Genomic DNA, 107,938 nt, shown 5'->3' on the forward strand with positions numbered 1-107,938 from the left:
AGCGTGCCGTTGTCGACAGTCAACGCGCCGAGGCCGAAACCGGTCACGGCTTCTGAGAACGTGAAGGTGACGTCGCTGGACTGCCCGATCCCCAGGGCCGGATCGGCCAGGCTGATCGAGACGGTCGGCGCGCGCGTGTCGAACGAGATCGGCGCGGTGGAGCCTCCGCCCCCTTGGTTGCCGACGCTGTCGGTGTAGGAGCCTGACGCCACCGAAACTCTGGCTTCGCCAGCGTCCACACCGGCAGTCGGGGTGAAGGTCGCCTTGTAGACGCCCCCGCCCATATTGGTCAGGCTAGAGACGATTCCACCGGAGACAACAATGTCGCTGGCCGTAAAGCCGGTCGGCACGGAGGAAAACGTGAAGGTAAGCTCTGTATCCTCACCCGCCTTGAGCGTCCCATTGGCGGCGGTGACGGCCACCGACGGTCCCAAGGTGTTGATCGCGATCGCGGAGCTCGAACCGCCCGCGCCGCTGTTTCCAGAGGTGTCGGTGTAGGCGCCTGCCGCCAGCGACACCGAGCCCAGGAACCCGGCCAATCCCGCACTGGGCGTGAAGTCCACCGTGTAGACCAGGGGATCCGCGGTTCCGACCAGCGAGCCCAGCGTGCCGCCTGTAGCCGACAGGTCGCCGAGGCTGAAGCCTGTCGGAGCCTCGGAAAAGGTCAGGGTGATCGTCGCGCTCTCGCCGGACCGCAGCGTGGCGGTCGATGACGAGATCGACACCGTCGGCGCGAGGGTGTCCACCGGGATCGCCGGGCTCGCGCCCGCCAGGCCCGGATCGCCGCTCAGGTTGGTATAGCTCCCCGCAGCAACGGACAGTCCTGCGCTTACGCCGCTCAATCCCGCCCCGGGAGTGAGGTCCGCCGTGTAGACTAGAGGGTCGCCGGCGTTGCTCAGCCCCGACAACGTCCCGTTCGTGACGGTCACGTCTTCTGCGGTGAAGCCGACCGGAGCCTCGGTGAAAGTGAAGGTCGCCCTCGCCTGATCGCCGATCTTCAGCGCGGACTTGTCAAAGGTGATGATGACGCTGGGTGCGGGCATGGTGTCTCAATCAAGCGGGACTCTAACTCCCCACGAATGCCCGGATCGCGCACAAAACACCATCTAAAGTCGTGGTAAATGCGTACTTCTAGCCAGAATGGCTAGGCCGCCTCGGCCTCGCCGGCCGCCTCAAGCACCTGCTGCAGGGCTTCGAACAGCCGGCCCACCTCGATCGGCTTGGGGACGAAGCCGTCCATGCCGGCGGCCATGTATTCGGCGACCTGGTGGGCCATGGCGTTGGCGGTCAGGGCGATGATCGGGGTGCGCGCGCGCCCTTCCAGCGCCTCGCGACCGCGGATCAGGGCGCAGGCGTTCGGACCGTCCATGACCGGCATCTGCACGTCCATCAGGATCACGTCCCACTCGCCGCTTTCCCAGGCCCGCACCGCCTCCAAGCCGTTGTCGACGATGCGCGGCTCGACGCCGATCTGGTGCAACAGGGTCTTCAGGACCAACTGGTTGACGGTGTTGTCCTCGGCCGCCAGCACGCGCAGCGTCGAACAGGCGCAGGCCTCGATTTCCTGGGCCTCGACGCTGGGCGGCGTCGGCAACGCCGCGCTGGCTCCGACCCAGGTGAGCGGCAAGGTCACCAGAAACGTCGTCCCTGCCCCCACCTCGCTGCTCGCCTCGATCGCCCCGCCCATCAGGCCGGCCAGCTCGCGGCAGATGGCCAGGCCCAGACCCGTCCCGCCATAGCGCCGGGTGGTCGAGGCGTCGGCCTGCTCGAACTTCTGGAACAGCGCCGCCAGGCGGTGCGCCGGAATGCCGATCCCGGTGTCCGAGACGCTGAGCCGCAGACCCGCCGCGTCGCGGTCGACGCTGACCCGCACCTCGCCCTGCTCGGTGAACTTCAGCGCGTTGGAGACCAGGTTGTAGAGGATCTGGCGCACGCGGGTGGAGTCGCCCCGATAGACGCCCAAGGCCGCCGGCTCGATACCCAGCGAGAACGACAGGCCCTTCTTGTTGGCGATGGCCGTGAACGCCGCGTGAGCCCCGCGCGCCAGGGCTGCGACGTCGAAGTCGGCCTCCTCCAGCTCCAGCTTGCCGGCCTCGATCTTCGACAGGTCGAGCACGTCGTTGAGGATCGCCAGCAGCGTCTCGCCCGACTGGCGGATCACCCCCAGCCGCTCGCGCTGGATGTCCGACAGACCGTTCTCCGCCGCCATCGCCTGGGCCATGCCCAGCACCCCGTTCAGCGGCGTACGGATCTCGTGGCTCATGGTCGCCAGGAAGGTCGACTTGGCCCGGTTGGCCGCCTCGGCGTCTTCCTTGGCCTGGACCAGTGCCTGCTCGGCCGCCTTGCGCTCGCTGATGTTCTGCAACGCGCCGATCACCCGCAGCGGCCGGCCGCGCTCGTCGACGATCAGCCGCGTGGCCCCCATGACCCAGACTTCGCGCTCGTCGCGCCGCACCAGCCGGTACTCAGGCGCATAGGGCTCGCCGGTGCGCAGGTGATCGCGCCAGGCCGCCTCGACGCGCGCCCGGTCGCGCGGATCGATGGTGCTGAAGATGTCGCGGTGCAGTTCCTCGTAGGTCTTGGCCTCCGTGAAGAAGGTGTCCTCGGCCCCGGTCTTGATCAGTTCGCGCCGGACATAGTCCATCTCGAAGACGTGAATGTCGGCGATCTCCATGGCCAGCATCAGCCGCTGCTCGGAGCGCTCGGTCGCCTCCAGCGCCACCACCATGTCGGTGATGTCGTAGCTGGCGATGATCAACCCGCCGACCTCGCCGTCGGCGGCGCGCCAGGGCGCCAGCTCGGTCCGGTACCAGCGGATCGCCCCGACCTCGTCGGTCACCTGGACGCGGTCGGCCTTGATGCTCTCGCCGCAGAGCACCCGGTCGTACGCCTCCTGCCAGCGCCCATACATGTGCGGCGCCAGTTCCTGGACCGTGCGGCCGAAAACGATCTGCTGCCCCAGCTCGAGCGTTCGGATCCAGCGGGGGCTGGCCCCGATCACCCGCATCTCGCGGTCGGTCAGCACGACGGCGACGGGCATGGCCTCGATGATCGCGGCCAAGGTCGACTGCATGGCGTCGCGCTCGCGGCGGCTCTCCTCGCGCGCCCGGCTGGCCTGGGCCCGCGCCCACTCGTCGGCGACGAACTCGGCCAGGTCGCCCAGCCGCCCGGCCAAGGCCGCGTCGAACCGGCGCGGGACGTCGCCGAACACCGCCAGTACGCCCGGGGTCGAACCGTCGGCCAGCCGGATCGGGACCCCGACATAGGATCTCAGAAAGGGCGGGCCGACCACCGCAGGGCTGTTGGCGAAGCGCGGGTCGTCATGGGCGTCCTCGACCCACAGTAGCTCGCCGCTGGCCTGCACCAACTCGGCCGCCCTGTCGCGCTGTCGCAGGATCTTGGAGTCGGGATCGCGGCTACGCCAGACCTCGCCGTCCTTCAGGAAGACGATCTGCGCCTGGAGCGCGGAAAACATGGTTTTGGCGAGCCGCGTGGCGCGGTCGCAGACCACCTGGGAGATATCCAGGCCAAACGGACGCGACTCGGCCGTGCCGTCCGCCATGCTGATCCCCCCTTTTCGTTTTTGATATCAGCGGGATGAGCGTGAGTGACTAAAGTTAAGGCACGATTGAAGCGGTTGTGGGGACCCCTATCGCTCAACCGCGCGCGGTCGCCGCCGGCCAGGCCCAGTCGCCGAACTCGCGCGGGTGGATGAATTCGGGGCGGAACCACGGTCGCTCGCGGGCGTCGAAGATCGAGCCGAGCCACTCGGCGACCCGCGCCACCCGCCCGGTCTTGGCGCTCTCGCGGTGATGGCAGAGCCAGATGGTCGAACTGGCCAGCGGCGGGATGTCCAGCATCACCAGGTCCGGCGCCACCGCCACGATGGCGGTTGGAATGGCCCCGATCCCCGCGCCGCGTTGGATGGCGTGCAGCATCACCGTCGAGGAGTTGACCACCATCGCCGGCTCGGCCAGCTCCATGAACGCCGAGGTTTTCGCCCCCCAGCGCCCGCGTTTGCTGACCTGGGCCGAGTGATAAATGAACCGATGGCCGACCGCCGCCTCGATCCGCGTGGGGGCCCCATACGTTTCGAGATACTCGCGCGATGCGAACAGCGCGTAGTGCAGCGTCGCCAGCGGCGAAGCGGTCAATTCCGGGACCCCGCTCGCGTCCATCAGCTGAATCGAGAGGTCCACCTGACTGTCGACCGGGTTCTCCGGATAAAATCCGCAGTCCAGGCCGAGCTTGATGCCGGGGTTCTCGCGGACGAAATCGGCGACCTCCAGGCCGGTCACATAGCCGCCGATCCCCTCCGGCATGGCCACCGTCACCTCGCCGGCGTCGGGGGTCTCGTGGTCGAGGCTCAGGCGCTCGATATCCAGCGACGCGCGCTGCATGGTCAACGCCCGGTCGTAGACCATCTCCCCGGCTCGGGTCAGCGTAACCCCGCGCAGGCCACGGTCGAACAGCTTGGCCCCCAGCCGAAGCTCCAGGTCCTCGATACGGCGTGTGACCGTGGGTTGTGTGGTCTTCAGGCGTCTGGCCGCAGCGCCGAAACTACCCGTCTGAGCCGCGGCGACGAAGGTCTTGATGTCGTCCCAATCGGCGTGACCGCCGTCGCCATTGTCCATCTGGCACCCAAAAGGCCGTGGGGCCCCCATACGAACTTCGAGGCTGCACACTCGAACATTGACGCTCTACCAAATCACATCTTCGCACAAGAAGGCGATGTGGTGATGATCATTCGCGATTTCGTCGAACGCTGTCATCGAGGACTGGGCGAGCTGGCGCTGAGCCCGGCCACCTACGACGAGATTGTCGAGGGCCGCGCGCTCGCCGCCCGGACGGTCAGTCCGAACATCGCCACGGTCGAGACCCTTGCGCAGCTACAGGATCTCACTCAGGCCTCTTCATTCACCTTCCGCGGCGCCGACGGGCGACTGGCCGGGGTCATGGCCATCATCCCGCTGACCGCCGCGGCCCAGCCCGGCCTGGCCGCCGGCGTGTTCGACGGCGTCAATCCGCCCCAGGACCAGGCCGCCCGGCCGGGCGAGGCGGTGGTCGCCATCTACGGCTGGGGCATGGCCGGGACCACGCTGCGCGGCCGCGCGACGGTGATGGCCGGCGCGGTGAAGCTGCACCGCGAGCTCTTTCCCACCATCCCGCTCTACGGCCGCGCGGCCACGCCCGGCGGCGAGCGCACCCTGCTCAAGCGGATCGGCGCGCAGCCCGTCCCCGGCCCCGGCGGCCTCGTCGTCGCCGACGCCTGGGCCCGTGTCGGGAGGGCCGCCTGATGAACGCCAACGTCCGCATGCCGATGGACGCCCGCGCGGTCAGCGACATCGACGACGCCGAGCTTGAGGTCGCGGTCTGCCGCACCCTGCCCGACATCATGCAGGCCATGGCGGTCCGATCGCTGGTCTATATGGGCGAGCAGGCCTGCCCGTATGACGAGGAATACGACGGCAACGACTTCGCCGGGACCACGCATCTGGTCCTGCGCCGCAACGGCGAGCCGATCGGAACGCTGCGCGTGCGCTGGTTCGCCGATTTCGCCAAGGTCGAGCGGGTGGCGGTACGGCGCGAGTACCGCGGCGGGCGCGCGACCCTGCTGTTGATCCTGGCCGCCAAGCGGCTGGCCGAAAAGAAGAACTACCGGCAGATCCTCGGCTACGGCCAAGTGCGGCTGATCCCCTTCTGGGAGCAGTACTTCAACGCCCGCATCCGGCCGGGCCGCGAGAGCTTCGCATTTTCCGACCACGACTATGTCGAGATGGTGGTGGAAGGCGCCCCGCCGCCCGACGCCCTGACCCTCGAAAGCGATCCGATGGTGCTGCTGCGGCCCGAGGGGGCCTGGGACGAGGCCGGCGTGCTCGACCGGTCCGCCGCTCGCCCGGCCACCAACCTCGGCGCGCACGCCCGATGAACTCACCGCCGCCAGCCGCCCTGGTCTGCCTCGACCTCCAACGCGCCCGGGTGTCCGGGGCGCCGGCCGCCGCCGCCCAGGTCACCGGGGCCTGCCGCCGGGTGCTGGAACAGGCCCGCGCCCGCGCCTGGCCGGTGCTGCACGTGCATCGGCGCGAGGCGACCGCCGAAGGCGCCCGCCCGATCGTCGGGCTGGAGCCGTTGCCGACCGAGCCGATCTACCTGCGCCGGGGCCCGTCGGCCTTCTCGCACCCGGCCTTCGCGCGCCGCGCCCAGGGCCTCGGGGGGCCGCTGGCGTTGATCGGCTTCTCGATGACCGACGCCGTACTCGCCACCGCCTTCGCCGCCGCCGACCTGCAATTGCCGGTCGAGGTGCTCAGCGACGCCGTCGCGACCGGCGAGCGCGATGATCCGGACCTGCGCCGCGCCCTCAGCGCGCCGCTGACTTCGCTTTTCCCCCTTTGTCGGCTCATCCAGGCCGACGACCTGTTGCAAGAGGAGGCTGCGGCGTTCGTCGCGGCCAATGCGCCATGAGCGAGATCAAGATCACCGCGAGCGATGGTGACGCCGGCGGCTTCCTGACCGCCCTCGACGGCGACGCCCGGATGGATCCCGACGCCCGCCAACTGCTGCAGATGGCGGCCCTGCTCGGCCCCCGCGACCGCGTCGCCCTCAGCCAGATCATCCGGCGCGCCGGCGAGATCTGCGATCAGCAGGGCGAGGACGTCGCTCTGGCCGTCCTCGACCAGATCGAGGCCATCCTGCAGGGTCGCAAGGCCGACGCCTGACGCTCGCAAAGCGAGTTGACCTCACTGAGACTCGCGCCATAAGCGAAGATTAACTTTCTGTTGCAGCGCAGCGCGCGTTTCACGATATAGGTGTAGCGGCGTGCAATACGCCTATGGCAGATAGTCGACTTGCGCTTGGTTTAAGTGATTAGGGACGTTTTTCAGTGAACGAGAACTCCGAGGATCAAGGACCGGACCCGATCGACGTTGCGGTGGGTCACCGCATTCGTGTGCGACGCAAGTGGCTCGGCATTTCCCAATCGACCCTGGCCGACCACCTGGGGGTGAGCTTCCAGCAGGTTCAAAAGTATGAGCGCGGCGCCAATCGCGTCTCGGCCTCGATGCTCGTGCGCATCGCTCAAAAGCTCGACACCACCGTCGGGGAACTGGTCGGCGAAACCCCGACCCCGATGAGCGACGAAAGCCTGTTCGAAAAGCTCGCCGTGCCTGGCGCGGTGCAGTTGCTCGAGGCCTTCGCCAGCGTCCAGCAGCCGTCGATGCGGACGGCGATCCTGAACCTGACCCGATCGCTGATCGAAGAGTCGGAAGAACCGGGCAGCGTCCGCCGCGCCCGCTAGTCGGCGGCGCGCCTCGCCGCAAACGCGAGGTGATGCAGCACCACCCCGGCGGTCACCGCCACGTTCAGAGAGTCGAAACCGTCCGCCATCGGAATGCGGACGGTTGTCGCGCGTTCCAGCAACGCCCTAGACAACCCAGGCCCCTCGGCGCCCAGCACCACGGCCGTGCGCGGCGCGCGCGCCGTCTGCGCCAGGGTCGTCTCGCCGGCCGGGCTTAAGGCCAGCGGCTGAAAGCCCCGTGCTTCCAGCACCGCCAGCAGGTCTTCGTCCTCCCCCAGCCGCGCGAACGGCTTGAGCAGCGCGGCCCCGACCGAGACCCGAATGGCCTTGCGGTACAGCGGATCGCAGCAGGTCGGATCGAGGATCACCGCGTCGGCCCCGAACGCTGCGGCGTTGCGGAACAACCCGCCCATGTTGTCGTGGTTGGCGATGCCGCTCAGCACCAGCACCAGCGCCTCGTCCGGCAGGCCGGCCAGCAGCTCGTCGACGCTCGGTTCGGCGGCGCGCCGCCCCAGCGCCAGGATCCCCCGATGGATCGGAAACCCCACCACCGCGTCCATCACCGCCTGGCCGGCGGCGTAGACGGGGACGTCGTCAGGCAGCGCCGCCATGACGTCGGACAGCGCCGCCACGCGCTTGTCGGCCAGCAACAGCGATTGCGGCCGGACCAGCGGCGAGCGGGCCAGAACCCGCACCACCACCTCGCCCTCGGCCACGAACAGGCCCTGGCGACCCACGAGGTCGCGCTCGCGCACATCGCGATAGGCCGCGATGCGCGCGTCGTGCGGATCTTCGATCGTGACGACCTGCGCTACCAGATCTTCACCCGCTGCTCAGGCGCCAGGTAGAGGCTCTGCCCCGGCTTCACCTCGAACGCCGGATACCACGTATCGAGATTGCGCACCGTCAGGGCCCGGTATTCGCCCGGCGAGTGCACGCCCGACAGCACGTTGCGGCGGAGCGAGGCCTCACGGAACTTGCTGCGATAGTTCTGCGCCCAGCCGAAATAGAACCGCTGGTCGGCGGTGAAGCCGTCGATCACCGGGGCGGCCTGCCCCTTGAGCGACAGGTGATAGGCGTCATAGGCGGCGGCCAGGCCGGCCAGGTCGGCGATGTTCTCGCCCAGCACCTGGTCGCCGTTCAGGTGCAGACCCGGCAGCGGCTCATAGGTGCTGTACTGCGCCGCCAGCGCCTGGCCGCGCGCCTTGAACTGCGCCATGTCGGCCGGCGTCCACCAGTTCTTGAGGTCGCCCTTCACATCGAACAGCGCGCCGGTGTCGTCGAAGCCGTGGACGATCTCGTGGCCGATCACCCCGCCGATCGCGCCGTAGTTCACCGCCGCGTCGGCGTTCGGATCGAAGAAGGTCGGCTCCAGGATCGCCGCCGGGAACACGATCATGTTCTGCATGGGCAGGTTCAGGGCGTTGACCGTCTGCGGCGTCATCCACCACTCGTCGTGGTCAACCGGTCCCTTCAGCTTGGCCACGTTGCGGCGATACTCAAACAGCTCGGCGCGCGCCCAGTTGCCGTAAGCGTCGCCGCGCACGACCTGCAGCCCCGAATAGTCGCGCCACTTGTCGGGATAGCCGACTCCGACGCGGAACACGGCCAGCTTCTCCTTGGCCTTGGCCTTGGTCTCGGCGCTCATCCAGTCCAGCCGGGTGATGCGCGCGTCGAAGGCGGCCAAGATGTTCTTCACCATCTCCTGCATCTGCGCCTTGGCCTGCGGGCTGAAGTGGCGCTCGACATAGATCTGGCCCACGGCCTCGCCCAGGGCCGCGTTGGTGTTGTCCACCCCGCGCTTCCAGCGGTCGCGCTGCTCCGGCGCGCCGCCCAAGGCCGCGCCGTTGAAGGCGAAATGCTCGTCGGCGAACGCCTTGGAGAGATAGGGCGCGCCGCGCTCAATGGCGTGGAACGCCAGATAGTCCTTCCAGGTCTCGATCGGCTGGCCGCCGACCAGCTTGGCGATGCCGGCGATGGCGCTGGGCTGCCAGGCGCCGAAGGTCGGCTGCTCGCTCATCCCCGCGCCCTGCAGCCACGCGGTCCAGTCGATGCCCGGCGCCTTGGCCTGCAGGTCGGCGCGGGTCCAGACATTGTTGGCCTTGGCCACGTCGCCGGTCTCATCGACGCTCCAGTGCGTCTTAGCGATGGCGGTCTCCAGCGCCAGGATCCTGGCCGCCCGCGCCTCGCCGTCCGGATAGCCGGCCAGGGTGAACATCGCAGCGATGTGGGCCTTGTACTTGGCCCGCAGGTCCTGGAACCGCGCGCTGTCGTCCAGGTAATAGGCGCGGTCCGGCATCCCCAGCCCGCCCTGCATGATGTAGGGTCGGTACTTGGACGTGTCGTTCATGTCCTCGGCGACCCACAGGCCGAACAGCCGGTCGGTCGCATAGTCGGTCATGTTCAGGGCGTCGACGTCGGCCCGCAGGGTCGCGCCCAGCTCGCGCGACAGGTCGGCCCGGGTCTTGATCGCCGCGATCGCGGCCAGCTCGGGCTTCAGCGGCGCCGCGCCGGCCGCCTCAATCGCCGCCTCGTCCATGAAGCTGGCGTAGAAGTCGCCGATCTTGCGGGCGTTGGAGCCGTCCGCCGCCTGCGCCTTGGCCGCGTCTTCGAGGATCGCGCGGGTCCGTTCGGTGGCCAGGTCGCGCAGGATGGCGAAGGTGTTGTAGCTGCCGCTGTCGGCTGGGATTTCCGTGGTCTTCATCCAGCCGCCGTTGGCGTAGGCGTAGAAGTCGTCGCCCGGGGCGACGGAGATGTCCATGCCGGCCGTGTCGAATCCGAACGCGCCGTACTTGGGCTTGGCCTTGGCCGCCTCGGCGACCGGCGGCGGCGCAGCCTCAGGCGCCGGCGCCGGCGCCGTCGTCGCGCAGGCGGCCAGCACCAGCGGCGCGCATGCGCCCAGCAGCAGAGTTTTCCAGGTGTTCATCGCGCGCTCCCATACGCGGCGCCGTCACCCGCGCCGTCAGCCTGAGGAGCCTCTAATACATCGGCGGCGGGCGGGGGTAGCGACCGGCGCATTAAACTTACGTCATCTGTAACGCTTGTTACGCCGCCCGCGCGCGCCGCACCCCGCTCAGAATCGCCTGCGCCGCGCCCGCCGCCTGGCTGCGGATGTCCGGCACCGAGGTGATCTCCCAGAACGCCCCGCGGGTCAGCGGCCCGACCGCGAACAGGCCCGGCTCGGCGCGGCCGCTCGCCCCGATCAGGCGCGATCCAGCGTCGACCTCGGCTCCGAGCCGGCAGGGATCGGGCCGGATCAGGCCGCGAGCCAGCAGCGTCTTCAGCAGCGGCTCGCCGGCCTTCTCCAGGTCGCCCAGCAGGCCCGCGCAGTTCACCACCGCCGACACGCCCAGCCGCCGCGGCGTGCGCCCGCCGCGCGGCCGCCAGGCCACCTCGACGGCGTCGCGCGAGAGGGTCAGCGAGGTCACCTCCCCGGCCCGCACCACCAGTTCGCGTCCGCGCATCAACAGCCCGATCCGCCGCGCGACGCTGGGCGCCAGGCGGTGACGGTGGACGTCCCACCAGGGGCGGAGGTGGCGCAGGAAGGCTCGTCGCTCGGCCTGGCTCCAGCCCAGCCAGATCGACTGCACGTGGGGGCGCAGGGAATCGATCGCCTCGCGCCAGCGCCCTTCGCCGGACGCCTCGCGGATCGCCGCCAGCAGTTCGCGGGGAGATCCGGTCGGCGCGACCTCGGCGGCCGCCTCGCCCGTCGGGACGTGCTGGCGCGGGGTCAGGCCCCGACGCGAGATCGCCCAGAACCGCCGCCCCGGCCGCCACAGGCTGACCGCCGCGTCGATCATGGTTAGCCCCGAGCCGAGCAGCAGGACATCGTCCCATTCGTCCTCCAGCCTGGCCTTCGGGTCCCAGGGGTCGCCGATGTACCGCGCAGAGGCCAGCAGCGCCGGGTCCGCCGCCGCGGGCGCCGCCGGCCGCAGCACCCCCAGGGCCAGCACCACCGCCGAGGCCTCGATCTTGCGCCCCAGCGCCAACCGCACCCGCCAGCCCTCGCCGGCTCGCTGCACGTCCACCGCCTCGTCCTGCTCCAGCAGCAGCCGGCCCGGCGTGGTCGTCTCCAGCGCCTGGCGCAGCAGGTCCTGGAGATAGTCGCCGTACACGCCGCGGGTCACGAACCCGCCGTGCGAACTCCAGCCCTCGTGTCCGGCCAGCCAGCGGGTGAAGTGCTCTGGATCGTCCGGATAAGCGCTCATGTTCGCCACCCGCACGTTCAGCAGGTGGTCGGGGTTGCCGGTGGAATAGGCCGCGCCGCGCCCGAAGGTCCTGGAGCGCTCGATCAGCCGCACCGTCGGCCCCTCCGGATCGGCGGCCAGATGCAGGGCCGTGAGCAATCCCGAGAACCCTGCCCCGATCACCGCAACTGTGGGCCGCAGGCTCATAGATCCGACCTCCAAAACGCTTCGCTCGACTTAATTCCTATCATTTTTATGGCTTTTAAAGCGACAGAAAAACTTCATTCGAACGCAGATCGGATGGGACGGCTGTTGAAACTCGCGCTAAAACTTGACGCCTGCGTCATCTTTGGCTGAGACCGAGGGCGCAATCGGACTGGAGGAGGATTTACATGAGCGACGGCAATATCGATCTGAGCAACGACGCCCGCGCGCTGGCCTATTCGACGCCGCTCGACCAGATCAATCCGGCCCAGCCGGCTCTCTTCCAATCGAACGAGATGTGGTGGAACTTCGAGCGCCTGCGCAAGGAAGACCCGGTCCACTACACCGCCGAGAGCGAGTACGGCCCGTACTGGTCGATCACCAAGTACAACGACATCATGGCGGTGGACACGAACCACCAGGCGTTCTCGTCTGAGCCGGGCATCACCATTGCCGACCAGAACGGCGACGAAGGCCCGCTGCCGATGTTCATCGCCATGGACCCGCCCAAGCATGACATCCAGCGCAAGACCGTCAGCCCGGCTGTCGCCCCGGCCAACCTCGCGATCCTCGGCCCGCTGATCCGCGAACGCGCCGCCGCGATCCTCGACTCCCTGCCGATCGGCGAAGAGTTCGACTGGGTCGACAAGGTGTCGATGGAACTGACGGCCATGACCCTGGCCACCCTGTTCGGCATCGACCAGGCTGACCGCCGCAAGCTGACCTACTGGTCGGACGTTGTGACCGCAGTCCCCGGCCACGGCCTGATCGACACCCTCGAGCAGAAGATGCAGATCTTCCTCGAGTACCACGCCTACTTCACCGAGCGTTGGAACGAGCGGGTCAACGCCGAACCGACCGGCGACCTGATCTCCATGCTGGCTCACGGCAAGGATACGCGGGACATGTCGCCCCGCGAGTACTTCGGGAACGTCGTGCTGCTGACCGTCGGCGGCAACGACACCACCCGCAACACCATCTCCGGCTCGATCCTGGCGCTGAACCAGAACCCGGATCAGTACAAGATGCTGCGCGAAAATCCGGACCTGATCCCCTCGATGGTCTCCGAGACCATCCGCTGGCAGACGCCGCTGGCCCACATGCGCCGCCGCGCGACCCAGGACATCGAGATCGGCGGCAAGCTGATCCGCAAGGAAGACAAGGTCGTCATGTGGTACGTCTCGGGCAACCGCGACGAAGAGGTCATCGAGCGCCCGAACGACTACATCATCGACCGCGCCCGTCCGCGGAACCACATGTCGTTCGGCTTCGGCATCCACCGCTGCGTGGGCAACCGCCTGGCCGAGCTGCAGCTGCAGATCATCTGGGAAGAGATCATGAAGCGCTTCCCCGAGATCCAGCTCGTGGAAGAGCCCAAGCGTATCTACTCGACCTTCGTGAAAGGCTACGAGTCGATGAAGGTGATCATTCCGAAGCGCGCCTGACCGCTTTCGTCGCTGAACGATTGGAGAGCCTAGGCCCTGCGCCTAGGCTCTTTTCGCATGAGAACCCTGCCCTTCGATCCCACTGACATCGGCGCCGTCGTCGACGCCATGTACGCCATGATTTCCGGCCCCCAAGGGCCCCGCGACTGGGCGCTGCAGGCCGAGATCTTCCACCCCGACGCCCGCCAGATGCGCACCTGGGTCGGCGAGGACCGACGCCCGAACATCAAGATCATGGACCTCGCCGCCTACCAGGCCGACGTCGAGCCGTTCTTCGCGGCCCACGACTTCTACGAGGTCGAGATCGCCCGCCGCATCGACGTGTTCGGCAACATGGCCCAGGTCTGGAGCGCTTACGAGGCGCGCACCGCCCCGGGCGAGGCCCCGCCCGAGCGACGCGGCGTCAACTCCATCCAGCTCTACTGCGAGGCCGACGGCCGCTGGCGCATCGTCTCGATGATCTGGGACAACGAACGCCCTGGACTTGCCCTTCCGTCATTCGAGTAGACACTCGCCTCCAGACAGGGAGGCGGCCATGTCCGAGCCGTTCGATATCGAAGCCCACGTCCGGCGCCTGACCGACGACGGCTACACCGTGATCGAGGACTTCGCCGACGCGGCCGCGCTGGCCGCCGCCCGCGCGGCGCTGGCCCCGCACCTCGGCTCCCACCATGGCCGCAACGCCTTCGAGGGCTTTTCCACCGAGCGGGTCTACACCCTGGTCGCGCGCGGCAAGGTGTTCGAAGACCTGGCCGCCGAACCGCGCCTCCTGGCCCTGCTCGACCGCTTCCTCCAGCCCGGCTACCTGCTGACCGCCAGCCAGGCGATCTGCATCTATCCCGGCGAGAAAGCGCAAGGGGTCCACTTCGACGACGGCTTTTATCGCCAGCCGCGCCCCCGCGCGGCCATCAGCCTCTCGCTCATCGGCGCCATCGACGCCTTCACCGACACCAACGGCGCCACCGACATCATCCCAGGCAGTCACACCTGGAGCGATGAGAAGATCGCGGCCATCGATCCGCGCGAGGCCATGGCCATGCTACGCCCAGTGATCATCCCGGCCGGCGGCGCGATCATCTTCCAGGGCACCCTGCTCCACCGTGGCGGGGCCAACCGTAGCGACGCCCCGCGGCTGGCCTTCACCAACCAGTATTGCGAGCCGTGGGGCCGCACGCAGGAGAACTTCTATCTCGGCGTCCCGCGCGAGCGCGTGCAGGCCATGTCGCCACGTCTGCAGAATCTGCTCGGCTACAACATCTGGCCGCCGTTCATGGGCCAGGTCACCGGCTCGCACCCGCTCAAAAGCCTGGAAGACGGATGGGTGGCGCCGGTCGAGCGCCAGACTCCCTAGCCCAAATTCCGCCGATAGAGCGCGTTCAGCCGCTCCCAATGCCGCTCGGCGCCCTGCTTCTGGTAGAGCGCCCGCTGCGGGAAGGTGAAGCCGTGCTCGGCCCCCGGATAGATCTCCACCTCGGCCCGCGCCCCGTCGGCCGCCAGCGCCTTGGCCAGCGCCTCCACCGTCTCCAGCGGCGCCCAACGGTCGGTCTCGGCGCAGGCGAAGTAGAGTTCGGCCGAACTCTTGCGCGCGGCCAGGTGCGGGCTGTCGTCCTCGTCGGTGACCAGATAGGTGCCGTGGATCGAGGCGGCGGCTTTCACCTGCGGCAGGCGCACCGCCGCATTGATCGCGAACTGCCCGCTCATGCAGTAGCCGACCGTGCCGATCCGGCTAACGTCGGCGCCCGCCTGGCCGGCGGCGAAGGCGGCCAGCGCAGCGACGTCGTCCATCACCATCGGAATGGTGAGACCGTTCATCAGCTCCATCATCCGCGCTCGCAGCGCATCGTCCATGGCGCCGCCTGCCGGAACCAGCTCCAGCACCCCGGCCCGATAGTAGAGGTTGGGCAGCATCACGTAGTAGCCGGCGCTCGCCAGCCGCCGCGCCATGTCGCGCAGCTCCTCGCGGATGCCCGGCGCGTCCATCAGGAACAGGATCAACGGGTGCGGCCCGTCGCGCTCGGGATGGACGATGAAGGTCGTGCTGGTCCCGTCCGCGAGCGGAATCTCAAGCGTCTGCTCGATCATTTCGCGCCCTCCCTCGGGATCAGCACGCAGGCCCGCGCCAGCGACACCCGCGTCAGCTCGCGCCGGCGCAGGAACACCGCCATCGCGTCCGTGGTCGGGTCGCGCGACGTCTGCCATTCGCCCAGGTCCCGATAGCGGGTCATCAGCAGCAGCCGCCGCGCCCCGGCCTCGCGGTCGGCCTCGTCCTCCTCGGCCAGGAACAGGCCGAAGATCTTAGTCTCGAACCGCGTCTCGAAGTCGGGCCAGGCCTCGCCTGACAGCCGCACGAACTCGTCGACCGCCCCGCCGTCGATCGTGAACCAGTTGTGGACATAGATCCCGCCCGGCTGCGGCGGCGCCTCATCGATCGGCCGCAGGGTCGGGGTCAGCCGCACCCGGTCGCTGGCCGTCACGCCCGGCGTGAACGAGACCCGCGATCCGGCCGCGGCCAGCACCAGCGCCTGGTCCGAGGCGAAGCCCAGCAGCGGCGCGAACACCGCCTGCACGCCGGCCGAACCGTAGAGGTGGTCGGCCAGCACCTTCTGCGCCGTGCGCTCGCGCCCCAGCGTCAGCTGAAAGTAATCGTATTCCAATGGCTTGGCCCTAATAATTGACGCGCGTCGAGATCGCGCCGTCAACCAGCATGTTGATCCCGGTCGTGAACGCCGAGCGCGGGCTGGCCAGGAACACGGTCGCCGCCGCCACCTCTTCCGGCGTCGCCATCCGGCCGGTCGGGTTGCGCTTGATCATCTGGTCGAAGAAGCCCGGCATCCCGGCCTTCACATTGCCCCAGACCCCGCCCTCGAAGAACACGGTGCCCGGCGACACCACGTTGGCGCGGATGTGCTTGGCCGCGTTCTCGCGCGCCAGGCCCTTGGCGTAGTGGATCAGCGCCGCCTTCATCGCCCCATAGGACGAAGCGTTCGAGGCCTCCGCCGCCGACACCGACGAGGTGATCAGGAACGCCGCATCGCCATGGGTCTCGCCGGCCTTCTCCAGGAACGGCTTGGCCGCCTCGAAGGTGCGCACCGCGCCCAGGACGTCGACCTCGAACATCGCGCGCCATTCGTCCTCGCCCGCGCCCTGCACCAGGGCGCTGGCGTTGGAGACCATGACGTCGATGCCGCCCAGCGTCTCGCCGGCCTCCTTGACGAAGGCCCGGATCGCCGCGCCGTCGGCGATGTCGACGGCCTTGCCGAAGGCCTTCACGCCCTTGGCCTCCAGCGCCTTCACGGTTTCGGCGACCTGGTCGGCGCCCCGTGCGCAGATGGCGACGTCCGCGCCCTCCTCCGCCAGCAGGTCGGCGATCGCCCGCCCGATGCCCCGCGACGCGCCCGTCACGACCGCCTTCTTGCCCTTCAGTCCCAGATCCATGTCCCGCTCCCTTGTTCGTTGGACGCTGTTCTAACCCGAAGCTGCGACGCTTGCGCAGACTTGACAGACGGTCCGCGCCGACAATTTGTGAGCCGATGCTCACGACACCGACCTCGACCAAGGACAAGCTGGTGCGCGCGGCCTTGGAAATCGGCGCGCAGGACGGGCTGGAAGCGGCCACCACCGCGGCCATCGCCGCGCGCGCAGGCGTGGCCGAAGGCACCCTCTACCGGCATTTCCCGTCCAAGGACGACCTGCTGATCGAGGTCTATCGCGGCATCAAGCGGCGCATCTTCGAAGCCATCATCGACGGCGAGGACACCGACGAGGCCCCCGACGCCCGCCTCAAGCGGGTCTGGCGCAAGCTCTACGAGGCCTATCGCGCCGACAGCCAGGCCTTCATGTTCGGCCAGCGCTTTGCTGAGTCCTCCCTCTCCAAGCGCGAGGGCGGCGCGGCCCACGAGCAGATCGCCACCGCCGTCGGCCGGCTGCGCCGGGACGGCATCGAGCGCGGCCTGTTCAAGAACCTGCCCAGCGATCTGCTGGCCAGCCTGTTCTTCGCACCCGTGGGCTACATGCTGAAGTCCGAGCTCAACGGCCGCACCTGGACCGACGCCGAACTCGACGCTGCGGCCGAGGCGGTGCTGGATTCCATCAGGGCCTAGGACCCCGCGCCGGGCGGCATATTCACCCAAAGCGGCATGCTGAAGTCGAGGAAGATCGACTCTCCCTCCAGACGGTTCCGGGCCTCGAATTCCTTCATTGCGTGCAGCCGCAAGGTCGCCGGCGCCTTGCCGAACAGCAGGAAATTGTAGGCCCCGGTCACGCCCAGGCCCGCCACCCGGCCCTTGAAGGATCCGAGTCTAGCGCCGGCGCCGGAGTCGCCGCTGACCTGTTCGAAGTAATAGCCCTGCACGCCGGCAGACCAGGTCTTGTTGAACTTCTTCTCGACCGCCGCTTCGGCGTGGAATTCGGTGCCGGTCTCATAGCTGGTGTAGTCGTTCTCGCCGTTGAACGTGAAGCCGGCCTTGCCGGAGACGTCCCAGCCCGCCTCCTCGTTGAGGTAGGTCCCGGCCAGCGACACGTCGGCCGCCCAGCGGTGGAAGGCCAGGTTGGCCAGCTTGTCCTTCCGGTACTGGCCCACGGGGATGTTGATCAGGGTGCTGGCGGCGATGTGGGTCTTGCCGCTGTTCCAGCCCCAGATCGCGGTCACGAGGGGATCGCCCATCACGAAGGCCGAATCGCTCTTGCTGCGCTCGATCAGCCGTCCCCGCGGACCGGTCAGGGTGGCCGAGACCTCGACGTCGGGCCCGCCGATCGGCAGCGCCAGACCCACCGCCAGGGTTCCGCCGGCCAGGTCGCTCGTGGGCACCCACAGGACGGTGGCGAAGTTCGCATTCACCGTCGCGTCCAGCCCCGCGACGACGTTGCCGCCGATCACGAACTCACGCTCCCCTCCGGCCTCGCCGCTGTAATGATACTGGGTGTCGAGCAGGAACACGCCCTCGATTGGCGGCACGATCGCCGCGCCCGCCCCCCCCGAGCCCAGCAGATAGACGCTGGCCCCGGCCTCGGAGGCCTCGGCATTCCCCGCGAGCAGCAGCATCGCCGCGGCCGCCACGCCGCCTCCCAGCAGCGCCGCGCTCGTCCGGTTGGCGTTGTTCATCGCGATCATCCCCTCTGGCGCCGATCTTTCATTGATCGTGGCGACAGGCCCCCGCGGCGCCCATGGGGTGAAGCCCCCAGTTCGCCGGGGCAAAGCACTGACGCCCCCGCGTGGTCAGAGCGCCTTTTCCATGACGATGAACTCCAGGTCGTCCCGCGCCGGCTGGCCGAAGCGCAGGTCGGCATAGGGGAACGGCCGCGTCTCGCCGGTGCGCGCATAGCCGCGCCGCTCGTACCAGGCGATCAGGGTGTCGCGGATCTGGATCACCGTCATCCGCACCCGCTGCGCGCCCTGCCCGCGCGCGTGGTCCTCGGCCGCGGCCAGCATGGTGCGGCCGAGCTGACGGTCCTGCAGGTCCGGCCGCACGGTCAGCATCCCAAGATACCAGGCCCCGGCGTCCGCCGGCTCCAGCCAGACGCAGCCCAGCAGCGGTGCGCCGACCGCCTCGCGCAGGGTCATCACCATCGCCTGCGGATTGGCCGCCAGGTCGCTGGCCAGGGTCTGCGCGTCCGTGCGCTGGCCGCCCAGATAGTCGGCCTCGGTGGTCCAGCCCTGGCGCGAGCTCTCGCCCCGATAGGCGGAGTTCACCAGCGCTGCGATGGCGGGCAGTTCGTACGGATCGGCGGGAGCAAAATGCATGGCCTTCGGTAATCCATAAGCTACGCCTTCCCGCCAGCCGAAAATTCCAGCCGATCCGGAACGCCGCCGATCGCTTGACGCTTTCGCCGTCAGCGCCTAATTATCCGCATGTGAGTGAGCGCTCACATCCTCACACATCTAGCGGAGTTCCCCATGATCCGTCGCCAAATCGGCCGCACCGGCCGGGACGTGAACGCTATCGGCCTGGGCTGCATGGGCATGTCGATCGCCTATGGCGAGCCGATGAACGAAGCCGACGCCGTCAAGCTGCTGCACGAGGCGCTGGACCTCGGCGTCGACCACTTCGACACCGCCGAGCTCTACGGCTTCGGCGCCAATGAGAGCCTGCTGGGCGCGGCCTTCCACGATCGCCGCGACAAGGCGTTCATCGCCACCAAGTTCGGCCCCGTGGCCGACCTCGCCACCCGCACGATCACCGGCGTCGACGGCTCGGAAGCCAACATGCGCCGCGCCATCGAACAGTCCCTGCGCGTGCTGAAGACCGACCACGTCGACCTCTACTACCTGCACCGGCGCGACCAGACCCGGCCGATCGAGGAGACCGTCGAGGCGATGGCCAAGCTGGTCAAGGAGGGCAAGATCAAGGCCATCGGCCTCTCGGAAGTCAGCGCCGAGACCCTGCGCCGCGCCCAGGCGGTGCACCCCATCGCGGCCGTGCAGTCGGAATATTCGATCTTCACCCGCGACATCGAGCAGGTCGTGCTGCCGCTCTGCCAGGAGACCGGCGTGACCCTGGTCGCCTACTCCCCGCTAGGCCGCGGCATGCTGACCGGCGCCTTCTCCCGCGACCATCGCCCGACCGGGACCGACTACCGTGCGGTCCAGTCGCCGCGCTTCCAGGGCGAGGCCTTCGAGGCCAACCTGGCCCTGGTCGAGAAGATCGAGAAGATCGCCGGCGCGCGCGGCGCGGCCGCCTCCCAGGTGGCCCTGGCCTGGGTGCTGGCCGCCAATCCCAACGTGGTGGTCATTCCCGGCACCACCCGACTGGCCAACCTGAAGTCCAACCTAGGCGCCGCCGACATCGCCCTCACCGCGGCCGAAACCGCCAGCCTCGACGCCTTGGCCGGCAAGGTCGCCGGGACCCGTTACGACGCCCGCGGCATGACCATGGTCAACGCCTGACCGGGGCTCGCCTCCGCCCTGGTCGGGCGGAGGCGACGTCCTCAGACCGCTTCCGGCTCCAAACCGGATGTGGTCGGCGCCATCGGCGGGTGCTTGTCGATCTTCGGCAGGAACGCCGCCAGCAGGCCGATGGCCGGCAGGAACGCGCACAGCCGGTAGACCGTCTCGATCCCGGTCTTGTCGGCCAGCACGCCGAGGATCGCCGCGCCGAGGCCCCCCATCCCGAACGAGAACCCGAACAGCAGGCCGGACATCATCCCGACCTTGCCGGGCGCCAGCTCCTGGGCGAACACCACGATCGCCGGGAAAGCCGAGGCCAGGATCAGGCCGATGATCACCACCAGCGGCCCTGTCCAGAACGCGCCGACGAACGGCAGCAGCAGGCTGAACGGCAGCACCCCCAGGATCGAGAACCAGATCACGTACTTGCGCCCAAACCGGTCGCCCAGCGGCCCTCCGGCCACCGTCCCGGCCGCCACCGCGCCCAGGAACAGGAACAGGTGCAGTTGCGCGCCCTGCACCGACGAGCCGAACTTCTCCATCATGTAGAAGGTCAGGTAGTTGGTCAGGCTGGCCAGGTAGACGTACTTCGAGAAGATCAGCGCTAGCAGGATCGAGATCCCGGTCACCACCTGGCGGCTAGGCGGCGCCACCGGCTGCGGGCCCTTCGCCGCCGCCTGCAGCCGCGCTAGGCCATGGGTGCGGTACCACTGGGCCACATTCCACAGGATCGCCCCGGCCAGCAGCGCCAGCAGCGCGAAGAACATCAGGCTCGACTGCCCCCAGCGCACCACCACCACCGCCGCGGCCAGCGGGCCCAGCGCCGATCCGGCGTTGCCGCCGACCTGGAACAGCGACTGCGCCAGGCCATGCCGGCCGCCCGCCGCCATCCGCGCCACGCGGCTGCTTTCCGGGTGGAACACCGACGACCCCATGCCCAGCAGGCAGGCCCCGACCACCACCAGCCCGTAGCTGTGCGCCACCGACAGCACCGCCAGCCCGGCCAGTGAGAACAGCGTCCCGAACGGCAGCGCCATCGGCGTCGGCCGCTTGTCGGCATAGAGCCCGATCATCGGCTGCAGGATCGAGGCGGTCACCTGATAGGCCAGGGTTACGATCCCGATCTGCCCGAAGGTCAGCCCCAGCTCGGCCTTCAGGTTCGGATAGATGGCCGGAAGCAGCGCCTGCATCATGTCGTTGAGCAGGTGGCAGAAGCTGATCGCCAGGATCACCCCGAAGGCCGTCCCGCCCGCCGCCTGCGCCTGCTTGTTCGCCGTGATCGTCTGTCCGCCCATCTGAGCTGCTCCATAGCTGAGCGGCCCGGATAGGCGCTTCGCCGCGCGCCCGCATTCCTGTATGGGTCTTTCAGTTTTGCGAGTGGGACACATGATCGACTGGATCAATCCGGACGACGTCGAAGACACGCCGCGCCCGGTCGTGGCCATCGCCAACGACTACCCGCCGCATCACGAACTGGAATGGCACCGCCACCGCCGCGGCCAACTGCTCTACGCCGCCAGGGGCGTGGTCGTCGTCTCCACCCCCAACGGCGCCTGGGTCGCCCCGCCCGAACGCGCGGTCTGGACCCCGCCCGGCGTCGAGCACGCGGTGAAGATGGTCGGCTCGGTCAGCACCCGCGGCATCCTGATCGAATCGGGCGGCTGTCCCGGCTTCGGCGAGGCCAGCCGCGTCATCGAGGTCTCGCCGTTGCTGCGCCACCTGCTGCTGGCCGCCTGCGAACTGCCGCGCGAGTACGACCGCGAGGGCCGCGACGGCCTGGTCATCGAGCTGCTGCTGGTCGAGCTCTCCCGCGCCCCGATCGTCCCGTTGGCCGCCCCGTTCCCGCAGAGCCCCGGGCTGGCCGCCAAGTGCCGCGCCTTCCTTCAGGCCCCCAGCCCGCACGACACTATCGACCGCTGGGCCGACGACCTCGGCATGGGCCGCCGCGCCTTCACCCGCGCCTTCCGCCGCGAAACCGGCATGAGCTTCGCCGAATGGCGCCAGCAAGCCTGCGTGCTGGTCGCCCTGCCCCGCCTGGCCGCCGGCGACCAGGTCACCGCCATCGCGCTCGACCTTGGCTACGAAAGCCCGCCGCCTTCGCCACCATGTTCAAGCGCCTGCTCGGCGTCGCGCCCAGCCGCTATCAGGGGTGAATCCCAAAGGGGTTTGGTCAGGCCACGCCGTCACGAGCGTGAGCGGTGTCAGGTTCGCGCCTCGATCCAGCCGACGATGTCGCCCAGCACGCCCTCCTTGCCGAGGTCGGCCAGCAGGTCGTGATAGTGCCCCTCATACAGCTTCAGCGTCTTATCCTTTGACCCGGCGTGGTCGTAGAAGAACTGGCTGCCCTTCGGCAGGGTCGCCTTGTCCTCGGTGCCATGCAGGATCAGCACCGGCAGGGTGATGGTCGGAATCTCCTTGGTCAGCCGCTCGTCGGCGCGCTGCAGCGCCGCCACGGTGATGCTCGGCTGGGTCTCGTCGTGGATCAGCGGATCCTCGTTCATCGCCTTGACCACCGCCGGATCGCGCGAGAAGTCGACGTTCTTCAGCTTCAGGATCGGAATGTCGGGCGCCACGTGGCTGACGCCCTTGATCACCTGCAGGGCGATCTCGGGCGCCGGCACGCGGAAGGCGAAGCTCTCGCAGATCAGCCCGGCGATATCGGCCTGGTGGTCCAGGGCGTAGGTGCTGGCGATCACCCCGCCGGCGCTGTGGCCCAGCACATAGACCGGCACGCCCGGATCACGCGCCTTGGCGATGCTGACAACCTGGACCAGGTCGCCGACGTACTCATTCACGTGCTCGACGTGGAACCGCTCGCCTTCCGACAGGCCGCGGCCGCGATAATCATGCGCATAGACGGCGAAGCCCTTGGCGGCCAACTGCTCGGCGACCCACGCGTACTGGCCGCTGTGCGAATTAAACCCGTGGCTGATGACCACGATCGCCCTCGGCGCCCCCGCCGGCCGCCACGAGCGCATGAAAATCTTGAGGCCGCCGGCCCCTTCGAAAGTTTCTTCCTTCGGAGCCATCGCGCCCTCGCTGAGTTGAAGGGCGCAACCTAACCTCGAAACAGCGAACGCCGCTATCCGAAAGAACCTGGAGTTCGGCTATGCGCCGAACGTGCCCGCATAGCGTTCACGCAGGAGGTTCTTCTGCACCTTGCCCATCGCATTGCGCGGCAGTTCGTCGACGAAGAACACCTTCTTGGGCGTCTTGAACGCGGCCAGTTGCTCGCGCAGCGCGGCGATCATCGCGCCCTCGTCGCCGCGGCCGATCACCACCGCCGTCACCGCCTCGCCGAAATCCGGATGCGGCAGGCCGATCACCGCGCTTTCGGTGACGCCCTCCATCTCGTCGAGGATCAGCTCGATCTCCTTCGGATAGACGTTGAAGCCGCCGGAGATGATCAGGTCCTTGGCCCGGCCGCTGATCCACACGCGGCCGTCCGGGTCCTGGCGGCCGACGTCGCCGGTGATGAAAAAGCCATCGGACGTGAATTCCTGGGCGGTCTTCTCCGGCATCTGCCAGTAGCCGCCGAACACGCTCGGCCCCTTGATCTCTATGGTTCCGGTCTCCTCGCCGCCGCCGATCCGCAGCTCCACGCCCGGCAGCGGATAGCCGACGCTGCCGGCGATCCGCTCGCCGTCCAGCGGGTTGGAGGTGATGATCACCGCCTCGCTCATCCCGTAGCGCTCCAGGATCCGCTGCCCAGTCCGCGCCTCGAACTCGGCGAAGGTCGATTCCAGCAGCGGCGCCGAGCCGCTGATGAACACCCGCATGTGCGCCGCCGCCTGCCGCGTGAAGGCCGGGTTGGCCAGCAGCCGGGTGTAGAAGGTCGGCACCCCCATCATCACGGTCGACTTCGGCAGCCCCGCCAGCACCTGGGCGTCGTCGTACTTGGCCAGCCACACCATCGGCGCGCCCGACAGGAACGCGCAGTGCAGCGCCACGAACAGCCCGTGCACATGGAAGATCGGCAGGGCGTGCAGCAACACGTCGCTCTCGCTGAAGCCCCAGGCCGCGTGCAGCGCCAACGCATTGGCCGCCAGGTTACCGTGGCTCAGCATCGCGCCTTTCGAGCGGCCCGTGGTGCCTGAGGTATAGATGATCGAGGCGAGATCGTCCTCGCTGCGCGCCAGCGTCTCCGTCAGCGGCTCGCGGCTGCGGGCGTCGGCGACCAGCTCGACCGCGTCCTCGACGAACAGCACCGGCTGGGCGTCGTCGATGAAGTAGTCGATCTCCGCTTCGGTATAGGCGGTGTTCAGCGGCAGGAAGACCGCGCCGACCTTCAGGGTCGCCAGATAGACGACCACCGCTTCGACGCTTTTCTCAGACTGCAGCCCCACCCGGTCGCCGGGCTCGACCTCGTACTCGACCAGCAGCGCCGCCGTCCGCGCCACGTCGTCCTCCAGCGCCCCATACGACACCTCCCGCCCGTCGGGCAGGATGAACGCCGGCTTGGAGCGGTCGACGGGAAAACGGGAAGCGAGTAGCGCGTAGAGGTTCATGGCGCCTTGCGTAGCGGGTCGCCCACCCCAGTGTCATCCCGGTTTCGGCGCAGCCGAACCAGATGCTCCCCCTCTGGGGGAGCTGTCGGCCGCATCGCGGACTGAGGGGGACTTTAACTCAAGCAGTTTGAGAGCAATCCCCCTCCGTCTCGTCGCTTCAGCCGATCCACCTCTCCCATGAGGGGAGGAACTGGAGCTCTAAACCGGCAACGCCGTCGTGAACTTGATCTGCTCCATGGCGAAGGCCGAGCTCACGTCGTTCAGCGGCGCCGTCGCGATCAGGCGCTTGTAGAACCGGTCATAGGCGGCGATGTCCGACACCACGACCTTCAGCAGGTAATCGGTCTCCCCGGCCAGCCGGTAGATCTCCACCACCTCGGCCAGGGCCGAAGCGCCCTTGGCGAACTGGGCCAGCCAGTCCTCGTCGTGGCGGCTGGTCTTCAGCGAGACGAACACCACCAGCCCCAGGTCCAGCTTCTCGCGGTTCAGCAGCGCGACCTTGCGGTCGATCACGCCTTCGTCGGTCAGCCGCTTGACCCGCTTCCAGCACGGCGTCTGCGACAGCCCCACCCGCTCGGCCAGCTCGGCCACCGGGATCGTGGCGTCCGCCTGCAGCTCACGCAGGATTCGCCGATCCGTCGGATCCAGGAGAACGCCACCCATAGTATTCACCTCCATAGAGGAACCACATTCTCCACATTGAACGAACCACGACAAAATCGACAATGCCTTTCTCGCCGCCGGCCCGCATCCTCGGGCTGGATAGCGTGGGAGAGTTTTGATGTTGGACGCCTTCAATCGGCATCCGAGTTCGGTCGGCGAGAGCTATGGCCAGCACCTCGCCCAGGCCTCGGGCTTCGGCGTGACCATGATCACCGCCGGCGCCGCCTGCCTGGTGCACGCCGTCTTCCCGTTCTGGTTCGAGAAGACCGCCAGCCTCTGCGTGCAGCGCCTGCACGCCCGAATGTCCGCCCGCGGCCGTCCCGACGCCGCCGCCCACAAGGCCCTCCAGGCGTGAGCCTGATCCCGCTCACGGCGGGAGAGACGCGCCATCCGCTGGTCGGCGGCCTGGCGCTCGGCCTGATCGCGCTCGCCGCCCTGATGCTCGGCCGCGCCAGCGGCTTTCCGGCCCCGATCATCGCCGCCGTCGCCGGCATGGGCCTGGGCCTCGCCGGCTGGTCGGCCGCGCTCGGCCCGGCGCTGTGCTGGTGGGCCAAGCCGGGCCTCAAGACCGGCGTCGCCCTGCTCGGCGCCCAGATCGCCTTCGCCGAACTCGCCGCGCTCGGCCTGCCGGTGGCGCTGGCCAGCGGCGGGGTGGTGATGGCCAGCCTCGGGGCCGGGACCGGCATCGGCCTGCTCGCCGGCCTGCCGCTGGTCGAGGCGCTGATCGCCGCCAGCGCCGTCTCGATCTGCGGCGCCTCGGCCGCCATGGCCGCCGCCAGCGCCCTGCCCGACAGCGACGCCAGCCGCCGCACCACCGCCCTGGTGGTGGTCGGCGTCAACCTGCTCTCGACCCTCGCCATGGTCGCCTATCCGCTGATCGCCCGGCATTTCGGGTTCAGCGAGCGCCAGACCGGCGTCTTCCTCGGCCTCTCGATCCACGACGTCGCCCAGGTGGTCGCCGCCGGCCAGTCGGTCTCGCCGGGCGTCGAGGCCTCGGCCGCCCTCTCCAAGCTCTCGCGCATCCTCTGGCTGGGCCCGGTGATCGTCGCCGTCGGCCTGTCGATGGGCATGCAGGCCCGCGCCCGCCGCTTCCCGCTGCCGCCGCTGTTCGTCTGGGCCTTCGCCGCCCTGATGGCCGCGCGCAGCTTCGGCCTGATCCCGGCCGCCCTGCTGCCGGCCCTGGCGCTCGCCTCGCAATTGCTGCTGCTCGGCGGCGTCGCGGCCATCAGCGCCCAGGTCGCCCCGCGCGACCTGCTGCGCATCGAACCGAAGCTCGCCTGGACCCTGGTCGCCGCCACCGGCGTCATCGCCCTGCTCGCCGCCGCGACCAGTCTGATGTTGGTGGGGTAGCCGCTCGCCGCCCACAGTGTCATCCCGGTTTGCGAAGCAAGACCGGGACCCATTCCCGCCGCATCGGCGGAGTCTGCGCGAACTTTGCAGGATCAGGTGTTCATGGGTCCCGGTCTTCGGCTGCGCCGAAACCGGGATGACACCCGTATTCAGCCGATCACCGCCTCCAGCGCCGCATGCGCTTCCCGCGCCTGGGCCCAGAGTTCCGGCTTCACCAGGTCGCCCGGCGCGATCTGCTCGGGCCAGTACGAGACCACCACCTTGGCCAGGCTGGTCCAGCGAGCCTCGTCCAGAATGAAGCGCGGGTCGATCCCGGCCAGGCCCGGCCCGTCGACCGGGACCCGCAGGCGCAGACAGGCCGGCCCGCCGCCGTTGCGCATGCTCTCGCGCACGTCGACCACCACCGCCCGCTCGATCGGATTGTCGCCGGCCAGCACCGCCTCGACCGCCGCCCAGGCCACCGCGTTCTCCTGCGCGTCCGACGGCAGGATCAGCGCCATGCCGCCGCCAGGCAGGCTGACCAGCTGCGAGTTGAACAGATAGGACGACACCGCGTCCTCCAGGCTGACCCCAAAGGTCTCGACCACGTGCAGGTTCGGCAGCCGCGCGCGCAGCTCGCGGTACAGCCGCGCCGGATCGGCGAAGGCCTGCGGATGGGCCAGCAGCACGTTCTGGTTCGCCACCGCCACCACGTCGTTGTGGAACGCCCCGGCCTGCACCGCGGCCTCGTTCTGCAGCGCGTAGAAGGTCCGCTCGCCCGCCAACCCGCTCAGCCGCGCCACCGCCTGGCTGGCGCGCAGGCTCTGGCGCTCGGGAAACGCCCCGCCCCGGCTCGCCTCGCCATGCACGAAGACGTTGAGGCCCGGCGCGCCATGACTGGCCGCCAGCCGCATGTGGTTGGCCGCCCCCTCGTCGCCGAAGTGCCGCGCGCTGGCCCGCGGCCCATGCACCGCGAAGCGGTCCTCGCTCGCGAACACCCGCCTCAGCAGCGCGAAGGTCTCGGCCGCCTCGAAGCTCCGATGCAGCATCCCGGCCAGGTTGGCGGTGACCAGATGCGTGCGCCCGTCGCCGGTGTCGGGCGCGGCCAGCACGGTCGCGGCGTTGGCCCGCCACATGCTGGAGGCCGAGCACGCCGCGCGCAGCAGCGCCAGGTCCTGCTCGCCCGCCGCCGCCAGCACCTCGTCGTCGGCCCCGGAAAACCCGAACCCGCGCAGCGCGTCCGCCGCCGGCCGCAGCGGCGGCGGCAGGAAGCCCTGGGTCAGGCCCAGCTCCATCGCCGTCCGCATCTTCGCCAGCCCCTGCAGAGCCGCCGCGCGCGGATAGGAGACCTCGCCGAAATGGCTCTGGCTGGCGACATTGCCGACCGACAAGCCCGCATAGTTATGGGTCGGCCCCGGCAGGCCGTCGAAATTGACCTCGATCACGGGGCCAGCCCCGCGCCGATGCGGAACTCGGGGCTCACCGCCTCCATGCTCGCCACCGGATAGGCGCAGTAGTCGGCCGCGTAATAGGCGCTGGGCCGATGGTTGCCCGACAGCCCTGGTCCGCCGAACGGCGCGGTGGCCGCCGCCCCCGTGGTCGGCCGGTTCCAGTTGACGATCCCGGCCCGCGCCCGGCTCCAGAAGTCGCGATAGCGCGCCGCATCGTCGCTCAGCAGCCCGGCCGCCAGGCCGAAGCGCGTGGCGTTGGCGGCGCCGATCGCCTCGTCCCAGTCCTTGGCGCGGATCAACTGCAGCAGCGGCCCGAAGTTTTCGGCGTCCGGAGCCGCCACCCCGGTCACGTCGATCAGGCCTGGCGTCAGGAACGGCTTGCCGGCCTCGAGCCGGCGCATCTGGCGGATCGTGCTCCCGCCCAGCCGCGCCTGCGCGTCCAGCAGCCCCTGCGCGCTCGCCAGGTCGATCACCGGTCCCATGAAGGGTTGCGGCTCATCGAACGGCGCGCCGACCACGATGCGGTCGATCAGGGCGGCCAGCGCCTCGACCACCCCCTCGCCGGCCGCGCCCTGCGGCACGATCAGCCGGCGCGCGCAGGAACAGCGCTGCCCCGCCGAGACATAGGCCGACTGCACGATCAGGTGCGCGGCGCTCTCGACATCGGCCACGTCCCAGACCACCAGCGGATTGTTGCCGCCCAGCTCCAGCGCGACGATCTTCTGCGGCTGGTCGGCCAGGGCCAGGTGGATCGCCCGCCCGGCCGCGACGCCGCCGGTGAACAGCACCCCGTCGATCCCGTCGTGCACGACCAGCGCCTTGGCGATCTCCGCCCCGCCGACCACCACCTGCAGCACCTCGTCCGGCACGCCGGCCTCGCGCCACAGCTGGGCCAGCAACAGGCCGCTGGCCGGGGTCTTCTCGCTCGGCTTGAACACCACCGCATTGCCCGCGATCAGCGCCGGGGCGATGTGGCCGTTGGGCAGGTGCATGGGAAAGTTGAACGGCCCGATCACCGCCAGCACGCCATGCGGCCGATGCGCCAGCCGCGCCTGACCGCCGGGAACGTCGCTGCTCCGTTCGCCGGCCCGCTCGGCCTGCGCCTTGATCGAAACCTCGACCTTGCCGGCGACGGTGTCGGCCTCGGTCAGGGTCTCCCAGTACGGCTTGCCGGTCTCGCGGCTCAGCAGGCGGGCTATCTCCTCGCGCCGCGCCTTGGCCAGGGCGGCGAAGGCCCGCGCCACCGCATGGCGCTCCTGCAGCGGCCGGCTCGACCAGGCTTCGAAGCCCGCCCGCGCCCGCGCCAGCACGCCGTCCAGCGCCCCCGGCTCGGCGGCAGGGCCGCGCCAGACGATCTCGGCGGTGCAGGGATCGGTGGAGACGATCTCAGAATTCGACATGACGGATGAGGTCTCCTGCTTGCACGTTCAGAACGGCCGCCAGCTCGGGACTGATCCGCAGCCCCGCCTCGCTCACCAGAACCCGCCCGCGCGAGGCCCGGAAGCCCTCGACCGCCCCGGCGCAGGCCAGCACCTCGCCCCCGTCCTCGCAGGGCCCGATCTCGTGAACCGTCCCCACCCGGCTGTCGCGCACCGCCTTCAGGCTGTCGATGTCGGCGACCATGGTCGGGCCGGCGTCGAAGATGTCGATGCAGCCTTCAAACTTGAAACCTTCCTCGGTCAGCAGCGCATGCGCCCGCGCGCCGTCCGGGTGGAACTGGCCCACCGACAGCGCCGCGTCGGTCGGCAGCAGGTTCAGATACAGCGGATACTTCGGCCCCAGGTCAGCGATGACCTGTTTGCCGGGACCGACACTGATGCGGTCGGCCTCCTTGAACTCCAGGCCGTAGAATTTGCGGCCCACCGCTTCCCAGAACGGCGAGCGGCCGTCAGCGTCCTGGTAGCCGCGCAGCTCGGAAACCACCCGGTCGCCGAACCAGTCGCGATGCTCGGCCATGAACAGGTAGCGCGAGCGCGCCATCAGCCGCCCGCCGGCCAGTCCGCGCAAGCCGGGCCGCACGAACAGCCCGCCGACCTCGGCCGACCCGTCATAGTCGTTCACCGGGGTCAGGATGGTGTTCTCCACCACCTTGCCCAGAGCCTGCGAGGTCTGGCGCAGCCGCCCGATGCGATAGGAGTAGAACGGCCAATCCCCGCCCACGCTCGGGAAAATGCAGCCCGTGCCCACCACCTCGCCGCCGGCCTCCCCACCTGCTTCCATGACCAACAGGATCTGGCTGCCGGCCTTGCGGCTTCCGGCCAGCGCGTCGGCGCTGGCGTTGAGCAGGCCCAGCAGGCGCTCGCGGCAGGGCGGCAGATTGGTCATGCCGAGCCCGGCGCTCAGCGCCAGGGCATGCAGGGATTCAAGGTCGGTCAGGGCGGCCGGGCGGATCACGACGCCGGTGTTGATCATGGCATCCTCCGCAGAAATCATCGAAGCCTTAGAGTCTTATTGTGCTAGGGCTTGGTCAAAATGGGCGGCGGAAGACCAGGTCTTGCTCCGCAGATACTGCGGCGGGAACAGGCCTTGGACGGATATCCTTCGCTCGACCGGATCGACCTCAAGATCCTGGCGAATCTGCAGGCCGACGGCCGCATCACCAACCAGGCCCTGGCCGACAAGGTCGCCCTCTCGCCCAGCGCCTGCCTGGCCCGCGTGCGCCGCCTGGAGGCCGAGCGCCTGATCCTCGGCTACCACGCCCGCCTGGACATCGAGCGCATCCGCCCGACCGTCACCATCTATGGCGAGGTCACGCTCAAGAGCCATCGCCCCGCCGACCTGCTGCACTTCGAGGCCGTGCTCTCCGAAATCCCCGAGGTGGTCGAGGCCGCCCAGGTCTCTGGCCCCTTCGACTACCTGATCAAGGTCGTCTGCCCCGACGTCCGCGCCTGGGGCGAACTGGCCGACCGCCTGCTGCAGGAAGGCCTCGGCGTCGACAAGATCGCCTCCCACATCCTGATGAAGGACGCCAAGCCCTTCACCGGCGCCCCGGTGACGGCGGGCCAGCGCTAGCGCTTCCACCGTCAGGGCCGCGGATATTCGGCTGACCGCGTCGACTAGACGTGGTCGGGATGGCCGCCATGCCTATAGTCTTCCCACCATGCACCTCGACACCCACGACCTGCCGCTTTCGACCACCTCCGCCGAGGCCGCCGAGCACTATCGCGAGGGCGTGCGCCTGATCCTCGCCGCCTGGCCCGGCGCCGAGGCCGCGTTCGACGCGGCGATCGCCGCCGATCCGGACTTCGCCCTGGCCCGCGCCGGCCGCGCCCGCGCCTATGCGCTGAACGCCCAGCCGCAGCAGATGCGCGAGCAGGTCGCCGCCGCCCGCACGCTGGTCGCCAAATCGGGAACCGAGCGGGAAAGGAGCCACGTCGAGGTCCTGGAGCTCGCCTTCACCGGCCGCTCGGCCGAGGCCTTGACCGCCGCCCTCGCCCACGCCGACCGCTGGCCCCGCGACGTGCTGGTGCTGTCGATGCCGCTCGGCGCGTTCGGCCTGTTCGCGTTCTCAGGCATGGCCGACCACGACCAGGCCCGCGTCGATCTCTGCGCCCGCCACGCCGCGAGTTTCGCCGACGACGACTGGTGGTTCCTGACCAGCCACGGCTGGGCCCTGGTCGAGAACGGCGAGGTCGCCCGCGGCCGCGACATGATCGAACGGGCCCTGGCGCTGCGCACCGCCAACGCCAACGCCGTCCACGCCCTGGCCCACGCCATGTTCGAGGGCGGCGACGGCGAGGCCGCCCAAGCCCTGATCGCCGGCTGGCTGCCGTCCTACGACCGCGCCGGCGTCCTGCACGGCCACCTCGCCTGGCACGCCGCCCTGGTCGCGCTCGAACAGGGCGACGCCGCCGCCGCGCTGCGGATCTACGAGGACCAGGTCCGCCCCGGCGTCTCGCGGGGCCTGCCGATCAACGTCGTCAGCGACGCCGCCTCGTTCCTCTGGCGGCTTGACCTCTACGGCCACGGCGCGCCACAGGCCGGCTGGGAGCAGGTCGCCGGCTATGCGCGCCAGGCCTTCCCCAAGCCCGGCCACGCCTTCGTCGACGCCCACCTGGCGCTGATCGAGGCCGCCACCGCCGGCCGCGAGGCCCTGGGCCGGCGCATCGCGACGCTGGAGGCCGACCCGCGCGGGGTCGCCCTCGCCGAGGTGGTCCCCGCCATTGGTCGCGCCGCCCAGGCCTTCGCCGACGCCGACTACGCCGCCTGCGTCCGAACCCTGGAGCCGGTCGCCGGCGCCGTGGTGCGGATCGGCGGCAGCGGCGCCCAGCGCCAGGTGATCGAGGACACCCTGCTGGTGGCGCTGATGCGCGCCGGCGCGGCGGACAAGGCCCAGGCCCTGCTCGAGCGCCGGCTGCACCGCCGCCCCTCGTCGCGCGACGCCGCCTGGCTGGCGGGCCTCTAGCGCATTTTCCGCCGAGGCGGCCGCCGGTTCGGCGAAGAAAATGCTATAAATTCAAAGAGTCACGAGCAATTTCCGATCTAATCAGATCGGAAATTGCTCTAGGCCTCGGCCGTCAGCAGCCAGACCGGAAGGTCCGCGACCACCTCGAAGCCGAGACTCTCGTAGAGCGGCCGACCGGCCTCGGTGGCCCCCAGGTGGAACCGCGTCATGCCGCGCCGCCGATAGTCGTCGATCACATGGCTCAGCAGGGCGCGGCCCGCGCCCTTGCGTTGATGCTCCGGCGGCGTGGCCATCAGCGAGATCGCGCCCGTGTCGCCCGTCGGCGTCACCGAGACCGTGCACATCGGACCGTCGTCGCCCCAGGCGATATATGTCTCCACGCCCGCAGTCGGCGTCATGCAGACGTCGATGCACCTGGCGATGACGTCGCGCGGCGTGTCGAAGGCCGAGGCGATCAGGTCGCCGGCGACCTGGGCCAGCTCAGGTCCCAGCGCGGGGACGACCTTCATCGGGCGGCCGGGCTCAACCGGCGTGCCTGCACGCAGCACCATCAGCGGCGCTGCGCCGACGGGGGCGAACCCCAGGCGCGTCGCGACCGGGGCCAGCGTGTCCGCCGCGCGCGGGCTCATCGTCGCCACCAACGGCCGGCCGCGCGCCTTCGCCAGCGCCGCCGCCCGGACCAGAAAGCCCTCGCCCTGCGGATCGGCGCCCAGGATCAGCCGGTTGAAGTCGGCGGCCGGCTCGTCGGTCAGGCCCAGCACGCAGCGGCGGGTGACGTGCAGTTCGACGCCGGGCGCCGGGATCATCTGCGAGACCAGCGTGCGTATGCACAGCTCGATCAGCTCTTCGGTCTCGTCCATGGCTCCCCCTCGCTGCAACGCCCCTACTGGCGCAGGATCTTCTCCATCGCCTTCCCCTTGGCCAGTTCGTCGACCAGTTTGTCCAGATAGCGGATCTCGCGCATGGTCGGCTCCTGGATGTCCTCGACCCGCACGCCGCAGACGACGCCCTTGATCAGCGCCCGCGCCGGGTTCATCGCCGGGGCCTGGGCGAAGAAGTCTTCGAAACTGGCCGCCATCTTCTGATCGAGCTCGCCGGGCTCATAGCCGGTCAGCCAGCTGATGATCTCATCGACCTGCGCCTTGGTGCGCCCCTTGCGTTCGGCCTTGGCGACATAGTGCGGATAGACGCTCGCCACGCTCGTCGAATAGATCCGATGCTCGGTCATGGGCCAGGAGCCTATCGGCCCGACGCGGCCGTGAACACCGCCAACTGAGCCTCGAACGCGCGCTGATAGGCCGGCCGCGCCTCGCCTCGGGCGATGTAGGCGCAGATGTTCGGATGCGCCTCCAGCAGGCCCGATCCCGCCAGCCGGCGCAGCACCGTCACCATCATCAGATCGCCGGCGCTGAACGCGCCGTCCAGCCATTCGGCCTCGCCCAGCCGACGCGACAGCTCGCCCAGCCGCTGGCGGACCCGCGCGTCGAGCATCGGCAGCCGCGCCTCGAACCAGGGCTCGTCGCGCTCCACAATCGTCGCCATCGAACGCTCGACGATCGGCGGCTCCACGGTGCTCAGCGCGGCGAACATCCAGGCGGTCGCCCGGGCCCGGGCGACCGGGTCCGTCGGCAACAACCCCGCGGATCGCTCGGCGATGTGCAGTACGATGGCCCCAGACTCAAACAGAACCAGCCCGCCTTCCTCGTAGGTCGGGATCTGTCCGAACGGATGCAGCGCCACGTGCGCCGGCGCCTTCATCGCTGCGAACGACGCCAGCCGAACCTCATAGGGCTGGCCGACTTCCTCCAGCGCCCAGCGGACTCGCATGTCGCGCGCCAGGCCGCGGCCGCGGTCGGGGGAATTTTCGAACGCGGTGATGGTCACGGTCATGTCGTCCTCCTCTCCCAAGGACGAACCACCAGCCGGCCTTGCGACGCCCGCCCTGATTTTTCTCTGGCGGCCGACCGGCCGTTGCAGGGCGCCCGGCCGCGCGTCACTGTGAGCTGTCCAGCTTAGTCGGAGAAGCGCGCCCATGTTGACCGGATCCTGCCTGTGCGGCCGCGTGGCCTACGAGGCCGACGCCGAGATCGAGGGCGTCATCCACTGCCATTGCGAGACCTGCCGCAAGGCCCACGGCGCGGCGTTCTCCAGCCTCGCGGCGGTCCCGAGGGACCGGTTCCGCTGGATCAGGGGCGATGCGGCCCGCAAGTCGTTCGAGTCGTCGCCCGGCAAGCTGCGTCACTTCTGTTCCGAATGCGGCTCCCAGATCGCCGCCGAACGCGCCGGCCGCCCCACGGTCATGCTGCGGCTGGGCTGCCTCGACACCCCGATCGAGGCCGCACGCCAGTGGCACATCTGGCGATCGGACGGCGCGACCTGGTACGACCCCGCCGTCGCGCTTCCGGAATTGCCCGAGGGCTTTCCGCCGACTTAGAGCGCCTCCAGTCGCCGCCGCAGATCCTCCGCCGACGTCCGCGACAGGGCGCCGCCCGTGAAGAACGGGTCAGTCGTCACTTCCTGGGAAACCCACGGCGGCAGGCCGATCCGTGCAACCTCCTCGACGGAATCCGCCTCCACCTCGCTCAGGATCAGTCCTGACAGCTCGCCTTCGAACACGTCGATGCTGAACGCCGCCCACGGCATGCTGTAGCGCCGCTTGCGCACCGCGGCGCCCGGCAGCGCCGCCATCAGGGCGTGCTCCTGCGCCGAAAGGTAGAGGTTCACGATCGGCCCGCGTAGCGCCTCGGCCGAAGGGTACTTCTTGCAGAGCTTGTACTCGGCAGGCCGCCCGTCCGCGTGGGTGATCGCTCGCAGCCGCATCCGGGTGCCCGCGAGGTAGACGTCCTCGATGACCCGCATGCGCGCGCCCGACAGATCGGGGCAATGCGTGACCAGGAACCTGCGTTCGATCTCCATGGCCGCATACTTCGGAATTTCCACATCCACCCCCAGGTCTGTCGCGACGACGAGAATGCCAAAACAGCGAAGCTTGCGACAGCGTCACCGAAATCCCCTGCGGCAAGCCCTCTCGCCTTCACCGGCGCAATAGGGCACGAAGCGCCCCATGAAGCGCCTCGCCTTTCTCGCTCTTTTCGCCGCAGGCGCCTTCTGGGGGCTGGGCTTTCCTCTTGGAAAGCTCGCCCTGCGCGAGACCGACGCCGCCCATATGGTGCTGCTGCGCTTCGCGGTCGCCGCGCTCGCGGCGGCCCCGTTCGCGTTCCGCGACGCTGAGACCCGGGCGCTGTTCCGCTCGCCGCCGGTGCTGGCGGCCGGCGCGCTCTACGGCGTGGCCTTCATGGTCCAGTTCGAGGGCCTGGCCCATGTCAGCGTCACCCTCGCCGCCCTGCTGGTCGGGGCCATGCCGGCGCTGATCGCAGTCTCGGCCCGTATCCTCGGCGAGCGGGTCAGCCGCGCCTCCTGGGCCGGGGTCGCCGCCGCCACTCTCGGCGCGGCCCTGATCGCCGGCAAGCCGGACGCCGGCTCCTCGCCGTTCGGCGTCGCCCTGTCGCTGATCGCTCTGCTGATCTTCCTGGCCTGGCTGCTGGTCCTGCGCCGCGCTCCCAAGACCGCCAGCCCGATGGCGATCCCGGCGGTCACGGTGGTCATCGCCGCCCTGACCATCCTGCCGATCGCGCTCGTCATGCACGGCCCGCCCCGGCTCGACCTCAGCGGCGCGGCCTGGGCCGGCATCGTCGGCCAGGGCGTGCTCTCGACCCTGGTCGCCACCGCCGCCTGGCAGTTCGGCTCGGCCCGGGTCGGCGCGGCCAGCGCCGGGGTGTTCATCAACATCGAACCGCTGATGGGCGCGGGCATCGGCGTGGCCCTGTTCGGCGACCAGCTGACCCTGGCGCTGGCCGGCGGCGGCCTGCTGATCGTCGCCGGCAGCCTGGCCGTGGTGCTGGGCGAGCGCTCGACGCCCGCCATCGACACCCCGGCCCCAACGCCCGCCTAGTCACCTAGACGCCTAGCCGAGCAGCCTGCCGATCATCTCGCGCAGCGGGTTGGCCGGGTCGGCCAGCAGCTTGGCGGTCATGGCCAGCGAGATCGCCACCAGCAGCGGCCGGATAAGCCGCGGCCCCCAGCGCATCGCCGCGCGCGAGCCCAGCCGCCCGCCGATGAACTGGCCGACCGCCATCGCCCCGCCCAGCGCCCACAGCACATGGCCGCCCAGCCCCAGCACCACCACTGAGACGAGGTTGCTGGTCAGGTTCAGCGCCTTGGTGTGCGCCGTCGCCCGCACCAGCCCCATGCCCAGCAGCGTCACCAGGCTGAGCGTGTAGAACGACCCCGCGCCCGGGCCGAAAAAGCCGTCGTAAAACCCGATGCCGCCGGCGACCAGGCCATAGCCCAGCGGCCCCAGCCGGGCGTGCTGGTCCTGCGCGCCGATCTTCGGGCCCAGCAGGAAATAGAGCGCGATGGCGATCAGCATCACCGGCAGCAGCAGCATCAGCCAACGAGTGTCGACCACCATCACCGCGAGCCCGCCCGCCACCGCGCCGATCAGCACCATGACCAGCGCGACCCTGATGGCCCGCAGCTCGATGTGGCCGGCCCGCCAGAACGTCCAGGTCGCCGAGGCGGTCCCGACGCTGCCCTGCACCTTGTTGGTGGCGATGGCCGAGACCGGGTCGACGCCGACGGCCAGCAGCGCCGGCACGGTGATCAGCCCGCCGCCGCCGGCGATCGCATCGACGAACCCCGCCGTCAGCGCCGCCACGCACAACATCGCCACGGCCTGCGGCCCCAACTCAGCAAACAAACCGGCCCCTCCGAGAGGCCGCTGCTATAGGCCCGCCTCGTGGCGCAGGCCAGTGCGCCTGACCGCACAGGCCCACACCAAGGGATTGCCAGACGCGACCCAAGGTAGCAACCTTCTCCATAAAGGGGGAAGACATGAGCAATCCGATCGTTGCGGGCCTGACCCGCCTGGCGCAATTCGAGGGCCGCGATTCCTCCGGCCGCTTCTGGCCCTACGCCTCTCTGATCCTCGCCCTGGCCTTCGTCGCCATGTGCGCGCCGTTCGTCATCGAAGTGAACAAGACGTTCGAGGCCATCAACAGCTTCGCAGCCGAACATCCCGAATTGACCACCGTCCATCGGGGCCCGGGTCAGGTCTCGGTCCAGATCGAAGGCTCTCACCCCGAACTGACCCCGGACTTCGGTTATCTGCTGACCACCACTGGCCTCGTGGCCGCCGGCGCGGTCGCCCTGCTGGGCGCGGCTGTCGCCCGGCGGCTGCACGACACCGGCCGCTCGGGCCTATGGGGGCTTGTCCCCCTGCCCTTCCTGGCTTTCGGCATCTTCGGGTTCAGAGCGTTGATCGACAGCTTCATGACCGACGCGCCGATCATGCCGTTGTTCGCCGCCCTGTTGCTCAACAACATGGTCTATCTGCTCACCCTGGCGGGGCTGGTCTGGATGCTCGGTTCGGCCGGGACGCCGGGCCCAAATCGATTTGGCCCGGCGCCGGCCGCCGTGGAGGCCTAGCCTACATCCGGTGCAGGGCGCAGAGCTTGTTGCCGTCCGGATCGCGCAGATAGGCCAGGTAGAGCTTGCCCGTCGTCCCGGCGCGCACGCCCGGCGGCTCCTCGATGCTGGTCCCGCCGGCGGCCACGCCCGCCGCGTGCCAGGCGTCGGCCTGCTCGGCGCTGGCGCAGTTGAAGCCGACCGTGCTGCCGTTGCCGATGGTCGCCGCCTCGCCGTCGATCGGCAGCGACACCGCGAACACGCCGGTCGGGCTCATGTAGAACACCCGGTGGCCGTCGACGAAGCCGGGCGACACGCCCAGCGCCCCCAGCAGCTGGTCATAGAAACCCTTGGCGCGGGTCAGGTCGTTGGTGCCGACCATTACATGCGAAAACATCTGGCGTTCTCCCCTTCTCGATTCCGGCTCGCTGGCCGGCGGCGGACGCTAGAGCATTTTCCGCCGAAGTGGATGCCGGTTCGGCGAAGAAAATGCTCCCACCAAGACTCGAGCACGATCCAATTGGATCGTGCTCGGCGCCTGCGCGGCCGCCATGTGAAGGCCCGCTACTGCGGCTGCGGCACGATCCGCAGATACGGACGCGGGGCGTCCCAGCCGTTCGGATAGATGGTCTTGGCCTCGTCGTCCGACACCGAGCCGGCGATGATCACCTTCTCGCCCTGCTTCCAGTTCACCGGCGTCGCCACCCGGTGCTTGGCGGTCAGCTGGATCGAATCCAGCACCCGCAGGATCTCGTCGAAGTTTCGGCCCGTGGTCATCGGATAGGCCAGCATCAGTTTGATCTTCTTGTCGGGGCCGATGATGAACACCGTGCGCACCGTGGCGTTGTCGGCGGCCGTGCGTCCGTCCGATCCGCCGGCCGTCTCCTCAGGCAGCATGTTGTAGAGCTTGGAGACCGCCAGATCCGTGTCGCCGATCATCGGAAAGTTCGGCGCCGTCCCTTGCGTCTCGGCGATGTCCTGCGCCCAGCGGGCGTGATTGTCGACCGGGTCGACCGACAGGCCGATGACCTTGGTGTTGCGCTTGTCGAACTCCGGCTTGAGCTTGGCCATGTAGCCCAGCTCGGTCGTGCACACCGGCGTGAAGTCCTTGGGGTGCGAGAACAGGATCGCCCAGCTGTCGCCGATCCAGTCGTGGAAGTTGATCTTCCCTTCGGTGGTCTGCGCGGTGAAGTTCGGCGCCTCGCCGTTGATACGCAGTGACATCGCCCGTTCCTTTCGTTCAGCGCGAGGAGGTCGCGGCTGCGAGGCGACATGGCCTGCCAACGCAGGCCCCCTGTCAAGGCCGGCGAACATCGTTCGCCGACACGTCGCCTAGACGTCCCCGACCGTTCGCAACCGCTGGGCGTCGCGCACCACGATCCGGCCATAGGCCAGTTGCACCATCCCGGCGCATTCCAGCGCCTTCAGCTCCTTGTTGATGGTCTGGCGCGACACCCCGATCATCGCCGCCAGGTCCTCCTGGCGCACGTGCAGTTCGGCCCCGCCGGAGCTGCGCGCCGCCCCGGCCAGGGTCCGCGCCAGCCGCACCCCGATCGGCTGGGCGATGCTGTGGGCCATGAAGGTCAGCGCCGAGCGCTGGCGCGAGCAGATCAGCACCCCGAGATCGCGAAAGAGCAGCGGATGGGCCTCGGCGACCTGCTCGACCGCCGCCAGGGCGACGTGCAGCAGCCGCGCTGGCTTGACCACCACCGCATCGTGCGGCCGCGGCCCGCCGTCGATCACCGACAGCTCGCCGAACCACGCGCCGGGCCCCAGGATCATCGCCACCGACTCCATGCCGACGGCCGGATAGGAGACCAGCCGCACCTCGCCCTCGGCCACCGCCCACAGCCCGTCCGGCGGGTCGCCCAGCCCATAGACCCGCGTCCCGGCGCCCGCGCTGCTCGTCCGCGCCCGCGCCAGCAGCGCCTCGCGGCGCGGCGCCGGCAGCGCGGCGAACCAGGGATCGGTGATCGGGATCATCGGGAAAACATCGCCACGCGCCGCCAATTGTCAATTCGGCGACAATCTGCGCCTCGCGCCCGTGCGAGGACGGAGCCAACAGAAGGAGGAGACTGGCCATGACGACCATGACCGAGACGTGCGCCGAGGCCCCGTCGATCCGCGATCAGGTGTCCGAGGAGGAATGGGCGCTGCGCGTCGACCTCGCCGCCGCCTACCGCCTGGTGGCCCATTACGGCTGGGACGACCTGATCTTCACTCACCTGTCGGCGCGGGTTCCGGGGCCGGAACACCACTTCCTGATCAACCCCTACACCCACATGTTCGACGAGATCACCGCCTCCTCGCTGGTGAAGATCGACGTCGACGGCAACCGGGTGATGGACGCGCGCCAGCCGGTGAACAAGGCCGGATTCGTGATCCACTCGGCGATCCACATGGGCCGCGAGGACGCCCACGCCGTCCTGCACCTGCACACCCCGCACGGCCAGGCGGTCTCGGCCATGGCCGAGGGCCTGCTGCCCCACACCCAGACCGCGATGATCGCCCGTCACGACGTCGCCTATCATGACTTCGAAGGCATCGCGACGGACTTAGGCGAGCGCGCGCGCCTGGTCGCCGACCTCGGGACCAAGAACGCCATGATCCTGCGCAACCACGGCACCCTGACCGTGGGCGAGAGCGTCGCTCACGCCTTCCTGCGCATGTACTACCTGGAGCGCGCCTGCGAGGCCCAGGTGCTGATGCTCAGCGCCGGCCGCGACGGGCTCTACAACCCGCCGCAGGGCGTCGAGGAGAAGGTCGAGCACCAGACCGCGCCGGCCGGCATGAAGCGCCTGGCCGAAGGGCTCGCCTGGCCGGCCCTGCTGCGCAAGCTGGACCGGATCGACCCCAGCTACCGCAACTGACGACCAGCTCCGATGCGCCGTCTCACGCGGCGCATCGGGACTAGGCCGCCCCGAGCTCGGCGGCCTGTCCCTCGCCCTTGGCGTAGGCCCGCGCCAGCTGGCGGTAGTAGCTGGAATTGAAGGCGATCAGCGTCACGATCACCCCGGCCACCCCGGCCAGGGTGAAGACCAGCGCGATGCCGCGATCCTCGCCGCGTCCGAACCAATCGCCGATCGCCTCGGCGCCGGCCCCGGTGGTCATCAGCGGGATGAAGATGAACTGGGTCAGCGGTCCGATCAGGAAGGCGGTCAGCGGCGAGGCCGCCTGCTCCACCGACTGGGCGAAGCCGAACACCCGCCCCTGCCGCTCGAACGGCACCACCTTCTGCAAGGTCGTCTGCTCGGCCGCCTCGGCGTAGGGGCCCAGGAACATCCAGACGAAGCAGCCGGCGATCAGCAGCGTGATCGACGGCTGCAGGGTGAAGACGCAGCACACCGCCCAACTGATCAGGTTGACCAGCAGCAGCGTCCGCAGCGGGCTGCGCCCCAGGCCGGTGCGCGAGATCAGCAGGCCGCTGAGGATGAACGCCGTCGACAGCAGCCCCCACAGCAGGCCCCAGGTCTGCACCTTCACCAGCGACAGGCCGTAGGCGTCCATCAGCGCCATGAAGATCCCGCCGAGGAAGTTGTTGAAGGTGGCGAAGAAGATCAGCGCGAACAGGCCTGGAACCGCGGCGATCACCTTGATGGTGCCGGCGATGTCGACCTTGCGATGCTCGTGCGGCGTCGCCGGGGCCGCGGCGTCCTCGTCCAGCCGCACGAACAGCAGGTGGGCGAAGGCCGCGGCGGTGCAGGCCAGCGCAAAGATCAGCGTCGAGACCATGCCGCCCCAGGCGACCAGAAAGCCGCTGATCACCGAGGTGGTCAGGAACCCGACGCCCGAGACCATGCCGACCAGGCCGTTGGCCTTGTCGCGCCGTTCCTCCGGGATCATCAGCGTCACCAGGGTCGGCAGGGCGATGCTGCGGATATTGCCGGCGATGACGCCCAGCATGACCAGCGCCACCAGGATCCACACCGGCGCCCCGTAGGGATCGCTCAGGCTGCCGGCCGGCGCCAGGCCATAGGCGGCGAACGCCAGGGCGTAGAGGCCGAACGACACCGCGCTCGAGGCCAGCATCACGGTTCGCTTGCGGTGATGGTCGACCAGGCTCCCGAACCAGATGCCGGTGGCCGCGGTCAGCACCAGATAGATCCCGGCCACCATCCCCGTCGCAAAGACCGAGCGGGTCTCCAAATAGATCCAGAAGGTCAGCGCGAACCACACCGTGAAATTGGTGATGTTCGCCAGCAGGTTATTGGCGAGGAGCTGATAGAACCGGACCACCGAACGCTCCCTGCCGACCCCCGCGAACTCCGCCGCGGCGCGCCCGAGACTTAGGCGCCGCCCGGCGCGGGCTCAAGGACTCGCCGCCCTGTGATGAGCAGGCGTGGAGACGGGATGGACATCAGGCGCCGACCCGCGCGGCTCAGTGCTCGATCCAGCGGTTGATCTTGTCGTAAAGCTCGGTCTGCGCGATCGGCTTGGGGATATGGTCGATCATCCCGGCCTCGCGGAAGCGGGCGACCTGCTCGGGCAGGGCCTCGGCGGTCACCGCGATGATCGGGGTCCGCCCGCGCCGCCCATCCAGCGCCCGGATCGCCCGCGTCGCCGTCAGGCCGTCCATGCGGGGCATGCGGATGTCCATGAGAATGACGTCGAAGTCGCGCTCGCCCGCCATCCGGACGGCGTCGTCGCCATCCTCGGCCATCGCTACCTCGTAGCCTTCCATTTCCAGCAGCAGCTTGCAGAGCTCGCGGTTCATCGGGTGGTCGTCGACCACCAGCACCCGCCCCGTCCCGGTCGCCGCCGCCGGCGCGGCCATGGGCGGGCGCTGATCGGCCGTTTCGGGCGCGCCCAGCGGTACGCTCACCCGGAACGTAGCTCCCTCGCCCGGCGCGCTCTCGACGCCGATCTGCCCGCCCATCAGCTCGACCAGCGACTTCGAGATCGCTAGCCCGAGGCCGGTCCCGCCGAAACGCCGGCGGATCGAGCTGTCGGCCTGCGAGAACCGCTCGAAGATCCGGTCCATCTCGGCGGGGCTCATCCCGATGCCGCTGTCGCGGACCTCCAGCCGGAAGATGTGGCCGCCGGGCTCCTCGGCGATCTCGGCGGCGACCCGGACGCTCCCCTGGCTGGTGAACTTCACCGCATTGTTCAGCAGGTTCAGGACGATCTGGCGCAGACGATTGGGGTCGATCTGGAAGCGGGCGTCCTCGTCGCCGCTCGCGCTCACCCGCAGCTCAAGCCCCTTCTCGGCGGCGGCGGCGGCGACGATCCCTGCGGTTTCGCGGACCACGACCAGCGGATTGGCCGCCTGCGGCGTCAACTCGAAGCGCCCGGCCTCCAGCCGCGCGAACTCCAGCACGTCGTCGACCAGGGTCACGAGCGAGCGCCCCGCCGCAGCGATCAGCGCCATCCTCCGCCGCCCCTCGGCCGAGAGGTCCTCGGTCTCGTCGATCACGCTCGCGAACCCCAGGACGCTGTTCAGCGGCGTGCGCAGCTCGTGGCTCATGGTCGCCAGGAACTCGCTCTTGGCCCTGTTCGCCGCCTGCGCCCGCTCCCGCGCCGCGGCCAGGTGACGATTGCGGCGAAGCACCAGGTCCCTGAGCCGGTGCTGCCGGTAGAGGGACAGCGCCAAGGCCAGCGTCGTCAGGAACATCATGGTGATGAACACCTGACCCAGGCGGATGCGGTCGACGGCGGCCCAGGTCGCCGTCTCGCCCATCGTCGTCGCCCCGAGCGCGAACAGCGGCATGGCCAGCGCCGCCACGATGACCGCGCTCCAGGCCGCCCCCTTCGGACCGAGCCGGAACGCGGCGAGCGTCGCGGCGGGAAACACCACGAACGCCATCCAGCCCTCGGCCTGCGCAAAGGCCACGAGCGTGGCCGCCATCACCAGGGCGTAGATGCCGACCCTGACCCAGGGCGCCGGCCGTGGGTTGTGGGTCCAGGGGTGGTCGTCCAGCAGCACCAGCGTCGCCGGCAGGGCGATCGCCATGCCCAGCACGCAGCAGAACAGCCAGCCCACGAAGACCGTGCCGAAGTCCCGGCCCAGCATGAGATCGGTGAGCGTGGCGCCGATCGCCGCCATCGCCGCGCTGACGGGCGCCGCCGTCCCGATGACCAGCAGCGCCTCCCTGACGCTGCGGATTCGCGCCCGCCCGCGGGTCGCGCGCGACGCCACGGCCGCCAGCAGCACGGCCTCGGTCGTGTCGAGCCCGGTGTAGATCGCCACCAGCCCCCAGGGGTCCCCGGCCAGGGCGTGCCCGACCAGTTGCGTCACGACGCATATCGCCAGGAATGCAAATCGCCGGGCCCGGCCGAAATGCAACAGCCCCGCCGCGGCGATGGCGTTCACCGGCCAGAGCGCCGGCATGCCTTGCGCGTCCCGCGTCAAGGCGTCGCAAAACGCGAACACCCCGATGTAGGTCAGCCCCAACACGACGAGCAGCAGGTTCTCTCGTCGCGCCGCCCCCTGGTGGGACCTGCCCGCCATCCTACGCCCCCGCGTTTCCCCGCGAGCGACAGAATCTGAGCCGCATATCCCTGTCAACGATCACGCGCAGCCGTGCGGCGACATGGCGGCTCTACGCCCATCAATCGTCCCGCCGTTCGTCAGGCCGAGCGCCCCCGGCCCATCGCCGCCTCAGAACACCTCCAGCCAGCGCTCGTTGTCGGCGTCGGGATTGGACTTGCCCCGGCAGACCAGGCCGTCCCGCGCGCGGGTCTCCTTGCCGCGCGTCAGCTCCCAGCGCAGCTGCTTGCAGGCGAACGGCCCGACCGCCTCGGCGCTGACCGCGGTGATCTTCCCGACCGAGGCGCGGCCGCGCCAGTTCAGCGACTGGCCGACCTCAAGTCCGCCCAGCGCGCTGTCGAAGGCCCACATGTCGCGCAGATCGAGGAACTTCTTGGCGGCGGAATCGAAACTGACCCCGCCCTCACAGTCGTTGCACGAGACCGCGCCGAACGTCCTGAAGGCGTCCTTCTGCGCCTCCGCCGCCGCATCGAATTTCAGCTGGCCCGGACGCTTCAGCTTCGGATCGCCCAGATTGATCGGCTGCGGGCCCGTCGCGGCGAACACCGCCGGCGCGGCCCCCGCCGCGGTCGCGGCGATCACCGCCGCCAGGATCAAACGCTTCACGAAGACCTCCTTGGAATGACACCGATGGAGGTTGCCGCACACAGGCCACGCCGGCGCGGCGCCGTCGACCGGCGCCGGCATGCTGCGCCCGATCGATCAATCCAGCTTGCCGGACGACGAAGCCCGCGGCCCCGCCAATGCTAGCCAATTTTCAACTCGCTCTGGCGACGCAGCGAACCTCCAGGCGCTGGCCTCGAAGATGTCCATGGTCGGCGCCGACACGGTGCAACCTGACGGCCCAGGACTTCGCCTTCGCCTAGGCTCCCTGCGGCGGCGGGTTCCCGCTAACCCGCCCCCATCGCCGCCTTGATCTGCGCCGCCGGGATCTCGCCGCTGGCCAGCTTGGCGAGGATCAGCGCCGACAGCTGCGCGCGTTCGACGAAGCTCTCGGGCCAGGCGTATTCGTCGTGCGAATGGATGTCGCCGCCGCGCACCCCCAGGGTGTCGACATTCGGCAGGCCGGCGGCGAACAGGTTGTTGCCCTCGCAGACCCCGCCGGACGGCGCCCAGGTGATCTGCTGGCCGATCAGGGCGCCGGCGTCCTTCACCGCCCCGAACAGCTGCTGCTGGGCCGGAGTGAACGGCTTGGCCGGGCGGGTGAAGCCGCCGTGCAGCTCCGCCTCGATCCCATCGGCGCCGGTGGCGGCGACTTGCGCCTGCACATAGGCCAGCGCCCAGGCGGCGGCCTCTGCGTCGGGCAGGCGGATGTTGAAGCGCACCACCGCCACGTCCGGCACCATGTTCAGCGGCCCGCCGCCGTCGATGCGCGCGACGTTCAGGGTCACCCCCTCGCGCTGGCCGTTGGCGGCGGCCAGCCGCACCGCCAGGTCCGCGGCCGCGGCGATGGCGTTGCGGCCCTTGTCGAAGTCGCGGCCGGCATGGGCCGCGCGGCCGCGCACCACAGCGTGGAAGTTGCCCGAGCCCTTGCGCTGGGCGGCCAGCGCCCCGCCGGCCATGGCCGGCTCATAGGTCAGGCCGACATGCCCGCCCGCCGCCAGCTTGGCCAGCACCGGCCCCGAGGCCAGCGAGCCGATCTCCTCGTCGGGCGACAGCAGCACCCGGTAGCCGACCTCGCCCTTGTCCGGATGGTCCTCGAACGCCCGCAGCGCCGCCAGCATGACGCTGATCCCGCCCTTCATGTCGGCCAGGCCCGGTCCGTTCAGCGCCCCGTCCGCCCGCTTGGTCACCGCGGTGAACGGCGTCCCGGCCGGATAGACGGTGTCGTAGTGGCCGGTCAGCACCACCTGCACCGGCGCCTGCGGGCGCACGGTCAGCATCAGCGCGTCGGGGTGGGCCTGGGCGCTCAGCGTCCCGTCGGCGGCGACCTCGTGGCTGTCGGCCAGGGCTACGTTCTCGAGCTCGCCGGGCAGCTGGCGCATGACGCCCTCCAGCATCGCGCGCTGGGCCTCCAGTCCCGGCAGGTTTCGGCTGCCTGACGATAGGGCGCACCATTCCACGGCGCGGCCCAGAATATCGTCTTCCTCCCCGGCCAGGCGGCTGAGGATGGATGAATCTTGCGCGGTGAGTTTCATGGGCGCGAGCCTCGCCCCCAAAACCGGGCTCGCGCAAGACCCTATCGGGAGGCTACTGGAAGCCCATGGCCATAACCTTCCTGAATCGCCTCGCCCCCGACGCCCAGACCCGCTGGCTGGAGGCCCTTCGCGCCGCCCTGCCGGGCGAGACGATCACCGCCGAGCCCTCGCACGCGACAGAGATCGCCATCGTCGCCAATCCGGGCCGCGGCGTGCTGGCGAGCCTGCCGAACCTCGCCTTCGTGCAGTCGGCCTGGGCGGGGGTCGACAGCCTGCTCGACGATCCCAGCCTGCCGCGCGTGCCGATCGCCCGCCTCGTCGATCCTGCCCTGGCCGCCCAGATGGCCCAGGCGACCGCCGCCCACGTGCTCTACCTGCACCGCCAGGTCCCGGCCTACGCGGCCCAGCAGCGCCGCGGCCTCTGGCGCCAGCTGCCCCAGCCGCCGGCCGCGGAGCGCCGCGTCGGCTTCCTCGGCTATGGCGAGCTGGCCAGCGTCGCCGCCAACCTGCTGGAATCCATCGGCTTTCAGACCTACGGCTGGAGCCGCCGGCTCGGCGATCTCGACACCCTGCTGGCCACCAGCGACATCGTCGTCAACCTGCTGCCGCTGACCGACCGAACCCGCGGCATCCTCAGCGCCCCGGCCTTCGCGCGCATGAAGCGGGGCGCGGCGATCATCAACCTGGCCCGCGGCGCCCACCTGGTCGAGGAGGATCTGATCGCCGCCCTCGACGCCGGCCAGCTGTCGCACGCCGTGCTCGACGTCTTCGAGGCCGAGCCGCTGGAACGCAAGCACCCGTTCTGGTCACACCCGCAGATCACCGTCACCCCGCACGTGGCCGCGATCACCGACCCGGTCTCGGCCAGCGCCGTCATCGCCGCCAACATCGCCCGCTTCCGCGCCGGCCAGCCGCCCGAAGGCCTGGTCAACCGTAAGGCCGGGTATTGAGCTCTCCTTCCTCCCCTGCGCAGCGGGGGAGGAAAATCAGCTACACCGGCAGCTCGGTCACCGACTTCACCTCCTCTAGCACCGCATAGGTCCGCGTCTCGCGCACCCCCGGCATGGCCACCAGCACCTCGCCGAGGAACCGGCGATAGGCCTCCATGTGGCTGACCCGCGCCTTGATCAGATAGTCGAAGCCGCCGGCCACCATGTGGCACTCGAGGATTTCCGACGTCCTTTGTGCGGCCTGGGCGAACTCGCTGAAGGTGTCGCCGGTTGTGCGGTCGAGCTGCACCTCCACGAAGATCAGGAGCGCACGGTCGATGGCCTTCGGATCGAGGATCGCCGCAAAGCCGGTGATCACTCCGCGCTCGCGCAGCCGCCGCACCCGGTCCGAGCAGGCCGACGGCGACAGGTGGCATTGCTGGGCCAGGTCCAGGTTGCTGATCCGCCCGTCCCGCTGCAGCACCCGCAGCAGCCGCCGGTCGGTGTCATCGAGCTGCACGATTTCCGTCACACGGCACCTTTTGAAGATATTTGTCCGGTGGACGCCCCAAACGTCCGCCGGACATTCGGCATCATACTCGATACGCCGGACGACAGGAAACAACCCCGCGAAGGCCCCGCCGACATGACCTCCTGGACCGCCCTGGACGATCCCGCCGCCAAGTATCGCGACGAAACCGAAGCGGTGACCGCCCTGCTTGCCGCCCGGCCGCTGAGCGCCGACCAGCAGGTCGCCGTCCGCGCCCAGGCCGAGCACCTGGTCCGCACCGCCCGCAAGGCCGCCAACCGCCAGGGCGTGGTCGAGAGCTTCCTGCAGGAGTTCAGCCTCGGCACCCGCGAGGGCCTGGCCCTGATGTGCCTGGCAGAGGCGCTGCTGCGCACCCCCGACGCCGAGACCCGCGACCGGCTGATCGCCGAGAAGATCGGCGGCGCCGACTGGGCCAGCCACCTCGGCCAATCCGAAAGCCTGTTCGTCAACGCCTCGACCTGGGGCCTGATGCTGACCGGCCGGCTGGTCGAGGTCGACGAGGAGGCCCGCCGCGACCCGCCCGGCTTCCTGCGCCGCCTGGCCGAGCGGATCGGCGAGCCGGTCGTGCGCCGCGCCGTGGCCCAGGCGATCGGCATCATGGGCGAACAGTTCGTGCTCGGCCGCACCATCGAGGCGGCCCTCAAGCGCGCGGCCAAGGAAGGCCAGGTCTGCTCGTTCGACATGCTGGGCGAAGGCGCCCGCACCGCCGCCGACGCCGCCCGCTACGAGCAGGCCTACGCCGACGCCCTGGAGACGGTCGGCAAGCACGGCAAGGGCGCGGGTCCGGAGGCCGGCCACGGCGTCTCGGTCAAGCTCTCGGCGCTGTCGCCGCGCTATGAGGCGACGCACGAGGACCGGGTCTGGGCCGAGCTCTATCCGCGCCTCAAGCGGCTGGCCCTGATCGCCGCGCGCCACGACATCAACTTCACCATCGACGCCGAGGAGGCTGACCGCCTGGTGATCTCGCTGAAGCTGCTCGAGCGGCTGGCCGGCGAGCCCGAACTCGGCGACTGGCGCGGCCTCGGCCTGGCGGTCCAGGCCTATCAGAAGCGCGGCGTCCTGGCTGTCGCCCGCGTCGCCGAAATCGCCCGCTCCAGCGGCCGCCGCCTGATGGTCCGCCTGGTCAAGGGCGCCTATTGGGACTCAGAGATCAAGCGCGCCCAGGTGAACGGCTGCCCCGACTATCCGGTCTATACGACAAAGGCCGCCACCGACCTCTCCTACCTGGTCTGCGCCCGCGCCCTGATCGAGGCCAGTCCGCACGTCTTCGCGCAGTTCGCGACCCACAACGCCCACACCCTGACGGCGGTCCACGCCATGGCCAAGGCGGCGGGGGTGAAGATCGAGTTCCAGCGCTTGCACGGCATGGGCGAGGCGCTCTACCGCGCCGCTGACGCCCTGCGCGAAGGCGCCGTGGTGCGCACCTACGCCCCCGTCGGCGGTCATGAGGACCTGCTGCCCTATCTGGTCCGCCGCCTGCTGGAGAACGGCGCCAACACCTCGTTCGTCCACGCCCTGCTCGACGAGGGCGTCCCGGCCGAGGACGTGGTCGTCGATCCGATCGTCGCGGTCGAGAAGGCCGGCGTCGGCCCGCATCCGAAGATCCCGCGTCCGGCCGACATCTACGGGGCCGAGCGCCGTAACTCCGCCGGCTTCGACCTCTCGATCCCCGACGAGGCCGCCCGCCTGCAACACGCCGCCCGCGCCCTGCCCCAGCTCAGCGCCGGCCCGGCCGGCGGCGCCGCGCAGACCGTGTTCAGCCCCGCGCAGGCCGGCCTGCCCGTCGGCGAGGTCCGCGAGGCTTCGGTCGCCGAGATCGACGCCGCCTTCGCCACCGCCCGCCTCGCCCAGCCGGCCTGGGACGCCCTGGGGGGCTTCCGCCGCGCCGAGGTGCTGCGGGCCATGGGCGACGCGCTGGAGGCGAACGCCGAACGCCTGATCGGCATCTGCACGCGCGAGGCCGGCAAGACCCTGGCCGACGGTGTGGCCGAGGTCCGCGAGGCGGTCGACTTCTGCCGCTACTACGCCCACCTGGCCCAGACCAAGTTCGCCGGTCCTGAAGCCCTCAAGGGCCCGGTCGGCGAGACCAACAGCCTGGAGCTGCACGGCCGCGGCGTCTTCGTCTGCATCAGCCCGTGGAACTTCCCGCTGGCGATCTTCACCGGCCAGGTGGCCGCGGCCCTCGCCGCCGGCAACGCCGTGCTGGCCAAGCCGGCCGAACAGACCCCCCTGATCGCCGCCGCGGCCGTGGCCCTGTTCCACGACGCCGGCCTGCCGCCGGCCCTGCTGGCCCTGCTCCCCGGCCGCGGCGAGACGGTCGGCGCGGCCCTGACCGCCCATCCGGGCTGCGACGGCGTGGCCTTCACCGGCGGAACCGACACCGCCCGCCGCATCAACCAGACCCTGGCCGCGCGGCCCGGCCCGATCATCCCGTTCATCGCCGAGACCGGCGGCCTCAACGGCATGTTCGTCGACACCACGGCGCTCAAGGAACAGGTCGTCGACGACGTGGTGCTCTCGGCCTTCGGTTCGGCCGGCCAACGCTGCTCGGCCCTGCGTATCCTGTTCCTGCCGAACGACACCGCCGACCTGGTCATCGAGACCATCAAGGGCGCCATGGACGCCCTGGTGATCGGCGACCCGGCCGACCCGGCCGTCGACGTCGGCCCGGTGATCGACGAGGAGGCCTGCGCCGCGCTCGCCGCACACCTGGCGCGGCTGGAGCGCGAGGCCAAGGTCCTGCACCGCCTGGAGGCCCCCGAGGGCGGGACCTTCTTCGGCCCCGTGCTCGCCGAGATCCCCTCGGCCAAGTTCCTCGAACGCGAGGTGTTCGGCCCGATCCTGCACGTCGTGCGCTACGAGCCCGCGCAGCTCGCCAGGGTCGCCGGCGAACTGGCCGGCCAGGGCTACGGCCTGACGCTCGGCGTTCACTCGCGGATCGACGCCTTCGCCCGCGAGGTGCGCGCCCTGGTCGCGGCCGGCAACGTCTATGTGAACCGCTCGATCATCGGGGCGGTGGTCGGCGTCCAACCGTTCGGCGGCGAGGGCCTGTCAGGCACCGGCCCGAAGGCCGGCGGACCCAATGCGCTGTCGCGCTACGCCACCGAGCGGGCGCTCAGCGTCAACATCACCGCCCAGGGCGGCGACCCCGCCCTGCTCAACCTCAGCCTCTAGCGGCGGCAGCCGCCTGAAACGAAGAAGCCCGGGGCTTACGCCCCGGGCTTTTTTCGTGTCCTGCGATGGTACCGCCTCCCCGGTTCGAACGGGGGACCTCTAGAGCCACAATCTAGCGCTCTAACCAACTGAGCTAAGGCGGCGCATCGCGGAGCGGCCCTTCTAGTCGCACCCGGGCGCGCGATCAAGGGCTCCAGCCTGCGGCCATGCGTTCTCCCCGAAAGAATTTCGCAAGTCCGCCTGCAGGCAAAGAAAAAGCCCCGGAGCCGAAGCTCCGGGGCCTGATCTTAGGCGTATCCGAGAGGGCTTAGCCCTTCGGCAGGTTGAAGCGGATCGGGATCCGCACGCTGCCGCCTTCGACGGGCGCGCCGTCTTGGGTCTTCGGACGCATCCGGAAGAGCTTGCTCATCCGGAGGGCCGCTTCACCGAAGCCCATGTCGGCAGGCTCTTCAGACTGCACGTCACAGGACTCGAGCGTCCCCTTAGCCGTAACCGAGCAACTGATCGTCGCACGGCCTTCCACGTTCATCCGCATCGCACGGTCCGGATAGTACCGGGCGATATCCTCGCCCGACGGGCGACGAGCCCAGTCCGGGTTCGTGATGACCGACGGACGCGGCGGGGCCGGCGGGGCGGCCTTCGGCGGTTCCGGGGTCTCGATCCGCTTCTCGACCGGCGGAACCGGCAGAGGGGGGATCTGCGGAATGTCAGCCGGCACGTTCACCGGAGGCCGCGGTTGCAGCTTCGGCGGAGGCGGCGGCGGAGTGTTCGGCGGCGGCGGCGGGGGCGGCGGCGGCGGCGGCGGAGCGGGCTTAATGATAGCCACGTCCGTGACGTCGTCGGTGTACTCCCGATACTTCGGCTCGAACTTATTCTTATACAGATAGTAACCGAGAACAGCGTGGACGATGATCGAGCCAACGATGGCCGCGGTCACTGCCGGGTTACGCTTCTTCTTCGGCGCGTCGAAGACACTGCGATGTTCGTGGGTAGTGTCGGTGGTTTCAGCCATTCGTCACCCCCTTCTAGTTCTTATCTTCGCCGATCAGGGCCACGCTGTAGAAACCGTTGTCCTGAAGCATGTTCATCACACCCATGAAGTCCCCGTAGAGGACGTCCTTGTCGGCGCGGATGAAGATGCGTTCCTTCTCCGGATTACGTTGCCCGATCGTGCTGCGCAGAGTGTCTCCGATATCCGCCAGCTCAACAGGCGTGTCGCCGATGTAAATCGAGCCGCCAGCCTGAAGACTGATGTAGACGGGTTTCGGAGGGTTCGTAGAAGGTTTGGCGACCGCGGGCGGAAGATTGACTTTCACAGTCACGGCGGCCATGGGCGCCGCGACCATGAAGATGATCAGGAGGACCAACATAACGTCCACGAAGGGCGTCACGTTGATTTCGCTGTTCGCCTCGACCGAGTACTTGCCACCCCCAGAACCTGAGAGTTTGGCTCCCATGTGGGTTACGCCCCTTTGTCGAGCTGCCGGGAAATGGCGTTCATCAGTTCAGCAACGAAGCCTTCCGTACGCGCGCCGAAAGCCGAGATGCGGGTCTGGAAGTAGTTGTAGAAGATAACCGCCGGGATAGCGGCGAACAGACCAATGCCGGTGGCGAGCAGCGCTTCGGCGATGCCGGGGGCGACGACGGCCAGGTTGGTGGTGTTGGTGTTCGCGATGCCGATGAAGGAGTTCATGATCCCGTAAACGGTACCGAACAGACCGATGAACGGACCCGACGAACCGACCGAGGCCAGGAACTGCATGCCGCCCGAGAGGCGCTTGGCCATCAGGGCTTGCACCGCGCCGACCGCGGCTTCAGCCCGGTGCAGCGTGGTTTCGCGGTGGGCGCCCGACACGGCCAGGCCGGCTTGACGCGACAGTTCGACTTCTTGGGTCGCCGCAGCGGTCATGTCCGCCAGCGGGTTGCCTTCGTACTCGTCCGACATCGCGATGCGGTTCATCTCGGTGACCGACTTGGCGCCGCGGAAGGCTTCGATGAAGCGGTCCGAGGTGCGGTTCAGCGAGCCGAACTCGAGCAGCTTGGTGACCAGCAGGGTCCAGGAGAGGATCGAGGACAGCACCAGGCCGATCATCACGACCTTAACGACCGGGTCGGCGTCCATGAACATCTGCATGACGGTCAGCTTGCCGGCATGTTCGATGGTGGCCGGAGCTTCGTCGGCGGCGGGGGCGGCGGCGTCAGCGGCCGGGGCAGCGGCGGCGTCAGCGGCCGGAGCGGCGGCGGCGTCAGCAGCCGGGGCGGCTGCGGCGTCAGCGGCCGGAGCAGCCGGAGCGGCCGCGTCCTGCGCGAACGCCGGCGCGCTCGCCATCAGCGCGACGGCGCCGATGAGAGCGATGAAAGGGGTCTTTCGTTTATTGTCGAGCATCTGTCGCCAGTTCCTGATTGGTCTAGCACGTTTGGACCGAAGGGTCGTCGCGCGAGAGCGTCTCCCACCCTAACTAAATAGCCCGTCGCCTCGTCTGGTCGCCCAGCCGAAGCGCGAGAGCCGCTTCGCTGCGCCCGACCCTGGCGCCGTCTTCCACCTGCGTGAAACCGGGCGTTCGGATACGGGAGCGAAATCGAGCTTCCCGAGGGGAACCCGAAATCTTACCGCAATGTTAGACGTGCGGCAGGGGTCCTTTGGCAACCCCTATTCCAAGCGTCAAGAGGCCATGCAGAGGGGTGCGACCCCAAGAAGTCTGGGGGGAGACGCGCATTGCTGCGGCGCACAACGGCCCAGCCAAGTAAAGCGCTGAGATTTTCCATTTTTGGCGGCGATTTTATGCTGCGATGCAGCAACCGTCGCGGAACGCTGATCTTAAAATAACGGCTGGCAGCCCGCCCTTTCGGCGCCGGCCAGCCCGAAATTCAGTCATCGAACTGTCGCGCCGGGGACATGAGAGTCCGAGCCTCCCGAGTCAACCAACGTTCGGCAATTGCAGACCAAAGTCGCGGGGGGCGTGTCCCCGGCGCCATGGCTGGGCCGCGCGGGCTCCGATCGCCTCGAAGGGCGAAATCGCCCCCATAACCGCCGCGACTGACCCATTGCGGAAAAGGAAACCGCGTTTGCGGACGCCAAATCGGAAAATTTCCGATCGAAACCGCTTCGCGGGCGGCCTTTCCGACGTCCCACCGCAAAGCGTCGAGAATCGAACGGGGACCGGATCGCCCCGTGCCGGTGATCGTCCGGCGCTGGTCGACGACGCATGGTTGGGGCACAGTCGCAGCGATGAGCTCCGACGCCGACGCCGACCGCAAGGCCTCGTTCGCCCCCGTGGCCGACGCCCGCACCCGCCTGCTGGTGCTCGGCAGTCTGCCGGGCGAGAAGTCGCTGGCCGCGGCTCAATACTACGCCAACCCGCAGAACCAGTTCTGGCGTCTGATGCAGGCGGTGACCGGCGCCCCGCTGCTCTCCCTGCCCTATGGCGAGCGGCTGGAGATGCTGCTGGCCGCCGGCGTCGGTCTCTGGGACGTGGTCGGCTCGGCCGTCCGCCCCGGCAGCCTCGACACGGCGATCCGCGATCACCAGCCCAACGCCCTGCCCGAGCTCTGCGAGCGCCTGCCCGCCCTGCGGGCGGTCGCCTTCAACGGCGGGGCGTCGGCCAAGCTCGGCCGGAAGATCCTGGCGGGCCGCCGCGACCTGGCCCTAATCCCCCTGCCTTCCAGCAGCCCCGCCCACACGCTCCGGTTCGCGCGCAAGCTGGAGTCGTGGGGACCGCTGGCGGCTTATCTCGACTAAAGCGGCCGAGCCAAACCTCAGCCCGCCGCGGCCTCGAACTCCGCGACGGCCGTATCGCAGACGAAGGACGAGCCGCCGAGGCGAACCAACAGCCGGCTCTCAACATCACGCATCGTGTGAACGACGCTGAACCGCACGCCTTGCCGCTCCAGCTCGGCGCAGAGCAGCGCCCGCACGCATTCCGGTCCGCTCCCCAGCATGAATCCAGGCGCTTGCGTGATCGCGGTGAAGCGCGAGATTTCCGCCGCGCCGTTCAGGAAGTCCGCGGGCGTATAGAATGCTCCCTCGCGCGCCAGGAAATCGTGCAGGCTGGCATAGATCGCCATTGGGTCGGGAAGCGCCGCCGAACAGTAGATGGACCAGTCCGCGGGCTGCGCCCACGCCACGTCCGTGATCGGCCGGATCGCGAAGTCCTCAAGCGCCTCGTCGTCGTCCATGACGCCCGGCCGCAGCGTCCCGTCCGCAACGCCGCCGAACACGAACCTGATTGCGCCGTCCGCTCGGCGATCAGCGTACGCCTGCTCCCACCAGCGGTAGCCGGTCAGGCTCAGGACCAGTTCGCTCCCGGCCCACGTGACGGCGCTGATCCGGGTGGGATGGACAATCTCCCGATCCGCCAGCAGGTCGAGCAGGTCTATCCGCAACCGGCGCCTACCCCTCCAGGGCCTCGATCATCTCCACCCGCGTCGCGTGGCGGCCGCCCTCGAACTGTGCGTGCAGGAAGGAGTCGACGATGTCGAGCGCCAGGCCCTCGCCGACCACCCGCGCGCCGATCGACAGCATGTTGGCGTCGTTGTGCTGGCGGATCATGCGGGCCGAGAAGGTGTCGGAGCACACCCCGCAGCGGACGCCCTTGACCTTGTTGGCGGCCATCATGATGCCCTGGCCGGTGCCGCAGAGGATGATCCCAAGCCGGCAGTCGCCCGAGGCGACCAGCCGCGCGGCGGCCTGCCCGTGCTGCGGATAATGGGTGCTCTCGGGACTCGTCGGGCCGATGTCGACCGGCTCCCAGCCGTGGGCGGCGATGTGGGCGGCGATGGCCTGCCGCAGCTCGATGGCGGCATGGTCGCTGGAAAGAGCCACGCGGTTGTTGGCGGTCATCGAAATCGTCCTGTCTGCCCAGGCGGCCTGGCCCGGCCGCCGTCTGCGCCGTCAAATCGCAGGCGCGCGCACGAAAGTCCACGACCGCTTCGCCGCACGCCGCCTAGCCATCGAATGTCGAGAAGAAGATGGTGCCTGGGGGCGGATTCGAACCACCGACACGCGGATTTTCAATCCGCTGCTCTACCAACTGAGCTACCCAGGCGCCGGGCCGTTCCGATCGGATCGGAGGGCGAAGCAAGGTCCCGCCTGCGCGGGAGCCGCGTCTATAGAAGAGGCGTTCGCGCCTGTCCAGCGGCGGATTCAGTCTTCTTCACTTCCATCGCCTTCCGCCTCGTCCCCCGTCGAGGGAATGGCGTAGCGGCCGGTCAGCCAGCGCTGCAGGTCGACGTCCGCGCAGCGCTTGGAGCAGAACGGCCGGTACTCCTCCTGCGCAGGCTTGCCGCAGATCGGACAGGGCGCGCTCATAGCGCCCTCACCTCGATCCGGGTGCGGGCCAGGCCGTCCTGCGGGGTGATCGCAAAGCGCGCGCCGATCTTGCCGGCCAGCCGCTCGGCATAGGGGCCGGCCGCCTTGGCCGTCGCCGGGTGGCAGCGGGCTTCCAGCCGCGCGCCCGGCTGGCTGGCGGCCTCGGTCTCGATCGCCCGGATCAGGCGCAGCGCCAGGGTCCGGTCGCTTAAGCCCCCGCCGGCGTCGCAGAGGATGTCGCTCAGCGGCGCGGTCCGCCGCGGAATGGTCATTTCCATGGTGCCGAAACGCCCGACCGGGCCGATCGCCACGCCGGGATTGTCGGGACCGAAGGCGGCGCGCGCGGCGGTCAGCAACGCATTGCCGTCATGGCCGCGCCCGACCAGGTCGAACACCACGATCCCGCCCAGCCCCTTCAGGCGCAGCAGCCGCGCGCCGTGCGCCAGCGCCGCGTGGTTGGCCGCGCGGGTCACGCGCTTGACGTCGGCGCCCTTGCGCTCGCCGATGTCGACGTCGACGGCGACCAGCGCCCGCGTCGGCTCGATGGCGATGTCGCCGCCGCCGGGCAGCTTGTGAATGGTCTGCAGCGCCTCGTCCTGCGCTTCGTCGGCCACCTGCCGCGCCTCGCGGCCCTCGATGATCTCGGCGTCGCGGGCGAAGGCGGCCAGCTGCTCGGCCAGGCTCGGCGCGGCGCTCAGCAGCTTCGGCGCGCCCTGCGCCGGGCCGATGACCCGCACCGTGGCCAGCTTGCCATCCCGCGGCTCGCTGCGGATCTCGACCTCCAGCGAAGCGCCCTCGACCGGCCGGGCGTCCGGCTTGAACGACAGCAGCGCCTCGACCCCGCCCAGGTCGACGAAGGCCGAGGCGAAGGCCGGCTCGACCTTGCGCACCCGCGCCACGTGCCGCGCGCCCAGCCGGGTGCGGGCGTCGTCGCCGTCGCGCTCGATCAGCAGCCGCTCGGGCGCGCCGTCCAGCAGCACCACCCCGCGGCTCTCGCCGATCCCGCGATCCAGAAAGAGGGTCCGCTCGTTCATGCCGCCGTAAATCCCACGCCGCGCAGAAGGTTCAGGGTCTCATAGAGCGGCAGCCCGACCACCGCCGGGTAGGAGCCCTGGATCGACATCACGAAGGCGCCCGCATGGCCCTGGATGCCATAGCCGCCGGCCTTGCCGACGCCCTCGCCGCCGTCGAGATAGGCCTCGATCTCGGCGGGCGTCAGACGCTTGAAATGCAGCCGGGTCTCGACCAGCCGGCTGGCGGTCTTGCCCCCGGCCCCGTGCACGGCCACGCCGGTCAGCACCTTGTGGGCGCGGCCCGACAGCAGCTCCAGGCAGCGGCGGCCCTCCTCGCGGGTCTCCACCTTGGGCAGGATACGGGTCCCGACCGCCACCACCGTGTCGGCGGCCAGCACGAAGTCGCCTGGGCGCGCACGCGCCACCGTCGCGGCCTTGGCGACCGCGAGGCGCAGCGCCGTGCGGCGCGGGGTCTCGTCTTTGAGCGGGGTCTCGTCGATCTCCGCGGCGATGATCTCGGCGGGCTCGAGCCCGACCTGGCGCAGGAGATCCAGCCGCCTGGGACTTGCTGAAGCCAGCACCAGGCGCTGAAGGGGCGGCGTGGCCAAGCGGCCTAGCGGACGCGGAAGGTGATGCGGCCCTTGGTCAGGTCATAGGGCGTCATCTCGACCAGCACCTTGTCCCCGGCCGAAACGCGGATGCGGTTCTTGCGCATCTTGCCGGCGGTGTGGGCGATGATCTCGTGGTCGTTCTCGAGCTTCACGCGGAAGGTCGCGTTGGGCAGGACTTCGCTGACCACGCCCGGAAACTCCAAAAGTTCTTCTTTCGCCATGCAGGCTCCCAAGTGGTGTCTTCGAATCGCAAACGGCTCGCGCAGTGTGTCGCGGCGCGAGCCGTGGCGTACAATCCAATTGTAGCGCAGAGGCCTTTACGCCCTCAGCGCCCAGAAGGCTAGCGCGGGAAGCGTTCGGCGATCCGCTTGGCCAGGTGGTCGCGCACCTCGCGATAGGCGGCCAGCCGCGCCTCGCGCGATCCTTCGGCCAGGGTCGGGTCGAAGGTCGGCCAGTACTCGATCTCGGCGGCGCGGCCGCGGGTCATCTCGACCGCCCGGTGCTGGGCCTCCGGCGTCAGCGAGATCACCAGGTCGAACGAGGCGTCCTCCAGCTCGTCGAAGGTCTTGGGCGCATGGCTCGCCAGGTCGACGGAGATCTCCTCCATCACCGAGCGTACGAAGGGATCGGCCCCCTCGCCGGCCTCGGTCGGCTCGAGCTTGAGGCCGCAGCTGTCGACATAGACCCGGTCGCCCAGCGCCCGCTTAAGCAGCGCCTCGGCCATCGGCGAGCGCACGCGGTTGAAGTTGCACGCGAACAGGACCGCGCCCGGCAGTGGCGCGCGTGATCGAACTGACGCCACCCCTAGCCTCGCCAGTGCAGCGCGCAGATCAGCGTGAACAGTCGGCGCGAGGTGTCGAGGTCGGTCTCGATCTTGCCCGCCAGCCGCGTGCGCAGCAGGGCGGACGCCTCGTTGTGCAGCCCCCGCCGGCCCATATCCAGCGCCTCGATCTGCTGGGGCGAGGAGTTGCGGATCGCCTGATAGTAGCTCTCGCAGATCATGAAGTAGTCTTTGATCAGCCCGCGGAACGGCGACAGCGACAGGATATGGCGCTTCTCGTAGGCCGGGCCGTGGACGTCCAGCACCAGCCGGTTCTCCATCAGCCCCATGCGCAGGTCGTAGGGGCCGCTCTCGGCGCCCTCCGGATAGAAATAGTTTTCTTCCAGCAGGTCGAAGATCGCGATCTGCCGTTCCTGCTCCTGGTCGCGCGAAACCGCGGCGAGGGAATCCTCGTCGATCTCGACAGACTGCAGTCGATGCTTGGTACGGTCTTCGTCGGCCATGGCGCTGCGGGAGAGGCTTGCCCGGAGCTTTATTGCAAACCAACCCCTAACGTCATCCTGCCGCGTGCGATCTTGCCCGCTCGCACACAAGAAAAGACGCCCGGCGTGGCCGCCGGGCGTCAGTGCTCTCCATTTTTGTCCGCTTTTTAGTAGCGGGCGTACTGGTAGCCGCCGGCCGGGCGGACATAGGCGCCGTGGACATAGCCGACGCCGACGCCGTTCTGGCCGACCAGGATCCACTCGCTGCCCCGCACCCGGGCCAGGGCCTGGAAGCCCTCGCCGGCCCGCAGCGACCCCACCCGGGCCGAGCCGGTGGTCGGGGCGGCGCGCAGGTTCAGCGTCGAGTTGGCGACGAAGGCGCCGCCGTCACGCTGGAAGTTGGCCGGGGCGATATCCCCGCTCAGGCGATAGCCGTTCTGGGTGTAGGTCGCCGGGCGATACGAACCGCCGCCCTGGTAGGCGTAGCCGCCGCGCGCCGCCTCGTCGCGCTGCATCTTGCAGCCGACGTACGAGCCGGTGGCCGCGCCGGCGACGGCGCCGATGGCGGTGCCGGTGCCGCGGTCGTTCTTGGCCAGATTTGAACCGGCCGCCGCGCCCAGCAGGGCGCCGATCAGCGCACCGCCGACCTGCTTGTTGCCCTGGGCGTCGCAGCTGACGATCGAGCCCGGCCCGCCGCCGGTCGGCGTGCGGTATTGCTGAGCGTTGGCGGTTCCCACCGCGCCCGCCGCGATCACGCCGGCCAGGGCGACCACAGCCAGCTTGCTGTTCATCAGATTGCGCATTGCTGGTCTCCGTCTTTCATCTCTTGGGGGCCGCTGCGGCCCCGATGAAGGAGACCCTAGAGGGCGCTACCTGAACGGCCTCCAAGACGAAATTGACAGGAACTGTTCAGCTTCAGAGCGGGTCGAGACGGACTTCCGCTGCGCCCTACTGCCCCAGCCGGATCGCCGCAGAACGCGCGTGCGCCGGCAGCCCCTCGGACTCGGCCAGCGCCACGGTGTGCGGCCCCAGCACCGCGAACGAGGCGGCGTCGCACTTCACGATCGAGGTGCGCTTGATGAAGTCGTACAGCGACAGCCCCGACGAGAACCGCGCCGCCCGGCTGGTCGGCAGCACGTGGTTGGAGCCGGCGACATAGTCGCCGATCGCCTCGGGCGTCACCCGGCCCAGGAAGATCGCCCCGGCGTGACGCACCTTGTCCGACAGCCGCTCGGGGTTCTCCATTGCGAACTCAACGTGCTCGGGCGCGATCAGGTCGACCAGGCGCGGCGCCTCGTCCAGCGGCGCGATCACCACCGCCCCGTGGTCGCGCCACGACGCCGCGGCGTCCTCGCCCGTGGTCAGGGTCGCCAACTGCGCCTGCACCTCGGCTTCGACCGCAGCGGCGAAGGCTTCGTCGTCGGTGATCAGGATCGATTGCGCGGCCGGGTCGTGCTCGGCCTGGCTCAGCAGGTCGGCGGCGATCCAGTCGGGGCGGTTCGCGCCGTCGGCCACCACCACGATCTCCGAGGGCCCGGCCAGGGCGTCGATGCCCACCGTGCCGTAGACCCGCCGCTTGGCGGCCGTGACATAGGCGTTGCCTGGCCCGACGATCTTGTCGACCGGCTTGATCGGTCCTGCGCCATAGGCCAGCGCGGCCACCGCCTGCGCCCCGCCCACGCGCCAGATTTCCGTGACGCCGGCTTCCTTGGCCGCCGCCAGCACCGCCGGCTGCAGCCGTCCGGGCGGCGTCACCATGGCGATGCGCTCGACGCCCGCCACCTTGGCCGGCACCGCGTTCATCAGCACGGTCGAGGGATAGGCCGCGCGACCGCCCGGCACATAGATCCCCACCGCCTCCAGCGGAGTCCAGCGCCAGCCCAGCTCGACCCCGGCCTCGTCGGTGAACGCCTGGTCGGCCGGACGCTGGCGGGCGTGATAGGCGCCGATCCGCGCGGCGGCGAAGGCGATGGCCTCGCGCACCTGCGCCGGGCACTGGGCCGCGCCCGCCTCGATCTCCTGCGCCGAGACCCGGATGTTGCTCTCGTCGATCTCGACCTTGTCGAACTGCCGGGCGAAGCGCAGCAGCGCCTCCATCCCCTCGGCCCGCACCGCGGCCAGCACGTCGCGCACGGCGGCGTCGACTTCCTCCGGCGTCTCGCGACGCTCGTCGACAAAGGCGGCGAAAGCGGCTTCGAAGCCGGGCTCGGAGAAGGAGAAGCGGCGCATGCGCGCTCTTTAGACGCCAGGGCCTGGTGGCGCTAGGGCTGCAGCCTCAAGGAATAGCCTCGACGCCCTGACCGGGCCTTGGAACGGCGGGTCGAAGTCGCTCAGCCCCCGAGTTCGCCGACCAGGGCGCCGGCCGGGATACGCCAAGCACGACTGATCTTGCGGATCTGATCGAGGTTGATCTCACGTCGGCCGCTCAGGAGCTCCGACGCACGCGCCTTGGAGCCCAGAACCTGGACTAGGTCGGATTGGCTGTAGCTGTTCGCGGTCATGACCGACTTCAGCACCTCGACCGGCGTCGCACGCGGGATTGGATATCGCCGCCGCTCATAATCTTCGATCAGCAGCACCAGGGCGTCGAAGTGCGCAACGTCGGGGGAGTCCTCCGCCGGCTCGTTCTCGAAATAGGGCCGCACGGCCTTCAGCGCCGCCTCGTACTCAGCTTCGTCCGACAGCGTGCGCACTTCGGTCAGGTCCAGCATCGCCTTCTCCTTCATCATAGTTCGCTCACCTTGATCCTGTCGTACTCGGCATGGGTGCCGACAAACAGGATGAAGACCCGTTTAGTGCGAAACCCGATCAGGCCGACGATCCGATACTTGTTGCCGCCGACGTCGAAGACCACCTTCCCATCGCTGACATAGTCCGCCGTGTTGAACGTGGCCTTCACCTCAGCGAAGTTGTTCCATGCTGCGTCGGACGTCGTGGTGTGCCATTCGACCATGGCCGCCTTGGCCGCGGCTTGTTCCTTGCCGCGCGGCTGGCTTTCCCAAACGCCCGACCTGACAGCGGACAGGACGCCCCTCTAATCCTCGTGCTTCGGCGTCCGCGGCGTCGCCCAGGGGGCGCTGACGTCGGCCAGCACGACGTCCAGGCATTCGACCTGCGCGCGCAGGTCGCCGCCCCCGGCGAAGGTGAAAGTCACCGCCCCGCCCGGCGCTTCGCCCGGCTCGAAGCCGACGTCCAGCAGCTCGACCACCGCGTCCTTGGCGTTGCGCCGCAGCTTGCGGGCCTGCACCGCTTGCACCGAGCCCAGCTGCAGGGCCGCGCGCACCCGCTCGGAGCCTTTGGCTTCCCAGCGATAGCGGTTGAGCGCCAGGGTCAGCCGCTGGGCCCCGGGTTCATACGAGATGTCGCCGATCTTGCCGACGGCGTCCTGCAAGGCCGCGGCGATCACCTTCAGGTCCTCGGCGTCTTCGGCCAGCAGCCTCAGCGGGGCAACGCGCGTCATCTCAATCCTCGGGCTCGCCGTCGCCGACGATCCGGCGGACGTTTGCGCCACAGGCGCTGAGCTTCTCTTCCAGCCGCTCGAAGCCTCTGTCCAGATGGTAGACGCGGCTGACCATGGTTTCCCCACGCGCGGCCAGGGCGGCGATCACCAGGCTGACCGAGGCGCGCAGGTCGGTGGCCATCACCGGGGCGCCGTCCAGCGCCTCGATCCCGCGCACCCGCGCCTCGCCGCCATGCACGAAAATCTCGGCGCCCAGCCGCGACAGCTCCGGGGCGTGCATGAAGCGGTTCTCGAAGATGGTCTCCTTGATCACGCTTTCGCCGTCGGCCAGCGTCATCAGCGCCATGAACTGCGCCTGCAGGTCGGTGGCGAAGCCCGGATAGGGGTCGGTCTCGACTTCCACCGCCTTCAGCCGCGTCCCGTTGCGGCGGATGGTCATGCCGTCGGCGTGGCGTTCGACCTCGACGCCCGCCTCCTCCATCTTGACCAGCAGGGCGTCGATGAAGTCGCTGCGCGTCCTGGTCAGCCGCACCTCGCCGCCGGCCATCGCCGCGGCCAGGGCGTAGGTGCCGGTCTCGATACGGTCAGGAATCACCGAATGGGTCGCGCCGTGCAGCCGCTGCGCGCCCTCGATGACGATGGTCGAGGTCCCCGCCCCCGAGACCTTCGCGCCCATGGCGTTCAGGCAGTCGGCCAGATCGCCCAGTTCCGGCTCGCAGGCCGCGTTCTTCAGCACCGTCTCGCCCTTGGCCAGCACCGCGGCCAGCATGGCGTGCTCGGTCGCCCCGACCGAGACGAACGGAAAGACGATCTCCGCTCCGGTCAGGCCGCGCGGGGCCTGGGCGTAGACATAGCCCTCGTGCAGGTCGATCGAGGCGCCCAGGGCGCGCAGCGCCTCCAGGTGCAGGTCGACCGGCCGCGCCCCGATGGTGCAGCCGCCGGGCAGCGAGACCTTGGCGTGGCCGGTGCGCGCGATCAGCGGCCCCAGCACGTTGAACGAGGCCCGCATCTGGCGGACCAGGTCGTAGGGGGCCAGCGCGCTGACGATCTCGCGGGTGTGCAGCACCGTTTCCGGCCCGTCCTCGCCCTCCTGTTCGACCACCTCGGTCCCCAGCCGGCGCAGCAGCCGCGCCAGCAGGCGGGTGTCGGCCAGGCGGGGCATGTTGGTCAGGCGCAGCGGTTCGTCGGTAAGCAGGCTCGCCGCCATCAGCTTGATGGCGGAATTCTTGGCGCCGCTGATCGGGATCTCGCCCATCAGCCGTGCGCCGCCGGTAATGGCGATGCGATCCAAACGTGTCCCTCGGCGGGCCCCAGGGCGCGATCACCGCGCCGCCCGGCCCTTTGGGCGCTATCTATCGCGCGGCCGGCGCGCCGAAAAGCGGGCGACCCATCACGAGACCTTGTCCGAATCGTCCGGGCTCGGCGCCGGTTTCGGCGCCGCCTTGCGCCGGCGCAGGTTGGCGCGCAGCGCCGCCGCCAGCTTGGCTTCGCGTTCGCTTGCGGGGGTTTTGTCGTCTTTTCCCATCGAAACCGGGGGTGCGGCGAGACGCTCCACAGGTCAAGCGCAGTTTCTGCATATTGGGGCTTTCCACCGGCCCAGGGTTTGGCTATAGCCCCCGCCTCGTCGCCGCCGTAGCTCAGTGGTAGAGCGCATCCTTGGTAAGGCTGAGGTCGGCAGTTCAATCCTGCCCGGCGGCACCATGATCCCCCAATCCTTTCAAAGGGTTGGGGGATCGCCACATCCCCCGACGAAACTCCCAAACACAACTAATAAGCACATAGTAAGCACGAGAAACCGTCCCATTTCGCGGAATCGTGAAGTGAAAGCCACGCGCCCAGTGTGGTTCGCCGGGCTTTTGAGGCGGGTTCGCGCCGGTCGCGGCAATTTATTTCCGCCCGCCCTCAGGGTGATCACCCCTCGCAAACGTCAAGCCACAGACCACCGCCACGCTGTGAGCCCGTCGATTCCGACTGGGTCTGCTTCCGTGTGCGTATCTCGGAGGCTGACTTGGAGCTCGATCGGGGCGACTTCTCGCTCGCCATCTCGCGATATTGCCGCATTGGACTGCCGCGGGCCTTCAGCGGGCACGAGGTTCAGAAGCTGCAGAACTACCTTCTTGGGGCATGGGCCCAAGCTGATGGACCTGCGCGACGGGGTTGCGGCTATGACTGGGTATCCCTCGGGACTGAAGGTCCGCAATCCACCCTGCCCGGTCGCTCGCGAGATCCGCTTCCTGGCAAGATGTCTGATGCGCCGTAGGATGTCGGCTCGGCGCCAACAGGAGACATTGGATCTCAGCCGGGAAGCGGACTCGATTGATGGTCCGCGAGAAGGAGCGTCGCGGTCAACCGGATCCGACCCAAAGCCGACGATCATGGATCGGCCGCGAACATTGGGGGCGAAGGCAGCCAGGATCTCCGGGGTTCACCCGATCACCATGGGTGGGAGTAAGCCCTAGCCTACCTCCAGAGCCTGCCCAATGCAGGCCCGGCAGGGAGATGGCGATGTCTGGCGATGCAGCGGGGGCCGCCCCAACCGCTTCGGATCAGGACATCAGCGACGCCTACATCTATTTGCTCGGCCGCTTGCTAATCACTCGCCAGCAACAGGTGGACTTCGACGACGAAGGGTTCGTCTGGAACCAGCTTCTGCATCGCAAGCCGGGCCAGGTGGACTGGCCCAATCCGAACCTAGACGTCGCCTATTCCGAAGCCTGGGTGGCGCTCGACGAAAGCAGCTTCCTGCTGGTGACGGCGCCCGAGATCACGGGGCGCTACTATGTCGTCGAGTTCCTCGACGGTTGGGGAGAGACGGTCGCCAACATCAATGAGCGGGTCTACCCCGACCACCCGAACGGCCTCTTCGCCGTCTGCCTCGCGGGCTCGCAGGTCGCTATCCCCGCCGGCGCCCAGCGCGTGGACGTGCCGACTAAGGTGACGCGGGTGCTGCTGCGGGTCGAACTGGGCGCTAACTGGGACGACGCTATCGCGCTCCAGCACCAGTTCAAATTCGAGATCAATGGCGATCCCCCGCTCCCGGAGATCCCCCGGACGGTCATGTTCGACATGGCGGCCTTGCCTGGCGTCGAAGCCTTCGAGTCCGCCGAACTCGCGCTGCAGGAAAGGGATTCCAGTCCGCTGCAGGATCTTCAGGCGAAGGTCCGCGCCATCGCCCAGGCCATCAAGGACCCTGGCGAACGCACACGGATCGACAAGGTCGTCCGCTCCAAGGCCCAGGCGGACTTCGCAGCGGCCGCCCCGGTGATCGGTCGCGGGTCGATCCGCAACGGCTGGGCACGGCCGGTGTGTTGCGGCCACTGGGGCGACGACTGGCTCACCCGCACCACTGTCAACTACGGAGGCATATGGGCCAATGTGTTCGAGGAAGTGCTCTACTATCGCGGCGCGCTCGACAGCACCGGCGCGCCGCTGGAGCAGAGCGGCAGCTACACCCTCACCTTTCCGGCCGACGACCTGCCGGAGAAGAAGACGGGTCGCTGACCTTCTATTTCGCGCCGGAGAAGCCGGCCGACGCCCCCGAGGGCAACTGGCTGCCCACCGCCGGAAAGCCCTGGAGCCTAACCTTCCGCTTCTATGGTCCCCGTGGCGGCGTCGCGGACGGCTCGTACTATCCGCCGCCGTTGATCCGGCGCGCTTGATCTCCACGACACACCCCGGAGGACGACATGGCTGCCGCAGACGCATTCAATCCCGCACATCCCGACCTGCCGAACGGTGCCGGCGCGCCCGCCCGGCTGGCCGCCGAACACTATGCTGAGGCGTTGGCGCGGGTGGTCTACATCTGGGGCCATCCGCTGGTGAACACCTTCGGGCGCACCAGCACCTGGACCCTGATGGAGGGGCACGGGCCGGGCATGGCAATGGGGCTCTTCCCCGGCTCGCCCAAGAACCGCATGGGCTACATCGACGACTACATGCCGGCCGCCCAACGCAAGGTCGTGACCCCCAACAACGATACGATCTACGGCGCCTGCTTCGCCGATCTAGGCGAGGAGCCTGTGGTGGTCCAAACGCCGCCAGACGTGCCGAAGGGACACTACTGGACGATCCAGATCGTCGACGCCTTCACGACCGTGATCCACCAGCTCGGCTCGGCCTCGGAAACGCCAGGCGGCAAATACTTGCTGGTCGGGCCAGAGTGGCGCGGTGAAAAGCCCGAGGGCTTCGCGGGCGTCCTGCGCTCCCCGACCAACATCGCCGTCGCCATGGCCCGGAGCTTCACCGCGCACAGTCCGGAGTCCAAGGCCCAGGCGCGCGCCGTACTGAACCAGATGGGCGTCAGCCCGCTCAGCGAGGACAAGCCGGGACTCCGCCAGTTCGACTGCGAGGCCAGCGCCCGCAACAAGGTCTATCCGGAGGGCCTGAGCGCTGAGGCCCTGGCCGCCGACCCCGATCTCCTGCGGGCCCGGCCGGTGCATGGCGAAAGGTTCTGGGACGATCTCGAACGAGCGCTCGACGCCAACCCCGTCGTGGGGCCAGGCGATGCTCCCATGGCAGCGCAGGCGCGAGCCCTGCTGGAGCTGCGCAAGAGCGACACGGCGTGGCGTCTCCTGCTCGACCGGGCTGTGCTGGCCGCGGATGCGGAACTGTTCGAAGGCGCCCGCTACGAGCAGGTCGGCGTGCAGGTCGGCAATGGCTGGCAGCGCCAGGAGAATGGGGGGCGCTGGGGCGCTGACTGGCTCGGTCGCGCCCAGGCGGCGGCAATCTACATCTATGTCAACGACTTCGAGGAGGCTGTCTACTTCATCCGTGGCACAGATGCGGACGGCGCGCTGCTCCAGGGCCGCTATCGCTACAGGATGCGCTTCGAGAAGGACCAGCTTCCCCCGGTCGACCGATCGCGGGGCGGCTTCTGGTCGCTGACTATGTACGACAAGGATTACTACATGGTCCCGGCACCCAACGGGCGGCACAATATCGGAACGGTCAACCTCGACGCCGACGAACTGAAGTTCGCGGAGGACGGATCGCTGACCCTAGTGCTCTCCAGCCAAGAGCCGATCGACGAGATGGAGCGAGCCAACTGGCTGCCCGCCCCCGCCGACCAATTCGCCTTGATCGTGCGGTCCTATGTGCCGACCGCGCCCATTCTGGATGGTGGATACAAGCTTCCCCAGGTCGAGCGTCTGCGTTGAAGTGCTCAGGCGAATGACTGCTCACCACCCTTTGCGGACACCTCTCACGTCCGCGCCTGGCAGCGCCGGCCAATCTCAGCCCAGGTCGCAAGTGAGCCAGAAGCGGTAGTCTCCCCCTATTTCAGCACGCCCAGAGCGTGAAGCGTGGCCATGTCCATATTCCCGCTGACGGTCAGGCCGCCTGCAGTCTGAAAGGCACGCAGTGCCTCGCGGGTCTTGGGCGAAAGCACGCCGTCCGCGGGGCCGGGATCGTAGCCCTTGATCATCAAGGCGATCTGCACGCGTTGGACGAAGCGGCTGATGTCGTCCTGGCTTAAGCGCTCCACGCCGGCTGCGACGTCCTGTGGCGCTTGCCCAGCGCTTCCTGTGGCGAGGCCGCTGCTGGCGCCTGCAGCGCTCGGGGGCGGCGCGGGCGTCGAGGGCCTGGCCACGGGCGACGATCCAAAGAGGGTCGACGGCGAGGACGGTTGGTAGGATGGCGCAGGCCTCGGCGCCGGAGTCGCGACGGGCTTGGGTGCGGCCGGGGCCACCGGCAGCACGGGCGTGTAGCTCGGCGTATAGCTGGGCGTGCCCGAATAGTGTGAGCCATGTCCGCCGCTCCCTGAAACGTGCGACCGGTGGCTGGAGTGGCTGCTGTGGCTCGAATGGCTCCGGTGTCCGGCCAGCTGCAGCAGGTGCTGCGTGTGCGCAGGATCGTTCCAAAACTCGAGCGGCTGAAGGCTGACGGGTTCGTCGCCCCCCTCCGTCCACAGCAATGTGTTCGGCGTCGCTGCTGCGCTGTGGTCCGAGATAGCGAACGGACTTGCTGCGCCCAGGAGCAAGGCCAGACGCTCACGCCATGTCATTAGGTGAACTCCTCAAGCTTAAGCGGTCGAACAGCGCGACTGCGCCAGCTGGGGCCCGCTGAGGCAAAGAAGCCTCCGCAGTGCCGCCGCACCACGCAGCCGTCGCAGGTCTCGGGATAGGCGTTTTTCCAAGCCGAGATCGACTGTTGGGCGAAGGGCCAAAGGTCCCGCGGCAGTATGCAGAGCGGCAGGTTGTAGAGCGACAATGACATGCCGCGGTCGGCCAGATGGAAGGCCGCTGCGCGCAGCTGCTCAATGTAGTCGGCCGGATCGATCCAGAGACGATCGCGATTGGATTTGGCGAAGCCCATGGGCTCTAGGCCCATGAGCGCCACGTGGCGCACGAACGGCAGGCGCCGGTAGATGAAGGCCGCCAGCTGCGGTAGCCGCGGAATGGTCATGGCGTGCAAGACCACGCGGATCTCGACGGCCGCGCCGAGCCGGCCAAGTTCGTAGAGGCCTTGCAGGGTCTCCAGGAACGCTCCCTCGGCGGCGACCACCTCGTCATGGATCTCGGCCACGTCGGCGTAGAGAGGGACCGCCCAGGTGACGTGATCTGGATGAGCGCTCACCCACCGCTCGGCCCAACCGCGATCCTTGAACGTCCGGCCATTAGTGAGGACGTGCATATGAGTGGAAGGCAGATAGTTCCGGCAGGCCGTGAGGACGTCGGCAAGCCCCTGGCCCAATAAGGTCGGCTCGCCTCCGGTGATCCCAAGCTGTAGTTCGTCGGCATCGACGAGCGAAACCTGCCGCAGCAGTTCGCCCACGCGCCAGCTGTCGTCCTCGTCCCGCGGCGGCTGTGAGCACATCAGGCAGAGGCTGTTGCACCGCTCCGTGGCGAACAGCGTGTTGGAGGTCGACCCACGGCGATAGAGAACCGAGACGAGGCTGGAGCCGGGGCGGAGGCGCACCACATCCCCAGGGCCCACGACCTCGGGATTGCGAAGGCTGCTGATCCTGATCGGGCCGCCGCCGCGGCGCACGAGCGCCTCGTCCTCAAGCAAGAGCACGTCCGTCTCGCCTAGGTGCGACCTCCTCGCCTCCTCCGGCGTCAGCACCTTGAGCAGTTCGACCCGCTCGACGCCTTCGACGGCGGCGTGTGTGTGCAGCGCCAGACCAAGGCTCATCGCTCGACAAATCCCGACGTGCGAACCTCGCGGCGGTCTTTGCGAAACGCCCAGGCCGTGAAGGTCCGCAGAGTCTCCGGGTCGCCTTTGTCAATGTGCTCGAAGAGGATCCGGAAGAGCCCCGTCTGCCGTTCGCAGAAGTCGCTCGCAGCGCGGGCGCCGACCGGATCGCCGTGCACGACGGCGTGGTGCACAGGATCGGCGCCGCAGTACGGCAGGAAGGCGCAGCGGTTGCACGTCGGGATGGCTTCTGCGACAGCGCCGGCTGCAAGCCAGCTCATCGCCGGCGAGGCCAGTAGCTCATCAAGCGGCTGATCGACCCGGCCGAGCGCGAAGCGCTTGTCACCAGTCTCGGCGGCCATACGCGCCTCATCGGACGGGTAGGCCAGGCCATCGTAGTTGTAGACCATGGCCCCAAGGCCTGCGCCGGCCGGCGAGCGGAGGTCGACATAGCCGGAGTGAAATGGGCTCCAGATGTGGCGCAGGAGGATGGCCGCATAGACCTCCTCGATCGCCTCGCCGGCCGCGCTCAGCTTGAGAATGTAGTCGAGCGCATGCGCATAAAACGCCAGGAATTCTGCAGTGCTGTAACCGTGCACACGCGCTGTCTTGCGCGCAAAACCATAGGGGCTGACGGGCCGCAGGAAGATCGAACGCAAGCCGAGCGCCCGATAGGTGTCGACCAGGCCGTGCGGATCTTTGAGCGCCGCGCGCGTGACCGTCGGCAGCGCCGCAACGGCGTGCTCACCCAAGGCCGCCCGCGCGCGCCCGATTCCCTCGACTGTTCGCGCCCAGGCGTCGCGCGAGGGATTGGGGCGTTGGCGATCGTGGAGCGGCGCGGCGCCATCGATCGAGGTCGATAGTTGGATCTCGTGTTCGGCACAGAACGCGAGCTCAGCTTCGCCGAGATGGTGCAGCGTCGAGACCATGGTGAAGCGCAGCGCCTTTGCACTACCGGCGTTGCGGGACTTCGCGCCGAGCACAATGTGGCGGACAAGGTCGAAGCGAAGGGCCGGCTCACCGCCTTGAAACTCGATCGTCAGGTCACGCCCGGGCGCCTCGAACACCCGATCGAGGGCGGCTTCGGCGTCCGCCAGGCTCATATCGAAGCGGCCCGAACGCCCAGTTCGAGGTCGGCGATGATCGACGCGGTGACGCGGCCGTAGACATCCTGGCGCGCGGGGTGTGCGGCAGAGTGGGGACGCGGCATGGCCGGCCTCCTATGCAGTGATGTGGGAGAGTGACCGCCGCCCCGGCCCGACCGGAGCAGCGGTCGCGGGGTCAATCGGCGGTGCGGGCGCGCGACCAGATCAGCGCGTAGCCCTCATCTGCATCCACCAGGGAGGCATAGATCGGAGCCGAGAAGCTGGGGTCGTCGAGCTTGACCGAGAGGTAGTCGCGATTGTCCCGCGAGACCTTCTTCCAGGCGGCGCCGAACTCGGTCTGGCCGGCGAAGATGCGGAAGTCAACTCGACGAGCAGGCGGTCGGACAGGGCGATACCCGTTTCTTCCTCGTCGGCCGAGGCATCCTGAGTGGACTCATTTTGGTCCGCCTCCGACGCGCCGGCTTCGCCATCCTCCTCGTCCGGTGCAGGCGTCGCCATATCCTCGGCCCGGATGAAGCCACGCTCGACGCGCGCGGTCCCGTCGTGGCCGAGCAGCACGAAAACGCCGCCGCGCGCGAGGTCGCCGGGCGTGAAGGCGTATCCGTCTCCGAACGCCGCCAGTTCGGCGTCGATTTCGGCGAGACGCGCCTCGACGTGGGGGTCCATGGGCGCGTCGTCCGAGGCCTTCTCGATCAGGCCGTCATACTCGGCGGCCAGGGCGTCGATCTGCGCCTGAGTGGCCGCATCGCGCTCGACCCGCTGGGGATAGACCCGCGCCAGGCCATGGCCGCTCGGATAGTCGAGCTGCGCCTCGCCCCACTTCTATCCCTCACGGGCGACGACCTCGTCGGCGAGCGCTTGAAGCTGGTCCAGCGCAAGCTGGTCCAGGAGCGCAACGTCGTCCAGCCAGCCGCCGCGATCTTCGGTGAAGAGGTCGCGCGTCACCCTTCCGCCGGCCGCCTCGTAGGCCTCGACGCCGACAAGGACGGCGCGCCGGTCAAACTGGTCGGCCGGATGCATGGCGGAGCGGGTGACGTTTTCGTCGAGACTGATCTCCTGCGGGTCGCACTCGGTGTCGACCAAACAGGGGACCATGCGGCCCTTGGCGATTTGCTTTCGCTGCGCCAGCAGCCGCAGCGCCAGCCTGCGTCACTCCCCGATCGTCACGAGCCAGAAGCCGGTCATTGCGCCGGACGCGTCGCGCTCAGGCTCGACCACCGGCTTTTGCAGGAGACGCTTGGCTGCGATGCTCGCGGCCAGGGCTTCGACGGCCTCTGGGCTGTGAGCCGTCTTGCGAGCATTGCGCGGCGACTTCTTGAGTTTGTTGAGGGGGATTTCGATCTCGGCGCCCGAGACGACCTCGACTTGAGACACTTGGGTCATGACGACCTCCTTTGGGGTCAGGGTTGCAGGCGCACAGGCGCGCCTGCGGCCCTGCCCGTCGGCGAGACCGGGTGTGCAAGCGGAGGCGCGCTTTCGCGGGGAACCGGCTGCAGGCCCGTTCAACGCGCCGGCCAAATGCCTTCGGCCGGGCCGAAGCTGGGCGGAAAGCGCGCCCGAGCGCGCTGAGGGCGGAGCCCTAAGCTCGGCCGCGTAGCGGCCCAACCAAAGTGAAGGCTGCAAGGAGCCGCGTCTTGCGCGGCGGGACGCGCCGTCGATCGGCCGGCGACGCCGCAGGCGCGCGGTGCGGCGCCCCCGTAGGAGCAGCGAAGCTGCGGGACCGAGGGCGATCGCCGGCCGGTCTCAATCTATCCGGCCGCGGCCGGAAGGCTCAGCCAGACCTGCAGAAGCCCGAGACAGGCGAGCACGACCAGGATGATGCCGATGACAAAAACGCCAGCGCCGGTGGCGTTGGCCTTGAACCAGCCGCCCACCTCGACGGTAAGCGAGTCCCTGGCGGCGGATGGCGGGGGTTTGGAACGCGAGACCATGCGTTCACTGTATGTTCTACACAGCCCTTTCGCAACCGATTTGCGTATGATACATACACATCATGTCGATCCCCGAACGCGCCGAGCGATTGAAGGCGGCCCGCCGTCGGGCGGGCTTCAAGACCGCCGCTGCGGCCGCCGCGCACTTCAACTGGAACCGCAACACCTACTCGTCCAACGAGAACGGCAATGCGCCCTACTCGTACAAGATGGCGAAGGAATACGGCGCCGCCTTCGACGTCTCACCCCAATGGCTATATGACGGCTTGGGCGCGTCAGATCCGGACGTGCCCACCCCGCCTCCGCCCGCGCGTCTCTCACTGGTTCCTGTCATCGGGCGCGTGGGCGCCGACACCGAGGGGCGCGTGCTGTTCGCCAGCGGCCAGGAGGCCGGCGACCTCGTGCCGCTGCCGCCGGGCGGGACGGACAAGGCCGTCGCCCTGAGGATCGTCGGACACTCGATGCGCGGCGTCGCCGATGAGGGCGGCCTGATCTACTTCGAGGATCAACGCACGCCGCCGACGCCGGACATGTTCGGGCACGTCGTCGTCGTTGAGACCTTGGAGGGAGAGGTCCTGGTCAAGCGCCTGCTGCGTGGGTCGCGCAGCGGACGCTACGACCTTGAGAGCGTCGTCGGACCTGTGCGCGAGGACGCCCGCATCCGTTGGGCGGCCCACATCACCGCGATCATTCCGCCGCATCAGGCGCGCCGCATCCTGCGAAGCGCCTAGCCGTGGCGGGCGCCCTCTCACGGCGCGCCGCGCAGTATCTGCGCGTCTCCAGCGACCAGCAACGCTATTCGCTGGCCGGCCAGTCCGCCCAGGTCGCCGCCTATGCAGAACGGCACGGCTTCCAAGTTGTGCGCACCTATCAGGACGCCGGCGTCAGCGGTGTGACGACGGCCGGCCGCAAAGGACTGCGCGCGCTCCTTGCCGACGTCGTGGGCGGTCATCCTCGGTCGGAGATAGCGCGGCGATTCTCATCTTCGCGGAAGGCGCAGCTACCGCTTGCGGTAGGGCTCGCAGGCGACGCCGTCATTGTCTCGATCAAGATGGCGGCCATATCCGGGCTCGCCGCGATAAAGGGGCGCAGCGCCCGCCGCCCGCGCCTGCGTGCAGTTGGCGAAGGCGCCGCGGCCGCTCAGCGTTTGAGGCGCCTTCGCCGGAGTCGCGCGCTGCGGCGCGCGGTGACAATGATAGCCGCCCCGCTTTCGGTCATGATGGCATCCCTGGCCGTCGAGCCCACCCGGATGGGCTTGCGCCATGGCGGCCCACAAGCCGAAACCGATGGCGAGCGCCCATGCGCGATTGATGGTCCGACTCACGACGCCCTCCCCAGAGCTCCGCCATCGAAAGCTGATTTCACGCCATTTCAATATCATGCGCCGATTTCCAAAGCGCGGCGCAACTCTCCGTCGCGTCCGTGAAGGCAAGGTTGCTTGACTCTTGCGTTCTCGTTCTGTTCACGTCCATTGCATGGAATGGAAGTGGCCGGACTACTACGCAGAAAGCCTGCAATCGCAGACCGTTGGGCTCTGCCGTGAGCGGGGCTGGTGCATCCTGCTGACCTGCGCCACCTGCGGTCATGGCGGGCGGTCCGGCGCACTCATCGAGTGGGCCGACCTGGAGCGCTACGACCCGTCGATGACCATGGCGACCCTCGCGAGCAACGCCCGATTTGAACGCTGCGGCCACCAGGGCGCCTGGATCGATCATCGTCATGATCCGGGGTTCGTCCTCGCGGGAAATCGCCCAACGCTGCCGGCAGCCGGCCAAGAGGCCGACCATGGGCGCCCGCAACACTGACCGCGTCCACATCTCCGAGTACCGGAGCAAGGCCCACACGATCTCTGACATGTGGAAGTACAACTGGCGCCTGCGCTCGGTCTGCGAGACCTGCGGCGTCCAGCGTCAGGAGAACCTCGACGCGATGATCCGCCTGCGCGGTCCCGGCCTCGTGCTCTGGGATAAGACCGGCGCCTGCCAGCGCGTGCTGGACATGGGCGTCTGTCAGGGCCGGCTGTTCTTCAAGGCCAAGCCGCCCGGCTCATCGGGCTACGACTTCCTCGGCAACGGCCCCCGGCCGCGGCGTCCCGCCAGCGGGCCGCAGTCCAGCGGTCAGGGCCCCTACATCAAGCCCGAGGAGATCGAGCCGACCGCTATGACCGCCGCCAGAGGGCCCCGCCCGCCGGAGCCAGGGACATGAGCAAGTACGAGACGCTGATTTCGGAGATGCGTTACCAAAACCGGCTGAAGATCACCTGCGCGTGCGGCCACAAGGCGGACTTCAGACAGTCCGACGCGATCAAGGTGTTTGGCCCCGACGCGACGCCGTTCGACATCCGCCGGCGCATGCGCTGCAGTCGGTGTCACGAGATCGGCAAGGTCGAGGTGACGATCTAGCCGTAAGCGGACCGACGAAATGGCCGAGATGGGTGGATTCCGGACCTTTCGCGGGGCAACCTGATCCCATGGCGAAGCTGCCCGTCAACCCGCTTGCTTGGGTCGAACCAGACCGTCGTTGGCTCTATCTCGCGTTGCTGGTGCTGACCCATCAACGGCTGACCAAAAGCCGTTTCGCGGTGGCCCGCCATGTGCTGCTCGATGATATGGAAATCTACGATGACCCGCGCCAAGGCGTAGGGAGTTGGCTGTTTCCGAATGAAGTGCGGCTTCTGGATCGGCTACCCCCCGCGTTCCTCCGCCCTCACCCGTGCAGTGACACGAAGGTAGACGACAATCAGGTACGTCGTGGCGCTGAAGATGACGCCCAACCCGGCCAAGCCGATCGCAGTCCTTGGCAACTCACCGCGCACGACCGACAACGCGACGGCGATGCCCGCTATGGACCATAGCCCCCAGGGACCAAGGGCCTTCTGCACGCACAGATAGTCTCGCTCCCTGACAGCCACATCGAAACGCCGAACCACACGCTCGTGATAGTCGCGCGCAAATTTTGGAAGCACCTAGTTCGCCCTCACAACTGCGCCGGCCGCGGCCTGATCGAAGCGCTGAAGCCCATCCTTCAGCAGCTCGATCGCCTGCAAGCGGATTTCGGCCTCTTCCGCACTGACCTCGACCTTCAGGCCGGCTGTGATCGACCTCATGGCGTCGCGCACGGCCTCCGGGTCTATCCAGGCCGCCAATTCGACCAGGGCGAGCTCGACAGCGGCCAGGCGCTTTTCTGTCTCAGTCATGCGGCGAAGGTGATGGCACTGAGTGTCGAGCGTCAATCGGCTGAGCTAGCGACTGCGCAGGTCGGACGAAGGTCCCCGTTCCGGCTGTGGGGGCTCGCTTAGGAGCGGGGCTCTTTCGGGGATCACCGGGTGGGGGGTCCCAGCAGGGTTCAAACTCGCCGGGCCTGTCGACGTTCGGTTGTGGCGCCTGCGAGCGCGGTTTGACGCCGCGTCGTCATGATCTGCACCGCCAGCTGGCTAAGGACCGCCTCTGCTGCAGCAGGCTTCTCAAAGAACGCACCGCGCGGAGCTAAGTCGGGAAACAGATCGTGGTCATAGCCGGATACAATCACGTAGGGGATCATCCGACGCCGAAGAATGGCTACGACTTGGCTGACGCTACCGTCTCGCAAGCCGACGTCCAGCACCGCGCCATCGAGATGGCCGCCGTCCAAGAGCTGCATCGCTTCAGCGGCCGTGCTGACAGGCCCTACGACGCGACTGTCTGCTTCCCGCAACGCCTCCGCCATATCTTCAGACAACAGGTAGTCGTCCTCGGCGACGAGGATGCGGTAGTTCGCCAGGTTCATAGCCGCGGATGCCTAGTTGGCCCACAGCGAACCAAAGTTTGTCGAACTGTCGCTGAAACGGGGTCAGCGCGCCGCCAGGATGGCGGGCTCTCTATAAATGCAACGTCTCATTGTCGAGTATGCTCCGCCAGGCCGATCACGATTGCGCGTCTGCGCGCTCTCGCGTGACCTCCTGGGGCCGCTTATCCTCGCGCAGGCCTTTGAACGACGCATGCCGTAGCTTGCCGCTGTCGTCCATTCGGCGATCTCACCGGCTCGAACGGCAGGAAGACGCGCGGCATGGTGGGGGCCACGTATGGCCGGCTTCGGCCCTGGCCTCGCACGCCAATGGAACCTCCTGGGTCTACCAGGAGTCGAGTCGGCCAGGAGGCCAGCGGTTCTATGATCAAGCCCAGCGACTTTTATTACATCGGCCGGAAGGACGGTGAACCGATCGACGAGGCCCGCCACTTCCACCGCTGCCAGACCTGCGGTCAGGCCGTCGACAAGCGCGACGTCGGTCAGGTCTTTCACCACAAGGTTCGCGAGCATTTGCCCCTCCCTGGCATGGACGAGACGCCGGCCGGCGCCGTTCCATCCCGACACTGAGGGAACGCCCTGGCGCGCGATGCGCTACTAACCAGCTGGGAATTGCCCGGAGATCGCCATGCGACCCGACGAGCCGAAGACCTTCGACCGGCACGAGCCCATCGACCTCGCCAACCCTGACAAGGTCAGGGAGATCACTGAAAAGCTGGACTGTTCAGAGCAAGAGCTAGCCGACGCGGTGGATCAGGTGGGGGCGCACCCCGTCGCCGTGGCGCTCAAGTTCGGCCGGCCGGAGCTGGTGGTTTAGAAATCACCTTCCACATCGCCGACCGCCCTTTCCGATTTGGGAGAGAAGTTCTTTCGTTCAAGTGTTGTCTCGCCACGGAATATGCCCAGACTTCGGGACCCTCAACGGGAGGGTCAACGCTTGTCCAAAAATGCAACACCGTTCGCGCAGGCCTACTTTCACGGCACCAAGGCCGACGTCGCGGTCGGCCAGATTCTTGAGCCGGGATACCGCTCGAATTTTGACGGCCGGCCTTCCACCCACGTCTACATGACCGCAACACTAGACGCGGCGATCTGGGGTGCTGAGCTCGCATTCGGCGATAGTCCAGGTCGAATCTATGTCGTCGAGCCCACCGGCCCGGTTGAAGATGATCCAGACCTCACCAACCAGCGATTCGTAGGCAACCCCTCGATGTCATTCCGTACGCAATCACCGCTGCGTGTCCTGGCGGAGGTTGTCGGCTGGACCGGACACTCCCCAGATCAACTCGCGTCGATGAGACGGCGCGTAGAAGATGTCATGGCTTCGAGCGGCGAACGCAGGTGAAACAAACGTGCCTGCCCGGACCTAGAAACGGGCGCCCGCCTCCCGTTGGCGGGGCGGCATGCGCTGGACTTCGCCAAGCTCACAACTGGCGGGTAGCGCATGGCGGGACGATGTCGCTCTACCCTTCAGGCAATGTCAGACGAAGAGCTCGAAGAACTCGCTATAGCCCTGCACGAGATCGCCTTTGACTAACGACAAACTCACCGCCTCTCAGCAGACCGCTCTGGCTGAGGTCTCACAGATCGAGCTTGGCTGCGCCCTGGTCCCGACGCCGGACAGGCGCGATGACTTTCGCGCGCTGGTCGCACGGGGCCTGGCGCAATCCTACGGACAGGGATTGGGCGGCGAAGGCTTCGCGCCGACCGCCGCTGGCCGCAAGGAGGCCAGCAAGAACTCGACGCCCGGTGCACGGGAGCGCAAGCCCCGGGGGTTCGCCCTGCTATCTCCTGAACGACGCCGCGAAATTGCGAGCATGGGCGGCAAGTCCGTCGCACCCGATGACCGGGCCTTTTCGAGGGATCGAAATCTTGCCTCAGCCGTCGCCCGCAGTGCTGCGCAGAAACCCTGCTGGCTAAGCCTCAGGCCTCGACGGCCCCGCGGAAGCCAGGGGCGCCATCGGAACTGCGAAGTCCTCAGGCGGCGACGGCTCGTGGCGCCGGAGCGTCATGTTCGAAGTCGGCATCGTGACGCTCAGGATCATCCACGCCGATGACGCGCCAAGCGCCTGCGATGGCGCCTCTCGCCTAGCGCTATGCTCCCCTGATTGGCTGTTGTCATGCTGTCTCTTCTTTGAAGCGAGCGATATCTACATGCTCAGAACCTGCAAACTCCTCGCGGGCGGCTTGGGGCGGCCTCACGCCCATGCCGCCAGGGTCTAGTATAGTTTGGAGTTTGTCGGTTCAGAGCAAATATTTGTTAGAACTGCGCGCATAGGATCGGATCAATATTGCGCAGCAAGGGACACTTGAGGACATTGCGTGGCGGCCCTACCCGTTTTCAAGGCATCGTCGGGTTCAGCTTGCTGACGATCCCCGCCGAACGCCCGCTAGGCGTTGCCTGCGATCAGCGTACTTGCACCGCCCCCCTGTGGCGTTCGATGGGTGTGCGACCTTGCATCGACCGACCACTGGCGGGGGAAGGCTATCTTAACCGCCGTCGATCGCCGGTTTCTGCGGCGCCATGAACGCCGACGACGATGGGCAAGCGAGCCTGGCGGATCGTTTTCTCGCGCGCTTCAACGCCGCCGGTGGCGATTCGTCCCCTCTGTCACTGCTGGCGGATGATTCTGCTGGGTATCTCGAGGCGGTCACCATCCGCACCAGCGAGTTTTCGGCGGCGATCGAGCAAGCGGCGGACGCGGTTCAGGGAACCACGGCTGACCTGATTGGCGGCTCCTTCGCTTCTGCGGCCTGCCTGCCCAGCGGCGCGGTCCTTGTGGCGGATGACGCGTTCAGAGCGTGGCTGATAGAGGGGGAGGATGTCGCCCCCAGCATCGACATTCGCGTCGATGGCAGCGCGCAGCTCAGCTTGCTTCTTCAGAGCCGAACCGGACGCCCCGTCGCGGTAACCTCGGCTGGGAAGGCGGCGGCGCGCAGCTGGCCGCTTTCGCGCGACGTGCGGACGGAGCTGGATGCAGGCCGTGCAACCCATGCGGTCCTGGCCTTCTGCCCTGACGGCCTTGGGTGGGCCCGAGCTTCCTCCGCGCTTGGTCTTACCCCTGCGCAATCGCGCCTCGTCACCGCGTTGGTTCTGAAAGGCGATCTGCGCTCGGCCGCGCGGGTCGTCGGCATCAGCTATGAAACCGCACGCACCACGATCGGCGACGCCATTCAGCGCGTTGGCGCCAAGCGGCAAACGGAACTCGTACGTCTTGTCCTAAGGCTGGCGGGCGGCGATCTGCGTGAGCCTGACACGGTGACCCGGGTCTTCGCGGACCTTTTCGGGCTCACGCTTCGCCAAGCGCAACTCGCGCGCATCATCGCATCCGGTGCGACCCGCGCAGAGGCGGCGCGCTTGCTGGGGTTGTCGCAACATGCCGTAAAGACTGATCTTAAGCACGTCCACGTGACATGCGGGGCGACCAGCGCGCTCGACCTCACGCGATTGAGCGCAGAGGTCGACGCCCTAACAGGCCTCGCCACCGCCTGCGACATACGCCTGGCGCGCGCCGAGCAATCGACGCCATTGCGTCTCCTGGCCAGGATCTGGGCGCCAGGACGGATCGCAGTTTCTGATCACGGACCGGGCGATGGCTTTCCGGTGTTCATCCTTCACACCCTGGCCATGGGCAGGGAGCTTTCGCCGCGATTTATCGAGGCCCTGAAGTCCCAGGGCCTAAGACCGATCGTCTTTGAACGTTCCGGATTTGGCCTCACCGACTTCGTTCAGGGCGAACCGATCGAAACATTCGTTCGCGATTTCCAGACCGTCATCGACGCGCTTGGATGCGAGCAAGTGCTGCTTGTCGCGATCGGGATGGCGCATGGCGCGGTAAGCGCGGCCGGACGTTTGCCAGATAGAGTGAGGGGCGGCCTCCTCATAAATCCCGGCCCGCCCGCTCGGCTCGATCGCTCGCGTCGCGGCTTCCTGGGCGCAAGCCGAGCTATCTTCTACGAAAGGCCCTGGCTGGCCGAAAAAATGGCGCGGTTGCTCTCCCAGCGAACCAATTCGGAAGCGATCGCACGCCTAGTGCTTGATAGCGTGCGGGGCAGTTCGGCCGACGCCGCTGCGCTCCAGGATCCCGCCGAGCTCGATGTTCTCGTGCGGGCCTGTCGCCAGTGCGCGCAGTCGATGCGGGGCTTCCTCGCAGAGATCATCGCCAGGGGCGCGGGCAGTGAGGCGGCGGCTCTGGCTGATGGTCGCGCATGGACGCTTGTCTTCGGCGACCAGGACGCCGTCTTCGACCAATCGGCGTCAATGCCGTTCTGGCAGGAGAAGCTTCCAGGAGCGCGCATCGTCCGCCTGCCGGACGCAGGGCGCCTGGTCCATCTCACCCACAGCACGATTGTCGCTGAACTCTGCGGCGAACAAGTCCTTCGCAGATAGCGCCGGACTTACCTCAAATGGGGGTTCCGCCGGTCCTTGGCCGAAATTACCGCTGGTCACCTCGCGGGAAGAGGAGCTGGGCGGCGCGCCGCTGCGGTCTTGGACCGCATGGCACGCAGTTTCACGCCGCGCGGCTTCTTGGCCCGCGGGTGACTAAGGGGGACTTATGGAAAGGAATTTTCGCCGATTGGCGCTGGCGGCCGCGTTCAGCTTCGTCGCTTCGCAGGCTATCGCCACGCAGGCCGATGCAGGGGTGCTGGTCGCCTCGGGTGACGAATGGACTTTGAGCAACCACGCCTTCGCCGCACCATATCAAGCTGGAACCACGGCCTTTGTGAAGGACCTAGCGGCGACCTTCGGCGGCGCCAACTATCTTCTGCTGACGGGCAATGGAAACGTCTCGAGCAGCCAACTTAGCTTGCTCACCGCAGAACTCACGGCGTTGGGCAAGACCGTCCAAAGCTCAAACAGTTTCGATGCCGCCACCATCGACGGCTATGACGCCGTCTTTCACTTTGGCCAAGGTCTAAGCGCAGGGCAGCTTACTGATCTCGATTCCTACCTGACGGGCGGCGGAAACGCTTATGTCTCCCTGGGCGCAGGTTGGTATGGAACAGCCGCCGGGGAGGCGGCCACCTGGAACCCCTTCCTGGCGAACTACGGGTTGGTGGCCGGCTCGACCTGGTTCACGGCGACCGGCTTCGTCGATGCTGCGGTGACCACAGGGCCAGCGGGCGCGACCAATCTGATCTGGGGCTATGGGCAATCTATTGAGCGACTGCCGGCCGGTCAGGGCGTGTCGTACGTTCGAGGAAGCTTTGTCGGCGGTCCTGAAGACATCGGGTTGGTGGGAGCAAGCCAGTCGCTGGGCGTCAGCGCGGTCCCCGAACCCAGCAGCTGGGCGCTGATGATCCTGGGCTTTGGCCTGACGGGTCTGGCGATTCGGCGGCGCGCATCAGCCGCCGCGCCGGCTTGAGGAAGTGGAGAGCCGAGCCCGGGGCCGCGTGAGATGAGCCGCCGGCGATAGTGAAGGTCGTGCAGCGCGCTCAGGCGAAGCGCAGCGTCCCGGCGCGCTGCACTCCCGATCGCTTTTTCTCCAGCAGGTCCACGGGGTCGCGCCTCCGCCCATAGGTTCCGAGGAGCCCGGCCGCGCAGGGGGGAACTGATTACTTGATAGGACAGTCCGTGCGGATGTCGGGAGAGCCCGACGCCCGTCCTCAGGACTTATAGCCGGTGCTAAATAACGACTTTCAATTGATTGTTGCCGCTTTGCCGCCTTTGCGCGTCCCCCCGCCGAAACCGCAGGCCTCGAATGGGCTGATGCGACAGGGGAGCTATTGTCGCCGTCCGGTACGGCGACGTCCTTCTCTGGTCGAGCGACGGCCGCTTGCTTGGGCTTCAATTTCCCAGCCGCGAGTGGGGGCGTCAACGCCCAGTGCGCCGGTGCTCGAGCCTTGGGGCGTGGGCGGGGCGCGGTCTGGTTTGGGAGCTCTCGATCAGGTCAGAGCCATGCCTTTCCCGATCGGTGCATTCTCCGTCCTCTGCGATCCGGGCTCGGATCCGACAGAAAAGCTCAATTGGTTTGGGCGTGGTTCACGGGCCCACGCGGCAGCCGCGCCAGCAAAGAATATGGCCCAGTGTTGCGCGCCGTACGCGCCTCCCAGCTGCAGACCCACAGTTCCAGGGCCGCGCTGGTCATGATCGCCCCGTAACCGCCTCGCCAGACCAGTTGCTCGACCGTGAGCATTCGCTCGAGCGCCTCCCGATCCAGCAGCCCCTCGGCCGCCAACCGCCCCTCAAGCAGGAGCGGCCGCAGCTCGTCCAGGCCGGAAGCGATCAGGCGCCCATAGTGGCTGGTGAGCCGGCCCTTGCCCTGACGCGCGATGACGCCGGCGGGCAACCGGTCGGCGAAGGCGGCGCGCGCGAGCGCCCGGTCGTGTCCGCCCGCCGTCAGCTGCACGACGTCGAGCGGCAGACAGGCCTCCATCAGCGGCTGGCTGAGCAAGGGATGGCGCAGCCTGGCCGCCGTTCCGCGCCGGCTCGCGCCGTTCAGCGACAAGGCCGCGGCCAGGCACGCGACCTGCAGCGCCTTGGCCGGCGGGAGACCGGCTGCGTCGGCGAGCCAGGGATGGACGCCGGCCGCCCTGGCTCCGTCCCAGGCGGCGGGCGAGAGGTGCTGTGGCCGGGCCTTTAGTCCAGGCGCGCCCAGCCGCGCGCCGAGCGCTTCGCGCAGGATGCTCCAGGTCGAGCGGCCGGTTCGTCGGGCGAGCACCGCGAGCAGCGCCGGACGAATCGCGCCCGGAAGCGCATCGGCGGCGATCAGCGCGCTGGGCGCCTGGAAGAACAAATGATCGCCGCCCTGGCCGGTCATCAGGACATCGGCGCCCAGCTCCCGGCAGCAACGGGCCATATCGCGGTCATGCTCGAAATCGAGCGCATTGAGCGCCGGCCGCGCCCCCGTCGCCCGCTCCTCCAGCGCGGCGAGGTCGAACGCCGGCGGGGACTTTTCGATTTCGATGAGCTCGAGCCCAAGCCGACGGGCGATCTCACGCGCAAACGGACGCTCGTCGGCGCCAAGCTCGCGCGAATAGTAGTTCACCGCCACCACGTCGCGGCCCTTGAGCGCGCTGGCGACGATCGCCGAGTCCAGGCCGCCGGAGAGTTCGATCACGGTCCGCGTGCCTGCCTGCGCGCCGACGACCTCGTCGACCACCGCCCGCAGCCGCTCCTCCGCCTGCCCCCCGCCGCTTTCCCTCCGACGGGCGACATGCGCCGGGCGCCAGATGGGCCTCGCCCCGTCGCGCACCGACCAGAGCTCGCCCGGCGCGATGGCCTGCACGTGGCTCAGGGCCAGTTCGCCAGAGGCCATGGCCGGGTCGGCGAGGATCGCCCCGAGCCGCCCCCAGTCGACGCCCAGACCGGGCGGCAGCCAGCGGCCCAACCAGGCCGGCAGGTCGTCGGCGATCAGCAGGGCCTCGCCAAATCGCCAGGCCAGCGCGTCGAGTTCGCCGGAAGGACAGCGGAGCACCGTCCAGGATCCGCCCGGCCCGTTACCCACGACCGCGACATAGCCGCCCCAGGCGGTTGCACAGAGATGTTCGGCCATCTCCCGCGCAGGCCGCCGGGCGATCGGCGTGACGGCGCCCGCGCGCTCGTGCAGGTCCCCGATCAGCACGCCGCCTGCGATTGCGCGGACCGGCGGCGGACATGGGCCGCCATGCGCCACCGTCAGGCCGTCCGCCCGCAGGGCGATCGTCCAGTCCTCTGGCGCGGCCCGCTCCAGATCGGAGAGCCATACAGGCCGTTCCCCCGGCCAGGCGATGACCAGGTAACTCATGGCTCGAGCGCCAGGATCGGCTCAAAGCCGGCGACATGTTCGAGATGGTCGTCGAGCACCAAGTCCCCGGCCTGAAGCCAGCAGTGGGCCTCGAAGGTGTAGGTCTGCACCCCGAACACCCAGCTTGCCGAAACGCCGTGGCGTCGCAGAAAGGCGAGCAGAAAGCAGCTGCGGAAGAGGCAGACGCCCTGCGCCGGAACCCAGGGCAGCATCCTTTCGAAGTCGTGCGCCAGGCGCCCGATCAGCGCCTCGTCCCCACATGCGCCGTTCGCCTGGCGCTGCGATCGCGCGATCATCTCGCCAAAGGGAACGCGCCAGTAGCTGCGGGCAAGGTCGCTCCATGCCAGCGCCATCGTAAGAGGACGGGCGCGCCGTCCAGGCAGGCAGGCGGCCAGGTCGCGCGCCGCCGGCGGGGCGAGGAAACGCGGCTCGGCCGGACCCGTCTCGATCGCGCCGGCTTCGGCAAGCGCCTCGGCCAGATCCTGGGCGCCGACCCTGAGCGCCGTCGTTCCGGCGCTCAGGGCGATGTAGGGCGCGCAGCCCGGAAGGCAGGCATAGGAGCCTTGCCTCAGATTAAGGAGAACCAGGTCCTCGCCGCAGCAGGCGGCGTGGACGTGGGGCGAGAGGCGATGGGTCATGCGGTGATGAGATTGCGAAGGAGCGAGCGCCGCCCCGGGAGCGCGGCGCTCGCAAAGTCGCCTTACGGGTGCGGCTGGTAATCCAGCTCGTAGTCGGCGCCCACGATGCCGCGGGTCAGGCACTTGGCGTCACCGAAGGTGATGAGCTTGAACTTCGAAGACATGGCTGCCTCCTTGCTGGCGTTCGTCGCGGTCTTGCGACAGGACCAGGAAGCATTCGCCTTCAAATTGATTCAAAGCATATCTCGACTATTGCGGGACTATATTCTCGTCCTGCCCGGCCTGGCTCCGCAGCGCCGCGACGATGGCGCGGCCGCTCGACAGCCTGCGCTCGTGATAGGCCGCCAGTTCCTGACGCAGGTCATCGATCTCAACGACCCCTAGCAGCGCCGACAGTTCGCCTTCCACGTCGCTGAGCACACGCTCCTCGACGAGCCGAGGCGCGGCGAGCCGGTCGGCGAGCAGGCGGTTGGCCCTGGTCAGCGCAGCGCTGTGGCTCTGGTGGACGATGTGGGCGAAGAGATCCTCTGCGCTCGCGGCCGCGCTCGGTTCGAGACCGGGCCCACGGGCGCCTGCGCGCGACAGCGCAATGTCCAGATAGGCGCCCTGCAACTCATAGAGATCCGTCAGGTCGACGACATCGAGGCGCCAGGCGAAGTAGCCCTGTCCCCGGCGGTCCTCGATCAGGCCTTCGCCGGAGAGCCGCGACAAGGCCTCGCGGACAGGCGTGGCGCTGAGGTCGAGATCGTTCGCCAGCTCGGTGATCGCCAGGCGCTCGCCCAGTACATATCGACCTGCCCGCACGCGTTGACGCACTGCACAGATCGCCTGCCCGAATGGATCGCGATCCTTCTCCATGACCTGCCTGAACCGCCCCGATCCGCCTCGACCACTGGTTGTCGTCTCTATGGCAGGGTGGGAAGAGACGGCGGCCCCGAAAATCCCGCAGAGGAGAAAATCGCACCCTACCCCGCGCTTGCGGCGAATATACGCAAACTTCTTTCGCAACCAACCGCCGTTTCCAAAAGGTTTCCACCGCGAAAACACGCGATGCGGCGCCGGCGCGGCGCCCCACAGGATTGCGGGGAGCACGCTGGCGCAAATTCAGCTAACGATGGGATGCTCGACAGCCGGAGGTTGCGACGCATGACGACAGGCCTCGGCGAACGCCAGAGCCTTTCCGCCGCGTTGGAAGAGATCCCAGCCAACCTACCTTCGGCTGAAGCGCCGGCGCTGACCCTGATCGGAGACGACGGCAAGCCGGTCCTTGCCAACTACCGCCAGCAGGGGGGGGCTATTCACGGTCGATGGCGTCATAGACCTCGCCGAACTTCGGCTCGGCAAGGCGCAGGTCGTCCGCATCGCCCGGCAGCGGGAGGGCTCGCGATGAGCAAGACGCCTCCAGCCGTGGCTCCTGACCAGGGACTCCTGGCTCGCGTTCTGCGCCCGCCGGTTATCCGGCTCAAGAAGAGCGCGGCGATCACGCTGGTCCTGGCCGGCGCCATGCTGCTGGCGGGCGCTCTGACCTGGTCGTTCGTCGTCGTTCCGCAGATCCGCGACGCCCAGCGGCAGGCCGCTCGGGAAGAAGACCCTCCCAACGCCCAGCAACAGGCGCGGCCAAGCGAGATCGTGACCAGCCAGCCGGCGAGCTATGACCGGCTGCCTGCCCCGCGCGTTCTCGGCGGCGCGCCGGATGCGCGGAGCGAGCCACCCAAGCCGCAGCCCGCTCGCGCTCCGCCCACGCCGGCGCCGAGATCAATCGCGGCTACTGATCGCCGTGAGGCCGAGCGCGCGGCCCTGCTCTTCACCCTTCCCCATGCAAGCCCTGGCCGCCCTCCGCCCGAAGCGTCGGCGGCGACCTCGCCAGAAGCTTTCGCGCTAAAGGCCGGCTCGATCATCCCCGCGCGGCTGCTGAGCGCCATCGACACCGCCCGGCCAGGGCCCGTGGTCGCCGTCGTCAGCGCCGAGGTCTTCGACAGCGCCAGCGGCCGCAGACTCCTGATCCCGCAAGGCGCGCGTCTGGTCGGGAGTCACGAAGGCGCCTCGCGCTACGGAGATCGACGGGTCGTCCTCACCTGGGAGCAGCTTCAGTTGCCGGACGGTCAGACCGTCGCGCTTTCCGGCGCGCCTGGTGTCGATGCGCAGGGCGCGAGCGGCGTCGAGGGCCGAGTCGATCGTCGCCTGGGACAGCTTTCGATCGCGACGCTCTTCGCCGGGGCCGTCACCGCGCTCGGCCAGGCTGCGCGGGACGGCGACAACGAAGCCGGCGGCCTTCTGCTGGACGTCGGCGACGCTGCGGCCATCGAGGCGGCCCGTGTCGGCGGCAAGCTGATCGATCGCGAGCTGCAGGTCTCGCCGTCCATTCGTCTCGAGGCTGGCGCTCCGCTACGCGCGCTGCTCACCCGCGACCTCCAGTTAAAGGCCTGGACGCCATGATCGCTTCACGGCGCACCGCCCTGGCGGCGTTGGCGATGTGCGCGCTCGGCCTGGCCAGCCAGACCGGACTGAAGCTGGCGATCGTCAATGAGAGCCCGAGCCTTCCGCGGGGGCTCTATTTGCGCCAGCCCTCCGGCGCCCTGCAGCGCGGCGCCATCGTCGCCTTGCCCCAACCGTCCAGCGCGCGCGCCTATCTGGCCGGGCTGGGCGCGCCCGGCGACATCCTTCTCCTCAAGAGGATCGCCGGCATGCCTGGCGACATCGTCTGCGCAAGCGATGGCCTGGTGCAGGTGCAGTCCAGGCAGGTCGCGGTCCGGGCAAGAGACCATGGCGCACGAGCGCTGCCGACCTGGGCCGGCTGCCGCCCCCTGCTGGCCGGGGAAGTGTTCCTGCTCGGCGACACCCCTGACAGCTTCGACAGCCGCTACTTCGGGCCGGTCTCCGCCGAAGACCTGGCCGGGACGTTCGCACTGGTCGTCCGATGGTGAGGTTCGTCGCCGTGCTGCTTCTGATCGCCTCCTCCCGGCCCGCCTTCGCCGCCGACTGGTCGCGCGCCGGCGGCGGCCTCCTCATCAGGCAGGACGCCGGCGCGCAGGCAGACAGCCCTGCGCCCGCGCCTCCAGCGCCCCGACGGGCCGCTCAGCCGTTCGACGATCTGATCGTCTCCGCCGCCGCGGTTCATGGTTTGGATCCGAAGCTGCTTCACGCGCTGGTCGTCGTGGAGAGCGCTTACCGCCCCGATGCGCTCTCGTCGGCAGGCGCCGCCGGCCTCACGCAATTGATGCCGTCCACAGCCGCCGAGCTCGGCGTGCGGGACCGCTACGACATCGAGCAGAACCTTAGCGGCGGCGCGCGATACCTTTCTGAGCAGCTTCGCCGTTTCGGCGACGTACGTCTGGCCCTCGCCGCCTACAACGCCGGCCCGTCGAGGGTCAGCGCGCAGGGGCGGGTACCGCAGATCGCCGAGACGCAAAACTATGTGTCGGCCGTCGTTGACTGCTACCTGGCCCTGAGCGCCGGTCGCGCCGTGCGCACAGCCAGCGGATGCCGCTCGCCGGCAGGTGCAAGATGACACCGCCGCCGCCCCACGCCGCCCGCCATGGGTCGATGGCCGTTCGATCTGCGGCTCCTGGGGAGGCGCGACATGCCCCCGCCTGAAGACCACCTGCCCGTCAGCGGCAGACTGCTGTCCTGGCCCGCTGTGCGCGAGAAGGTCGGCATCAGCCGGACGACCGCCTGGCGGCTGCAGAACCGTGGGGCCTTCCCGCGACCGGTCGAGATTTCGGCCGGGCGCGTCGGCTGGAGGGAGGAAGACATCGAGGCCTGGGCGGCCAACTTGCCGCCCCGCACAGTGCGCAAGACAGGCGTGGCCAGGGTGGACGGCCAAAGACTCCGGCTCATCCCGCCCGATCAGCCATCGCCGGCCGCGGCGGGCGCCAAGCCGGTCCGAGGCCGTTCGCGTCCGCAAGCGCCTTCCCGCCAGCTCGGCTTCGACTTCTGACACCCAGCGTCCTCATAGCGACGTTCCGAGATCACGCGCCGCGCCCAGGACGGTCAGCTTCACCCCTTTGGGCGAGACTTCCATCACGACCTGCGCGCCGCGATCTGGCGGGGGCGTTCCAGGGCCAAGCGTCGCATAGTGCTCTGCGCCCGCGCGATCGCGCACGATCGCATAGCTGACCGCGCCGATCTCGTCGTGATGGCCCGATCGCGCCACTTCCCCCACGATCCTGCCCGCCGCCTGAATGCTCACGCTTCGCCCGATTTCGAGCTGGCGCTGGTTGAGGGTCCGGATGACGTCCATCCGAAGCTGGGCTTGGCGCAGGTGTTTTTCGAGGCCGGGGCTCAGTCGGTATCGGGCCCCGACGCGCTGGGCGAGCCCGATCTGCTCCAGATGACGCAGCCTGCCGCGGCTCAGCGCCGACCAGGCGTCGGTACGTCCGACGCCATCGGCGACCAACCCATGCTCGTCGGCGTCGGCCACCAGCTGGCGATCGAGTTGCGTAAACCGAGCGGCCTTGGTCTGACGCCAAAGTCGCTGCTCGGCGGCCTGGCGGCTGAGATCGCCGAGACGCTCCTGGGCCGCAGCCTGGGCGTGGATCCGGATGCCGTGCGAGATCACCGCCCGGGGCATGACGAGGTCAAGTCCATCCGCCCGCCGGCCGCGCACCAGCACATGGGCGTGGGGCTGGTCGGTATCGAAGTGGCAGGTGGCGATCCAGGCAAGCTGCGGTTCATGCAGATCCTTCGCCGTCCGCGCCATCACGTCCCTCACATAGTCGGGCAGATCAGCGATCCTGTCCCCATGCTCGGGAGAAATGATCAGCCGGAAGTGATGGCGGTCCTGGCGCCAATCCCTGATCGCCTGCGCTGCGGAGAGGCCGTCCTCGTCACGACTGAAAAACGTCGGCCGCGCGCTGTCTTCTCCCGCTCCCGCGCGGCCAAGATAGGCGACGTGGCGGCCCAGCACGCCCGCGCCTGCAGAACGTCCGAAGCGCCGGGAAACCAGCGCCTTGACGACGCCCCTCTGCGAGGCGTCGATGTGCATGGGCCGCCGTCCCCATGCACCGCTTCGATCGCCAAGGGCGAACCGGCGGTTGGCTGCAAGCTTCACAAGGATCTGGGTGCGGACCGGTTCCCCTGCTCGCCTCAATGACTTCGGCAGCGCGACGTCGGGCGGCTCGGCGGCATGCGGCCTCGCCGCGAGGCGCTCTTCCATGAAGTCGCGCACCAACATGGCGCTAGCGCTGCGCGCCGGGCATCCGGCTTGGCGGCCGCGCAGGCGCCAGGCGTTCAGCCGTGACGTCGCTGGTCGATGCCCGGCGTCCGCGTTCGGCCCAGTCCTGCAGGTCCGCCACGGCATAGACGACCCGCCCGCCAATCTTGCGATAGGTCGGACCGGTGCCATAGGTGCGGTGTTTTTCGAGCGTGCGGCCCGATACTCCGAGAAGCCTGCCCGCCTCGGGTGTGCGCAGGAAACGCTCGGGGAGCGGCGAGAAGTGGGTGTCCATCATGGCCTCCGATGCTGCTTGGAACCTCATCACTAGGCGCCAAGCTCAGATCGCCGCAAAGCTCCTTCATGAAAGCGGACCACCCGCCGCCAGTTCCTCGCCGTGTTCAGGTCGTTTCATTGAAACAGCGGGAAACAAGGCGCACACGCCCGCAACCTTGCATCACATTTTCTTGAGATAAATCAGTTAGATCGACCTGCGTCGTGACTCTAGGCCGACGCCGATCTGCGCGCGCTCAGCAAGACGACATTTCCTCCGATAGCTGGCGGCGGCGCCTTCGCGGTCGGGTGCGCCGCGCGCCAGGCGTCGAGGTCCCCCATCGCATAGACGATGCGCCGGCCGACCCGTCTGAACCGGGGTCCGGTTCCCATCCAGCGGTAGGTCTGCAGCGTGCCGACCGTGTGCCCGAGGAAGTCCGCCGCTGCGGCGGTGTCCATCCAGCGTGTCTCGACAACCGCACCCAGCACGGACTCCATTCCGGGCGGCGGCGGCGCGAGTTCGGCGCGGCGATGTCGCTGCGGCGAGGGCCCCTCACCAATTCCCAGGAGCCGCGCCGCCTCCGACGAGATTCTAGAGGCCGCATCCTTCAACGGATGGTCCGACAGGTGCGCATAGCGCTGCGTGGTCTTCGCGCTCCGATGCCCCAGCAGCGCGCCGATCACCAGCAGGCTGTCTCCACCGGCCGCGCCAAGGCTCGCGAACGCGTGCCGAAGGTCGTGCACTCTCAGGTCGCCCAACCCCGCGGCGGCGCGGATGCGCCTCCACGTGGATTGGAGGTCGGCGAGATGGCCTTCGCCGCCGCGTCCGGGAAAGAGATAAGGATTTCCGACGACCTCGGGCAGCGCCAGCAACACCTCCAGGGCGGCGGCGCCAAGGTGGACGACCTTCGCTCCCGTCTTGCTGTCGGGAAGACGAAGGCAACTGTTGTGGGCGTCGAGATAGGATCGCTGAGCGGTCAGCACCTCGTTCCTGCGGCAACCGGTGAGCGCCAGCACTCGGATGGCGGCGAGCGCATAGGGGCTCTCCACACCCAAGGCCTCGGCTGCAGCCAGCGCTTCGCCCAACCGAGCCAGTTCGGCAGGCGCCAGAAACCGCCCGAGCTTTCTTTCAGGGAACTTTCGCACCCCTTGCACTGGGTTGTCCGGCCGCACTTTGTGGCGGACAGCCAAGGTGAAGGCCGCAGACAGCGTCGTCACGGCCGAGTTCGCAGCGCCCTTGCCGCCTCGCACCCGGCTCACCCCGCGCTTGACGGCGGTCTTGGCCCGGCGCGCGGTCTTGCCGGCGGCGATATCGACAAGCAACTGGTCGATATCGGGCGCATCGACGTCGCGAGCTCGCCGGGCTCCAAGCAACGGTTTGATGTGGTTTCGGATGTCGGCCCGCGCCGAGGCGACCGAAGAGGGCTTGGAAGCGGCCATGCCGACCTCAAGATAGAGATCGCAGAGCTCAGCGATGGTCAGTTCGGCGCGCTCGGCGGCTTTTTGATCCTGCGGGTCGCTGCCGCTCGCCACCTGCCCCAAGAGAACGCGCGCCCGCTCCCGGGCGGTCTCGACCGTCCATGGCGATCCATGAACGCCGATCTTGTAGCGGCGCGAGCGGCCGGCGAAGCGGTACTGTAGGACATAACTGCGATGCCCGTCCGGGGTGACCTTGACGCCGAACCCCACCACCTCGCTGTCCCAGACGAAGCGGATGCGCGGCCCGCATTCCACGCTCTCGACCAGCTTTCTCGTCAGTTTGGAACGAACCATGACCATGGCCTCCGATTTCAACCACAACCTGCAGATGGCGCCAGGTAACTAATAAGCACCCGGTAAGCGCCAGAACGCTTGCTGCAGCGAAAAGGATCGAAGGCCGTCGAAGCTAAGTCAATGTATTATCGTAGTTTTTCGCACGCCCGCGAGCTATCGGAAAGGTTGTGGGCGGTTTGGTAAGGCTGAGGTCGGCAGTTCAATCCTGCCCGGCGGCACCATCAACCCCCAGTCCAGCACAGGACTGGGGGTTGACCACACCCCCCCCCCCACATCGAAACCCGGATCGTCTGACGCAGGACGCCCTTCGGCAGGGCCGCCCCAACACGTACACGTCATGCGCGAGCATTGCGCGGATCGGTAGATCGGCTATCTCTGCTCTCAGCGCAGTCGCGCTGGGGGGAAGCATGTCGGGTAAGGAACGCCTTTCGGCGCGCGGACGCATCGGCGTGCGTCACGGATGGCTTGGACGCGCCGCGCTTGTGGTCGCCCTGCTCGCCTTCCTGGCCCTCGGCCTGGCGCTGGAACTGCGCCAGACGCCCTAGGCGCTGGCGCGCACGAAGGCCGCGGCGATCTCCTCGCGCGTCGCGCCGGCCCCCAGCAGCAGGCTGAGCAGCAGCCGCGCCTTGCGCGCGTCCAGCAAGCCCGCGCCGATCAGGCCCCGGCCCAGCAGGTCGATCTCGCCGCCCGCATAGCCATAGGTCTTGTCCAGCGTCTCCCCGCCGCCGGCGCGCGAGGCGAGCACCACCGGCGCGGTCGCGGCCAGCTGCGCCAGCGGCTCGACCATGGCCGAGGGCACGTGGCCGCCGCCCACCGCCTCGACCACCATTCCGGCCACCGGCTCCCGGGTCAGGTCGCGCAGCGCCTGCGCATCGCCGCCGAACACCATCGGCAGCAGGATCACCCTCGGCGGCGGCCCCTTCCAGGCGATCGTCGGCGCGCGCTGGGCCGGCCGCAAGGCGATCCGCACCCGATCCTCGACCACCCAGCCGAGCGGACCGATCGTCCCAGAGCCGAAGGCCGAGGTCTTGTGCGTGTGGCGCTTGGCGACGAACCGCGCGGCGTGCACCTCGTCGTTCATCACCGCCACCACGCCGAGGCCGCGGGCCGCCGGGCTGGCGGCCACCCGGATTGCGGCGGCCAGGTTGGCCGGACCGTCGGCGCCGGGCTTGGTCGGGTCGCGCATCGCCCCGGTCACCACCACCGGCTCGTCCAGGTCGAGCAGCAGGTCAAGCAGATAGGCCGTCTCCTCCAGGGTGTCGGTGCCCTGGGTGACGACCACCCCGTCCGCCCCGCCGGCGACCGCCGCGGCGATGCGCTCGGCCAGGGCGGCGACGTCGGCGAAGCCCAGCTCGACGCTCGCCGCCTTCGAGACGCTCTCGCCGGTGACCTGCGCCACAGCGGCCAGCTGCGGGATCCCGGCCAGCAGATCATTGGCGTCCAGCTTGGGGACCACGCCGGAGCCGGCCGCTCCCTCCATGGAGATCGTGCCGCCCAGGGAAAAGACGGTGATGCGCGGGCGTGGGGCGGCGGACGGCAAGACTGACCTCAGGGAACGGTTGCGAACGGCTCTCTTGGCGCGCTTGGCGGCCCTGCGCCAGTCCTGATGCGCCGCCGCAGGGCTAGGCCCGAGGCCAGCAGCTCGGCCCTCCCCGTCCGTCGCGTTCTGCTATGATGGCGCCATCGCTCTCCGGCCGCCCCAGGCCGCGCGCTTCAGGACGATCCCATGCCGAGGGAACTCCACTACATCGATCGCCAGGATCACGAGCCGATCGACGACGCCCGCCATTTCCACATCTGCGCCCGCTGCGGACAGCCGGTCGACAAGCGCGACCCGGGCGCGCTCGCCCGCCACGAGGCCAGGGGCCACCTGCCGGCTCCAGTTCGGACCGACGCCGGCGCGCCCCCGGCCGCCCCTTGAAATCGGCACGCACAATGTCGGCATCTTGCCGCCACCGGGGCCTGGAGGTAGGCTCGACGCCTCCCCCGATCATGCGCCGCGACTGCGGCGATCGGGGTCGCATGCGCGTCTATTCCTTTTCCCTGGTCAATCATCTCGGCGAGCGGTTCCGCACGCGCACCGCCTCTTGTGACGACGATGCGGCGGCCATCGCCCACGCGCGCCGCTTCGAGCGCGAGGGCTACCCTGTCGAGGTCCATATCGAAGGGCGCCGCGTCTCGCTGTCGGCGATGCCGACCTGGAGCGCCGAGCCGTGGCTGCGCCACCTGCTCTAACCGGCATCGGCAGGTTCCAGGGTCCGAACCTGCCGATAGCGACGATAGAGACGCGCCCGGCGCCGCCGGACCGCGCTTTCCGGCCCCTATCGTGAGCGTTCCTGCAAGGCCCGGGGCCGAAACCTGCCGCTAGCCTAGGCCGGACGCAGCAGGATCTGCACGCTTCCGTCCGCCAGCAGGGCGACGCCCCGCGCGCCGCGGGCGGTCAGCGCCGCCTCGTCCAGCGCCGCCGGATCGATCAGCCGCACGCAGACCCGGCCGGCCTTCAGCCCCGCCTCGACGACGTTGCCCGCCCCGCCCAGCCCGGCCAGCCAGGGCCCGACGTCGAACGCCGCGGTCGGAGCCGCAACCGTTTGCGTCATAAGGGCTCCGCCGGCGATCGCCGCCCGGATCTCGCCGGCCACCTGGTCGGCGATCGGGCCCAGGACCACCTGCAAGGCCTTGTCCGACGGGCGCACCATGCCGCGCGAGCCCAAGGCCTTCAGCGCCGCCTCATCGACCGCGCCCTGGTCGGCCACCACCAGCCGCAGCCGCGTGGTGCAGGCGTCGACCCCGATCAGGTTGCCCGCCCCGCCGAGCGCGGCGACGAAATCCTCGCCGCGCTTGCCGCTCAACGGCTTGGCCTCGGCCGCCGTCGGCTCGGCGTCGCGGCCGGGGGTCTTGAGGTCGAAGCGCCCGATCGCCCAGCGGAAGACGCCGTAATAGAGCGCGAAGTACGCCGCCCCTATCGGCAGCAAATACAGTGGGTTGGTCGCCTTTCCGAAGTTCAGCGCATAGTCGAAGAACCCGGCCGAAAACCCGAAGCCCAGCTTCACGTCGAGCAGGCTCATGACGATGAACGACAGCCCGGTCAGCAGCGCATGGATCGCGTAGAGCACCGGCGCCAGGAACATGAAGCTGAACTCGATCGGCTCGGTCACCCCGGTCAGGAAGGTGGTCAGCGCCATCGAGGCGAGCATCCCGCCGACCGCCTTGCGCCGATGCGCTGGGGCCGCGTGGTACATGGCCAGGCACGCCGCCGGCAGGCCGAACATCATCACCGGGAAGAACCCGGCCATGAAGGCCCCGGCGCTCGGATCGCCTGCGAAGAACCGGTTGAGATCCCCTGTCGCGCCGCGGAAGTCCCCGACGATGAACCAGGCGATGTTGTTGAGGATGTGGTGGAGCCCGGTGACGATCAGCGCCCGGTTCAGCACCCCGTAGATGAACAGCCCCGCCTCGCCCGAGCCGACGATGCCGCGGCTAGCGGCGTCCATGCCGGCGTTCAGGCCCTCATAGGTGAAGCCCACCGCCGCGCCCAGCCCCAGCCCGGCCAGCCCCGCGACGATCGGCACGAACCGCCGACCGCCAAAAAAGGCCAGATATTCCGGTAGCTTGACATTCGAAAAGCGGTTGTAGAACTGCCCGCCGATCAGCCCGGAAAGGATGCCGATCGGCACCGAGACCTTGGCGATCGCCTTCTGCTTGAAGGCCGCGGTGGCCAGGGCGACGGCGTCGCCGCTCATGCCCTTCAACGCTTCGGCCGGCACGTGCAGCAGCACCTCGGCGCTGCGCGTGGCGATCAGGAAGCAGACCACCCCGGCCAGGCCGGCCGCGCCGTTGTTGTCCCGCGCCAGCCCCACCGCCACGCCGGCGGCGAACAGCAGGCCGAGATTGGCGAAGATCGCCTCGCCCGCCGCGGCCATGAACGGCACGTCGAGCAGGTCGGGCTGGCCCAGCCGCAGCAGCAGGCCGGCGGCCGGCAGCACGGCGATGGGCAGCATCAGCGCCCGTCCAAGGGATTGCAGCGCTTCGAGGGGCGAGGCCATCAGGCTTCTCCGGTCAGGAAGGTGTTCGACAGGGCCCGCACCGCCTCGGGCGACGGCTGGTCTAGCGCCTTGCGGGCGAGGTTCGCGCAGGCCTGCGGCGACAGGGTGCGGATCAGGGCCTTGGCCTCAGGGATCGCGGCCGAAGGCATGGAGAGCTCACTGACCCCCAGGCCGATCAGGATCGGCACGGCCGCCAGGTCGCCGGCCAGGCCGCCGCAGACGCCGGTCCAGAGGGCATGCTTGCGGCCGCCCTCGCTGGCCTGGGCGATCATCCGCAGCACCGCTGGGTGCAGGGCGTCGATCTCGCCGGCCAGGTCCGGATTGCCGCGATCCATGGCCAGGGCGTACTGGGTCAGGTCGTTGGTCCCCACCGACAGGAAGTCGGCCTCGGCGGCCAGCAGGTCGGTGATCGCCGCTGCGGCCGGGGTCTCGATCATCACCCCGAGGTCGGAGCGCCCGACCCGGCCCATCTCGCGGCGAGCCTCGTCGAGGGCCGCGCGCACGGCCCGCAGCTCCGACAGGCTGGCGACCATCGGGACCATGATCTTGGCGTGCGGCGCGCCGCGCAGGATGGCGCGAAGCTGGGTCTTCAGGACCTGCGGACGGCGCATCAGCACGCGCACTCCGCGCACCCCCAGCGCTGGATTTTCTTCAGGTCCGATAGGTAGATAGCTCGCCGTCTTGTCACCGCCGACATCGAGCAGGCGGATGATCAGCGGCCGCCCGCCCATGGCCGCGGCGATGGCGCCGTAGCGCTCGGCCTGCTCGTCCTCGTCGGGCGCGGTCTCGCGCTCGAGGAACAGGAATTCGGTGCGCAGCAGGCCGCAGCCCTCGGCCCCAGCGGCCTCCGCCGCCTCGGCGTCGGCGACAGAACCAAGGTTGGCATAGACCTTGATCCGCGTGCCGTCGGCCATCCGGCAGTCCTCGCGCGAGGCGAGCCGGGCGGCGGCCCGGCGTTCGGCCCGCAGCGCGAGGGTCGTCTGCGCCGTTTCCAGCGCCTTGGCGTCAGGCGCCACGTGCAGCAGACCGGCGTCGGCGTCGAGGATCAGGCTGGTCCCCTCGTTGATCGCCGCCACGCCCGCCCCGGCCGCGACCACCGCCGGCACGCCCATCGAGGCGGCCAGGATGGCGACATGCGAGGTCGGTCCGCCCTTGGCCGTGCAGATCCCGGCCAGCCGGCCGGCGTCCAGGCCCATCAGCTGCGAGGGCAGCAGTTCCTCGGCCAGCAGGATGGCGCCCGGCGGCAGGTCGGGCCCGCGGTCCTCCTCGCCGGCCAGCACCAGCAGCACCCGCCGTTCCAGATCCAACAGGTCGTCGACCCGCTCGGCGATGCGCCGGTCGCCGAGACCGCGCAAGGCCTCGACATAGGCTCCGATGGCGCTGCGCCAGGCGAAGCCCGCGCTCTTGCCCTCGCCGATCAGCCGCGCGGCGTGGCCGGTCAGCTCCGGGTCGTCGAGAAAGGCGGCATGCGCGCCCAGAATGGCGCGCCGCGCCTGGTCCTCGCCGCTCTCGGCCTGGCGGGCGATGCGGCCGGCGACGGCGGCGACGGCGGCGTCCAGGGCCGCCCGCTCCTGCGCCGCCCCCTGGCCGGCCTCGACCACCGCCAGTTCCTCGACGAACAGCCGCACGGCCTTGCCCACCGCCAGGCCCGGCGAGGCCATGACGCCCTTGAGCCGGGCTAGGCCCGCCCGCTTGGCCGGCGCGCTCTCCAGCGCCGGGGCGGCGGCCGCCTTGCGGATCGGCGCGCCCTCGCCCATCCCGCCCTCGATCAGCTCGGCCAGCGCCTCCAGCGCCGCAGCGGCGTCCGGCCCGGCCGCCGCCAGGGTGACGCTGTCGCCATGACGCAGACCCAGCGACATGATCCCGACCGGGCTGCGGGCGTTGGCGCGGCGATTGAGCGCCAGCAGCGAGACCTCGGCCTGGAAGCGCCTGGCGACGTCGGCGACCCGCGCCGCCGGCCGCGCGTGCAGGCCGTGAGCCAGCGGCACCACGATGGCCCGCGTCAGCTCCGGCCCTGCCGCGACAGACGTCTCGACCGCGCCAAGCGGGGCCGAGAGGGTCAGCAGGCGGTCGCCGGCCTTCACCGCCGCGCCCGTGGTCCGCGCGGCGATCGAGCGGCCGGCGGCGTCGGTGACGATGATCGGGGTGATCAGGCTCTTGGCCCGGTCGGCCAGCACGGCAAGGTCGAACGAGATCAGCCGCTCGCCGGCGCGCACCGCCTGCCCTTCGGCGACATGGACCTCAAAGCCCGCCCCGCCCAGGGTCACGGTATCCAGTCCGACGTGCATCAGAAGTTCGACCCCGCCCTCGGCCCGCAGGCTGACGGCGTGGCGGGCCGCATGGACGGAAATGACCACCCCGTCGCACGGCGCGTGCAGCACCGAGCCGGTCGGATCGACGGCGACGCCGTCACCCAGCATCGCCTGGGCGAAGACCGGATCGGGAACCTCGGCCAGCGGCGCGGCCCAGCCGTCCAGCGGCGAAAGCAGGACCAGTTCAGCGGCCATTGGCGGCTCCTGCGACCAAGGTGACGCGGTCGACGACCCACATCGGCTCGACGGCCTTCTGGGTGAAGGTGAAGCAAAGGTCCTGCGGCCCGGTCGCGCCGGCGATCTTGCCTTTCAGCACCGTGACGCCCTGCGAGCGGGTCGCCGGCGCCAGCGGCAGGGTGGCGACCACGGCGCCCTGGCACGAGCCCTGGCGGATCTCCAACTCGCCCTCAGGCGTGGCGGGCGGCCGGAACTTGATCTTCTCGATGTCCTTGCCGATCTGGAAGTTGAACGGGATCTGGCCGACCGCGACCTCGACCTCCGATACGCCCGTCAGGTCCGCGCCCTCGTAGAGCCAGCACGGGCTCAGGATATCGACCAGGAAGCGGGCCCGCTCGCCCTGGATCGGGGCGTCGTCCTCGAGATTCAGCACCAGCGCGCCCTGGCAGGCCTTCAACTCCTGGCTGGCGCGTGAGCGCACGCTGCGCGCGTCGACGACGATGTCGGACGCCGCCGCCAGCGGCTGGCCGCCACGGAACGCCTGGGCCCGCACCCGCGTGCCCAGCGGCGCAGTGAACGGCTGGCTGTAGAGCGTCGAGCCCGCGCCGGGAACCGAGGCGTCGAGCGTATAGCGGATCTCGCCGATCTGCTCGGCGCCCAGCAGCGCGACGCGCGCGCCCCGCCCGTCCGGCGCGCTGAGCGCGCGCACCTTGAGCGGCGTCTCGTCGAAGGTCAGGCCCAGGGTGCGATAGCGGGCGAGCTCGGCCGGCAGACGGTCGGCGAAGCTGGTCCAGTCCTTGGCCGCAGCCGGCGACCAGGCAGTCTCGGCGACGGCGGCGACGCGTGGAAACAGCATCCTGGAGACCCGCTCCTCGGTCCGTGCGTGCTCGGTCCAGATGTTGCCCTGCATACCCAGCACATGGCGCTGCTCATCGGGATTGAGCGCCGCCGGCATCGGTTCGTAGTCGTAGACGTCCTTGAGCGTCACCACCCCGCCGCGGCCCGGCGGCTCGTCGGGCGCGGCGCTCTGGCGGTAGTTGAGATACATCATCGGCTCGGGGCTCAGGATCGTGTCGTGGCCCAGCTTGGCGGCGATGATCGCCCCGTCGATCCCGCGCCACGACGTCACCGTCGCAGTTTCAGCGACCCCGCCTTCAAGGATCTCGTCCCAGCCGATCAGCCGTCGGCCCTTGGCGTGCAGCATCTGTTCGACGCGCGAGATGAACCAGCCCTGCAGCTGGCGCTCGCTGGCGATATGCAGCTCCTTCATCCGCGCCTGGACGGCGGGATTGGTCTTCCACTGGTCCTTCACCGCCTCGTCGCCGCCGACATGGACGTAGGTTCCGGGAAACAGGGCCACGACCTCGGTCAGCACGTCGTCGAGGAAGGCGAAGGTCCGCTCATCGACATTGTAGAGATAAGGGAAGACGCCCCAGTCCGAGGAGGTGGCGGTCGGCGGCGTGGCGGCCGAGCCCAGCTCCGGATAGGCGACGATCGGCGCATGGGCGTGGCCCGGCGTCTCGATCTCCGGGACGATGGTCACGTGACGCGCGGCCGCGTAGGCGACGATCTCGCGGACCTGGTCCTGGGTGTAGTAACCGCCGATGACGCGCGGCTTGCCGGTCTTCGGGTCGATGTCGGCGGTGGCGGCCGGGCCGGCGGGCACGCGCCAGGCTCCGACCTCCGTTAGCTTGGGGTACTTCTTGATCTCCAGCCGCCAGCCCTGGTCGTCGGTCAGATGCCAATGCAGGGTGTTGAGCTTGGACTGGGCCATGCGGTCGATCAGGCCCTTCACGTAGTCGACGCTCTGGAAGTGGCGGGCGCTGTCGAGCATCACCCCGCGCCAGCCGAACCGCGGCGCATCCTCGATCTTGCGGGCCGGGAGCAGAGCGGGGCCCTTGCCAGGCTCGGCGGTCGCCAGCTGCCAGGCGGTGACCACGCCGTAGAACAGGCCGGCGTCGCCGGCCGAGGCGATGGTGACGCGCTGAGCGCCGACGTCCAGTTTGTAGGCTTCGCCGGCCGGTCCCTGCCGGCTGAGCACGATCGCCCGCTCGCCGGGCTTGGGCGCGCGGATCGCCGGCTTCAGTCCGCGGCTGCGCTCCAGCAGGTCGGCCAGGTAGCGCGCGCTGGCCAGGGCCTGGGCGTCGTTGGCCGGCGGGCTGATCACCGTGCGGGCGTCGAGCTGGAACACGCCCTCGCGGGGGGTGTCCGACACCGGCGCGGGAATGATCGGCGCGGCGGCCGAAGCGCCGGTCGCCAGCATGGCCGCGGCGGCCGTGGCCAGGAGAAGAGAACGGATCATCGGCCGGACTCGCACAAAATAAGGGCGGAGCGGCAAGCCGCCCCGCCCAGTGGCCTCGACGAGGCGGGGTTCGGGGGAATCTCGGCGCGGCGGATCATCATGGACGCATCCTGTATCGGCCGAGGCGCGAAGCGAAGGCGCGGACGGGGTTCCCGGGCATGGGCTCCCCGTCCGCCGCGGGCGCAGCTCAGGACCTGAGCTGCTTCCACGTTGGGGCTTCGCGGTCGCGCGATCAGAAGCTCAGGCTGACCGTCGCCATGTACTTGCGGCCCGTGCGGTAGGCGGCGCGGGGCATCGCCTCGACATTGGCGTAGGCGTAGTACTCGGCGTCGGTCAGGTTCATCCCGGCCAGGGTCAGGCTGACATTGTCGGTGAAGTTGTAGGTTCCCGAGATGTCGAGGTTGTCCGAGTCCTTGACGTACATGTTGTCGCCGCGGTCGACGCCGGTGAAGTACTCCGAGCGCCAGGTGTAGGTCGCGCGCAGCTGGATCGGACCGTTCTCGTAGAACGGGCTGATGTTGACCTGGTGCTTGGAGTTGAACGGCAGATCCTGGCCTTCGCTGCCGTTGCCGTCGGCGTAGGTGTAGTTGGCCAGCAGGCCGAAGCCGTAGGCGTAGTTCTGCTGGTAGGCGATCGACACGCCCTTGATGTCAGCCGTGCCGGCGTTGTGCGGACGGCTGATCTGGTAGGTCGTGACCCGGCCCTGCGACTGGTTGAAGTACTGCTCCGGCGCGGTCTGCTGCAGGATGTAGTTGCTGATGTCCTTGTAGAAGAACTCAACCGCCACGATGGCCTGCGGCTGGAAGTACCACTCCGCCGACATGTTGAAGTTGCTGGACTTATAGGGATCCAGGTTCGGGTTGCCGCCCGAGCCGATCAGGATGCCGTCCGACAGCTGGAAGAAGTTGGTCATGTCGGCGTAGTTCGGCCGCGCGATCACCTGGGCGGCGGCGAAGCGCAGCAGCAGGTCCTCGCGGACGCTGTAGACCAGGTTCACGCTGGGCAGGAAGTTGTCGTAGCTCTTCTGCGAGGACTTCCAGGTCCAGTCGGCGGGCCCCGCGCAGGGCGAACCCGGGTTGCAGACGTAACCGGCGCTGTCGACGTCGGTATAGACGTAGCGGACGCCGAAGTTGCCGCGCAGCTCGCCGGAGTCGATCTCGGCCTGGGCGTAGAGCGCGTTGATGTCCTCCTGGATCGCCCAGTTGCCGGCGGTGAACTCCGGCGCGGCGAAGATCGACGGCGTCGGCATCGCCCGTCCGGGCGCCAGCCAGGTGCCGCCCTCGACATAGCTGACCATCGCCCCGCCATCGATGCGGAAGCGGTTCTTCATCTGCTGGTTGGAGTTGAAGCCGTCGAGATAGTTGCCCGGCGCGGCGCTCGGGTTGAACAGGCTGGCGGGGGCCGAGACGCCGGTGACGGCGATGCCGGCGTACTGCTGCGTCGTCTCGTGGCGACGGAACTTGTAGCCGACCTGGACGCGCTTGATGACGCCGTCGAGATCCATGCCGAAGTCGGCCTGGGCGTACTTTTCTTCGTCGGTGGTCGGCTTCTCGACCAGATTGCCGCTCCAGCCCGGATCGGTGGCGAAGGCGGCCGGATTGCCCTGGACGTTGTTGGCGTATGTCAGCTGGCCCGGCTGGCTGCTGATGTCGACGGTGTAGTCGGCCCAGTTGAGGAACTCGAGGAACACCTGCTTCTTGGTGCCGCCGTCGGCCTTCGAGAAGCCGGCCGCGCCCGACAGGTCCCAACCATCGCCCTGGTACTTCCCGCGGAAGTCATAGGTGTCGGAGTTCATCTCGGCTTCGCGGGACTGCACGTCCAGCACGCTGAGGGCGTTGTGGAAGCTGGCCGAGGTGACGATGCCGTTGTTCACGGTCAGGGCGGTCAGCGCGCCCAGGCTGTTCCAGGTGTTGCCCTGGAAGGCGTACATCGACTGGTTCAGGTTGTCGTAGTTGGCCTGAATCTTCAGCCAATTGAATTCCAGCTCGATCTCTTCCGTCGGGCGGTACTGCAGCGAGGCGGTGTAGCTGGTGCGGTCGCGCTCCTGCTCGAAGAACGAGGTGCCGAAGGCGTTGGGGCTGCGGGCGTTGAGGTTGGCGCCCAGCGTGCTCGCGCACGTGCCGGTGCAGCCGAAGTTGCGCGAGTCGACCGGGTTGTCGGCGTTGCCGCCGGCCCAGTTGGAGGCCGCCATCGTGCCGTAGGTCTCGATGCCGTCGCGGCGCAGCTGGTCGGTGGCCTTCTGGACCGACAGGGCGATGCCGAAGGTCTCGGCCTCGTTCTTCCAGCTGCCCATCAGGGCGCCCTGGAGGTCGCCCTCTTCCGAACGGTCGTTATAGAGGTAGCCGATCGAAGCGGCGGCCAGCATCGGCTTCATGTCGAGCGGGCGGCGGGTGACGACGTTGACCGTGCCGCCGATGCTACCTTCGTCGATGCGCGCTTCCGGCGACTTGTAGATGTCGACACGGCCGACGATCTGCGGCGCCAACAGGGCGTAGTTGAACGTCCGGCCCGGCGAGTCGAGGATGAACCAGTCAGCCGAGGCGACGGTCTGGCCGTTGAGCAGGGTGCGGTTCAGCGCCGGGTCGGTGCCCAGGATGCTGACCTTTTCGCCCTGACCGAACTGGCGGTCGACGGTGACGCCAGGCACCATGGTCAAGGCTTCGGCGACGTTGGTGTTCGGGAACTTGCCGACATCTTCGGCGGTGACCGAGTCGACGATGGCGTCGGCGGCGCGCTTGGTCTCCAGCGACTGCTGCAGCGAGGCGCGGATGCCGGTGACGACCAACTCGTCGACCTGGGCGTCCTGCGCCAGGGCCGGGCCTGCGCACGCGACAGCCAACAGGCTCGCGGACGCGATCAAAATGGATTTGCGATGTTTGTTCACTCGGCTTCTCCCCTAATTCCGGGCCTTCCCCCGGAGCCGATGCGAGCCCAATGTGATACCAATTCTTCGCATTCGCCTGCGAAGACCGGCGTTACATCGACTTGCGGAGCCGATCTGTGCGCAGTTTCACAAAATTGACAAGCCCAAAAAGAGACCAATTGCACAGTCGGTACATATTGGTATCTAAATGGTCCCAAGAGACGCCGGCGAGAGATCGGCCGACGATCGACGCGGAGACACGCCCTTGACCTTTTCAGAGCGCATCGGACAGCTGGACGCCAAGGACCACGCACCGCTCTACCGCCAGCTTCAGAAGGTGCTGCGCGAGGCGATCGCCAACCACGTCCTCGGCCCCAACGACGCCCTGCCGGCCGAACGCGATTTCGCTGAGGAACTGGGCGTGTCGAGAATTACCGTCCGCAAGGCGCTGGACGGGCTGGTCAGCGAGGGGCTGCTGGTCCGCCGCCAGGGCGCCGGCACCTTTGTCGCCGCCCGGGTCGAGAAGAACTTCTCCAAGCTCTCGTCTTTCACTGAGGACATGATCGCCCGCGGGCGGGTTCCGCACTCGGCCTGGCTGTCGCGGACCGAGGGCCTGGTGACGCCCGAAGAGTCGCTGACGCTCGGCCTGTCGCCCGGCGCGCCGGTCTACCGCTTCAACCGGATCCGCTTCGCCGACGGCGCGCCGATGGCGCTGGAGTATTCGACGCTGGCCGCCTTCTGCATGCCCAGCCCCGACTTCGTCGAAACCTCGCTCTACGAGGCGCTCGAGAAGACCGGCCATCGCCCGGTGCGGGCGCTGCAGCGGCTGCGGGCGGTGCTGTTCACAGACGAACAGGCCGAGCTGCTGGGCGTGGCGCCGCGCGACGCGGGCCTGCTGATCGAACGCCGCGGGTTCCTGAAGGACGGGCGCGCGGTCGAAGTCACCCAGTCCTATTATCGCGGCGACGCCTACGACTTCGTCGCCGAACTGAACGCTCTTTAGAGACAAGTCCTGTGGCCCGGAGAAAACGCGTGACCCTGAAGCCCCCTGCCCTGCGCCCCGAGGCCACGCGCATGTTCCAGGAGGCGGCCGAGGCGCCCGCGGTGGTGGCTCGGATGCTGGCCGCCAATCATGAGGCGGCCCAGGCGCTGGGCGCCGAACTGCGCGCCGCTCCGCCGAAGGCCGTGGTCACCTGCGCGCGCGGGTCGTCAGACCATGCGGCGACCTATGCGAAGTACCTGATCGAGACCGGCGCGGGCGTCGTCACCTCCTCGGCGGCGCTGTCGGTCAGCTCGGTCTATGCTGCCGAGCCCAAGCTGGACGGCATGCTCTATCTGGCCATCTCGCAGTCGGGCAAAAGCCCCGACCTGCTGGCCGCCGTCGAGGCCGCCAAGCAGGGCGGCGCGCGCACCATGGCCCTCGTCAACGACGAGACCTCGCCGCTGGCCAAGCTGGCCGACCGGGTGCTGCCGCTGCACGCCGGCCCCGAGGTCAGCGTCGCGGCGACCAAGTCCTACATCGCCGCCCTGGCCGGCATCGCCCAGCTGGTCGCCGCCTGGACCCAGGACGCGGCGCTGCAGAAGGGCCTCGCCGATCTCCCGGCCATCCTGGAGAAGGCCTGGCCGCTCGACTGGAGTCCGGCCGCCGAGCGCCTGAAGGGCGCGCGCAACCTCTACGTCCTGGCGCGCGGCGTCGGCTTCGGCGTCGCCCAGGAAGCGGCGCTGAAGTTCAAGGAGACCTGCGGCCTGCACGCCGAGGCCTTCAGCGCCGCTGAGGTGCTGCACGGCCCGATGGCGCTGGTGAAGGAGGGCTTCCCGGTGCTGGTCTTCGCCCAGGACGACCAGAGCCAGGAGAGCGTCGTGGCCCTGGCCAAGGACCTGGCCGCGCGCGGCGCCGAGGTGATGCTGGCCGGCGGCGGCGGCGACCTGCCGACCCTGAGCGCCCATCCGATCCTGGAGCCGATCGTGCGGGTGCAGGGCTTTTATCGGATGGCCAACCAGCTCTCGATCCTGCGCGGCCACGATCCCGACCGGCCCCCGCACCTCAACAAGGTGACCGAGACCGTCTGATGAGCACCGCGTTCGTGAACGGCCAGGTGCTGACCGCACGGGGCCTGGAGACCACCGGCGTCGTCATCGACGGCGGCCGCATCGTCGCGGTCGGCGAAACCTCCGCAGATCGCACCGTCGACCTTGAGGGCGGCTATCTGCTGCCGGGCTTCATCGACACCCAGGTCAACGGCGGCGGCGGGGTGCTGTTCAACGACGCCCCCACAGTCGAGGCGATCGCCACCATCGGCGCGGCGCATCGGGCCTACGGAACCACCGGCTTCCTGCCGACCCTGATCAGCGACGACCTCTCGACCGTCGCCAAGGCCATCGCCGCCGTGGACGCGGCGATCGAGGCCGGCGTGCCCGGCGTGCTGGGGATCCACATCGAGGGCCCGTTCCTCAGCGAGCAGCGCAAGGGCGTGCACGACGCCTCCAAGTTCCGCACCCTCGACGAGGCGGCGCTAGAGCTGCTGACCTCGGCCAAGCACGGGCGGACGCTCGTCACCCTGGCGCCCGAGACCACGACGCCGCAGATGATCGCCCGCCTGGCCAAGGCCGGCGTCACCGTCGCCGCCGGCCATACCAACGCCACCTACGAGCGGATCGTCGAGGCGCTAGAGAGCGGCGTGACCGGCGTCACGCACCTGTTCAACGCCATGTCGCCGCTGACCAGCCGCGCGCCAGGCGCGGTCGGGGCGGCGCTGGAGCACCAGGAGAGCTGGTGCGGGATCATCGCCGACGGTCGCCACATCCACCCGGCGGTGCTGCGGATCGCCTTCGCCGCCAAACGCCTCGATCGCTTCATGCTGGTCACCGACGCCATGCCCAGCGTCGGCATGTTCGCCAAGAGCTTCACCATCCAGGGCCGCCCGATCCGGGTGGTGGACGGGGTCTGCGTCGATGCGAACGGGACCCTGGCCGGATCGGACCTCGACATGGCCGGCGCGGTCGCCAACGCCGTGCGGATGACCGGACTGTCGCTGGCGGACGCCGCGCGGATGGCCTCGGCCAGCCCGGCCGAGTTCCTGGGCCTGAAGGGCGAGTACGGGGTCATCGCGCCCGGCGCGCGGGCCGACCTGGTGCTGCTGGACCAGGACCTGAAGGCCAGACGGACCTGGATCGCCGGCGTCGAGTGATATTGCGAGTCGTTCGCATATATGATGTGGTGGGGGGGCATGTCCCAGGACGCCTCCCCACCGGCCTCGCCCTACCGGCTGTTCGACGTCACGCTGAAAGCCAAGGCGCCGCTGTCGCCCCACCTCTGGCGGTTCACCTTCGCCGGGCCGGAGGTGAGCCGGATGGCCGCCTTTGCGCCCGACCAGCGCATCAAGATCTTCTTTCCAGACCCACAGGGCCGCCCGCCGGCCATGGCGATCACGCCGGACTGGTACGCCCGCTACAAGAAGCAGGACGTCGCCACGCGCCCGCCGATGCGCACCTATACGATCCGCGCCCTGCGCGCGCCGGCCGGCGAGGTCGACATCGACTTCGTCCTGCACGGCGAAACCGGCCCGGCCTCGACTTGGGCGACCCGCGCCCAGCCCGGCCAGGCCTTGCAGATCATGGCCCCCAACGCCGCCTTCGAGGGCGATGGCGGCGGCTATGAGTGGAAGCCGCCCCAGGGCCTGAGGCGGCTGCTGCTGATCGCCGACGCGACCGCGCTGCCGGCGGTGGCCGGGATCCTGGAGGAGCTGGCCGCCCTGCCCGAGCCGCCGCAAACCCAGCTGTTCATCGAGATCCCCGGTCAGGATGACGAGATCCCGCTCGCCGGATGGCCCGACCTGCGGGTCGAATGGATGCCGCGCGGCCTCGGCGCACCGGGAGCCCTGATGGTCGCAGCCGCCCAGCGCGCCGCCGTCCCGGTCGCCACGCCCAGGCCGGCCCCGGCGCTGGCCGAGGTGGATGTC

At 68.9% G+C, this 107,938-nt stretch carries 113 protein-coding genes, 3 tRNA genes and 3 pseudogenes (2 of these 119 running past the window's edge); 49 read left to right on the forward strand and 70 right to left on the reverse strand.

Annotated features, from left to right (window positions below; translation table 11 throughout):
• From O4N75_RS14940 to O4N75_RS14950, 3 genes are all read right to left on the reverse strand, one after another.
• Positions 1-1,043, reverse strand: the beginning of a protein-coding gene (locus O4N75_RS14940; protein ID WP_269626274.1) for an Ig-like domain-containing protein. Its footprint begins 1,753 nt before the window's first position; the window shows 1,043 of its 2,796 coding nt (coding positions 1-1,043); it begins with the start codon at positions 1,041-1,043; the stop codon falls past the left edge of the window.
• Between the two features lie 101 nt (positions 1,044-1,144).
• Positions 1,145-3,562, reverse strand: coding sequence for an ATP-binding protein (locus O4N75_RS14945; RefSeq protein WP_269626275.1), 2,418 nt, complete (start codon positions 3,560-3,562; stop codon positions 1,145-1,147).
• 94 nt (positions 3,563-3,656) lie between these two features.
• Positions 3,657-4,634 carry a LysR family transcriptional regulator gene (locus O4N75_RS14950; protein ID WP_269626276.1) on the reverse strand — a complete coding sequence of 326 codons (978 nt, stop codon included), beginning with the start codon at positions 4,632-4,634 and terminating at the stop codon, positions 3,657-3,659.
• 105 nt (positions 4,635-4,739) lie between these two features.
• Here O4N75_RS14950 and O4N75_RS14955 point away from each other — a divergent pair, with 105 nt between their 5' ends.
• From O4N75_RS14955 to O4N75_RS14975, 5 genes are all read left to right on the forward strand, one after another.
• Positions 4,740-5,297, forward strand: a complete 558-nt coding sequence (locus O4N75_RS14955; protein ID WP_269626277.1) for a hypothetical protein — start codon at positions 4,740-4,742, stop codon at positions 5,295-5,297.
• Positions 5,297-5,929 (forward strand): GNAT family N-acetyltransferase, encoded by a 633-nt coding sequence (locus O4N75_RS14960; RefSeq protein WP_269626278.1) that lies wholly within the window; start codon positions 5,297-5,299, stop codon positions 5,927-5,929. Before O4N75_RS14955 ends, O4N75_RS14960 begins: the two co-directional genes overlap by 1 nt.
• On the forward strand, positions 5,926-6,462 hold the full coding sequence (locus O4N75_RS14965; RefSeq protein WP_269626279.1) for an isochorismatase family protein: 537 nt from the start codon (positions 5,926-5,928) through the stop codon (positions 6,460-6,462). The genes O4N75_RS14960 and O4N75_RS14965 overlap by 4 nt, the downstream gene beginning before the upstream one ends.
• A complete protein-coding gene (locus tag O4N75_RS14970) occupies positions 6,459-6,716 on the forward strand; it encodes a hypothetical protein (RefSeq protein ID WP_269626280.1) in 258 nt (85 codons plus the stop codon). The genes O4N75_RS14965 and O4N75_RS14970 overlap by 4 nt, the downstream gene beginning before the upstream one ends.
• 164 nt (positions 6,717-6,880) lie before the next feature.
• On the forward strand, positions 6,881-7,294 hold the full coding sequence (locus tag O4N75_RS14975) for a helix-turn-helix domain-containing protein (protein ID WP_269626282.1): 414 nt from the start codon (positions 6,881-6,883) through the stop codon (positions 7,292-7,294).
• Here the strand turns inward: O4N75_RS14975 and O4N75_RS14980 are convergent.
• The 3 genes from O4N75_RS14980 to O4N75_RS14990 all read right to left on the reverse strand — a co-directional run bounded on the left by O4N75_RS14980 (position 7,291) and on the right by O4N75_RS14990 (position 11,688).
• Complete coding sequence (locus O4N75_RS14980; RefSeq protein ID WP_269626283.1) at positions 7,291-8,031, reverse strand: RNA methyltransferase; 741 nt, start codon at positions 8,029-8,031, stop codon at positions 7,291-7,293. The genes O4N75_RS14975 and O4N75_RS14980 overlap by 4 nt on opposite strands.
• A gap of 74 nt (positions 8,032-8,105) precedes the next feature.
• Positions 8,106-10,220, reverse strand: a complete 2,115-nt coding sequence (locus tag O4N75_RS14985; protein ID WP_269626284.1) for a M13 family metallopeptidase — start codon at positions 10,218-10,220, stop codon at positions 8,106-8,108.
• 118 nt (positions 10,221-10,338) lie between these two features.
• Positions 10,339-11,688, reverse strand: a complete 1,350-nt coding sequence (locus tag O4N75_RS14990) for an FAD-dependent oxidoreductase (protein ID WP_269626285.1) — start codon at positions 11,686-11,688, stop codon at positions 10,339-10,341.
• A 185-nt stretch (positions 11,689-11,873) separates the two neighbouring features.
• Between O4N75_RS14990 and O4N75_RS14995 the strand changes: the two genes are divergently transcribed.
• From O4N75_RS14995 to O4N75_RS15005, 3 genes are read left to right on the forward strand one after another with little or no spacing between them, the layout of a single operon-like run.
• Positions 11,874-13,130, forward strand: a complete 1,257-nt coding sequence (locus tag O4N75_RS14995; protein WP_269626286.1) for a cytochrome P450 — start codon at positions 11,874-11,876, stop codon at positions 13,128-13,130.
• 57 nt (positions 13,131-13,187) lie between these two features.
• A complete protein-coding gene (locus tag O4N75_RS15000) occupies positions 13,188-13,637 on the forward strand; it encodes a nuclear transport factor 2 family protein (protein ID WP_269626287.1) in 450 nt (149 codons plus the stop codon).
• 28 nt (positions 13,638-13,665) lie between these two features.
• The gene (locus O4N75_RS15005; RefSeq protein WP_269626288.1) at positions 13,666-14,481 is read left to right on the forward strand and encodes a phytanoyl-CoA dioxygenase family protein; all 816 of its coding nucleotides are present in this window, start codon (positions 13,666-13,668) and stop codon (positions 14,479-14,481) included.
• On the opposite strand, the gene O4N75_RS15010 is transcribed toward O4N75_RS15005, so the two are convergent.
• From O4N75_RS15010 to O4N75_RS15020, 3 genes are read right to left on the reverse strand one after another with little or no spacing between them, the layout of a single operon-like run.
• Entirely contained in the window at positions 14,478-15,212 is a 735-nt protein-coding gene (locus O4N75_RS15010) for a dienelactone hydrolase family protein (RefSeq protein WP_269626289.1), read from the reverse strand. The two genes, O4N75_RS15005 and O4N75_RS15010, sit on opposite strands and share 4 nt — an antisense overlap.
• Positions 15,209-15,784 carry a hypothetical protein gene (locus tag O4N75_RS15015; RefSeq protein ID WP_269626290.1) on the reverse strand — a complete coding sequence of 192 codons (576 nt, stop codon included), beginning with the start codon at positions 15,782-15,784 and terminating at the stop codon, positions 15,209-15,211. Before O4N75_RS15015 ends, O4N75_RS15010 begins: the two co-directional genes overlap by 4 nt.
• A gap of 10 nt (positions 15,785-15,794) precedes the next feature.
• A complete protein-coding gene (locus O4N75_RS15020) occupies positions 15,795-16,565 on the reverse strand; it encodes an SDR family oxidoreductase (RefSeq protein WP_269626292.1) in 771 nt (256 codons plus the stop codon).
• A gap of 95 nt (positions 16,566-16,660) precedes the next feature.
• Between O4N75_RS15020 and O4N75_RS15025 the strand changes: the two genes are divergently transcribed.
• Positions 16,661-17,230, forward strand: a complete 570-nt coding sequence (locus O4N75_RS15025; RefSeq protein ID WP_269626293.1) for a TetR/AcrR family transcriptional regulator — start codon at positions 16,661-16,663, stop codon at positions 17,228-17,230.
• Here O4N75_RS15025 and O4N75_RS15030 read toward each other — a convergent pair.
• Both O4N75_RS15030 and O4N75_RS15035 read right to left on the reverse strand, forming a co-directional pair.
• The gene (locus O4N75_RS15030) at positions 17,227-18,231 is read right to left on the reverse strand and encodes a transporter (RefSeq protein WP_269626294.1); all 1,005 of its coding nucleotides are present in this window, start codon (positions 18,229-18,231) and stop codon (positions 17,227-17,229) included. The genes O4N75_RS15025 and O4N75_RS15030 overlap by 4 nt on opposite strands.
• A gap of 114 nt (positions 18,232-18,345) precedes the next feature.
• Positions 18,346-18,870 carry a GNAT family N-acetyltransferase gene (locus O4N75_RS15035; protein WP_269626295.1) on the reverse strand — a complete coding sequence of 175 codons (525 nt, stop codon included), beginning with the start codon at positions 18,868-18,870 and terminating at the stop codon, positions 18,346-18,348.
• A 153-nt stretch (positions 18,871-19,023) separates the two neighbouring features.
• Here O4N75_RS15035 and O4N75_RS15040 point away from each other — a divergent pair, with 153 nt between their 5' ends.
• Positions 19,024-20,013 carry an aldo/keto reductase gene (locus O4N75_RS15040; protein WP_269626296.1) on the forward strand — a complete coding sequence of 330 codons (990 nt, stop codon included), beginning with the start codon at positions 19,024-19,026 and terminating at the stop codon, positions 20,011-20,013.
• 41 nt (positions 20,014-20,054) lie between these two features.
• Here the strand turns inward: O4N75_RS15040 and O4N75_RS15045 are convergent, their stop codons facing one another.
• Positions 20,055-21,308 (reverse strand): MFS transporter, encoded by a 1,254-nt coding sequence (locus O4N75_RS15045; protein WP_269626297.1) that lies wholly within the window; start codon positions 21,306-21,308, stop codon positions 20,055-20,057.
• Positions 21,309-21,399: 91 nt separating this feature from the next.
• Here O4N75_RS15045 and O4N75_RS15050 point away from each other — a divergent pair, with 91 nt between their 5' ends.
• Entirely contained in the window at positions 21,400-22,290 is an 891-nt protein-coding gene (locus O4N75_RS15050; RefSeq protein WP_269626299.1) for a helix-turn-helix domain-containing protein, read from the forward strand.
• Here the strand turns inward: O4N75_RS15050 and O4N75_RS15055 are convergent.
• From O4N75_RS15055 to O4N75_RS15065, 3 genes are all read right to left on the reverse strand, one after another.
• Positions 22,215-23,042: an alpha/beta hydrolase gene (locus O4N75_RS15055; protein WP_269626300.1), complete on the reverse strand. Its 828-nt coding sequence runs from the start codon at positions 23,040-23,042 to the stop codon at positions 22,215-22,217. The genes O4N75_RS15050 and O4N75_RS15055 overlap by 76 nt on opposite strands.
• A 78-nt stretch (positions 23,043-23,120) precedes the next feature.
• Complete coding sequence (locus O4N75_RS15060) at positions 23,121-24,521, reverse strand: AMP-binding protein (protein WP_269626301.1); 1,401 nt, start codon at positions 24,519-24,521, stop codon at positions 23,121-23,123.
• 198 nt (positions 24,522-24,719) lie between these two features.
• Positions 24,720-25,184 carry an Lrp/AsnC family transcriptional regulator gene (locus O4N75_RS15065; protein WP_267233483.1) on the reverse strand — a complete coding sequence of 155 codons (465 nt, stop codon included), beginning with the start codon at positions 25,182-25,184 and terminating at the stop codon, positions 24,720-24,722.
• A gap of 118 nt (positions 25,185-25,302) precedes the next feature.
• Here O4N75_RS15065 and O4N75_RS15070 point away from each other — a divergent pair, with 118 nt between their 5' ends.
• Together O4N75_RS15070 and O4N75_RS15075 are read left to right on the forward strand one after the other, a co-directional pair.
• Complete coding sequence (locus tag O4N75_RS15070; RefSeq protein WP_269626302.1) at positions 25,303-25,539, forward strand: DUF6356 family protein; 237 nt, start codon at positions 25,303-25,305, stop codon at positions 25,537-25,539.
• Positions 25,536-26,534: a putative sulfate exporter family transporter gene (locus tag O4N75_RS15075; RefSeq protein WP_269626303.1), complete on the forward strand. Its 999-nt coding sequence runs from the start codon at positions 25,536-25,538 to the stop codon at positions 26,532-26,534. The genes O4N75_RS15070 and O4N75_RS15075 overlap by 4 nt, the downstream gene beginning before the upstream one ends.
• Before the next feature lie 149 nt (positions 26,535-26,683).
• Here the strand turns inward: O4N75_RS15075 and O4N75_RS15080 are convergent, their stop codons facing one another.
• Genes O4N75_RS15080 through O4N75_RS15090 form a run of 3 tightly spaced genes read right to left on the reverse strand, consistent with a single transcriptional unit; the run spans position 26,684 to position 30,376 of the window.
• Positions 26,684-27,958: an N-succinylarginine dihydrolase gene (locus O4N75_RS15080; RefSeq protein WP_269626304.1), complete on the reverse strand. Its 1,275-nt coding sequence runs from the start codon at positions 27,956-27,958 to the stop codon at positions 26,684-26,686.
• Positions 27,955-29,364 (reverse strand): succinylglutamate-semialdehyde dehydrogenase, encoded by a 1,410-nt coding sequence (astD, locus tag O4N75_RS15085; RefSeq protein ID WP_269626305.1) that lies wholly within the window; start codon positions 29,362-29,364, stop codon positions 27,955-27,957. The genes O4N75_RS15080 and astD overlap by 4 nt, the downstream gene beginning before the upstream one ends.
• On the reverse strand, positions 29,351-30,376 hold the full coding sequence (locus O4N75_RS15090; protein ID WP_269626306.1) for an arginine N-succinyltransferase: 1,026 nt from the start codon (positions 30,374-30,376) through the stop codon (positions 29,351-29,353). Before O4N75_RS15090 ends, astD begins: the two co-directional genes overlap by 14 nt.
• A 114-nt stretch (positions 30,377-30,490) precedes the next feature.
• Between O4N75_RS15090 and O4N75_RS15095 the strand changes: the two genes are divergently transcribed.
• Positions 30,491-30,976, forward strand: coding sequence for an Lrp/AsnC family transcriptional regulator (locus tag O4N75_RS15095; protein WP_269626307.1), 486 nt, complete (start codon positions 30,491-30,493; stop codon positions 30,974-30,976).
• An 88-nt stretch (positions 30,977-31,064) separates the two neighbouring features.
• The gene (locus O4N75_RS15100) at positions 31,065-32,369 is read left to right on the forward strand and encodes a tetratricopeptide repeat protein (protein WP_269626308.1); all 1,305 of its coding nucleotides are present in this window, start codon (positions 31,065-31,067) and stop codon (positions 32,367-32,369) included.
• Between the two features lie 98 nt (positions 32,370-32,467).
• On the opposite strand, the gene O4N75_RS15105 is transcribed toward O4N75_RS15100, so the two are convergent.
• Genes O4N75_RS15105 through O4N75_RS15115 form a run of 3 tightly spaced genes read right to left on the reverse strand, consistent with a single transcriptional unit; the run spans position 32,468 to position 34,259 of the window.
• The gene (locus tag O4N75_RS15105) at positions 32,468-33,229 is read right to left on the reverse strand and encodes a GNAT family N-acetyltransferase (RefSeq protein ID WP_269626309.1); all 762 of its coding nucleotides are present in this window, start codon (positions 33,227-33,229) and stop codon (positions 32,468-32,470) included.
• A gap of 23 nt (positions 33,230-33,252) precedes the next feature.
• Positions 33,253-33,597, reverse strand: coding sequence for a DUF2200 domain-containing protein (locus O4N75_RS15110; protein ID WP_269626310.1), 345 nt, complete (start codon positions 33,595-33,597; stop codon positions 33,253-33,255).
• An 11-nt stretch (positions 33,598-33,608) separates the two neighbouring features.
• Complete coding sequence (locus O4N75_RS15115) at positions 33,609-34,259, reverse strand: glutathione S-transferase family protein (protein ID WP_269626311.1); 651 nt, start codon at positions 34,257-34,259, stop codon at positions 33,609-33,611.
• 142 nt (positions 34,260-34,401) lie between these two features.
• Between O4N75_RS15115 and O4N75_RS15120 the strand changes: the two genes are divergently transcribed.
• Positions 34,402-34,803: a GFA family protein gene (locus tag O4N75_RS15120; protein ID WP_269626312.1), complete on the forward strand. Its 402-nt coding sequence runs from the start codon at positions 34,402-34,404 to the stop codon at positions 34,801-34,803.
• Here O4N75_RS15120 and O4N75_RS15125 read toward each other — a convergent pair.
• Positions 34,800-35,309 carry a hypothetical protein gene (locus tag O4N75_RS15125; protein WP_269626313.1) on the reverse strand — a complete coding sequence of 170 codons (510 nt, stop codon included), beginning with the start codon at positions 35,307-35,309 and terminating at the stop codon, positions 34,800-34,802. The two genes, O4N75_RS15120 and O4N75_RS15125, sit on opposite strands and share 4 nt — an antisense overlap.
• A gap of 124 nt (positions 35,310-35,433) precedes the next feature.
• Between O4N75_RS15125 and O4N75_RS15130 the strand changes: the two genes are divergently transcribed.
• Positions 35,434-36,321, forward strand: a complete 888-nt coding sequence (locus O4N75_RS15130; RefSeq protein ID WP_269626314.1) for a DMT family transporter — start codon at positions 35,434-35,436, stop codon at positions 36,319-36,321.
• A 12-nt stretch (positions 36,322-36,333) separates the two neighbouring features.
• Here the strand turns inward: O4N75_RS15130 and O4N75_RS15135 are convergent, their stop codons facing one another.
• Positions 36,334-37,128 carry a TSUP family transporter gene (locus tag O4N75_RS15135; protein ID WP_269626315.1) on the reverse strand — a complete coding sequence of 265 codons (795 nt, stop codon included), beginning with the start codon at positions 37,126-37,128 and terminating at the stop codon, positions 36,334-36,336.
• Positions 37,129-37,262: 134 nt separating this feature from the next.
• On the opposite strand from O4N75_RS15135, the gene O4N75_RS15140 reads away from it, so the two are divergent.
• Entirely contained in the window at positions 37,263-37,856 is a 594-nt protein-coding gene (locus tag O4N75_RS15140) for a DUF805 domain-containing protein (RefSeq protein ID WP_269626316.1), read from the forward strand.
• Position 37,857: 1 nt separating this feature from the next.
• On the opposite strand, the gene O4N75_RS15145 is transcribed toward O4N75_RS15140, so the two are convergent.
• The 3 genes from O4N75_RS15145 to O4N75_RS15155 form a co-directional block, all read right to left on the reverse strand.
• Positions 37,858-38,232 carry a VOC family protein gene (locus O4N75_RS15145; protein WP_269626317.1) on the reverse strand — a complete coding sequence of 125 codons (375 nt, stop codon included), beginning with the start codon at positions 38,230-38,232 and terminating at the stop codon, positions 37,858-37,860.
• Positions 38,233-38,399: 167 nt separating this feature from the next.
• Entirely contained in the window at positions 38,400-39,059 is a 660-nt protein-coding gene (locus O4N75_RS15150; RefSeq protein ID WP_269626318.1) for a peroxiredoxin, read from the reverse strand.
• 108 nt (positions 39,060-39,167) lie between these two features.
• Positions 39,168-39,818: a Crp/Fnr family transcriptional regulator gene (locus O4N75_RS15155; RefSeq protein WP_269626319.1), complete on the reverse strand. Its 651-nt coding sequence runs from the start codon at positions 39,816-39,818 to the stop codon at positions 39,168-39,170.
• Positions 39,819-39,916: 98 nt separating this feature from the next.
• Between O4N75_RS15155 and O4N75_RS15160 the strand changes: the two genes are divergently transcribed.
• Positions 39,917-40,705 (forward strand): class II aldolase/adducin family protein, encoded by a 789-nt coding sequence (locus O4N75_RS15160; protein WP_269626320.1) that lies wholly within the window; start codon positions 39,917-39,919, stop codon positions 40,703-40,705.
• A gap of 40 nt (positions 40,706-40,745) precedes the next feature.
• Here the strand turns inward: O4N75_RS15160 and O4N75_RS15165 are convergent, their stop codons facing one another.
• The 4 genes from O4N75_RS15165 to O4N75_RS15180 all read right to left on the reverse strand — a co-directional run bounded on the left by O4N75_RS15165 (position 40,746) and on the right by O4N75_RS15180 (position 46,460).
• On the reverse strand, positions 40,746-42,071 hold the full coding sequence (locus tag O4N75_RS15165) for an MFS transporter (protein ID WP_269626321.1): 1,326 nt from the start codon (positions 42,069-42,071) through the stop codon (positions 40,746-40,748).
• Between the two features lie 142 nt (positions 42,072-42,213).
• The gene (locus O4N75_RS15170) at positions 42,214-44,283 is read right to left on the reverse strand and encodes an ATP-binding protein (RefSeq protein ID WP_269626322.1); all 2,070 of its coding nucleotides are present in this window, start codon (positions 44,281-44,283) and stop codon (positions 42,214-42,216) included.
• Positions 44,284-44,433: 150 nt separating this feature from the next.
• Entirely contained in the window at positions 44,434-44,928 is a 495-nt protein-coding gene (locus tag O4N75_RS15175) for a hypothetical protein (protein ID WP_269626323.1), read from the reverse strand.
• A 284-nt stretch (positions 44,929-45,212) separates the two neighbouring features.
• Complete coding sequence (locus O4N75_RS15180; protein WP_269626324.1) at positions 45,213-46,460, reverse strand: hydrolase; 1,248 nt, start codon at positions 46,458-46,460, stop codon at positions 45,213-45,215.
• A 65-nt stretch (positions 46,461-46,525) separates the two neighbouring features.
• Here O4N75_RS15180 and O4N75_RS15185 point away from each other — a divergent pair, with 65 nt between their 5' ends.
• Positions 46,526-47,410, forward strand: coding sequence for a glyoxylate/hydroxypyruvate reductase A (locus O4N75_RS15185; protein WP_269626325.1), 885 nt, complete (start codon positions 46,526-46,528; stop codon positions 47,408-47,410).
• A 40-nt stretch (positions 47,411-47,450) separates the two neighbouring features.
• Here the strand turns inward: O4N75_RS15185 and O4N75_RS15190 are convergent, their stop codons facing one another.
• Entirely contained in the window at positions 47,451-47,912 is a 462-nt protein-coding gene (locus tag O4N75_RS15190; RefSeq protein ID WP_269629378.1) for an Lrp/AsnC ligand binding domain-containing protein, read from the reverse strand.
• A gap of 123 nt (positions 47,913-48,035) precedes the next feature.
• Here O4N75_RS15190 and putA point away from each other — a divergent pair, with 123 nt between their 5' ends.
• Positions 48,036-51,113 (forward strand): bifunctional proline dehydrogenase/L-glutamate gamma-semialdehyde dehydrogenase PutA, encoded by a 3,078-nt coding sequence (gene putA, locus O4N75_RS15195; RefSeq protein WP_269626326.1) that lies wholly within the window; start codon positions 48,036-48,038, stop codon positions 51,111-51,113.
• Between the two features lie 66 nt (positions 51,114-51,179).
• On the opposite strand, the gene O4N75_RS15200 is transcribed toward putA, so the two are convergent.
• From O4N75_RS15200 to exbB, 4 genes are all read right to left on the reverse strand, one after another.
• Positions 51,180-51,256 (reverse strand) — tRNA-His (locus tag O4N75_RS15200).
• 164 nt (positions 51,257-51,420) lie between these two features.
• Positions 51,421-52,125: an energy transducer TonB gene (locus tag O4N75_RS15205; RefSeq protein ID WP_267234001.1), complete on the reverse strand. Its 705-nt coding sequence runs from the start codon at positions 52,123-52,125 to the stop codon at positions 51,421-51,423.
• Between the two features lie 13 nt (positions 52,126-52,138).
• The gene (locus O4N75_RS15210; protein WP_269626327.1) at positions 52,139-52,570 is read right to left on the reverse strand and encodes a biopolymer transporter ExbD; all 432 of its coding nucleotides are present in this window, start codon (positions 52,568-52,570) and stop codon (positions 52,139-52,141) included.
• A 5-nt stretch (positions 52,571-52,575) separates the two neighbouring features.
• Positions 52,576-53,499 carry a tonB-system energizer ExbB gene (gene exbB / locus O4N75_RS15215; RefSeq protein ID WP_269626328.1) on the reverse strand — a complete coding sequence of 308 codons (924 nt, stop codon included), beginning with the start codon at positions 53,497-53,499 and terminating at the stop codon, positions 52,576-52,578.
• A 786-nt stretch (positions 53,500-54,285) separates the two neighbouring features.
• Between exbB and O4N75_RS15220 the strand changes: the two genes are divergently transcribed.
• The gene (locus O4N75_RS15220; RefSeq protein ID WP_348649502.1) at positions 54,286-54,852 is read left to right on the forward strand and encodes a DNA-deoxyinosine glycosylase; all 567 of its coding nucleotides are present in this window, start codon (positions 54,286-54,288) and stop codon (positions 54,850-54,852) included.
• Between the two features lie 17 nt (positions 54,853-54,869).
• Here O4N75_RS15220 and O4N75_RS15225 read toward each other — a convergent pair whose 3' ends face one another.
• The 16 genes from O4N75_RS15225 to O4N75_RS15300 all read right to left on the reverse strand — a co-directional run bounded on the left by O4N75_RS15225 (position 54,870) and on the right by O4N75_RS15300 (position 64,323).
• Positions 54,870-55,496, reverse strand: coding sequence for a hypothetical protein (locus O4N75_RS15225; RefSeq protein WP_269626329.1), 627 nt, complete (start codon positions 55,494-55,496; stop codon positions 54,870-54,872).
• 7 nt (positions 55,497-55,503) lie between these two features.
• Positions 55,504-55,953 carry a ribose 5-phosphate isomerase B gene (gene rpiB, locus O4N75_RS15230; RefSeq protein WP_269626330.1) on the reverse strand — a complete coding sequence of 150 codons (450 nt, stop codon included), beginning with the start codon at positions 55,951-55,953 and terminating at the stop codon, positions 55,504-55,506.
• A gap of 129 nt (positions 55,954-56,082) precedes the next feature.
• A tRNA-Phe gene (locus O4N75_RS15235) sits at positions 56,083-56,158 on the reverse strand.
• Between the two features lie 98 nt (positions 56,159-56,256).
• A complete protein-coding gene (yacG, locus tag O4N75_RS15240) occupies positions 56,257-56,421 on the reverse strand; it encodes a DNA gyrase inhibitor YacG (RefSeq protein ID WP_269626331.1) in 165 nt (54 codons plus the stop codon).
• On the reverse strand, positions 56,418-57,455 hold the full coding sequence (locus O4N75_RS15245) for a ribonuclease E/G (RefSeq protein WP_269626332.1): 1,038 nt from the start codon (positions 57,453-57,455) through the stop codon (positions 56,418-56,420). Before O4N75_RS15245 ends, yacG begins: the two co-directional genes overlap by 4 nt.
• Entirely contained in the window at positions 57,452-58,042 is a 591-nt protein-coding gene (locus tag O4N75_RS15250) for a nucleoside triphosphate pyrophosphatase (RefSeq protein ID WP_269626333.1), read from the reverse strand. The genes O4N75_RS15245 and O4N75_RS15250 overlap by 4 nt, the downstream gene beginning before the upstream one ends.
• A gap of 5 nt (positions 58,043-58,047) precedes the next feature.
• A complete protein-coding gene (gene infA / locus O4N75_RS15255) occupies positions 58,048-58,266 on the reverse strand; it encodes a translation initiation factor IF-1 (RefSeq protein ID WP_012522747.1) in 219 nt (72 codons plus the stop codon).
• 119 nt (positions 58,267-58,385) lie between these two features.
• Positions 58,386-58,847 (reverse strand): low molecular weight phosphatase family protein, encoded by a 462-nt coding sequence (locus O4N75_RS15260; RefSeq protein ID WP_267232261.1) that lies wholly within the window; start codon positions 58,845-58,847, stop codon positions 58,386-58,388.
• A gap of 2 nt (positions 58,848-58,849) precedes the next feature.
• Complete coding sequence (locus O4N75_RS15265) at positions 58,850-59,329, reverse strand: UPF0262 family protein (protein WP_269626334.1); 480 nt, start codon at positions 59,327-59,329, stop codon at positions 58,850-58,852.
• 146 nt (positions 59,330-59,475) lie between these two features.
• On the reverse strand, positions 59,476-60,111 hold the full coding sequence (locus O4N75_RS15270) for an SH3 domain-containing protein (RefSeq protein ID WP_269626335.1): 636 nt from the start codon (positions 60,109-60,111) through the stop codon (positions 59,476-59,478).
• A gap of 145 nt (positions 60,112-60,256) precedes the next feature.
• A complete protein-coding gene (hisD, locus tag O4N75_RS15275) occupies positions 60,257-61,537 on the reverse strand; it encodes a histidinol dehydrogenase (protein WP_269626336.1) in 1,281 nt (426 codons plus the stop codon).
• Positions 61,538-61,638: 101 nt separating this feature from the next.
• Positions 61,639-62,037, reverse strand: coding sequence for a transcriptional regulator (locus tag O4N75_RS15280; protein WP_269626337.1), 399 nt, complete (start codon positions 62,035-62,037; stop codon positions 61,639-61,641).
• Entirely contained in the window at positions 62,034-62,261 is a 228-nt protein-coding gene (locus O4N75_RS15285) for a type II toxin-antitoxin system HigB family toxin (RefSeq protein ID WP_269626338.1), read from the reverse strand. The genes O4N75_RS15280 and O4N75_RS15285 overlap by 4 nt, the downstream gene beginning before the upstream one ends.
• Before the next feature lie 81 nt (positions 62,262-62,342).
• Positions 62,343-62,768: a DUF2948 family protein gene (locus O4N75_RS15290; RefSeq protein ID WP_269626339.1), complete on the reverse strand. Its 426-nt coding sequence runs from the start codon at positions 62,766-62,768 to the stop codon at positions 62,343-62,345.
• Between the two features lies 1 nt (position 62,769).
• Positions 62,770-64,059 carry a UDP-N-acetylglucosamine 1-carboxyvinyltransferase gene (gene murA, locus O4N75_RS15295; protein WP_269626340.1) on the reverse strand — a complete coding sequence of 430 codons (1,290 nt, stop codon included), beginning with the start codon at positions 64,057-64,059 and terminating at the stop codon, positions 62,770-62,772.
• 99 nt (positions 64,060-64,158) lie between these two features.
• A complete protein-coding gene (locus O4N75_RS15300; RefSeq protein WP_269626341.1) occupies positions 64,159-64,323 on the reverse strand; it encodes a hypothetical protein in 165 nt (54 codons plus the stop codon).
• A gap of 71 nt (positions 64,324-64,394) precedes the next feature.
• Between O4N75_RS15300 and O4N75_RS15305 the strand changes: the two genes are divergently transcribed.
• The 3 genes from O4N75_RS15305 to O4N75_RS15315 all read left to right on the forward strand — a co-directional run bounded on the left by O4N75_RS15305 (position 64,395) and on the right by O4N75_RS15315 (position 67,924).
• Positions 64,395-64,469, forward strand: a tRNA-Thr gene (locus O4N75_RS15305).
• Positions 64,470-65,273: 804 nt separating this feature from the next.
• Positions 65,274-66,269: a DUF1254 domain-containing protein gene (locus O4N75_RS15310; protein ID WP_269626342.1), complete on the forward strand. Its 996-nt coding sequence runs from the start codon at positions 65,274-65,276 to the stop codon at positions 66,267-66,269.
• A 185-nt stretch (positions 66,270-66,454) separates the two neighbouring features.
• The gene (locus O4N75_RS15315) at positions 66,455-67,924 is read left to right on the forward strand and encodes a DUF1254 domain-containing protein (RefSeq protein ID WP_269626343.1); all 1,470 of its coding nucleotides are present in this window, start codon (positions 66,455-66,457) and stop codon (positions 67,922-67,924) included.
• 116 nt (positions 67,925-68,040) lie between these two features.
• Here the strand turns inward: O4N75_RS15315 and O4N75_RS15320 are convergent, their stop codons facing one another.
• The 4 genes and pseudogenes from O4N75_RS15320 to O4N75_RS15335 all read right to left on the reverse strand — a co-directional run.
• Positions 68,041-68,769 (reverse strand): peptidoglycan-binding protein, encoded by a 729-nt coding sequence (locus O4N75_RS15320; protein ID WP_269626344.1) that lies wholly within the window; start codon positions 68,767-68,769, stop codon positions 68,041-68,043.
• Positions 68,769-69,899 (reverse strand): His-Xaa-Ser system radical SAM maturase HxsC, encoded by a 1,131-nt coding sequence (hxsC, locus tag O4N75_RS15325; RefSeq protein ID WP_269626345.1) that lies wholly within the window; start codon positions 69,897-69,899, stop codon positions 68,769-68,771. Before hxsC ends, O4N75_RS15320 begins: the two co-directional genes overlap by 1 nt.
• Positions 69,896-71,005: pseudogene (gene hxsB, locus O4N75_RS15330) on the reverse strand (His-Xaa-Ser system radical SAM maturase HxsB); the annotation flags it as partial. The gene hxsC and the pseudogene hxsB, both read right to left, overlap by 4 nt.
• Positions 71,006-71,180: 175 nt before the next feature.
• Positions 71,181-71,363, reverse strand: a pseudogene (locus O4N75_RS15335) (DUF736 domain-containing protein); the annotation flags it as partial.
• 80 nt (positions 71,364-71,443) lie between these two features.
• Between O4N75_RS15335 and O4N75_RS21295 the strand changes: the two are divergent.
• Positions 71,444-72,574 (forward strand): hypothetical protein, encoded by a 1,131-nt coding sequence (locus O4N75_RS21295; protein WP_348649503.1) that lies wholly within the window; start codon positions 71,444-71,446, stop codon positions 72,572-72,574.
• A 179-nt stretch (positions 72,575-72,753) separates the two neighbouring features.
• Here the strand turns inward: O4N75_RS21295 and O4N75_RS15350 are convergent, their stop codons facing one another.
• The gene (locus tag O4N75_RS15350; RefSeq protein ID WP_269626348.1) at positions 72,754-72,936 is read right to left on the reverse strand and encodes a hypothetical protein; all 183 of its coding nucleotides are present in this window, start codon (positions 72,934-72,936) and stop codon (positions 72,754-72,756) included.
• 62 nt (positions 72,937-72,998) lie between these two features.
• On the opposite strand from O4N75_RS15350, the gene O4N75_RS15355 reads away from it, so the two are divergent.
• Positions 72,999-73,667, forward strand: a complete 669-nt coding sequence (locus O4N75_RS15355) for a S24/S26 family peptidase (protein ID WP_269626349.1) — start codon at positions 72,999-73,001, stop codon at positions 73,665-73,667.
• A 2-nt stretch (positions 73,668-73,669) separates the two neighbouring features.
• Positions 73,670-73,870: pseudogene (locus O4N75_RS21300) on the forward strand (recombinase family protein); the annotation flags it as partial.
• Positions 73,871-73,936: 66 nt separating this feature from the next.
• Here O4N75_RS21300 and O4N75_RS21305 read toward each other — a convergent pair.
• Positions 73,937-74,317 (reverse strand): excalibur calcium-binding domain-containing protein, encoded by a 381-nt coding sequence (locus O4N75_RS21305; RefSeq protein WP_348649548.1) that lies wholly within the window; start codon positions 74,315-74,317, stop codon positions 73,937-73,939.
• A gap of 94 nt (positions 74,318-74,411) precedes the next feature.
• On the opposite strand from O4N75_RS21305, the gene O4N75_RS15365 reads away from it, so the two are divergent.
• From O4N75_RS15365 to O4N75_RS15380, 4 genes are all read left to right on the forward strand, one after another.
• On the forward strand, positions 74,412-74,741 hold the full coding sequence (locus O4N75_RS15365; protein WP_269626351.1) for a hypothetical protein: 330 nt from the start codon (positions 74,412-74,414) through the stop codon (positions 74,739-74,741).
• Complete coding sequence (locus O4N75_RS15370; RefSeq protein WP_269626352.1) at positions 74,722-75,141, forward strand: hypothetical protein; 420 nt, start codon at positions 74,722-74,724, stop codon at positions 75,139-75,141. The genes O4N75_RS15365 and O4N75_RS15370 overlap by 20 nt, the downstream gene beginning before the upstream one ends.
• Complete coding sequence (locus O4N75_RS15375) at positions 75,138-75,338, forward strand: hypothetical protein (protein WP_269626353.1); 201 nt, start codon at positions 75,138-75,140, stop codon at positions 75,336-75,338. Before O4N75_RS15370 ends, O4N75_RS15375 begins: the two co-directional genes overlap by 4 nt.
• Before the next feature lie 68 nt (positions 75,339-75,406).
• On the forward strand, positions 75,407-75,790 hold the full coding sequence (locus O4N75_RS15380) for a hypothetical protein (RefSeq protein WP_269626354.1): 384 nt from the start codon (positions 75,407-75,409) through the stop codon (positions 75,788-75,790).
• A 111-nt stretch (positions 75,791-75,901) separates the two neighbouring features.
• Here the strand turns inward: O4N75_RS15380 and O4N75_RS15385 are convergent, their stop codons facing one another.
• Together O4N75_RS15385 and O4N75_RS15390 are read right to left on the reverse strand one after the other, a co-directional pair.
• Positions 75,902-76,168, reverse strand: coding sequence for a hypothetical protein (locus O4N75_RS15385; protein ID WP_269626355.1), 267 nt, complete (start codon positions 76,166-76,168; stop codon positions 75,902-75,904).
• Positions 76,169-76,281: 113 nt separating this feature from the next.
• Positions 76,282-76,701 carry a hypothetical protein gene (locus O4N75_RS15390; RefSeq protein ID WP_269626356.1) on the reverse strand — a complete coding sequence of 140 codons (420 nt, stop codon included), beginning with the start codon at positions 76,699-76,701 and terminating at the stop codon, positions 76,282-76,284.
• A 381-nt stretch (positions 76,702-77,082) separates the two neighbouring features.
• Between O4N75_RS15390 and O4N75_RS15395 the strand changes: the two genes are divergently transcribed.
• The 6 genes from O4N75_RS15395 to O4N75_RS15420 all read left to right on the forward strand — a co-directional run bounded on the left by O4N75_RS15395 (position 77,083) and on the right by O4N75_RS15420 (position 82,085).
• Positions 77,083-77,289: a hypothetical protein gene (locus O4N75_RS15395; protein ID WP_269626357.1), complete on the forward strand. Its 207-nt coding sequence runs from the start codon at positions 77,083-77,085 to the stop codon at positions 77,287-77,289.
• Positions 77,290-77,347: 58 nt separating this feature from the next.
• A complete protein-coding gene (locus O4N75_RS15400; protein ID WP_269626358.1) occupies positions 77,348-77,536 on the forward strand; it encodes a DUF3606 domain-containing protein in 189 nt (62 codons plus the stop codon).
• Positions 77,537-77,656: 120 nt separating this feature from the next.
• Positions 77,657-78,064: an NAD(+)--rifampin ADP-ribosyltransferase gene (gene arr, locus O4N75_RS15405; RefSeq protein ID WP_269626359.1), complete on the forward strand. Its 408-nt coding sequence runs from the start codon at positions 77,657-77,659 to the stop codon at positions 78,062-78,064.
• A gap of 337 nt (positions 78,065-78,401) precedes the next feature.
• Positions 78,402-78,776: a KGG domain-containing protein gene (locus O4N75_RS15410; protein ID WP_269629380.1), complete on the forward strand. Its 375-nt coding sequence runs from the start codon at positions 78,402-78,404 to the stop codon at positions 78,774-78,776.
• A gap of 467 nt (positions 78,777-79,243) precedes the next feature.
• Positions 79,244-81,109 (forward strand): alpha/beta hydrolase, encoded by a 1,866-nt coding sequence (locus tag O4N75_RS15415; protein WP_269626360.1) that lies wholly within the window; start codon positions 79,244-79,246, stop codon positions 81,107-81,109.
• Between the two features lie 166 nt (positions 81,110-81,275).
• On the forward strand, positions 81,276-82,085 hold the full coding sequence (locus O4N75_RS15420) for a PEPxxWA-CTERM sorting domain-containing protein (RefSeq protein WP_269626361.1): 810 nt from the start codon (positions 81,276-81,278) through the stop codon (positions 82,083-82,085).
• A 597-nt stretch (positions 82,086-82,682) separates the two neighbouring features.
• Here the strand turns inward: O4N75_RS15420 and O4N75_RS15425 are convergent.
• The 3 genes from O4N75_RS15425 to O4N75_RS15435 all read right to left on the reverse strand — a co-directional run bounded on the left by O4N75_RS15425 (position 82,683) and on the right by O4N75_RS15435 (position 85,942).
• Complete coding sequence (locus O4N75_RS15425) at positions 82,683-84,446, reverse strand: asparagine synthase C-terminal domain-containing protein (RefSeq protein WP_269626362.1); 1,764 nt, start codon at positions 84,444-84,446, stop codon at positions 82,683-82,685.
• Positions 84,443-85,084: a lasso peptide biosynthesis B2 protein gene (locus O4N75_RS15430; RefSeq protein ID WP_269626363.1), complete on the reverse strand. Its 642-nt coding sequence runs from the start codon at positions 85,082-85,084 to the stop codon at positions 84,443-84,445. The genes O4N75_RS15425 and O4N75_RS15430 overlap by 4 nt, the downstream gene beginning before the upstream one ends.
• A 249-nt stretch (positions 85,085-85,333) precedes the next feature.
• Positions 85,334-85,942, reverse strand: coding sequence for a GntR family transcriptional regulator (locus O4N75_RS15435; protein ID WP_269626364.1), 609 nt, complete (start codon positions 85,940-85,942; stop codon positions 85,334-85,336).
• Positions 85,943-86,230: 288 nt separating this feature from the next.
• On the opposite strand from O4N75_RS15435, the gene O4N75_RS15440 reads away from it, so the two are divergent.
• The 4 genes from O4N75_RS15440 to O4N75_RS15455 all read left to right on the forward strand — a co-directional run bounded on the left by O4N75_RS15440 (position 86,231) and on the right by O4N75_RS15455 (position 89,021).
• Positions 86,231-87,520 (forward strand): TrbI/VirB10 family protein, encoded by a 1,290-nt coding sequence (locus O4N75_RS15440; protein WP_269626365.1) that lies wholly within the window; start codon positions 86,231-86,233, stop codon positions 87,518-87,520.
• Positions 87,517-88,008 (forward strand): S26 family signal peptidase, encoded by a 492-nt coding sequence (locus tag O4N75_RS15445; RefSeq protein WP_269626366.1) that lies wholly within the window; start codon positions 87,517-87,519, stop codon positions 88,006-88,008. Before O4N75_RS15440 ends, O4N75_RS15445 begins: the two co-directional genes overlap by 4 nt.
• A gap of 11 nt (positions 88,009-88,019) precedes the next feature.
• On the forward strand, positions 88,020-88,592 hold the full coding sequence (locus O4N75_RS15450; RefSeq protein ID WP_269626367.1) for a lytic transglycosylase domain-containing protein: 573 nt from the start codon (positions 88,020-88,022) through the stop codon (positions 88,590-88,592).
• A 72-nt stretch (positions 88,593-88,664) separates the two neighbouring features.
• On the forward strand, positions 88,665-89,021 hold the full coding sequence (locus O4N75_RS15455; protein WP_269626368.1) for an AlpA family phage regulatory protein: 357 nt from the start codon (positions 88,665-88,667) through the stop codon (positions 89,019-89,021).
• 12 nt (positions 89,022-89,033) lie between these two features.
• Here the strand turns inward: O4N75_RS15455 and O4N75_RS15460 are convergent, their stop codons facing one another.
• The 3 genes from O4N75_RS15460 to O4N75_RS15470 form a co-directional block, all read right to left on the reverse strand.
• Positions 89,034-90,257: a DUF3363 domain-containing protein gene (locus O4N75_RS15460; RefSeq protein ID WP_269626369.1), complete on the reverse strand. Its 1,224-nt coding sequence runs from the start codon at positions 90,255-90,257 to the stop codon at positions 89,034-89,036.
• A gap of 4 nt (positions 90,258-90,261) precedes the next feature.
• Positions 90,262-90,534, reverse strand: coding sequence for a helix-turn-helix domain-containing protein (locus O4N75_RS15465; RefSeq protein WP_348649504.1), 273 nt, complete (start codon positions 90,532-90,534; stop codon positions 90,262-90,264).
• 206 nt (positions 90,535-90,740) lie between these two features.
• A complete protein-coding gene (locus O4N75_RS15470) occupies positions 90,741-92,282 on the reverse strand; it encodes a tyrosine-type recombinase/integrase (RefSeq protein WP_269626371.1) in 1,542 nt (513 codons plus the stop codon).
• A 407-nt stretch (positions 92,283-92,689) separates the two neighbouring features.
• On the opposite strand from O4N75_RS15470, the gene O4N75_RS15475 reads away from it, so the two are divergent.
• Positions 92,690-92,827, forward strand: coding sequence for a hypothetical protein (locus O4N75_RS15475; RefSeq protein ID WP_269626372.1), 138 nt, complete (start codon positions 92,690-92,692; stop codon positions 92,825-92,827).
• Here O4N75_RS15475 and O4N75_RS15480 read toward each other — a convergent pair.
• Positions 92,824-93,822, reverse strand: a complete 999-nt coding sequence (locus O4N75_RS15480; RefSeq protein WP_269626373.1) for an asparaginase — start codon at positions 93,820-93,822, stop codon at positions 92,824-92,826. The genes O4N75_RS15475 and O4N75_RS15480 overlap by 4 nt on opposite strands.
• A 186-nt stretch (positions 93,823-94,008) precedes the next feature.
• Here O4N75_RS15480 and O4N75_RS15485 point away from each other — a divergent pair, with 186 nt between their 5' ends.
• Complete coding sequence (locus O4N75_RS15485; protein WP_269626374.1) at positions 94,009-94,203, forward strand: hypothetical protein; 195 nt, start codon at positions 94,009-94,011, stop codon at positions 94,201-94,203.
• A 101-nt stretch (positions 94,204-94,304) separates the two neighbouring features.
• Entirely contained in the window at positions 94,305-94,517 is a 213-nt protein-coding gene (locus O4N75_RS15490) for a hypothetical protein (protein WP_269626375.1), read from the forward strand.
• Positions 94,518-94,651: 134 nt separating this feature from the next.
• Here the strand turns inward: O4N75_RS15490 and nagE are convergent, their stop codons facing one another.
• From nagE to O4N75_RS15510, 4 genes are all read right to left on the reverse strand, one after another.
• Complete coding sequence (gene nagE / locus O4N75_RS15495) at positions 94,652-96,325, reverse strand: N-acetylglucosamine-specific PTS transporter subunit IIBC (protein ID WP_269626376.1); 1,674 nt, start codon at positions 96,323-96,325, stop codon at positions 94,652-94,654.
• Complete coding sequence (gene ptsP / locus O4N75_RS15500) at positions 96,325-98,832, reverse strand: phosphoenolpyruvate--protein phosphotransferase (protein WP_269626377.1); 2,508 nt, start codon at positions 98,830-98,832, stop codon at positions 96,325-96,327. The genes nagE and ptsP overlap by 1 nt, the downstream gene beginning before the upstream one ends.
• Positions 98,822-101,116, reverse strand: a complete 2,295-nt coding sequence (locus O4N75_RS15505) for a family 20 glycosylhydrolase (RefSeq protein WP_269626378.1) — start codon at positions 101,114-101,116, stop codon at positions 98,822-98,824. The genes ptsP and O4N75_RS15505 overlap by 11 nt, the downstream gene beginning before the upstream one ends.
• A 232-nt stretch (positions 101,117-101,348) precedes the next feature.
• The gene (locus O4N75_RS15510; protein WP_269626379.1) at positions 101,349-103,955 is read right to left on the reverse strand and encodes a TonB-dependent receptor; all 2,607 of its coding nucleotides are present in this window, start codon (positions 103,953-103,955) and stop codon (positions 101,349-101,351) included.
• A 289-nt stretch (positions 103,956-104,244) separates the two neighbouring features.
• Between O4N75_RS15510 and O4N75_RS15515 the strand changes: the two genes are divergently transcribed.
• From O4N75_RS15515 to O4N75_RS15530, 4 genes are all read left to right on the forward strand, one after another.
• Positions 104,245-104,982 (forward strand): GntR family transcriptional regulator, encoded by a 738-nt coding sequence (locus O4N75_RS15515; protein WP_269626380.1) that lies wholly within the window; start codon positions 104,245-104,247, stop codon positions 104,980-104,982.
• A 71-nt stretch (positions 104,983-105,053) separates the two neighbouring features.
• Positions 105,054-106,049, forward strand: coding sequence for an SIS domain-containing protein (locus tag O4N75_RS15520; protein ID WP_269629381.1), 996 nt, complete (start codon positions 105,054-105,056; stop codon positions 106,047-106,049).
• Positions 106,049-107,167, forward strand: a complete 1,119-nt coding sequence (gene nagA, locus O4N75_RS15525; RefSeq protein WP_269626381.1) for an N-acetylglucosamine-6-phosphate deacetylase — start codon at positions 106,049-106,051, stop codon at positions 107,165-107,167. Before O4N75_RS15520 ends, nagA begins: the two co-directional genes overlap by 1 nt.
• 39 nt (positions 107,168-107,206) lie before the next feature.
• Positions 107,207-107,938 carry the 5' portion of a siderophore-interacting protein gene (locus O4N75_RS15530; protein ID WP_269626382.1) on the forward strand. Its footprint extends 177 nt past the window's final position, so 732 of the gene's 909 nt are visible here — the first part of the coding sequence; it begins with the start codon at positions 107,207-107,209; its stop codon lies beyond the right edge, outside the window.

Source organism: Phenylobacterium sp. NIBR 498073 (assembly GCF_027286305.1).
Taxonomy (GTDB): Bacteria; Pseudomonadota; Alphaproteobacteria; order Caulobacterales; family Caulobacteraceae; genus Phenylobacterium.

Bases quoted from the DNA above. Each gene is read 5' to 3' on its own strand.
- O4N75_RS15065 (WP_267233483.1), bottom strand. From the start codon at position 25,184: ATGGGTGGCGTTCTCCTGGATCCGACGGATCGGCGAATCCTGCGTGAG.
- O4N75_RS15155 (WP_269626319.1), bottom strand. From the start codon at position 39,818: ATGATCCCGATCACCGATCCCTGGTTCGCCGCGCTGCCGGCGCCGCGC.
- O4N75_RS15070 (WP_269626302.1), top strand. From the start codon at position 25,303: ATGTTGGACGCCTTCAATCGGCATCCGAGTTCGGTCGGCGAGAGCTAT.
- O4N75_RS15005 (WP_269626288.1), top strand. From the start codon at position 13,666: ATGTCCGAGCCGTTCGATATCGAAGCCCACGTCCGGCGCCTGACCGAC.
- O4N75_RS14995 (WP_269626286.1), top strand. From the start codon at position 11,874: ATGAGCGACGGCAATATCGATCTGAGCAACGACGCCCGCGCGCTGGCC.
- O4N75_RS15145 (WP_269626317.1), bottom strand. From the start codon at position 38,232: ATGTTTTCGCATGTAATGGTCGGCACCAACGACCTGACCCGCGCCAAG.
- O4N75_RS14990 (WP_269626285.1), bottom strand. From the start codon at position 11,688: ATGAGCCTGCGGCCCACAGTTGCGGTGATCGGGGCAGGGTTCTCGGGA.
- O4N75_RS15185 (WP_269626325.1), top strand. From the start codon at position 46,526: ATGGCCATAACCTTCCTGAATCGCCTCGCCCCCGACGCCCAGACCCGC.
- O4N75_RS15390 (WP_269626356.1), bottom strand. From the start codon at position 76,701: ATGAACCTGGCGAACTACCGCATCCTCGTCGCCGAGGACGACTACCTG.
- O4N75_RS15055 (WP_269626300.1), bottom strand. From the start codon at position 23,042: ATGGCTCCGAAGGAAGAAACTTTCGAAGGGGCCGGCGGCCTCAAGATT.
- O4N75_RS15265 (WP_269626334.1), bottom strand. From the start codon at position 59,329: ATGGCCGACGAAGACCGTACCAAGCATCGACTGCAGTCTGTCGAGATC.
- yacG (WP_269626331.1), bottom strand. From the start codon at position 56,421: ATGAGCGCGCCCTGTCCGATCTGCGGCAAGCCTGCGCAGGAGGAGTAC.
- O4N75_RS15350 (WP_269626348.1), bottom strand. From the start codon at position 72,936: ATGGTCTCGCGTTCCAAACCCCCGCCATCCGCCGCCAGGGACTCGCTT.
- O4N75_RS15030 (WP_269626294.1), bottom strand. From the start codon at position 18,231: ATGAACAACGCCAACCGGACGAGCGCGGCGCTGCTGGGAGGCGGCGTG.
- O4N75_RS15140 (WP_269626316.1), top strand. From the start codon at position 37,263: ATGAGCAATCCGATCGTTGCGGGCCTGACCCGCCTGGCGCAATTCGAG.
- O4N75_RS15375 (WP_269626353.1), top strand. From the start codon at position 75,138: ATGAGCAAGTACGAGACGCTGATTTCGGAGATGCGTTACCAAAACCGG.
- O4N75_RS15020 (WP_269626292.1), bottom strand. From the start codon at position 16,565: ATGGATCTGGGACTGAAGGGCAAGAAGGCGGTCGTGACGGGCGCGTCG.
- O4N75_RS15315 (WP_269626343.1), top strand. From the start codon at position 66,455: ATGGCTGCCGCAGACGCATTCAATCCCGCACATCCCGACCTGCCGAAC.
- O4N75_RS15470 (WP_269626371.1), bottom strand. From the start codon at position 92,282: ATGGTTCGTTCCAAACTGACGAGAAAGCTGGTCGAGAGCGTGGAATGC.
- O4N75_RS15455 (WP_269626368.1), top strand. From the start codon at position 88,665: ATGCCCCCGCCTGAAGACCACCTGCCCGTCAGCGGCAGACTGCTGTCC.
- O4N75_RS15270 (WP_269626335.1), bottom strand. From the start codon at position 60,111: ATGCGCAATCTGATGAACAGCAAGCTGGCTGTGGTCGCCCTGGCCGGC.
- O4N75_RS14955 (WP_269626277.1), top strand. From the start codon at position 4,740: ATGATCATTCGCGATTTCGTCGAACGCTGTCATCGAGGACTGGGCGAG.
- O4N75_RS15035 (WP_269626295.1), bottom strand. From the start codon at position 18,870: ATGCATTTTGCTCCCGCCGATCCGTACGAACTGCCCGCCATCGCAGCG.
- O4N75_RS15485 (WP_269626374.1), top strand. From the start codon at position 94,009: ATGCCGAGGGAACTCCACTACATCGATCGCCAGGATCACGAGCCGATC.
- O4N75_RS21305 (WP_348649548.1), bottom strand. From the start codon at position 74,317: ATGATATTGAAATGGCGTGAAATCAGCTTTCGATGGCGGAGCTCTGGG.
- O4N75_RS15440 (WP_269626365.1), top strand. From the start codon at position 86,231: ATGACGACAGGCCTCGGCGAACGCCAGAGCCTTTCCGCCGCGTTGGAA.
- infA (WP_012522747.1), bottom strand. From the start codon at position 58,266: ATGGCGAAAGAAGAACTTTTGGAGTTTCCGGGCGTGGTCAGCGAAGTC.
- O4N75_RS15090 (WP_269626306.1), bottom strand. From the start codon at position 30,376: ATGATCAACACCGGCGTCGTGATCCGCCCGGCCGCCCTGACCGACCTT.
- O4N75_RS15280 (WP_269626337.1), bottom strand. From the start codon at position 62,037: ATGATGAAGGAGAAGGCGATGCTGGACCTGACCGAAGTGCGCACGCTG.
- O4N75_RS14970 (WP_269626280.1), top strand. From the start codon at position 6,459: ATGAGCGAGATCAAGATCACCGCGAGCGATGGTGACGCCGGCGGCTTC.
- O4N75_RS15105 (WP_269626309.1), bottom strand. From the start codon at position 33,229: ATGGACGAGACCGAAGAGCTGATCGAGCTGTGCATACGCACGCTGGTC.
- O4N75_RS15370 (WP_269626352.1), top strand. From the start codon at position 74,722: ATGGGCGCCCGCAACACTGACCGCGTCCACATCTCCGAGTACCGGAGC.
- O4N75_RS15490 (WP_269626375.1), top strand. From the start codon at position 94,305: ATGCGCGTCTATTCCTTTTCCCTGGTCAATCATCTCGGCGAGCGGTTC.
- ptsP (WP_269626377.1), bottom strand. From the start codon at position 98,832: ATGGCCGCTGAACTGGTCCTGCTTTCGCCGCTGGACGGCTGGGCCGCG.
- O4N75_RS15505 (WP_269626378.1), bottom strand. From the start codon at position 101,116: ATGATCCGTTCTCTTCTCCTGGCCACGGCCGCCGCGGCCATGCTGGCG.
- O4N75_RS15130 (WP_269626314.1), top strand. From the start codon at position 35,434: ATGAAGCGCCTCGCCTTTCTCGCTCTTTTCGCCGCAGGCGCCTTCTGG.
- O4N75_RS15310 (WP_269626342.1), top strand. From the start codon at position 65,274: ATGTCTGGCGATGCAGCGGGGGCCGCCCCAACCGCTTCGGATCAGGAC.
- O4N75_RS15520 (WP_269629381.1), top strand. From the start codon at position 105,054: ATGTTCCAGGAGGCGGCCGAGGCGCCCGCGGTGGTGGCTCGGATGCTG.
- O4N75_RS15205 (WP_267234001.1), bottom strand. From the start codon at position 52,125: ATGGCTGAAACCACCGACACTACCCACGAACATCGCAGTGTCTTCGAC.
- O4N75_RS15400 (WP_269626358.1), top strand. From the start codon at position 77,348: ATGCGACCCGACGAGCCGAAGACCTTCGACCGGCACGAGCCCATCGAC.
- O4N75_RS15445 (WP_269626366.1), top strand. From the start codon at position 87,517: ATGATCGCTTCACGGCGCACCGCCCTGGCGGCGTTGGCGATGTGCGCG.
- O4N75_RS15170 (WP_269626322.1), bottom strand. From the start codon at position 44,283: ATGGCGGGCAGGTCCCACCAGGGGGCGGCGCGACGAGAGAACCTGCTG.
- O4N75_RS15050 (WP_269626299.1), top strand. From the start codon at position 21,400: ATGATCGACTGGATCAATCCGGACGACGTCGAAGACACGCCGCGCCCG.
- O4N75_RS15465 (WP_348649504.1), bottom strand. From the start codon at position 90,534: ATGATGGACACCCACTTCTCGCCGCTCCCCGAGCGTTTCCTGCGCACA.
- O4N75_RS15060 (WP_269626301.1), bottom strand. From the start codon at position 24,521: ATGAACCTCTACGCGCTACTCGCTTCCCGTTTTCCCGTCGACCGCTCC.
- O4N75_RS15365 (WP_269626351.1), top strand. From the start codon at position 74,412: ATGGAATGGAAGTGGCCGGACTACTACGCAGAAAGCCTGCAATCGCAG.
- O4N75_RS15425 (WP_269626362.1), bottom strand. From the start codon at position 84,446: ATGAGTTACCTGGTCATCGCCTGGCCGGGGGAACGGCCTGTATGGCTC.
- O4N75_RS15320 (WP_269626344.1), bottom strand. From the start codon at position 68,769: ATGACATGGCGTGAGCGTCTGGCCTTGCTCCTGGGCGCAGCAAGTCCG.
- O4N75_RS15420 (WP_269626361.1), top strand. From the start codon at position 81,276: ATGGAAAGGAATTTTCGCCGATTGGCGCTGGCGGCCGCGTTCAGCTTC.
- rpiB (WP_269626330.1), bottom strand. From the start codon at position 55,953: ATGACCGCCAACAACCGCGTGGCTCTTTCCAGCGACCATGCCGCCATC.
- O4N75_RS15290 (WP_269626339.1), bottom strand. From the start codon at position 62,768: ATGACGCGCGTTGCCCCGCTGAGGCTGCTGGCCGAAGACGCCGAGGAC.
- O4N75_RS15045 (WP_269626297.1), bottom strand. From the start codon at position 21,308: ATGGGCGGACAGACGATCACGGCGAACAAGCAGGCGCAGGCGGCGGGC.
- O4N75_RS15000 (WP_269626287.1), top strand. From the start codon at position 13,188: ATGAGAACCCTGCCCTTCGATCCCACTGACATCGGCGCCGTCGTCGAC.
- nagA (WP_269626381.1), top strand. From the start codon at position 106,049: ATGAGCACCGCGTTCGTGAACGGCCAGGTGCTGACCGCACGGGGCCTG.
- O4N75_RS15210 (WP_269626327.1), bottom strand. From the start codon at position 52,570: ATGGGAGCCAAACTCTCAGGTTCTGGGGGTGGCAAGTACTCGGTCGAG.
- O4N75_RS15430 (WP_269626363.1), bottom strand. From the start codon at position 85,084: ATGACCCATCGCCTCTCGCCCCACGTCCACGCCGCCTGCTGCGGCGAG.
- O4N75_RS15415 (WP_269626360.1), top strand. From the start codon at position 79,244: ATGAACGCCGACGACGATGGGCAAGCGAGCCTGGCGGATCGTTTTCTC.
- O4N75_RS15120 (WP_269626312.1), top strand. From the start codon at position 34,402: ATGTTGACCGGATCCTGCCTGTGCGGCCGCGTGGCCTACGAGGCCGAC.
- O4N75_RS15010 (WP_269626289.1), bottom strand. From the start codon at position 15,212: ATGATCGAGCAGACGCTTGAGATTCCGCTCGCGGACGGGACCAGCACG.
- nagE (WP_269626376.1), bottom strand. From the start codon at position 96,325: ATGGCCTCGCCCCTCGAAGCGCTGCAATCCCTTGGACGGGCGCTGATG.
- hxsC (WP_269626345.1), bottom strand. From the start codon at position 69,899: ATGAGCCTTGGTCTGGCGCTGCACACACACGCCGCCGTCGAAGGCGTC.
- O4N75_RS15460 (WP_269626369.1), bottom strand. From the start codon at position 90,257: ATGTTGGTGCGCGACTTCATGGAAGAGCGCCTCGCGGCGAGGCCGCAT.
- O4N75_RS15150 (WP_269626318.1), bottom strand. From the start codon at position 39,059: ATGTCACTGCGTATCAACGGCGAGGCGCCGAACTTCACCGCGCAGACC.
- O4N75_RS15160 (WP_269626320.1), top strand. From the start codon at position 39,917: ATGACGACCATGACCGAGACGTGCGCCGAGGCCCCGTCGATCCGCGAT.
- O4N75_RS14960 (WP_269626278.1), top strand. From the start codon at position 5,297: ATGAACGCCAACGTCCGCATGCCGATGGACGCCCGCGCGGTCAGCGAC.
- O4N75_RS14965 (WP_269626279.1), top strand. From the start codon at position 5,926: ATGAACTCACCGCCGCCAGCCGCCCTGGTCTGCCTCGACCTCCAACGC.
- hisD (WP_269626336.1), bottom strand. From the start codon at position 61,537: ATGCGCCGCTTCTCCTTCTCCGAGCCCGGCTTCGAAGCCGCTTTCGCC.
- O4N75_RS14950 (WP_269626276.1), bottom strand. From the start codon at position 4,634: ATGGACAATGGCGACGGCGGTCACGCCGATTGGGACGACATCAAGACC.
- O4N75_RS15380 (WP_269626354.1), top strand. From the start codon at position 75,407: ATGGCGAAGCTGCCCGTCAACCCGCTTGCTTGGGTCGAACCAGACCGT.
- O4N75_RS15395 (WP_269626357.1), top strand. From the start codon at position 77,083: ATGATCAAGCCCAGCGACTTTTATTACATCGGCCGGAAGGACGGTGAA.
- O4N75_RS15285 (WP_269626338.1), bottom strand. From the start codon at position 62,261: ATGGTCGAATGGCACACCACGACGTCCGACGCAGCATGGAACAACTTC.
- O4N75_RS15475 (WP_269626372.1), top strand. From the start codon at position 92,690: ATGTCGGGTAAGGAACGCCTTTCGGCGCGCGGACGCATCGGCGTGCGT.
- O4N75_RS15110 (WP_269626310.1), bottom strand. From the start codon at position 33,597: ATGACCGAGCATCGGATCTATTCGACGAGCGTGGCGAGCGTCTATCCG.
- O4N75_RS15245 (WP_269626332.1), bottom strand. From the start codon at position 57,455: ATGAACGAGCGGACCCTCTTTCTGGATCGCGGGATCGGCGAGAGCCGC.
- O4N75_RS14945 (WP_269626275.1), bottom strand. From the start codon at position 3,562: ATGGCGGACGGCACGGCCGAGTCGCGTCCGTTTGGCCTGGATATCTCC.
- O4N75_RS15100 (WP_269626308.1), top strand. From the start codon at position 31,065: ATGCACCTCGACACCCACGACCTGCCGCTTTCGACCACCTCCGCCGAG.
- O4N75_RS15115 (WP_269626311.1), bottom strand. From the start codon at position 34,259: ATGACCGTGACCATCACCGCGTTCGAAAATTCCCCCGACCGCGGCCGC.
- O4N75_RS15025 (WP_269626293.1), top strand. From the start codon at position 16,661: ATGCTCACGACACCGACCTCGACCAAGGACAAGCTGGTGCGCGCGGCC.
- O4N75_RS15180 (WP_269626324.1), bottom strand. From the start codon at position 46,460: ATGAAACTCACCGCGCAAGATTCATCCATCCTCAGCCGCCTGGCCGGG.
- O4N75_RS15040 (WP_269626296.1), top strand. From the start codon at position 19,024: ATGATCCGTCGCCAAATCGGCCGCACCGGCCGGGACGTGAACGCTATC.
- putA (WP_269626326.1), top strand. From the start codon at position 48,036: ATGACCTCCTGGACCGCCCTGGACGATCCCGCCGCCAAGTATCGCGAC.
- O4N75_RS14985 (WP_269626284.1), bottom strand. From the start codon at position 10,220: ATGAACACCTGGAAAACTCTGCTGCTGGGCGCATGCGCGCCGCTGGTG.
- O4N75_RS15355 (WP_269626349.1), top strand. From the start codon at position 72,999: ATGTCGATCCCCGAACGCGCCGAGCGATTGAAGGCGGCCCGCCGTCGG.
- astD (WP_269626305.1), bottom strand. From the start codon at position 29,364: ATGTCGAATTCTGAGATCGTCTCCACCGATCCCTGCACCGCCGAGATC.
- O4N75_RS15435 (WP_269626364.1), bottom strand. From the start codon at position 85,942: ATGGAGAAGGATCGCGATCCATTCGGGCAGGCGATCTGTGCAGTGCGT.
- exbB (WP_269626328.1), bottom strand. From the start codon at position 53,499: ATGCTCGACAATAAACGAAAGACCCCTTTCATCGCTCTCATCGGCGCC.